This is a genomic window from Flavobacterium sp. DSR2-3-3 (assembly GCF_049896585.1).
In the GTDB taxonomy this organism is placed as follows: Bacteria; Bacteroidota; Bacteroidia; order Flavobacteriales; family Flavobacteriaceae; genus Flavobacterium.
This window is the reverse complement of the sequence record NZ_JAFCUP010000004.1, coordinates 1-115,343: the sequence shown is the minus strand read 5'-3', so window position 1 is coordinate 115,343 and position 115,343 is coordinate 1. Positions and strand designations below refer to the sequence as shown.

Annotated in this window: 108 protein-coding genes (1 of these 108 running past the window's edge); 49 read left to right on the top strand and 59 right to left on the bottom strand. The window is 34.3% G+C overall.

The features are described 5' to 3' along the window. Positions 1–804 carry the 5' portion of a PDZ domain-containing protein gene (locus tag ACP7AQ_RS06950; RefSeq protein ID WP_426094936.1) on the bottom strand. Its footprint begins 525 nt before the window's first position, so only the first 804 of its 1,329 coding nucleotides appear in the window; the start codon lies at positions 802–804; the stop codon falls past the left edge of the window. 128 nt (positions 805–932) lie between these two features. Here ACP7AQ_RS06950 and ACP7AQ_RS06945 point away from each other — a divergent pair, with 128 nt between their 5' ends. The 5 genes from ACP7AQ_RS06945 (at position 933) to lgt (ending at position 5,932) form a co-directional block, all read left to right on the top strand. Further along, positions 933–2,138, top strand: a complete 1,206-nt coding sequence (locus ACP7AQ_RS06945; protein ID WP_426094935.1) for a pyridoxal phosphate-dependent aminotransferase — start codon at positions 933–935, stop codon at positions 2,136–2,138. A gap of 221 nt (positions 2,139–2,359) precedes the next feature. Continuing rightward, positions 2,360–3,031 (top strand): GTP cyclohydrolase I FolE, encoded by a 672-nt coding sequence (folE, locus tag ACP7AQ_RS06940; protein WP_426094934.1) that lies wholly within the window; start codon positions 2,360–2,362, stop codon positions 3,029–3,031. A gap of 123 nt (positions 3,032–3,154) precedes the next feature. Further along, positions 3,155–4,633, top strand: a complete 1,479-nt coding sequence (cysS, locus tag ACP7AQ_RS06935) for a cysteine--tRNA ligase (RefSeq protein WP_426095060.1) — start codon at positions 3,155–3,157, stop codon at positions 4,631–4,633. A gap of 58 nt (positions 4,634–4,691) precedes the next feature. After that, entirely contained in the window at positions 4,692–4,940 is a 249-nt protein-coding gene (gene yidD / locus ACP7AQ_RS06930) for a membrane protein insertion efficiency factor YidD (RefSeq protein WP_426094933.1), read from the top strand. A 65-nt stretch (positions 4,941–5,005) separates the two neighbouring features. Beyond that, positions 5,006–5,932, top strand: a complete 927-nt coding sequence (lgt, locus tag ACP7AQ_RS06925; protein WP_426094932.1) for a prolipoprotein diacylglyceryl transferase — start codon at positions 5,006–5,008, stop codon at positions 5,930–5,932. Between the two features lie 58 nt (positions 5,933–5,990). Here the strand turns inward: lgt and ACP7AQ_RS06920 are convergent, their stop codons facing one another. The 12 genes from ACP7AQ_RS06920 to ACP7AQ_RS06865 form a co-directional block, all read right to left on the bottom strand. Further along, positions 5,991–6,605: an acyloxyacyl hydrolase gene (locus tag ACP7AQ_RS06920; RefSeq protein ID WP_426091580.1), complete on the bottom strand. Its 615-nt coding sequence runs from the start codon at positions 6,603–6,605 to the stop codon at positions 5,991–5,993. A gap of 137 nt (positions 6,606–6,742) precedes the next feature. Then, positions 6,743–9,715: a protein translocase subunit SecDF gene (secDF, locus tag ACP7AQ_RS06915; protein ID WP_426094931.1), complete on the bottom strand. Its 2,973-nt coding sequence runs from the start codon at positions 9,713–9,715 to the stop codon at positions 6,743–6,745. Positions 9,716–9,940: 225 nt separating this feature from the next. Then, positions 9,941–10,876 carry a malate dehydrogenase gene (gene mdh / locus ACP7AQ_RS06910; protein ID WP_091203887.1) on the bottom strand — a complete coding sequence of 312 codons (936 nt, stop codon included), beginning with the start codon at positions 10,874–10,876 and terminating at the stop codon, positions 9,941–9,943. A gap of 86 nt (positions 10,877–10,962) precedes the next feature. Further along, positions 10,963–12,906: a DNA topoisomerase (ATP-hydrolyzing) subunit B gene (gene gyrB / locus ACP7AQ_RS06905; RefSeq protein WP_426094930.1), complete on the bottom strand. Its 1,944-nt coding sequence runs from the start codon at positions 12,904–12,906 to the stop codon at positions 10,963–10,965. A 182-nt stretch (positions 12,907–13,088) separates the two neighbouring features. Further along, positions 13,089–14,705 carry an asparagine synthase B gene (asnB, locus tag ACP7AQ_RS06900; RefSeq protein WP_426094929.1) on the bottom strand — a complete coding sequence of 539 codons (1,617 nt, stop codon included), beginning with the start codon at positions 14,703–14,705 and terminating at the stop codon, positions 13,089–13,091. Between the two features lie 194 nt (positions 14,706–14,899). Continuing rightward, the gene (locus tag ACP7AQ_RS06895; RefSeq protein ID WP_426094928.1) at positions 14,900–16,525 is read right to left on the bottom strand and encodes an amidohydrolase; all 1,626 of its coding nucleotides are present in this window, start codon (positions 16,523–16,525) and stop codon (positions 14,900–14,902) included. A 172-nt stretch (positions 16,526–16,697) separates the two neighbouring features. Next, a complete protein-coding gene (gene asnB / locus ACP7AQ_RS06890) occupies positions 16,698–18,374 on the bottom strand; it encodes an asparagine synthase B (RefSeq protein WP_426094927.1) in 1,677 nt (558 codons plus the stop codon). A gap of 196 nt (positions 18,375–18,570) precedes the next feature. After that, on the bottom strand, positions 18,571–19,020 hold the full coding sequence (locus tag ACP7AQ_RS06885) for a hypothetical protein (protein ID WP_426095059.1): 450 nt from the start codon (positions 19,018–19,020) through the stop codon (positions 18,571–18,573). Between the two features lie 78 nt (positions 19,021–19,098). Then, positions 19,099–20,130 carry a carboxypeptidase-like regulatory domain-containing protein gene (locus ACP7AQ_RS06880; RefSeq protein ID WP_426094926.1) on the bottom strand — a complete coding sequence of 344 codons (1,032 nt, stop codon included), beginning with the start codon at positions 20,128–20,130 and terminating at the stop codon, positions 19,099–19,101. Positions 20,131–20,262: 132 nt separating this feature from the next. Further along, positions 20,263–22,023, bottom strand: a complete 1,761-nt coding sequence (locus ACP7AQ_RS06875; protein WP_426095058.1) for a TonB-dependent receptor — start codon at positions 22,021–22,023, stop codon at positions 20,263–20,265. 105 nt (positions 22,024–22,128) lie between these two features. Next, positions 22,129–22,992 (bottom strand): PhzF family phenazine biosynthesis protein, encoded by an 864-nt coding sequence (locus ACP7AQ_RS06870; protein WP_426091572.1) that lies wholly within the window; start codon positions 22,990–22,992, stop codon positions 22,129–22,131. 81 nt (positions 22,993–23,073) lie between these two features. After that, positions 23,074–26,088, bottom strand: coding sequence for a tetratricopeptide repeat protein (locus ACP7AQ_RS06865; RefSeq protein ID WP_426094925.1), 3,015 nt, complete (start codon positions 26,086–26,088; stop codon positions 23,074–23,076). 244 nt (positions 26,089–26,332) lie between these two features. On the opposite strand from ACP7AQ_RS06865, the gene ACP7AQ_RS06860 reads away from it, so the two are divergent. Next, the gene (locus ACP7AQ_RS06860) at positions 26,333–27,019 is read left to right on the top strand and encodes a cell division ATP-binding protein FtsE (RefSeq protein ID WP_426094924.1); all 687 of its coding nucleotides are present in this window, start codon (positions 26,333–26,335) and stop codon (positions 27,017–27,019) included. Next, a complete protein-coding gene (locus tag ACP7AQ_RS06855; RefSeq protein ID WP_426094923.1) occupies positions 27,019–27,909 on the top strand; it encodes a glycosyltransferase family 2 protein in 891 nt (296 codons plus the stop codon). The genes ACP7AQ_RS06860 and ACP7AQ_RS06855 overlap by 1 nt, the downstream gene beginning before the upstream one ends. On the opposite strand, the gene ACP7AQ_RS06850 is transcribed toward ACP7AQ_RS06855, so the two are convergent. The 3 genes from ACP7AQ_RS06850 to ACP7AQ_RS06840 are packed head-to-tail and all read right to left on the bottom strand — an operon-like array spanning position 27,906 to position 30,222. Further along, positions 27,906–28,997 (bottom strand): glycosyltransferase family 4 protein, encoded by a 1,092-nt coding sequence (locus ACP7AQ_RS06850; protein ID WP_426094922.1) that lies wholly within the window; start codon positions 28,995–28,997, stop codon positions 27,906–27,908. The genes ACP7AQ_RS06855 and ACP7AQ_RS06850 overlap by 4 nt on opposite strands. Next, on the bottom strand, positions 28,994–29,401 hold the full coding sequence (locus ACP7AQ_RS06845; protein ID WP_426094921.1) for a sugar 3,4-ketoisomerase: 408 nt from the start codon (positions 29,399–29,401) through the stop codon (positions 28,994–28,996). The genes ACP7AQ_RS06850 and ACP7AQ_RS06845 overlap by 4 nt, the downstream gene beginning before the upstream one ends. Continuing rightward, positions 29,398–30,222, bottom strand: coding sequence for a glycosyltransferase family 2 protein (locus ACP7AQ_RS06840; protein WP_426094920.1), 825 nt, complete (start codon positions 30,220–30,222; stop codon positions 29,398–29,400). Before ACP7AQ_RS06840 ends, ACP7AQ_RS06845 begins: the two co-directional genes overlap by 4 nt. Positions 30,223–30,266: 44 nt before the next feature. Here ACP7AQ_RS06840 and ACP7AQ_RS06835 point away from each other — a divergent pair, with 44 nt between their 5' ends. Then, positions 30,267–31,418, top strand: a complete 1,152-nt coding sequence (locus ACP7AQ_RS06835; protein WP_426094919.1) for a glycosyltransferase family protein — start codon at positions 30,267–30,269, stop codon at positions 31,416–31,418. On the opposite strand, the gene ACP7AQ_RS06830 is transcribed toward ACP7AQ_RS06835, so the two are convergent. The 5 genes from ACP7AQ_RS06830 to ACP7AQ_RS06810 are packed head-to-tail and all read right to left on the bottom strand — an operon-like array spanning position 31,366 to position 35,952. Continuing rightward, on the bottom strand, positions 31,366–32,667 hold the full coding sequence (locus tag ACP7AQ_RS06830; protein WP_426094918.1) for an O-antigen translocase: 1,302 nt from the start codon (positions 32,665–32,667) through the stop codon (positions 31,366–31,368). The two genes, ACP7AQ_RS06835 and ACP7AQ_RS06830, sit on opposite strands and share 53 nt — an antisense overlap. Next, a complete protein-coding gene (locus tag ACP7AQ_RS06825) occupies positions 32,667–33,236 on the bottom strand; it encodes an acyltransferase (protein ID WP_426094917.1) in 570 nt (189 codons plus the stop codon). The genes ACP7AQ_RS06830 and ACP7AQ_RS06825 overlap by 1 nt, the downstream gene beginning before the upstream one ends. Continuing rightward, positions 33,237–34,367, bottom strand: a complete 1,131-nt coding sequence (locus ACP7AQ_RS06820) for a DegT/DnrJ/EryC1/StrS family aminotransferase (protein ID WP_426094916.1) — start codon at positions 34,365–34,367, stop codon at positions 33,237–33,239. Then, positions 34,364–35,314: a FemAB family protein gene (locus tag ACP7AQ_RS06815; RefSeq protein WP_426094915.1), complete on the bottom strand. Its 951-nt coding sequence runs from the start codon at positions 35,312–35,314 to the stop codon at positions 34,364–34,366. The genes ACP7AQ_RS06820 and ACP7AQ_RS06815 overlap by 4 nt, the downstream gene beginning before the upstream one ends. A 35-nt stretch (positions 35,315–35,349) precedes the next feature. Continuing rightward, positions 35,350–35,952: a trimeric intracellular cation channel family protein gene (locus ACP7AQ_RS06810; protein WP_426094914.1), complete on the bottom strand. Its 603-nt coding sequence runs from the start codon at positions 35,950–35,952 to the stop codon at positions 35,350–35,352. Between the two features lie 162 nt (positions 35,953–36,114). Between ACP7AQ_RS06810 and ACP7AQ_RS06805 the strand changes: the two genes are divergently transcribed. From ACP7AQ_RS06805 to ACP7AQ_RS06775, 7 genes are all read left to right on the top strand, one after another. Continuing rightward, positions 36,115–36,900, top strand: coding sequence for a TrmH family RNA methyltransferase (locus ACP7AQ_RS06805; protein WP_426094913.1), 786 nt, complete (start codon positions 36,115–36,117; stop codon positions 36,898–36,900). 91 nt (positions 36,901–36,991) lie between these two features. Next, positions 36,992–38,539, top strand: a complete 1,548-nt coding sequence (locus tag ACP7AQ_RS06800) for a serine hydrolase (protein ID WP_426094912.1) — start codon at positions 36,992–36,994, stop codon at positions 38,537–38,539. Positions 38,540–38,638: 99 nt separating this feature from the next. Further along, a complete protein-coding gene (locus ACP7AQ_RS06795) occupies positions 38,639–40,861 on the top strand; it encodes a RelA/SpoT family protein (protein ID WP_426091558.1) in 2,223 nt (740 codons plus the stop codon). 116 nt (positions 40,862–40,977) lie between these two features. Further along, positions 40,978–41,460 (top strand): Fur family transcriptional regulator, encoded by a 483-nt coding sequence (locus tag ACP7AQ_RS06790; protein ID WP_426064337.1) that lies wholly within the window; start codon positions 40,978–40,980, stop codon positions 41,458–41,460. 31 nt (positions 41,461–41,491) lie between these two features. Next, the gene (locus ACP7AQ_RS06785) at positions 41,492–42,763 is read left to right on the top strand and encodes an adenylosuccinate synthase (RefSeq protein WP_426091557.1); all 1,272 of its coding nucleotides are present in this window, start codon (positions 41,492–41,494) and stop codon (positions 42,761–42,763) included. 65 nt (positions 42,764–42,828) lie between these two features. Continuing rightward, positions 42,829–43,410: a GDP-mannose pyrophosphatase NudK gene (gene nudK / locus ACP7AQ_RS06780; protein ID WP_426091556.1), complete on the top strand. Its 582-nt coding sequence runs from the start codon at positions 42,829–42,831 to the stop codon at positions 43,408–43,410. Next, entirely contained in the window at positions 43,410–44,291 is an 882-nt protein-coding gene (locus tag ACP7AQ_RS06775; protein ID WP_426094911.1) for a DMT family transporter, read from the top strand. The genes nudK and ACP7AQ_RS06775 overlap by 1 nt, the downstream gene beginning before the upstream one ends. Before the next feature lie 303 nt (positions 44,292–44,594). Here the strand turns inward: ACP7AQ_RS06775 and ACP7AQ_RS06770 are convergent, their stop codons facing one another. From ACP7AQ_RS06770 to ACP7AQ_RS06760, 3 genes are all read right to left on the bottom strand, one after another. Continuing rightward, positions 44,595–45,233, bottom strand: coding sequence for a peroxiredoxin (locus ACP7AQ_RS06770; RefSeq protein ID WP_426094910.1), 639 nt, complete (start codon positions 45,231–45,233; stop codon positions 44,595–44,597). Between the two features lie 235 nt (positions 45,234–45,468). Continuing rightward, complete coding sequence (locus ACP7AQ_RS06765) at positions 45,469–46,680, bottom strand: MFS transporter (RefSeq protein WP_426094909.1); 1,212 nt, start codon at positions 46,678–46,680, stop codon at positions 45,469–45,471. Between the two features lie 52 nt (positions 46,681–46,732). Beyond that, positions 46,733–47,644: an AEC family transporter gene (locus tag ACP7AQ_RS06760; RefSeq protein ID WP_426094908.1), complete on the bottom strand. Its 912-nt coding sequence runs from the start codon at positions 47,642–47,644 to the stop codon at positions 46,733–46,735. Positions 47,645–47,810: 166 nt separating this feature from the next. On the opposite strand from ACP7AQ_RS06760, the gene meaB reads away from it, so the two are divergent. Next, complete coding sequence (gene meaB, locus ACP7AQ_RS06755) at positions 47,811–48,902, top strand: methylmalonyl Co-A mutase-associated GTPase MeaB (protein WP_426094907.1); 1,092 nt, start codon at positions 47,811–47,813, stop codon at positions 48,900–48,902. A 4-nt stretch (positions 48,903–48,906) separates the two neighbouring features. On the opposite strand, the gene ACP7AQ_RS06750 is transcribed toward meaB, so the two are convergent. From ACP7AQ_RS06750 to ACP7AQ_RS06735, 4 genes are all read right to left on the bottom strand, one after another. Continuing rightward, positions 48,907–49,137, bottom strand: a complete 231-nt coding sequence (locus tag ACP7AQ_RS06750) for a hypothetical protein (protein ID WP_426094906.1) — start codon at positions 49,135–49,137, stop codon at positions 48,907–48,909. A gap of 32 nt (positions 49,138–49,169) precedes the next feature. After that, entirely contained in the window at positions 49,170–49,397 is a 228-nt protein-coding gene (locus tag ACP7AQ_RS06745; RefSeq protein WP_091204000.1) for a hypothetical protein, read from the bottom strand. 53 nt (positions 49,398–49,450) lie between these two features. Continuing rightward, entirely contained in the window at positions 49,451–50,359 is a 909-nt protein-coding gene (locus ACP7AQ_RS06740; protein WP_426094905.1) for a prohibitin family protein, read from the bottom strand. Between the two features lie 71 nt (positions 50,360–50,430). Then, entirely contained in the window at positions 50,431–51,813 is a 1,383-nt protein-coding gene (locus tag ACP7AQ_RS06735; protein ID WP_426094904.1) for an MATE family efflux transporter, read from the bottom strand. 224 nt (positions 51,814–52,037) lie between these two features. On the opposite strand from ACP7AQ_RS06735, the gene ACP7AQ_RS06730 reads away from it, so the two are divergent. Next, complete coding sequence (locus ACP7AQ_RS06730; protein WP_426094903.1) at positions 52,038–52,619, top strand: hypothetical protein; 582 nt, start codon at positions 52,038–52,040, stop codon at positions 52,617–52,619. A gap of 55 nt (positions 52,620–52,674) precedes the next feature. On the opposite strand, the gene ACP7AQ_RS06725 is transcribed toward ACP7AQ_RS06730, so the two are convergent. Then, the gene (locus ACP7AQ_RS06725; RefSeq protein ID WP_426094902.1) at positions 52,675–53,553 is read right to left on the bottom strand and encodes a PPK2 family polyphosphate kinase; all 879 of its coding nucleotides are present in this window, start codon (positions 53,551–53,553) and stop codon (positions 52,675–52,677) included. Positions 53,554–53,749: 196 nt separating this feature from the next. Between ACP7AQ_RS06725 and ACP7AQ_RS06720 the strand changes: the two genes are divergently transcribed. Beyond that, positions 53,750–54,586 carry a DUF6929 family protein gene (locus ACP7AQ_RS06720; protein ID WP_426094901.1) on the top strand — a complete coding sequence of 279 codons (837 nt, stop codon included), beginning with the start codon at positions 53,750–53,752 and terminating at the stop codon, positions 54,584–54,586. A gap of 129 nt (positions 54,587–54,715) precedes the next feature. Beyond that, positions 54,716–55,432: a 3-ketoacyl-ACP reductase gene (locus ACP7AQ_RS06715; RefSeq protein WP_426094900.1), complete on the top strand. Its 717-nt coding sequence runs from the start codon at positions 54,716–54,718 to the stop codon at positions 55,430–55,432. Between the two features lie 268 nt (positions 55,433–55,700). Here ACP7AQ_RS06715 and mtaB read toward each other — a convergent pair whose 3' ends face one another. After that, a complete protein-coding gene (mtaB, locus tag ACP7AQ_RS06710) occupies positions 55,701–57,029 on the bottom strand; it encodes a tRNA (N(6)-L-threonylcarbamoyladenosine(37)-C(2))-methylthiotransferase MtaB (RefSeq protein WP_426094899.1) in 1,329 nt (442 codons plus the stop codon). Positions 57,030–57,341: 312 nt separating this feature from the next. Here mtaB and ACP7AQ_RS06705 point away from each other — a divergent pair, with 312 nt between their 5' ends. Continuing rightward, a complete protein-coding gene (locus tag ACP7AQ_RS06705) occupies positions 57,342–57,740 on the top strand; it encodes a hypothetical protein (protein WP_426094898.1) in 399 nt (132 codons plus the stop codon). Here ACP7AQ_RS06705 and ACP7AQ_RS06700 read toward each other — a convergent pair. From ACP7AQ_RS06700 to hisS, 11 genes are all read right to left on the bottom strand, one after another. Further along, positions 57,737–58,534 carry a Cof-type HAD-IIB family hydrolase gene (locus ACP7AQ_RS06700; protein ID WP_426094897.1) on the bottom strand — a complete coding sequence of 266 codons (798 nt, stop codon included), beginning with the start codon at positions 58,532–58,534 and terminating at the stop codon, positions 57,737–57,739. The two genes, ACP7AQ_RS06705 and ACP7AQ_RS06700, sit on opposite strands and share 4 nt — an antisense overlap. Before the next feature lie 46 nt (positions 58,535–58,580). Continuing rightward, positions 58,581–58,880 (bottom strand): type II toxin-antitoxin system RelE/ParE family toxin, encoded by a 300-nt coding sequence (locus ACP7AQ_RS06695; protein WP_426094896.1) that lies wholly within the window; start codon positions 58,878–58,880, stop codon positions 58,581–58,583. A gap of 1 nt (position 58,881) precedes the next feature. Continuing rightward, positions 58,882–59,127, bottom strand: coding sequence for a hypothetical protein (locus ACP7AQ_RS06690; protein ID WP_426094895.1), 246 nt, complete (start codon positions 59,125–59,127; stop codon positions 58,882–58,884). A 34-nt stretch (positions 59,128–59,161) separates the two neighbouring features. Then, positions 59,162–59,380 carry a DUF2007 domain-containing protein gene (locus ACP7AQ_RS06685; RefSeq protein WP_426064355.1) on the bottom strand — a complete coding sequence of 73 codons (219 nt, stop codon included), beginning with the start codon at positions 59,378–59,380 and terminating at the stop codon, positions 59,162–59,164. Positions 59,381–59,395: 15 nt separating this feature from the next. Continuing rightward, positions 59,396–60,076: a DEAD/DEAH box helicase gene (locus ACP7AQ_RS06680; protein ID WP_426094894.1), complete on the bottom strand. Its 681-nt coding sequence runs from the start codon at positions 60,074–60,076 to the stop codon at positions 59,396–59,398. A 94-nt stretch (positions 60,077–60,170) separates the two neighbouring features. Beyond that, positions 60,171–61,334, bottom strand: coding sequence for a sigma-54-dependent transcriptional regulator (locus tag ACP7AQ_RS06675; protein ID WP_426064357.1), 1,164 nt, complete (start codon positions 61,332–61,334; stop codon positions 60,171–60,173). Between the two features lie 199 nt (positions 61,335–61,533). Continuing rightward, positions 61,534–62,850 carry an ABC transporter permease gene (locus ACP7AQ_RS06670; RefSeq protein ID WP_426094893.1) on the bottom strand — a complete coding sequence of 439 codons (1,317 nt, stop codon included), beginning with the start codon at positions 62,848–62,850 and terminating at the stop codon, positions 61,534–61,536. Positions 62,851–62,947: 97 nt separating this feature from the next. Further along, positions 62,948–63,868 (bottom strand): ABC transporter ATP-binding protein, encoded by a 921-nt coding sequence (locus tag ACP7AQ_RS06665; RefSeq protein WP_426094892.1) that lies wholly within the window; start codon positions 63,866–63,868, stop codon positions 62,948–62,950. Positions 63,869–64,102: 234 nt separating this feature from the next. Beyond that, complete coding sequence (dnaJ, locus tag ACP7AQ_RS06660; RefSeq protein ID WP_091204032.1) at positions 64,103–65,218, bottom strand: molecular chaperone DnaJ; 1,116 nt, start codon at positions 65,216–65,218, stop codon at positions 64,103–64,105. 78 nt (positions 65,219–65,296) lie between these two features. Continuing rightward, positions 65,297–65,875 (bottom strand): nucleotide exchange factor GrpE, encoded by a 579-nt coding sequence (locus tag ACP7AQ_RS06655; RefSeq protein WP_426094891.1) that lies wholly within the window; start codon positions 65,873–65,875, stop codon positions 65,297–65,299. Positions 65,876–66,170: 295 nt separating this feature from the next. Continuing rightward, entirely contained in the window at positions 66,171–67,547 is a 1,377-nt protein-coding gene (hisS, locus tag ACP7AQ_RS06650) for a histidine--tRNA ligase (protein ID WP_426094890.1), read from the bottom strand. Between the two features lie 355 nt (positions 67,548–67,902). Here hisS and ACP7AQ_RS06645 point away from each other — a divergent pair, with 355 nt between their 5' ends. Next, a complete protein-coding gene (locus tag ACP7AQ_RS06645) occupies positions 67,903–69,147 on the top strand; it encodes an ABC transporter permease (RefSeq protein ID WP_167547430.1) in 1,245 nt (414 codons plus the stop codon). Positions 69,148–69,368: 221 nt separating this feature from the next. On the opposite strand, the gene prmC is transcribed toward ACP7AQ_RS06645, so the two are convergent. Together prmC and ACP7AQ_RS06635 are read right to left on the bottom strand one after the other, a co-directional pair. Then, positions 69,369–70,241: a peptide chain release factor N(5)-glutamine methyltransferase gene (gene prmC, locus ACP7AQ_RS06640; RefSeq protein WP_426094889.1), complete on the bottom strand. Its 873-nt coding sequence runs from the start codon at positions 70,239–70,241 to the stop codon at positions 69,369–69,371. Positions 70,242–70,295: 54 nt separating this feature from the next. Continuing rightward, the gene (locus ACP7AQ_RS06635) at positions 70,296–70,781 is read right to left on the bottom strand and encodes a GNAT family N-acetyltransferase (protein WP_426094888.1); all 486 of its coding nucleotides are present in this window, start codon (positions 70,779–70,781) and stop codon (positions 70,296–70,298) included. A gap of 115 nt (positions 70,782–70,896) precedes the next feature. On the opposite strand from ACP7AQ_RS06635, the gene ribD reads away from it, so the two are divergent. The 3 genes from ribD to ACP7AQ_RS06620 are packed head-to-tail and all read left to right on the top strand — an operon-like array spanning position 70,897 to position 73,217. Continuing rightward, positions 70,897–71,955, top strand: coding sequence for a bifunctional diaminohydroxyphosphoribosylaminopyrimidine deaminase/5-amino-6-(5-phosphoribosylamino)uracil reductase RibD (ribD, locus tag ACP7AQ_RS06630; RefSeq protein WP_426095057.1), 1,059 nt, complete (start codon positions 70,897–70,899; stop codon positions 71,953–71,955). Beyond that, positions 71,933–72,535 carry an HAD family hydrolase gene (locus ACP7AQ_RS06625; RefSeq protein WP_426094887.1) on the top strand — a complete coding sequence of 201 codons (603 nt, stop codon included), beginning with the start codon at positions 71,933–71,935 and terminating at the stop codon, positions 72,533–72,535. Before ribD ends, ACP7AQ_RS06625 begins: the two co-directional genes overlap by 23 nt. Positions 72,536–72,593: 58 nt before the next feature. Further along, complete coding sequence (locus ACP7AQ_RS06620) at positions 72,594–73,217, top strand: IMPACT family protein (protein WP_426094886.1); 624 nt, start codon at positions 72,594–72,596, stop codon at positions 73,215–73,217. A 29-nt stretch (positions 73,218–73,246) separates the two neighbouring features. Here ACP7AQ_RS06620 and ACP7AQ_RS06615 read toward each other — a convergent pair whose 3' ends face one another. Further along, positions 73,247–73,651 (bottom strand): acyl-CoA thioesterase, encoded by a 405-nt coding sequence (locus ACP7AQ_RS06615; RefSeq protein WP_426091532.1) that lies wholly within the window; start codon positions 73,649–73,651, stop codon positions 73,247–73,249. A gap of 184 nt (positions 73,652–73,835) precedes the next feature. Between ACP7AQ_RS06615 and dnaA the strand changes: the two genes are divergently transcribed. The 6 genes from dnaA to ACP7AQ_RS06585 all read left to right on the top strand — a co-directional run bounded on the left by dnaA (position 73,836) and on the right by ACP7AQ_RS06585 (position 79,152). Next, positions 73,836–75,263, top strand: a complete 1,428-nt coding sequence (gene dnaA / locus ACP7AQ_RS06610) for a chromosomal replication initiator protein DnaA (RefSeq protein ID WP_035674283.1) — start codon at positions 73,836–73,838, stop codon at positions 75,261–75,263. A gap of 7 nt (positions 75,264–75,270) precedes the next feature. Next, positions 75,271–75,738 carry a low molecular weight protein-tyrosine-phosphatase gene (locus ACP7AQ_RS06605; protein WP_426064368.1) on the top strand — a complete coding sequence of 156 codons (468 nt, stop codon included), beginning with the start codon at positions 75,271–75,273 and terminating at the stop codon, positions 75,736–75,738. A gap of 103 nt (positions 75,739–75,841) precedes the next feature. After that, complete coding sequence (locus ACP7AQ_RS06600; protein WP_426094885.1) at positions 75,842–76,564, top strand: SAM-dependent methyltransferase; 723 nt, start codon at positions 75,842–75,844, stop codon at positions 76,562–76,564. A 71-nt stretch (positions 76,565–76,635) separates the two neighbouring features. Continuing rightward, positions 76,636–76,773, top strand: a complete 138-nt coding sequence (locus ACP7AQ_RS06595; protein ID WP_426094884.1) for a hypothetical protein — start codon at positions 76,636–76,638, stop codon at positions 76,771–76,773. 290 nt (positions 76,774–77,063) lie between these two features. Continuing rightward, positions 77,064–78,191: a methionine aminotransferase gene (locus tag ACP7AQ_RS06590; RefSeq protein WP_426094883.1), complete on the top strand. Its 1,128-nt coding sequence runs from the start codon at positions 77,064–77,066 to the stop codon at positions 78,189–78,191. Between the two features lie 79 nt (positions 78,192–78,270). Beyond that, positions 78,271–79,152 carry an SDR family oxidoreductase gene (locus tag ACP7AQ_RS06585; protein WP_426094882.1) on the top strand — a complete coding sequence of 294 codons (882 nt, stop codon included), beginning with the start codon at positions 78,271–78,273 and terminating at the stop codon, positions 79,150–79,152. Positions 79,153–79,231: 79 nt separating this feature from the next. Here the strand turns inward: ACP7AQ_RS06585 and ACP7AQ_RS06580 are convergent, their stop codons facing one another. From ACP7AQ_RS06580 to ACP7AQ_RS06565, 4 genes are all read right to left on the bottom strand, one after another. Continuing rightward, a complete protein-coding gene (locus ACP7AQ_RS06580) occupies positions 79,232–79,546 on the bottom strand; it encodes a hypothetical protein (RefSeq protein WP_426064371.1) in 315 nt (104 codons plus the stop codon). Between the two features lie 67 nt (positions 79,547–79,613). Next, positions 79,614–80,144, bottom strand: coding sequence for a YceI family protein (locus tag ACP7AQ_RS06575; protein WP_426091526.1), 531 nt, complete (start codon positions 80,142–80,144; stop codon positions 79,614–79,616). 66 nt (positions 80,145–80,210) lie between these two features. Then, positions 80,211–80,963, bottom strand: coding sequence for a pirin family protein (locus tag ACP7AQ_RS06570; protein WP_426094881.1), 753 nt, complete (start codon positions 80,961–80,963; stop codon positions 80,211–80,213). 90 nt (positions 80,964–81,053) lie between these two features. Next, on the bottom strand, positions 81,054–81,635 hold the full coding sequence (locus tag ACP7AQ_RS06565; protein WP_426094880.1) for a Crp/Fnr family transcriptional regulator: 582 nt from the start codon (positions 81,633–81,635) through the stop codon (positions 81,054–81,056). A gap of 150 nt (positions 81,636–81,785) precedes the next feature. Between ACP7AQ_RS06565 and udk the strand changes: the two genes are divergently transcribed. The 7 genes from udk (at position 81,786) to ACP7AQ_RS06530 (ending at position 87,881) form a co-directional block, all read left to right on the top strand. After that, positions 81,786–82,394 (top strand): uridine kinase, encoded by a 609-nt coding sequence (udk, locus tag ACP7AQ_RS06560; protein ID WP_091204063.1) that lies wholly within the window; start codon positions 81,786–81,788, stop codon positions 82,392–82,394. 138 nt (positions 82,395–82,532) lie between these two features. After that, positions 82,533–82,859, top strand: a complete 327-nt coding sequence (locus ACP7AQ_RS06555; protein WP_426094879.1) for an FtsB family cell division protein — start codon at positions 82,533–82,535, stop codon at positions 82,857–82,859. A 44-nt stretch (positions 82,860–82,903) separates the two neighbouring features. Then, the gene (locus ACP7AQ_RS06550; RefSeq protein ID WP_426094878.1) at positions 82,904–84,268 is read left to right on the top strand and encodes a methylmalonyl-CoA mutase subunit beta; all 1,365 of its coding nucleotides are present in this window, start codon (positions 82,904–82,906) and stop codon (positions 84,266–84,268) included. A 72-nt stretch (positions 84,269–84,340) separates the two neighbouring features. Continuing rightward, positions 84,341–84,574: a hypothetical protein gene (locus ACP7AQ_RS06545; RefSeq protein WP_426094877.1), complete on the top strand. Its 234-nt coding sequence runs from the start codon at positions 84,341–84,343 to the stop codon at positions 84,572–84,574. Continuing rightward, a complete protein-coding gene (locus tag ACP7AQ_RS06540) occupies positions 84,561–84,719 on the top strand; it encodes a hypothetical protein (protein WP_426064378.1) in 159 nt (52 codons plus the stop codon). Before ACP7AQ_RS06545 ends, ACP7AQ_RS06540 begins: the two co-directional genes overlap by 14 nt. A 174-nt stretch (positions 84,720–84,893) precedes the next feature. Continuing rightward, entirely contained in the window at positions 84,894–87,032 is a 2,139-nt protein-coding gene (gene scpA, locus ACP7AQ_RS06535) for a methylmalonyl-CoA mutase (RefSeq protein ID WP_426094876.1), read from the top strand. Between the two features lie 330 nt (positions 87,033–87,362). Further along, complete coding sequence (locus tag ACP7AQ_RS06530) at positions 87,363–87,881, top strand: hypothetical protein (RefSeq protein WP_426094875.1); 519 nt, start codon at positions 87,363–87,365, stop codon at positions 87,879–87,881. A gap of 71 nt (positions 87,882–87,952) precedes the next feature. Here ACP7AQ_RS06530 and ACP7AQ_RS06525 read toward each other — a convergent pair whose 3' ends face one another. The 5 genes from ACP7AQ_RS06525 to dapF form a co-directional block, all read right to left on the bottom strand. After that, the gene (locus ACP7AQ_RS06525) at positions 87,953–88,594 is read right to left on the bottom strand and encodes a peptidoglycan-binding protein LysM (RefSeq protein ID WP_426064381.1); all 642 of its coding nucleotides are present in this window, start codon (positions 88,592–88,594) and stop codon (positions 87,953–87,955) included. 97 nt (positions 88,595–88,691) lie between these two features. Next, positions 88,692–89,606 carry a DUF2279 domain-containing protein gene (locus ACP7AQ_RS06520; protein ID WP_426094874.1) on the bottom strand — a complete coding sequence of 305 codons (915 nt, stop codon included), beginning with the start codon at positions 89,604–89,606 and terminating at the stop codon, positions 88,692–88,694. A gap of 2 nt (positions 89,607–89,608) precedes the next feature. Continuing rightward, complete coding sequence (mltG, locus tag ACP7AQ_RS06515) at positions 89,609–90,649, bottom strand: endolytic transglycosylase MltG (protein WP_426064383.1); 1,041 nt, start codon at positions 90,647–90,649, stop codon at positions 89,609–89,611. An 89-nt stretch (positions 90,650–90,738) separates the two neighbouring features. Then, complete coding sequence (locus ACP7AQ_RS06510) at positions 90,739–91,272, bottom strand: GNAT family N-acetyltransferase (protein ID WP_426091515.1); 534 nt, start codon at positions 91,270–91,272, stop codon at positions 90,739–90,741. 32 nt (positions 91,273–91,304) lie between these two features. Next, a complete protein-coding gene (gene dapF, locus ACP7AQ_RS06505; RefSeq protein WP_426094873.1) occupies positions 91,305–92,108 on the bottom strand; it encodes a diaminopimelate epimerase in 804 nt (267 codons plus the stop codon). 137 nt (positions 92,109–92,245) lie between these two features. On the opposite strand from dapF, the gene ACP7AQ_RS06500 reads away from it, so the two are divergent. Further along, entirely contained in the window at positions 92,246–93,646 is a 1,401-nt protein-coding gene (locus ACP7AQ_RS06500; RefSeq protein ID WP_426094872.1) for a trypsin-like peptidase domain-containing protein, read from the top strand. Positions 93,647–93,804: 158 nt separating this feature from the next. Further along, complete coding sequence (locus ACP7AQ_RS06495) at positions 93,805–95,253, top strand: glyceraldehyde-3-phosphate dehydrogenase (RefSeq protein WP_426064387.1); 1,449 nt, start codon at positions 93,805–93,807, stop codon at positions 95,251–95,253. Positions 95,254–95,730: 477 nt separating this feature from the next. On the opposite strand, the gene ACP7AQ_RS06490 is transcribed toward ACP7AQ_RS06495, so the two are convergent. After that, positions 95,731–97,137: an APC family permease gene (locus tag ACP7AQ_RS06490; protein ID WP_426094871.1), complete on the bottom strand. Its 1,407-nt coding sequence runs from the start codon at positions 97,135–97,137 to the stop codon at positions 95,731–95,733. 520 nt (positions 97,138–97,657) lie between these two features. On the opposite strand from ACP7AQ_RS06490, the gene ACP7AQ_RS06485 reads away from it, so the two are divergent. The 4 genes from ACP7AQ_RS06485 (at position 97,658) to ACP7AQ_RS06470 (ending at position 101,746) form a co-directional block, all read left to right on the top strand. Continuing rightward, positions 97,658–98,188 carry a hypothetical protein gene (locus tag ACP7AQ_RS06485; protein ID WP_426094870.1) on the top strand — a complete coding sequence of 177 codons (531 nt, stop codon included), beginning with the start codon at positions 97,658–97,660 and terminating at the stop codon, positions 98,186–98,188. Positions 98,189–98,363: 175 nt separating this feature from the next. Further along, a complete protein-coding gene (locus ACP7AQ_RS06480; protein WP_426094869.1) occupies positions 98,364–99,026 on the top strand; it encodes a hypothetical protein in 663 nt (220 codons plus the stop codon). 94 nt (positions 99,027–99,120) lie between these two features. Beyond that, the gene (locus ACP7AQ_RS06475) at positions 99,121–99,981 is read left to right on the top strand and encodes an NAD(P)-dependent oxidoreductase (protein WP_426094868.1); all 861 of its coding nucleotides are present in this window, start codon (positions 99,121–99,123) and stop codon (positions 99,979–99,981) included. Positions 99,982–100,117: 136 nt separating this feature from the next. Continuing rightward, positions 100,118–101,746, top strand: a complete 1,629-nt coding sequence (locus tag ACP7AQ_RS06470; protein WP_426094867.1) for a S41 family peptidase — start codon at positions 100,118–100,120, stop codon at positions 101,744–101,746. 94 nt (positions 101,747–101,840) lie between these two features. Here the strand turns inward: ACP7AQ_RS06470 and ACP7AQ_RS06465 are convergent, their stop codons facing one another. Beyond that, complete coding sequence (locus ACP7AQ_RS06465; protein WP_426094866.1) at positions 101,841–102,068, bottom strand: CDGSH iron-sulfur domain-containing protein; 228 nt, start codon at positions 102,066–102,068, stop codon at positions 101,841–101,843. A gap of 257 nt (positions 102,069–102,325) precedes the next feature. Here ACP7AQ_RS06465 and ACP7AQ_RS06460 point away from each other — a divergent pair, with 257 nt between their 5' ends. The 4 genes from ACP7AQ_RS06460 to ACP7AQ_RS06445 all read left to right on the top strand — a co-directional run bounded on the left by ACP7AQ_RS06460 (position 102,326) and on the right by ACP7AQ_RS06445 (position 106,233). After that, a complete protein-coding gene (locus tag ACP7AQ_RS06460) occupies positions 102,326–103,645 on the top strand; it encodes a serine hydrolase domain-containing protein (RefSeq protein WP_426094865.1) in 1,320 nt (439 codons plus the stop codon). Positions 103,646–103,923: 278 nt separating this feature from the next. Further along, positions 103,924–104,976 (top strand): glycosyltransferase family 9 protein, encoded by a 1,053-nt coding sequence (locus ACP7AQ_RS06455; RefSeq protein ID WP_426094864.1) that lies wholly within the window; start codon positions 103,924–103,926, stop codon positions 104,974–104,976. A gap of 83 nt (positions 104,977–105,059) precedes the next feature. Further along, positions 105,060–105,521, top strand: coding sequence for a VOC family protein (locus ACP7AQ_RS06450; protein WP_426091100.1), 462 nt, complete (start codon positions 105,060–105,062; stop codon positions 105,519–105,521). Positions 105,522–105,723: 202 nt separating this feature from the next. Next, the gene (locus ACP7AQ_RS06445) at positions 105,724–106,233 is read left to right on the top strand and encodes a pyridoxamine 5'-phosphate oxidase family protein (protein ID WP_426094863.1); all 510 of its coding nucleotides are present in this window, start codon (positions 105,724–105,726) and stop codon (positions 106,231–106,233) included. A gap of 64 nt (positions 106,234–106,297) precedes the next feature. Here the strand turns inward: ACP7AQ_RS06445 and ACP7AQ_RS06440 are convergent, their stop codons facing one another. The 4 genes from ACP7AQ_RS06440 to ACP7AQ_RS06425 form a co-directional block, all read right to left on the bottom strand. Further along, positions 106,298–107,794 carry a LysM peptidoglycan-binding domain-containing protein gene (locus ACP7AQ_RS06440; protein WP_426094862.1) on the bottom strand — a complete coding sequence of 499 codons (1,497 nt, stop codon included), beginning with the start codon at positions 107,792–107,794 and terminating at the stop codon, positions 106,298–106,300. A 714-nt stretch (positions 107,795–108,508) separates the two neighbouring features. Next, positions 108,509–110,776 carry an aconitate hydratase gene (locus tag ACP7AQ_RS06435; RefSeq protein WP_426094861.1) on the bottom strand — a complete coding sequence of 756 codons (2,268 nt, stop codon included), beginning with the start codon at positions 110,774–110,776 and terminating at the stop codon, positions 108,509–108,511. Between the two features lie 273 nt (positions 110,777–111,049). Then, complete coding sequence (locus tag ACP7AQ_RS06430) at positions 111,050–112,003, bottom strand: AAA family ATPase (protein WP_426094860.1); 954 nt, start codon at positions 112,001–112,003, stop codon at positions 111,050–111,052. A gap of 117 nt (positions 112,004–112,120) precedes the next feature. After that, positions 112,121–113,551: a peptidylprolyl isomerase gene (locus tag ACP7AQ_RS06425; RefSeq protein ID WP_426091096.1), complete on the bottom strand. Its 1,431-nt coding sequence runs from the start codon at positions 113,549–113,551 to the stop codon at positions 112,121–112,123. Between the two features lie 1,229 nt (positions 113,552–114,780). Here ACP7AQ_RS06425 and ACP7AQ_RS06420 point away from each other — a divergent pair. Further along, on the top strand, positions 114,781–114,903 hold the full coding sequence (locus tag ACP7AQ_RS06420) for a hypothetical protein (RefSeq protein WP_426064400.1): 123 nt from the start codon (positions 114,781–114,783) through the stop codon (positions 114,901–114,903). A gap of 147 nt (positions 114,904–115,050) precedes the next feature. After that, positions 115,051–115,173 (top strand): hypothetical protein, encoded by a 123-nt coding sequence (locus ACP7AQ_RS06415; protein ID WP_426064401.1) that lies wholly within the window; start codon positions 115,051–115,053, stop codon positions 115,171–115,173. Positions 115,174–115,343 lie beyond the last annotated feature (170 nt).

The following is a 115,343-nucleotide window of genomic DNA, read 5'->3' as shown; positions in this document are numbered from 1 at the left end:
TGGAAAAGCCACAACCGGATTATTGAAGATAAAATCCCCCATCTGAAATTTCTCAATTCGGGCTCTTTTGCCTTCAACATCGCCACTAAAACCCCTGCCCAAAAAATCATCAAAATTTTTCTCTGGAACTTTAATCCATTTTGAGCGATCTTGAAACAACCAAATTGCATCGCTGTTACCAATATCAACCAATAATTTAACTGTTACGTCGCGATTACTCTGATAAACGCTGCTTTTTAAATATGGTTTCGAATTTTCGATAGAAATAGGAATGGAGCTAAATTTTTTAGCCATTTTAACTCTGTTTTTAGCCGTGTCTTTGTAAACGACAACTCTTCTTTTTCGGTAATCAATTTTGACTAAATTATTTCTAAAAAACTGGTAACCAATAATACCGTTGACGGGAATACCAATGTGAGATGATAAATTAAAATCAGGGTCCAAAACAATATAAAGCATGTGATTTCTATTCTTTAGACTGCTAAATTCTAAAATATTATTTGTCGATTTCAATCCTTCAACAGCCTCTTGGCTTCCTAAACCTTTTAATAGTATTTTTTCAATATTAAAAAAACGGACTTCTTTTTTATCTTCTAAACTGAACAATATAGTTTCAACTACACCAGTGTCCAGCAAAAAATTTAATTCTATCCCATTCACTTTAATAGGTACAAAAACCAAATTGTTGATTAATTTGAAGGGAACACTTATCTTATTTGCTTCTTTTTCAAACTGGAATCCTTGTTGCGAATAAGCTGAACAAACACAGCAGTAAATAAGTAATAAAAAGAGCGGTTTTTTCATTATTTTTTCTTTTCCATAAAATTAATAAATAAATAATATCAAAATGCAGATTTAACAATATATACAGCTTTTGATTAGAATAAATTCGGAAAAAAAATTGCAAATTTGCAATTCAATAATTTAAGACTATGCCAACAATATCAAACAAAGGCAAACAAATGCCAGAATCGCCAATACGAAAATTAGTTCCGTATTCAGAAATTGCCAAGAAAAAAGGAAATAAAGTATATCATTTAAACATAGGTCAACCGGATATAAAAACACCCGAAGTTGCAATGAATGCTGTTAAAAATATTGATTTAACTATTTTAGAATACAGTCATTCTGCCGGAAACGAAAGTTATAGAAAAAAATTATCGGCATATTATATCAATCAAGGTATTTCGGTAAACCTCGAGGACATTATAATTACCACAGGTGGATCAGAGGCACTTATGTTTGCCATGGGAAGCACGATGGATCACGGCGATGAAATCATTATCCCGGAGCCTTTTTATGCAAATTATAACGGATTTTCAACGGCTTCAGGAGTTATTGTTGTCCCTGTAATTTCGACAATAGAGACTGGTTTTGCTCTTCCGGCTGTAGAAGATTTTGAAAAACTGATCACTCCAAAAACAAAAGCGATTCTTATTTGCAATCCAGGAAATCCAACTGGATATTTATATTCCAAAGAAGAAATCATGAAACTGGCAGCATTGGTCAAAAAACATGACTTATTCTTAATCTCTGATGAAGTATATCGTGAATTCACTTATGATGGAGATGTACATTATTCTGTAATGAATGTTCCCGGACTTGAAGAACACGCCATTATGATTGACTCTGTTTCTAAAAGATACAGTATGTGTGGCGCAAGAATAGGATGTATTGTGTCTAAAAACAAGGAAGTCATGGCTGCTGCAATGAAATTTGCACAAGCAAGATTAAGCCCGCCAACCATTGAACAAATTGCAAGCGAAGCCGCTCTGGACACACCGCAAAGTTATTTTGACGAAGTAATTTCAGAATATAGAGAACGAAGAGACACTTTAATTGAAGAGTTAAATAAAATAGACGGTGTTATTGTAAGCAAACCAAAAGGAGCTTTTTATTGTATCGCGCAATTACCGGTGGACAACGCTGATGCATTTGCAAAGTGGCTTTTAGAAAGTTATGACCTAGATGGTGAAACCGTAATGGTAGCACCCGCAGCTGGGTTTTACTCGACACCTGGAGTGGGATTAAATCAGGTTCGTATTGCTTATGTTTTGAAAAAAGAAGACTTAATAAGTGCCGTACGCATACTAAAAGCAGCAATTCCTGTTTACAATGCAGCCCAAACAAAAGCGTAATTAACGTATATTTCAGTTTTACTCATTGAGTAAACGGAAGGATTTTATAAAAAGGCAATAACACACCCGTTATTGCCTTTCTTTTTAGGTCCAAAAACAAAAAAAATCTCCTGATTAATCGACAAAGTACTCTTAAATAATAAGAGCGATAGAAATTCTTTACTTTTTATTATTTATCTTTACCCCTTAAATATTTATACCCACTATAATAGTTGCTTTTAATGATAAAAAACGAAGAATTGCAAGACGAATTAGGAGACAATCATGTTAGTTTATCCGCGAATAATCCAGTAAGAGACGATGCTTTTGAACTTACTGATGATGAAAAAATTGAAAAAATAAAAAAAGACGTCGAGAGTATTCTAATCACACTTGGAATGGACTTGACCGATGATAGTTTAAAAGGCACACCCAATCGTGTTGCTAAAATGTTTGTGACGGAAATTTTTGGAGGTTTGAATCCTGCAAAAAAGCCAAAAGCTTCCACATTTGACAACAATTACAAATACGGTGAAATGTTAGTTGAAAAAAACATCATCGTATATTCTACCTGCGAACATCATTTATTACCCATTATAGGAAGAGCTCATGTGGCTTATATTTCTAACGGAAGAGTTATTGGTTTATCTAAAATGAATCGTATAGTGGAGTATTATTCCAAAAGACCTCAGGTTCAAGAGCGTTTGACGATGCAAATTGTTCAGGAATTACAAATTGCTTTGGGTACCGAAAATGTAGCTTGCGTGATTGATGCCAAACACCTTTGCGTAAATTCAAGAGGAATTAGTGATATAGAAAGTAGCACTGTGACATCTGAATTTGGCGGAAAATTTAAAGATAGTGTAACTCGTAGAGAGTTTCTGGACTATATTAAATTAGAAACAAAGTTCTAAGTAACCCGATTTATTTAGTACCCATAAATTCCTAGCCCTGATGGAAGCGGCATCCTTTTTATGGCTTCTTTAGCCATAAAAAGATACAGCAAACAGCAGGAAATGGCTCAAAAAAATAAAAAAATGCCTTTATACAATACGCAAACGCTTAAAATATACAATTCTCTTTCGGGAGAAAAAGAAACATTTACACCCATTCACGAAGGAAATGTTGGGATGTATGTTTGTGGGCCAACGGTTTACAGCAATGTGCATCTTGGAAACGTGCGTACTTTTATGTCTTTTGATGTGATTTTCAGGTATTTTCTACATTTGGATTACAAAGTGCGTTATATTAGGAACATTACTGATGTGGGCCATATTGTGGATGATGTGGATGAAGGCGAGGATAAAATCGCCAAAAAAGCGCGTCTGGAGCAACTAGAACCGATGGAAGTTGTACAGCGTTACACCGTAGATTTTCATGACATTTTGAATGCATTTAACTTTTTGCCACCAAGTATTGAACCAACGGCAACGGGTCATATTATTGAACAAATCGAAATTATAAAGACTATCATTGAAAAAGGAATTGGTTATGAAGCCAATGGATCCGTTTATTTTGATGTGGTAAAATTTAATCAAACCAATCATTACGGACGATTAAGCGGACGGAATATTGAGGATATGCTTGCCAATACCCGTGATCTTGACGGACAAAGTGACAAGAGAAATCCACAGGATTTTGCGCTTTGGAAAAAAGCGGAAACCCAACATATCATGCGTTGGCCTTCGCCTTGGAGCGATGGATTTCCAGGATGGCACTTAGAATGTACCGCAATGAGCACTAAATATTTAGGCAATCATTTTGACATTCATGGTGGCGGAATGGATTTAAAATTCCCGCATCATGAGTGCGAAATCGCACAAAACGAAGCCTGTACCGGTCAAACTCCAGTTAATTATTGGCTACATGCCAATATGCTCACCTTGAACGGTAAAAAAATGGCTAAATCTACGGGCAATAATATTTTACCAAGAGAAATATTGACGGGAGAAAACACGATTTTGAGTAAAGCATTCTCAGCATCGGTTGCGCGATTTTTTATGTTACAGGCGCATTACCGAAGTATTCTTGATTTCTCTGATGACGCCATTGTTGCTGCCGAAAAAGGATACAAACGATTAATGGAAGCGATGAATTCATTAAAAGAGATCACTGCTGGCACAAAAAGCACGGTTAATATTGCTGCTTGGAAACAGTCCTGTTATGACGCGATGAATGACGACTTTAATACGCCAATTTTGATCGCGCAGTTGTTTGAAGGCGTTCGATTTGTCAATTTATTAAAGGATGAAAAAGAAACTTTGAATGCCGATGACTTAAATTATTTTGCAAAAACAATGCATGCATTTGTTTTTGACGTTCTAGGTTTAGAAGATGAAAAAGTTTCGGACAGCAGTAACGATAAGTTAGAAGGGACAGTGAATATGCTTATCGAAATGAGAAAACAGGCCAGAGACAACAAGAATTTTACTTTGTCCGATCAAATTAGAGACCAATTAATTGCTTTAGGAATTCAGTTAAAAGACGGAAAAGAAGGAACAACATTTAGCATTTAGTCTTCAGTTATCCATTTTTAATGATTAGTGCAGAATTTTAAATTGAAACTAATAAAATATGATTTCAAAAATCCTCATATTTCCTTTTATACTATTAGTTCGATTTTATCAAGTTGCTATTTCTCCGTTTACACCTTCCGCTTGCCGATTTGAACCGACTTGCTCATCCTACATGATCCAAGCCTTACAAATTCACGGTTTGTTTTACGGAGGATTTTTAGGAGTAAAACGCATTTTGAGTTGTCATCCTTGGGGGAAAACGGGCTATGATCCTGTTCCAAAAAAAACATGCAATCACAATCATTAACCTTTTTGAGCATAAATGTACTTAAAAACTCTATTTTTACGACTAATAAATAAATTTAACACTAAATGACACACGCTTTAAACATCGTTTGGAATCCATCAGAAGGAATCGATTTAGGCTTTTTTATCATTCGATATTATAGCTTAATGTTTGTAATTGCTTTTGGATTAGGCTGGTACATCATGAAACACATCTTCGAACGAGAAGGTGAATCGATAGAGAAATTGGATTCTTTGTTTATCTGGACTGTGTTGGCAACCTTAATTGGTGCTCGTTTGGGACACGTTTTCTTTTACGATTGGGAATATTACCGCAATCATTTATTAGAAATTATTTTACCTTTTCGATTTAGTCCGAATTTTGAATTTACAGGATATCAAGGTTTAGCAAGTCATGGCGCTGCTATTTCTATAATAATTGCCATGTATTTTTATAGCAAAAATATATTGAAAAGACCACAGTTATGGATTTTAGACCGTGTTGTTATTCCTGTAGCGAGTGGCGCCATTTTCGTCAGATTAGGCAACTTTTTTAATTCGGAAATTATTGGTCATGAAACCACATCTTCCTTTGGAATAAAATTCATTAAAGATCATTTTAGTCCGATGGATGCCGTCAATGCTACTCAAATAGCGAATCCTAAAGACGCCTATAAAGCCATTGCAACAGAGCCTAAATTCGCAACTTTACTGGAACAGGTTCCTGCGAGACATCCTACACAGTTATACGAAGCATTTTGTTATATTTTTGTTTTTGCAATATTGTTTTTTATGTATTGGAAAACCGAAAAAAGAAAATATACTGGATTTATTTTTGGAATGTTCCTCGTTCTTTTATTTACCGTTCGTTTCATAGTGGAATCCGTCAAAGAAAGTCAGGGTGGTTTCGAAAGCGCTTTAGGCTTGTTTTCAACAGGACAATGGCTCAGTATTCCATTTATACTTATAGGACTGTATTTCATTTTTACAGCTCAAAAAGAATTAACGAATTAAAAAATCATTTCGTTTCGAAAAAAAAGCGTTAGCGACATCAAAGTAGCTAACGCTTTTTTTATAGGGAAAATAAAAATCCAAAATCAATGTTTTTTGTATTATAACCGGAATTTTTTTTCTGTAGACCAGCGTTAGAAATGTGACGAATATTTGGCCGTATGTCCAATGTAATTCTGTTAACTTTGCAAGTGAATCCTATGGCTAAAACATCTGCGAAGGCAAAACCTTTAGACAAGCGCTCCGTTTCCGTATCTGTAATCATTGGTCCGATACTTCCTAATACATAAATAGAGGCCGATTTAAAGACTGGTTTCCTTGCCAGAAAGCCAATATTAAAAACATATTCTTTTACATCCTTTAGCTTTGTATACATCTCCCGTTTAGCTTCATAATCCGGTTCATCAGGTGCTACGAAATACAAATTTAAGAGTTGGTGTTTTGCAAAATTAAGCTCCGGTTGCAGTACTAATTCATATTTAAAGCGCTTTGTATCCTTTATTTTGTAATATAATTGCAACTTGAAATATTGGTTCGTATAAGTATAATTTCTATTTTTAAATTCATTTCCTGATCCGTAAGCAAAGCCGAATTCAATTCTATTGCCTTTATCTTGCGCATAAAATGGGATTGAACTGCAAATAACAATTACAATAAGAAGTGCTTTTTTATTCATAGAATTTAGATTTAAAACTCTTCCGCTCTTTACAATCAACTGTTAAATTACGAATTAAAAATCACACTTTGGTTTACAACAAAAAAAAGAGATTCAACTTTCGCTGAATCTCTTTTTATAAAGTATAGAAAAAAATTTTAGTCTTCTAAATGTGCTCTTTCAACCTTGTTTTTATCTTCTTTTGAAATTGTATCCACCAACACCGGTGTTGCGATAAACAATGAAGAATATGTTCCCACTACAATACCTACTAACATAGCAAATATAAATCCTCTGATTGAGTCCCCACCGAAAACAAACATAATTAACAAAACAACAATCATTGTTAATGACGTATTGATTGTTCTGGACATGGTTGTATTAATTGACTGATTTACAATATCAGAGAACGTTCCTTTAGTTTTACCGGCTAAAAACTCTCTAACCCTGTCAAATACAATAACAGTGTCGTTCATAGAATATCCAATAACGGTTAGAATCGCAGCGATAAAATGCTGATCGATTTCCATTCCAAAAGGCATGAATTTATAACATAATGAATAAATTCCTAATACAAAAATAACATCATGTGCAATGGCGGCAATCGCACCTAAACTATATTGCCACTTTCTGTAACTGATCATTAAGTATAAAAACACTATTGCCATTGCTCCAAGTACTGCCCAATATGCATTAGTTTTAATATCCTGCGCTACTGTTGGACCAACTTTAGAAGCTAATAAAACTCCTACTTTTTTACCATCGTAAGCATTTATAAATTTATCATATGTCATATCTGCTGAAAAATGTTGTTTTAAAGTCGCAAATAACAATTTATTCACTTCTTCATCTGCTTTTATTCCTGGTTCTTGAACTTTAAATTTGGTAGTTATTTTTAATTGATTATTATTACCAAAAACTTTTACTTCAGCACTACCATCAAAAACTTTTGCTAATTCTGCTTTTACAGTTTCTGTTTCAATTGGTTTTTCAAAACGCACTTGGAATGTTCTTCCTCCCACGAAATCAACTCCCTCATCTAGACCGTTTGTTGCTAATGAAATAACACTAATAATTACAACGATACTGGAGAACAAATAAGTCCATTTTTTCATTCCTAAGAAATCAAAATGAAAATTATTGAACATATTTTTAGAAAAATTTGTTACAAAAGTCAAATTGTTCTTTTTGCTTATATTCCAGTCAATGAAGATCCTTGCAATAAAGATTGAAGTAAATAAAGATGTTACTATACCGATCAATAATGTAGTGGCAAAACCTTTAATTGGTCCTGAACCAAAAATAAATAACACTGCTCCAGTTAAAATATGGGTTACATTCGCATCTGTAATGGATGACATCGCACCTCTCCAGCTGTACGAAGTTTTTACCGCTTCTTCCAGAGTTTTACCAGCACGCAATTCTTCTTTTGCTCTTTCGTAAATAATGATATTTGCATCCACTGCAGTACCCATCGTAAGAACAATACCAGCAATACCCGGCAATGTTAATACTGCTCCAAGACTTGCTAAAATTCCGAATAAGAATAATAAGTTAACCGCTAGTGCAACATTTGCATACCATCCGGCTTTACCATAATAAATCATCATCCAAAGTGATACTAAAAGTAATCCGATCAAAGCGGAGTTAGTACCATTATCAATTGCTTCCTGACCTAAGGATGGACCTACAACCTCTGACTGTACAATATCTGCAGCTGCAGGAAGTTTACCCGCTCTTAAAACATTTGCTAAATCTTTAGTTTCTGTTACATCAAAAGCTCCTGAAATTTCAGATCTACCACCTGATATTGGGCCCGTAGAAACTCCAGGTGCGGAATAAACGATATCATCAAGAACAATAGCGATATTGCTTTTTTGAGTATATGCTCTACCAGTTAGTTCTTCCCAAGCTTTTGCACCTTGACCGTTCATTTGCATAGAAACAGCCGGTTTACCACTTTGATCAAATGTATCGCTTGCATCAGTAATTACGCCACCGCTCATTGCAGGCACATTATCTCTATTTCCTTTTAAAGCGTATAATTCTACAGCATCAACATCTTTTGCTTTAGCATCTTTTATTATCATTGGTTTACCCCAAACAAATTTTGCATATCGTTGGTCACCTGCTAATAAAATTCTGATATTAGCTCTTTTCAAATATCCGTTTACAACGGCAGTATCTTTTGGAGAGAAAAGTCCCAAAACCGGACCTCCACCTTGACCAATTATTTTATCAAATAAAGGATTTTCTCCTTTTTTAGCAGCAGTTGAATCTTTAGCATCAGTAAGTAACGCACTTAAAGAATCTTTGACAACTGGTTTTACTTCAGTCGTGTTGATTTCAGTTTTTTTCAATGACTCATTAGCAGCCATTAAAAAGTTACCTATTTCTTCAATTTTGTATGTTTCCCAAAACTGTAATTGAGCTGTGCTTGATAATAATTTTTTAGCACGATCTACATCTTTTGCACCTGGAAGTTCAACAAGAATTTGACCTGAATTTCCTAGTTTTTGAATATTAGGCTGCGTTACACCAAACTGGTCAATACGTTTTCTTAAAACTCCAAAAGCACTTTCTACAGACTCATCTACTTTTCTGGAGATAACCTTTTTTACTTGTGCATCCGTCATTTGAAAATCTACTCCACCTTCACCTTGTAAACTTCTGTTTGCGAAAATATCAGGAGAAGCTAATTTTACAGTTCCTTTTGAATTGGCATCAAAAGCATCAAAAAACTTATCTAAATACGATTTATTCCCTTGTGAATCTGCAGTCGCATCAGCCAAAGACTTATTGAAAACTGGATTTTTAGAATTATTAGATAATCCTTTTAAAATATCTTTAACAGATATTTGAAGTATAACATTGATACCACCTTCTAAGTCAAGACCTTTATTGATCTGCTTATCACTTACTTCATTAAAAGTAAAATTAGTAAACCCAAGATTAAATACTTCTTCTTTACCAATAGAATCTAAATATTTTACTTCTTTGTCAGCATTTCCATTAGCAAAAGATTTTGCATCGTTTTTTACTTTGCTTGCGACAAAAGTGAAAGAAAGTTGGTAAATACTTACCAATGCAAATAGAATTGCGAAAAATTTAATAAGTCCTTTATTCTGCATTATTACTAAAAATTAATTATTTTTTATTTATTTATTTTTGCTTTAAACCTTGTAAAACAACATTTTACATCCATTTTTAAATTTAAAAAAGAATCTCAATAGTTACTTCATTTTTTTTAAACCGAGCAAATATATAATTAACGTTAAGATTAACCAATTTATTTATAGATTAATCTCAAGAAAAAGACTGCAATGATGCAGTCTTATCTTTTTTCTATGTAAATTTTATACCAAAATCGATTTTAAAGCGTCATTCATTTGTCTAACGGCATCAGCACTTTTAGCAAATAAGGTTTTTTCAGCATCATTTAGTTTAATGTCAAGAATTTCTTCCACTCCATTTTTACCAATAATACATGGAACACCAATACAGATATCATTTTGACCATATTCTCCTTCAACGAAAACAGAACAAGCGATCATTTTCTTTTGGTCATTCAAAATACTATCTACCAAAAAAGCAACTGAAGCTCCCGGAGCATACCAAGCCGATGTTCCAAGAAGTCCCGTAAGTGTAGCTCCACCTACCATAGTGTCCGCAGCTACTTTTTGCAATTGTTCTTCCGAAAGAAATTGTGAAACTGGGATTCCGTTGTAAGAAGCTAATCTTGTCAAAGGAATCATAGTAGTATCACCGTGCCCACCAATAACCATTGCTGAAATATCATTAGCAGGTTTGTCTAAAGCCAAAGATAAATATGTTCTGAAACGAGAACTGTCTAAAGCTCCACCCATCCCAATAATTCTATTTTTTGGCAATCCAGTAGATTTCAATGCCAAATATGTCATGGTATCCATAGGATTTGAAACTACTACAATAATAGTATCCGGTGAATGCTTTAATACATTTTCAGCAACTGTCTTCACAATTCCTGCATTAATTCCTATTAATTCTTCACGAGTCATTCCTGGTTTTCTTGGAATTCCTGATGTAATTACCACTACATCACTTCCTGCTGTTTTAGAATAATCATTGGTAACACCTGATACTTTGGTATTAAAACCTGTATTAGTGGCACATTGCATGATATCTAATGCTTTACCTTCAGCAAAACCTTCTCTAATATCCAACAACACTACTTCGCTGGCAATTCCTCTATAAGAAATCACGTCCGCACATGTTGCTCCTACATTTCCTGCTCCTACAATGGTAACTTTCATATTTTAAAGTTTATTCGGTTATTTGTTAATTTGGTTATTTGTTTTTTCGTTATTCTATTAAAATAAAAACGAACGATTACATTACGTTACGCATCAATATTTGCGTAAACTGCATTTTTCTCAATAAATTCTCTTCTTGGCGGCACCTCATCACCCATTAACATAGAGAAAACTCTATCGGCTTCCGCCAAACTGTCAATAGTTACCCGACGCAACGTTCTAAAACTTGGATCCATTGTGGTTTCCCATAATTGCTCTGCATTCATCTCTCCAAGACCTTTATAGCGTTGAATTCCTGCGCTTCCGCCCATTCTTTCATTTGCTTGATCACGTTGTAAATCATTCCAAGCGTATTCTTTCTTGTTTCCTTTTTTGACTAAATATAAAGGTGGTGCTGCAATGTATACGTGCCCTTCTTCGATTAATTCTTTCATAAATCTAAAGAAGAACGTTAAGATTAAAGTAGAAATGTGACTACCATCGACATCGGCATCACACATAATGATTACTTTATGGTAGCGTAACTTTTCAATATTTAATGCTTTACTATCCTCCGCAGTTCCTATTGTAACGCCCAGTGCTGTAAATATATTCCGAATCTCTTCATTTTCAAAAACTTTGTGATGCATTGCTTTTTCTACGTTCAAAATTTTACCACGTAACGGTAAAATAGCCTGAAAAGCACGATCACGACCTTGTTTTGCGGTTCCTCCCGCCGAATCTCCCTCGACAAGGTATACTTCGCATTTTGCAGGATCTTGCTCTGAGCAGTCTGATAATTTTCCTGGTAATCCACCGCCACCCATTACGGTTTTGCGTTGTACCATTTCACGCGCTTTTTTGGCTGCGTGACGCGCTTGTGCTGCAAGAATTACTTTTTGAACAATAATACGGGCGTCATTTGGATTTTCTTCCAAATAATTTTCAATCATTTCACTGACCGCTTGACTTACCGGAGAAACAACTTCTCTGTTTCCAAGTTTGGTTTTAGTCTGTCCCTCAAATTGTGGTTCAGCAACTTTTACCGAAATAATCGCCGTTAATCCCTCTCGGAAGTCATCGCCGGAAATATCAAATTTCAATTTGTCTAACATTCCAGAAGCATCTGCATATTTTTTTAGTGATCTGGTTAAACCAGTTCTAAAACCTTGCAAGTGTGTTCCTCCCTCGTGCGTATTAATATTGTTTACATAAGAAAAAATATTTTCCGTGTAACTGGTGTTGTAAATTAAAGCCACTTCAACTGGAATTTCTCCTTTATCATTATCCATGGAAATAACATGCGCTATGATTGGCTCACGATTTCCATCTAAATAGCGGATATATTCTTTAAGACCTTCAGTAGAATGAAAAATTTCTGAAACAAAATTTCCTTCTTTATCTAATTCTCTTTTGTCTGTAAAAGTAATTGTAATTCCTTTATTTAAATAAGATAATTCACGCATACGAGCGGATAAAGTATCATAAGAAAACTCTATTGTTTGCGTAAATATGCTTGGATCCGGATAGAAAGTTACAATAGTTCCTCTCTTAGTAGTTTCCCCAATTTGCTTAACTGGATACAACGCCTTTCCTTTTTCATATTCTTGCTCATATACTTTTCCATCACTACTGTGAACAGTAGCTCTCAGATGATTCGATAAAGCGTTTACAACAGAAACCCCAACACCGTGAAGTCCTCCGGAAACTTTATAAGAATCTTTATCAAATTTTCCTCCAGCACCAATTTTGGTCATTACAACCTCCAATGCCGACACACCTTCTTTTTTGTGAATCCCTACCGGAATACCACGCCCATTATCTTCAACAGAAACGGATCCATCTTCATTAATATCAACTATTATGGTATCACAATGGCCTCCCATTGCCTCATCGATAGAGTTATCTACAACCTCATATACTAAATGATGTAGTCCTCGAACACCCACATCTCCGATATACATCGAAGGACGCATTCTTACGTGCTCCATTCCTTCTAATGCCTGAATACTATCTGCTGAATAACTGTCCTTCTTGATTTCTTCGCTCATATATATTTTATTCTAAAAAATGTAATTTTTGTATAACACGCAAATATATAAAAACGCAAATTATATAACCGTTAAAATCCCTTTTTAAGCCCTTAAGTTATTAACATTTGTTCATATAATTATAAAAAAAATGCTCTCAAAATTGAGAGCGTTCTTCATTTACAAATATTGAAATTATTGTTTCAAACCGTAATTCCTGTTTTAGCAATTTCGGTATCGGCTTTAACGTGCGCTGCATTGGCTCTTCCGCTTGGATCTAGGTTTTCTTGCCATTTTGGAATCCATTTCCTAACCGTTTGTGCGGCACTTACTTGTGGGTAATATTTATTAAATATCGACCTGTATAAATAGGCTTCTTTAGTTGTAGGAGAATTGTATGTAAATTCAGTCGCTGCGCCCGATAATTGCTCATCCGTAACTTGTGTCGCACAATAATCAATCAATTCATCAATCCATTGATAACCCACACCATCTGAAAATTGTTCTTTTTGTCTCCACAAAACTTCATCCGGGAGATACGGGTTTTCAGGAGTATCAAATGCTTTTCTTAAAATATATTTTTCTTTTCCATCGTACGTTTTAGGCATCTTTTCTTCTGTTTTGATGCGAACAGCGATTTCCAAAAACTTTTTGTCTAAAAACGGAACTCTAGTCTCTAATCCATGAGCCATCGTTGATTTATCGGCTCGTAATAAATCGGCAGTAAATAATTTCTGTACTCTTTCAATGGTTTCCTTTTGAAAATCTTCAGTTGAAGGTGCATTTCTAAAATACAAATACCCTCCAAAAATCTCATCGGCTCCTTCTCCTGAAAGCACCACTTTTATTCCCAAATCCGTAATCGCTTTTGATAAAAAATACATGGGCGTACTTGCTCTTATTGATGTCACATCATACGTTTCAAGATGCCAGATTAATTTATCCAGAATTTTAATTCCTTCTTCGACAGTGAAATGAACTTCATGGTGTTCTGTTTCTAAAAATTCCGCCACTTTTCTTGCAGCGGCCGCATCCGGAGCATCCGCATTTAAACCTATTGAGAAGGAATGCAATTTTTTACCGGTTTCAGCCAATAATCTGGAGGCAATTGCTGATGTCAAAGAAGAATCCAATCCTCCTGAAAGCAACACTCCAATTGGCACATCGCTCATTAACCGTTTACGAGTCGCTTCGGTCAACGTCTCTCTAATTAATTTTAAATCTAACTCTTGGTCGGCTTTTAAATAATCTTCGTATTCTGGTTTGTAATACTTAACAAAACCCGTTTTTTGAGTGTAATAATGTCCCGGAGGAAAAGTAGAAAAGGTTCTACATTGATCCGCAATAGGTTTCATTTCAGAGGAGAAATAAATTCTTCCTCTTTCGTCTAGTCCATAATACAATGGTTTCACTCCCAGCGGGTCCCTGCTGGCAATAAAATCATCTCCATCAACAACTACAAAAGCCCAGTCTCCATCTAAACGATTGCAAAAATCGTAGCCAAACTCCTCGTACAAATGCACAATAACCTCTGAATCTGATTTGGTTCTAAAAGTATGCCCGTTCAAAACACCATCTCTTAATTCCTGATGATTGTATATTTCGCCATTATGTACCATGTAAGCCGTTTTTGTGCCTTGTATCGGTTGTTTTCCGGAATGTAAATCGATTATAGACAGCCTTTCATGACTTAAAATATGTCCTTTTTCAGTCACATGTAAGTCATTTTCATCCGGACCACGATGCGTCATTCTTTTTGAAAGTTCCCCAAAAAATTGTTCATCTTTTCCCCTTCCGATAATGGCTAATATTCCGCACATAACATTAAATTTTAATTTTTTTACCAATTCAACTTGACAAATATGCGATAGCAGTTACAAATACAAAACATAATTCGTGTATTTAGTTGCTTTTTAAAACAAAAAGATGCGTTTTATCTTAAAAATGTAATTCAAACAACACTAAATTAAAACAGCCTATTACAACTGTAAATCATCAAATTTATTCATAGCTATTATTTAACTTTCTGACCTTTTAGATACGTGTTCGTTGGTTTCATTTTCACTATCTTATTTTCTTCCACTTTCATTAAATCCTGATCAAACATTACAAAATCAGCCCATTTCCCAACTTCCAAACTTCCTTTTTCTTTTTCTTCGAAATTAGAAAAAGCGGCCCAAATGGTCATTCCTCTTAAAGTTTCGGCTCTGGTCAAAGCATTTTCCATTTGAAAACCACCTTTTGGATATTCTTTACTGTCTTTTCGGGCTACGGCAGCATGAAAAGTTAGCATCGGATTCACTTCTTCCACAGGAAAATCAGTTCCAAGAGCTACCATTCCAGCTTTTTGAAGTAGTTTTTTGTAGGCGTAGGCATTTTTTAATCTTTCTTTCCCCAATCTGTCTTCAGCCCAATACATATCTGATGTGGCATGTGTGGGTTGAACCGAAGGAATAATTCCGAATCTAAAATAGTCAAAATCAGCTTCACGTAAAACTTGGGCGTGTTCAACTTTCCATCTACGGTCTTTTGTGCCTGTCAAAACTTCTTTGTATATTTTCAAAATCACCGTATTTGCTGAATCGCCAATGGCATGTGTATTCAGCTGAAACTTTGAAGCCGCAATTTGTCTGGCTACTTCTTTTAATGCTGGAACTGGTGCCAACAAAGCGCCATATTGGTCGGGCTTATCAGAATACGGTTTGTGCATGCAAGCGCCACGAGAACCCAAAGCACCATCGCCATACATTTTAAAGGAACGCACATTTAGATTATCCGTTTTATAAATTCCTTTATTTAAATATAAATCGATATTTTTTTGATTTGCGGTAACCATAGCATATATATTGAGCTTCATCAATTTTGCTTTCTGCAAACTATCCATCAAATGAATAATATCCGGGTCCAATCCTGCATCATTCACGGTTGTCAATCCGTAATCAAACATCACTTTTTCGGCATCCAATAAGGCGGCAATTTGTACCTTACGAGTCGGTTTTGGAATTATTTTAAACACTAATTCCATTGGATTATCAACTAAAATCCCTGTTAGTTCCCCGTTTGCAATTTCAATCTGACCGCCAACAGCCTTCGTATCTTTCGTAATTCCAGCTAACTTCAACGCTTTGCTATTTATGATTATTGCATGCCCGTCTACTCTATTCAAGACTACAGGAATATCAGGAAATGCGGCATCTAAATCTGCTTTTGTTGGATACTTTTTGACTTTCCAATCGTTCTGATCCCAACCATTCCCGACAATAAACGTTGGATTTTTATCTTTTTGAAAAGCCTTTAAACGGGTTATTATTTCGTCCATACTTTTAGTTCCACGCAAATCAGCTTCTTGTAAACTTAATCCATAGCTATAAAAATGGCAATGCGCATCAATTAAGCCAGGGTAAATGAATTTTCCCTCCGCTTGTATCGTATTTTTAGATTCGTATTGTTTTGTAATTTCACGATTAGTACCAATAGCCACAATTTTCCCCTTATCTATTGCCATAGCCGAAGCGGTCTCAAAAGAGTTATTTACCGAGTAAATAGTTGCATCGGTAATAATGGTATCAACGGAAACTTTACTTTTTTGATCACAAGAAATCAATAAGAATAAGCCAAAGAATAGTGTAATAAATTTCATAATAAACATTTTAGTTGCGCTAATATAAAAAAACTCGCCTAATTATTTTGGACAATCCGTAATTATAACGTTTTTTCAAATTCTATATTTCTACGTAAATTTAGTTTCCATAAAAAAACGCTCTCGAAATTGAGAGCGTTCTGTTAATTTAAAAAATCGTAATTATTTATGTTTACGCTTTAATATAGGCATCCTCGTGTACACTCGCTACCGCTCTTCCGGACGGATCATTCATGTTTTTAAACGCTACATCCCATTCCAATGCAATTTTTGTACTACAGGCAACGCTAGCTTCTTGTGGAACACACAAAGCTGCAGCATCACTAGGAAAGTGCTCGTGAAAAATGGAACGATAATAATATTCCTCTTTGGAGGTAGGCGTTTGTAAAGGGAACTTATATTTTGCATTTGCTAATTGTTCATCGGTAATTTCAACAGCTACAACTTCTTTCAAGGTATCAATCCAGCCGTAACCTACACCATCACTAAATTGTTCTTTTTGTCTCCAAGCTACACTTGGCGGTAACATCTCTTCAAAAGCTTTACGAACCACCCATTTTTCCATCGGATGTTCTGCATTTATCATTTTATCTTGTGGATTGATTCTCATCGCCACGTCCATAAATTCTTTGTCTAAAAATGGCACACGTCCTTCAATTCCCCATGCTGCTAAACTTTTGTTCGCTCTTAAACAATCATACATGTGAAGTTTTCCTAATTTACGCACATTTTCTTCATGGAATTCTCTCGCGTTTGGCGCTTTGTGGAAATACAAATATCCTCCAAAAAGTTCATCTGCTCCTTCACCTGATAACACCATCTTGATACCCATGGATTTAATAACTCTTGCCATCAACCACATTGGTGTCGACGCCCTAATTGTAGTCACATCATACGTTTCCAAGTTATAAATTACATCTTTAATTGCATCTAACCCTTCTTGGATAGTAAATTTAATTTCGTGGTGAATCGTCCCAATATGATCCGCTACTATTTGAGCTGCCGCTAAATCCGGAGAGCCCTCTAATCCTACCGAGAAAGAGTGCAATTGCGGATACCAAGCATCGGCAACATCTCCGGATTCAATGCGTTTTTGCGCATATTTTTTGGCTACAGCCGAAGTAATCGAGGAATCTAGTCCTCCAGAAAGCAAAACTCCATAAGGCACATCGCTCATCAATTGTCTGTGAACAGCTGCTTTTAAAGCGACTTTAATATCATCAATGTTGGTTACGTTGTCTTTTACAGCATCATAATCAACCCATTCTCTTTTATACCATTGTACAAATTCGCCATCTTTACTTGACATATAATGACCAGGAGGAAACAATTGAATTTTGGTACAATATCCTTCTAATGCTTTCAATTCTGAAGCAACATAAAAAGTTCCGTGTTCATCCCAACCTACGTATAATGGAATAATTCCCATGTGATCCCGAGCGACAAAGTACTCATCTTTTTCTACATCATAAATGGCAAATCCGAAAATCCCGTTCATTTCATCTATGAAATGCGGCCCTTTTTCTTTGTAAAGTGCTAAAATTACTTCGCAGTCACTTTCGGTTTGAAAGTTGTATTTACCTTCAAATTGTTTACGCAATGCTCTGTGGTTATAAATTTCACCATTTGCCGCTAAAACAAGTTGCTTGTCTTCACTGAACAACGGTTGCTTTCCTGAAGCCGGATCAACAATCGCCAAACGTTCGTGAGACAAAATGGCTTTTTCATTACTGAAAATTCCGCTCCAGTCCGGTCCACGATGACGGATAATTTTAGACATTTCTAATACTTGAGGTCTTAAAACTTCTGCTTTTTGTTTTAAATCAAAGGCACATACTATTCCACACATAACTATATATTTTTATTGTTCTGTTTATTTTGATAGGGCAAAGATGGAATTATAGTTCTAATTGAAAAACACAAATGCCATTTTTAGTTATAAATAATAACTAAAAAAGAATATTTGTGTTTAAAATGTAATTAAAAGATAATAAAAACAGAATTGAAGTTGTGGATTGTAAAAAGAAACGTAGGTGAGATGAGTTTTATTCAATATTCTCCACCAAATACTTCGTCCCATTAATCTCAAAAGTAAAACCTTCTTGATTTCCCATCAGTTTATTTCCCAAAGGTGATTGTGGAGATAATGCGATAATATTGATTCCTTCGACATTGATTTTTGGAAGTGCCACACTCAGGTATAAATAGATTCCATTTGCTTTTACCAAGCTCCCCACAATAATAGTTTCGGCCGTTACAGTAACATCAATTTTATCCAAAACTGTTTTCTGATTTAGAACTTCTCTCAATTTACGATTAAGTTTTTCCTGCTCAATGTGCATCATAGACAAAGCCGTTTCGTGTTTGTCTCCGGCAGAACCTTTAGCGTCATTTTTAGAATCTTCGGTAAGTGCCACAATCATGTCTTTGAAAACATCGATTCGATCCTGAATTAATTGCAGGTAATGAATATGTATTTTTTGTTTGAAGGTCATAGGTTTTTTTGGAGTGCGGATATTTACCATCCGGTGGTTATTCTAGAATTATTTTTAGTTTGTTTTTAAAATGAAAATTTAAGGGACATAATTCATTGGTAACATATCTCCCAATTTTCTCGTCGCTAAATCTCCCCCAAACTCAATCTTATCAGCATCTGAATTGTTTCCATACTCATCTACATAAAAAACATTTGTTAAGAAAATCACTTTTGATTGTTTCGTTTTCTTGTAAAGGAAATTAAAATCGGCATAAAATCTAGGTTTAGAGCCAGCTAAAAGGCCTTCATATTTAATATTCGCAGCAATACTAATCTTCTTTAACTTTCCTTCATTGGAAATTGTAAAATAATTTTCTGGAATATCCTGAAAACCTCCTTTGAACAATAAAAAAAGATCTTTACCCCAACGATTTTCCGAAAGATTTTTAAAGAGATGCATCGAAGAGCCATTGTAAACAATATCCCTGATTTTTTTTATTTTAGGTTCTTTATTTATCTCATTAAATAATGTTGTTCCCAAAAATAAGCTTTTGGTTACGTCTTCATTTTTTATACTCTTTTTACGAAATTTGACATAAAATTCATATAAATCGAATTCAATTTGATAACCTAAATATGGATTATCAATTTTTAATGGCTTATCTGATTTCGCAAATAAAGTATTTGTTTTATAATCATATTCAAATTCAATATCCTCTTCATTATTAATTTTACATGATTTTCCTGCCTTTGTAGTTCCTAAAAACTGATCTCTAAATAATTGCATTTTTTGGCTCCTTGTAAAATAATCTTTTCTTATGACAACCTCATCAAGTTCAACTTGCTTCGCGACTAAATAAATTTTTCTGTTGTTATTTTCAAAAGGGTTGGCAATACCTACCGTTTCATAACCCATAGACCGGATAATCAATGAGGTATTAATTTTACTCTTCACACTCAAAAAATATTTCCCATTTTCATTGGTCAAAGTAGCTATTGTGGTTCCATCCAAATAAACCGACGCTCCTACCATTGGCATTTTGTTTTCGTCAAAAACGGTTCCTTCTATGGTTTGACAAAAGGTATTTAATGAAAACAAAAAAATAAAAATTAATAATATTCTTTTCATATTACAAAAAATTAAATCAATATTCTTCACCAAAAAATCACCGAAAGGTACTCATACAAACTACGATGTTCTCCAAGTTTTTTTTATTACGGTTTCTGTGATTTTGTGTCTACTTCGTAGTTAAGTAAAAAATTAAAAATCAAATTTATAGTTCACGCCTAAAATCACTTGAAAACCTTGAACTGGATAATTTAACCATTTTTGGTAGGCATTATTAGTGATATTATTGGCTCTTGCAAAAGCAGTCAATCGGTCACTGTATTTGAAACCAACATTTGCATTGACATCAAAATACGATTTTAAAGTAAAAGGACCCGGCTGAACTACATATACAAAATCAGTATTTATCTGAAAATCTTTTCGCTCGCCAACGTAAAACACATTTGCACCAGCAAACCATTTTTCAGTTATATTAAAATCAAGATTTGAATTTATTTTAATCGCCGGCAAGTTCCAGGCTTCTTGCTGAAAATCATTCGTAAAACTACGGAAAGTTCCGTTGATTCCAAAAGACACATTTTTAGAAAAATCGGCTTTTAATTCTCCGTAAAAACTCAATGTTTTCATATCGTCATACACCACTTGAAAGGAATTTCCAAACGCATAATCTTCATTACCCGCATTTTCATTATAATCATTGCTTCTAAATAATGCTTTATTTCTTTCATTGACGTACGAAGCTTTAACATTATAACTTACATTATTAGTCAATTTCCCTTTTAATCCGGCAAAAACATCATACTGCTGATCTGTTGCTGTCATACTTAATGTAGGGGATAAAAAAGGATTTTCGTCTACAAAATCCTGATATGAATTTTGTTTTAAGTTCCCTTCGGCGCCAGCATAAAAAATCATCAAATCGCCAACTACTTTATACGAAGCATTGAATTTTGGATAAATATAAAAGGAATTACTGCTGTTTTGATTGTCCATGCTATATATAAATGCAGCACCAATATTTAGCGTCCAGTCGTTCTCCTGCATCACAAAGCTTGGTGAGATTCCGAAATTTGTAAAGCCGTATTTCATGGCTTCCGTATTAGTATTTAAATAATTTTTCTTGAAATTACCTCCTACATAATCTACAATTAAATCCGTTTTCACAGCACTTTCCATTACGTCAAATTCAATTGTAGGCTTTGCATAAAATCGATTTTCAGAAGATCCGGAAGCATCCGAAAAATGGTTGTATTTAAGACTTGTTTTGTTTAAAATACTTTCGTTAAAAGCTACATTTCCGCCTAACGATATAGTTCTGTACGTTTGCTGCGGATCAATTGCATTAATCAACATCACTTGCTCCTGAGCTGATAAAGTACTCCCAAATTCTGAAGGCAATCCATACCAGTTATAAATTTGGTTTTGGTACCCTAAATCCAAATTCCATGATACGTCTTTTTGATTTGAACCGTACATCAAGTTCAGAGCGGTATCATAAAAACGATCTTCTAACGCTACATTTTTGATTCCGCCTTCTGACGAATGATGACGAAACATACCGCCAACATAATCCGTAGTATTAAGATCATGATTTACGAATAATTCGCCAATAAAAGTTCCGTAATTCCCAACACCAAAAGTGGCATAATTTTTAAATAAATGCGCTTGTTTTTCTTTCTCTACTCCTTCTGCTTTTCCTTTTGATGGGGTAAACGTTGAAGCTACCGGAAAAGAAAAAATGGAATATTTTATGATTTCTTTTTTGGCATTTCCTTCCTCATCCAGTTCCGGAATTTCTTTGACTTTGAAAGCATCCGAAATTTTCGGCGTATACGGTTTTACAACATTTACTGTTTCGGTGCCTATTTGCTCTTTCTTTTGTGCAAACGAAAATTGAGAAAGTAAAAGAAACAAAATCCCAACCGCAACTCTCCCCGAAGGGCAGGTTGCCATGAATGTTTCTATCTTATTAATAAATGATGTTATTTTTTTATCTTTAAATGTCATGTTTTATTTTTTTACTTCTTAATTTGTAATTCGTCCTTTCTAATCTTCAATTTATACCTCCCATTCGCCTTTTGCAATGAATTGCGTTTTGCCACCAATTTTTATCTCAAAATGATTATTCGTCAATTTCCCATCAAAATAAATCTGGGACGGTCTTCTTATAAAATCACCCTGATGATTGATAATTTGGATTTGTGGCGCATCATATTTTAAAAGAAAAGCCTGTAAACAAGTGCTTGCACTTCCCGTTGCTGCATCTTCAATAAGTTGATTATTTTCAATACACAGCATTCTGCTACTGAGTTTTGCATCTTCTAAACAATAAAAATACAACGCTCTGTGATTGGTTTTGCAGTGTGCATCCAACCAGTCGTTCATTTTATCTTTATCCAAAATCAAATTCTCCAATGCTTTTATATTTTTGACAGGAACAATTACAAAAGCGCTTCCTGTAGTCACCTCCTGAATGGGAAATTTGGCATCGAGGTCACTATTGCTTAAATTGCTAAACGATTCAAAATCATCTGCTGAAAAAATATCCAAAAATTCCGGTTGTGCAGCCTGCAGCCAAACCAAATCTTCCGATTGATACACTGGAATTTCACCAATTGGAACCGATAATGAAATCTTTTCTGGTTGCTGCTCAAAAATCTTATTCATCAAAACCCATGAAGTTCCAATAATTGGGTGACCGGCGAACTTCATTTCGTGCTCTGGAGTAAAAATTTTGATGGTTGCCGAATTGTTTTCAGCATCAAGCTCGGTTATAAAAGTGCTTTCCGCAAAGTTTATTTCTCGCGCAATTTCCTGCATCTGTTTGTCAGTTAACAAATCGGCACCTGAAAAAACTGCGAGTTGGTTCCCCGCATATTTTTTTTCTGCAAAAACATCAACGATATAAAAAGATAGACTCATTCAATTTGTTTTTTTGGCTTTCGATTATTTAAAAATTTACGCTTGATTTAAGTTGTTTTCCAACTTCCAAACCTTGATTTTTTATTTTGTAATCGATGAATTTGTTTTGGATTCTTCCGCTTTTATAGCGTTCAATTCTCTTTGTGCATCTGAAACGACAGCTGGAAAATCAGTGAAATTTTGAATTACATTTTCTAGAATATAGGTTGCCTGATAACTGTCTTTCAGTCCGTAAAAGTTTTTCGCCATCAAGACTAATCCTTTGGCTCCAAAATATTTATAACTGGAATAATTCTTCGCTAATTTTTGAACTGCAGTATTGGAAGCTTCAAATTTTTCGTCTTTATTTTTAAAATAAGCATCATAATACAATGCTTCAGCTGCTAATTCTCCTTTGGCAATCGTCATTAATTTTGCATAAGCAACTTTCGCCTTCGCTTCATCACCCGTTTCAATTGCCGCACGTGCAATGATAATTTGTGCATCACTTTTTACATTATCATCTGTTTTTGAATTCATCAAAACCTTCTCGGCATAAATAACTGAATTCGGATAATCTTTTTTATCATAATACAATTTCATCAAGTTCGATTGTGCAAATGTTTTGTTCTGAGAAGTATCTGCTTCATTTTCTAAACGAGTCAAAATCAGAATTGCTTTTTGATCCTCTTTGTTTTTAAGGAATATTTGAGCCAATCTTGACAACGATTGTTCTGTAAATTCACTTCTGGATTGTGCAACTATATATTCATAATTAGGAGTCGATTTGCTTTCTGACCCTTCAGCATAATACAATTGTGCGAGGTAATAATTAGCTTTCAAAGCATGAATTCCGCGAGGAAATTGGTTTACATAACCGCTAAATCCTGCAATTGCCTGCTTGGTATTGTTTTGTTGAAATTGTTTTTCAGCGGCTTCATACGTGTCATTGTCCAATTCTGCATCCGTTACCGCAACAAAATCCAATGTTCGAACCCAAGTTGCATATTCATCTACTCTACCATTGTCGACATAAATTAATCTAGCAGTCGCAACCGCTTCTAAAGCTTCCGGAGTTCTAGGAAAATCAGCCGCAACTTTTTTAAATTTCAACAATGCCTGCTCGTCTTTATCAGTGTTATAATAAACCAATCCCTGACGCAAAATAGATCTGGAAGTGAAAGATCCTTTTTTAAATTCCGTATTTAATCGGTCGTATGTTTTTACAGCAAGTTCATTTTTATTCTCAGCAACATAGGTATTTGCCAATTCAAAAAGCGCATCGTCCCTGTATTCTGATTTTGGATACAATTGTAAAAAAGCATTTATCTCATCAATTTTCTTATCGTTTTTAGCCATAAATCCATAGGAAATTGCTTTTTGGAAATACGCATAATCCGCATCTACACTTTTAGATTCGATTACCTTAGTATATGCCTCCATTGCGGGACCGTATTTTGAAGTCACAAAACGGCAATCCGCCAAACGCAAATACGAATCATTCAAACGTACTTTATCTGAAGGCGCTTTTTCTATTTGTTTTTGGAAATAATCACCTGCTTGATCGTATTCTTTCAATTTAAAATACGTGTACGCAATATTGTAATTACTGTTTTTAAATTCCGGTGTTGTTGCGGCTTGGTTTGAACCAATGAACTGCTTGAAACTTAATAAAGCGTCTTTAAAGTCATTCAAGACATATTCCGTTTCGCCTTGCCAGAAAGTAGCACGAGCCGTAAAAACAAAATCTTTTTGTTCGCTTACGGATTTTGTGAACATCTTCAATGCTTCCGGATAATTTTCATCAGTGTATAATTCTAAACCTCTATAAAAAAGTACTTTTTGATACGCTAATTTGTTTTCCGGCGCTTTATTTTTTTCCAATAAAACTAAAGCTTCTTTGTAGTTTTTAGAAGAAATATATGAATCTATCAATAATTTCTCCACCACAGAACGGCTTTCATTATTTGGATATTTTTTCAAAAAAGCCTGCAGAACCGAAGGAACGCTTTGATACGAATTCCCTAATTCATAACTTAACTTAGCATAATTCAAGCTGGCGTCTTCTTGAATGGCAGCATCAAAACTCATTTCCGATGCATTTTTGAATGCGTTCAAGGCTTGTTGCTTTTTATCAGTATTCAGGTAACTTTCTCCCAAGTGATAATAAGCATTTTGTGCTACTAAATCTTTCCCTCCAATGATTTTATTGAACTGCGAAATCGCATTTTCGAAATCTTTTTGTTTGTAATACGCATAACCCAATTGGTAAAAATCAGTATTACTCCATTTCCCTTTTTTTCCTTTATAATCTACTAAATATGGAATTGAAGTATCGTATTTTTTTAAATTAAAATAACTTTCACCAATGATTTTATTTAGTTCTGATTTTTCCAAAGGAGTTGATTTAGCCATTGCTTTCTGCCCCAAATCAACTGCTTTTTGGAAATTCCCCAGCTTAAAATTCATATCTGCCTGATAATAGGAAAGCTTTTCTTTGTACTTCTCCTCGCCCGAAACTTCGTCAAAATACTTCGTTGCCTGCTTGTAATCATCTCCTTCATAGGCCATAAATCCCAAATAATATTTGGCTTGAGAACCATATTCGGCAGAATTAACGACCTTATTCAAATATACTGTAGCTTCCTTTTTCTTTTTGGCATTAAAAAAACTATAACCTTTCTGGAAATTGAATTTATCTTGGTCTTTTCTGCTTAAACTGCTTTCGTCTACTTTATCAAACCATTGTAACGCTTGCGGATAATTTCCTTGGTTAAAATGATAATGTGCCACCTCAATATACGCCTGATTTTGCTTTACGCTCGTAGGATAATCTGAAACAAATTGCTCCATCAATTCATCCGCATTGGACTGATTGGTTCGAATGGCGCAATTAGCGGCATAATAGGCACAATCTGATTTCAATTCTTCAGTAGCTGCAGTTTCCTTCACCTTATTAAAAATAAGTTGCGCCGATGCATATTGCTCATCTTTGAATAAAGAAACCGCTTTATTAAAATCTTTAGAATCGTGAGTATAAATAGTTGATTTTTGTGCCGAAATACTGGCCGTTATAATAAAAAAGGATAAAAAATAGCCCCAGGAAAGTTTTTGCATTGCGATTTTATTTTAATAATTCAAATGTATTGTATTCTGAACTCTATAACGAATCCGTTTTGGCTTTTATTATGATTTTTTTTCACAGTTTGCAATTAAAGCGACATTGCGTATGATTAATCAAATCAAGCCGCGCCAGTTTTTCGTAATGTTTGTAATTTTTTAAATTCTACCTAATAGAATAGAATTTATTTTGAATGGAAGCGTTATCTTCTTACTTTTACCCAATAAACAAATGCAAATTATGTCACAATCCGTACTGTCTTTAAAAAATGTAACTATTTATCAAGAAGAAAAAACTATTTTAACAGAGGTAAACTTGGAGGTAAAACATGGTGAATTCCTGTACATCATTGGAAAAACAGGCTCCGGAAAAAGTAGCTTAATGAAAACTTTATATGGTGATTTACCTTTAACTGACGGAGAAGGTCAAATAGTAGATTTTGATTTAGCCACCTTAAAGGAAGATGACATTCCGTTTTTAAGAAGAAAGATTGGAATCGTTTTTCAGGATTTCAAATTACTTCCGGACCGTACGGTAAACGACAATATGTTGTTTGTTCTAAAAGCAACTGGCTGGACAGACAACGTAGAAATGCAAAATAAGATCGACGAAGTTTTGAATAAAGTGGGAATGAAAGATTTTGGCAAAAAAATGCCTCATCAACTTTCTGGAGGAGAACAACAACGTGTAGCCATCGCTCGCGCTTTGCTGAACGATCCTGAATTAATCCTTGCGGATGAACCAACAGGAAACTTAGATCCACAAACAAGTGCCGAAGTATTGGAAGTCCTGAAAAAAATCAATGCCAATGGAAAAACCATTATTATGGCAACACACGATTATGCACTGTTAATGAAATTCCCTTCAAAAACATTAAAATGTGAAGACTCCAAAATTTTTGAAGTGATTCAGCAGCGAACAGCGTAATGCTTTCGATACTAATTCCGGTTTATAATTACAATGTTTATCCGCTGGTTTCGGAGTTATACAAACAATGCTTCGACTGCGGAATAACGTTTGAAATTTTGTGCCAAGACGACGCTTCACAATCAAGTTTGAATGTTTTTAATGAAAACGTAAATGCATTATCAAATTGCAGTTTTGTCTCCTTAAAAGAAAATCTAGCACATCGTAAAAACAGAAACTCCCTCGCTGAGCACGCAAAATTTGATTATTTGCTTTTTATCGACGGGGACTCTATAATTATTCATGAGCATTACATAAAAAAATATATTGATAATCTCCAAGATTTTGATATTGTTTATGGCGGCAGGTTGCATCCTGAAAAATGCCCTTCCGACAACCAAAAACTACGTTGGAAATACGGAAGATTTATTGAGGACAAATCTTCTGAAAACCGAAAGAAAAAACCGTATCAATCGGTGCTTTTTAATAATACCATCATTAAAAAAGACTGTTTCAAAAAAGTAAAATTTGATAAAGACACAAAAAAATACGGTCATGATGACACCCTACTTTCGTATCAATTGAGTTTATTACAAGTGAAGATAAATCATATTGAAAATCCAGTTGAACATGGCGATATTGATACTAATTTAGTTTATCTGAATAAAACCAAAGAGTCTTTAGAAAATTTGATTTTGTTATATAAAGAGAATAAAATCACTATTGAGTTTGTGCGATTATTACAATTGTATCACTTTTTAAAAAGAACAAAATCCTCTTTTATTATTTCAAAAATTCATACCCTTTTTGAAAAATATCTAGTACAAAATTTGACTGGAAACAATCCTAATTTAGTTCTTTTCAATTGGTTTCGAGTGGGTTATTTATGCTCAATAAATCAGAAAAATTAATTCTTTTTGATTCCAATAACTAATTGGTTCCAAGTTTCCATAATAGCATCGATATTGTATTTTTCACTGGCTAATTTTGCATTTTTTCCCATTTCTCTTCTTAATGCCGCATTTTTTATTAAAGTCTCAATCGCTTTTATATAATCTGACTCATTGCCATTTTCGATCAAAAAGCCGTCTTCGTTTTGAGAAATTATTGCTCTTGGTCCGCACGGACAATCGTAGGCTATACAGGGCAATCCAGAAGCCATCGCCTCAATTAAGACCATTCCAAAACCTTCAAACCGAGACGTCATTAAATAAAATGAAGCGTCTAAATATTTTTCATTAATATTCTGAACCGGTTCATAAAAAAAAACATTATTCAAAATATTTAAATCCTCAGCCAACAATCTTAAATTGTTGTTTTCAGTCGATTTTCCATAAATTTCAAGAGTCCAATCTGAATGTTTTTGAATCACTTTTTGCCAAATTTGTAACATTCTGTCCAATCCTTTTTCATAAGAATGACGTCCCACAGCAATTACTTTCTTAGATTTTAAATCAGAAAAAGTAGTTGTTTCAAACCATAATGGATTTGGAATTACAACACCATTTTTCACATTCCATTCTTCCAAACTCTCCTTTGACAAGGCAACAAACTTGGTAAACCTTTTAGCAGCTAATCCTTTGAAAAGTATTTTAATTTTTGTCGAAACAAAATATTTTGTTGGTTCTTTTTCCTCAATATATTTAGAACTGTGGCACTCAAAAATAATCGGCGTGTTTGTGTTTAAAATAAAAGGAACTAAATAGGCTTTTAAACCGTTATCACAAACAATGATAACATCCGGTTGAATGATTTTAATTTTACTTTTTAACCCTTTTGAAAAAGAATTAATAAACTGAAAAAAGCTACCATTTAATAGCAAATCGTGATAAAAAATAGTAGAATTAAAAGAATAAAACAAAGGAGAAAAGCCTTCATTTTGGGTTAAAATATGTACTTCATATCCAAATTTTTCTATTAGATAATTCGTTTTTACCGAAAGTACTCTGGCAACTCCGCCTTCGTTATTTATATTGGGAACAATGTAGAGAAGCTTCATTTTTTTGACTCCAAAAATGTATCAAAATCCCGAATATAATCGGCTTCTTCAAAGATATCCGATGCCAATACTAAACAAACGGCTCCCGAGGAAAAATTTTGCAATTCTCTCCAAATCCCTGTTGGGATCAGTAATCCAACATTTGGCTTATTCAATACAAATGACTTTTTTACAGCACCATCCTGAAGAACAACCTCAAAACTTCCACTCAAAGCAATTAAAAGTTCTTGCTGAAGGATATGTGAATGCCCGCCTCTGTAAGCGTTGCTTGGCACATCAAAAAGATAATACACACGCTTGAACTCAAATGGCAAAAAATCCTTTTGAATGAACGCTAAATTTCCTCGCGTATCTTCTACAACGGGGATTTTTAGGAGCTGTATGGCGTCAAGAGTTGTTTTCATTTAGTAATTTGTTGATAATCTTCTTTTCCTTTTCTTGCACTTTTCAAAGCAGCGAAAACTTGATCTATTTTTATTCTATTCTGTTTCAAATCAAAAAAAAGTTTCAAGAAAATCCAATTTAGATAATTATTCTTTGAAACCCGAGTAAAAAAAGCACCTTGAATATAATATCGATGTTGAACATTTAATTTATCATCTGTTGAAACCTCCGAATGGATGGCAATGACCTTTGGTACAATGATTATACTCTGTTTTTTCTTTTTCAAATCGGATAAAAAAATAGTTTCTTCTCCCATCATAAAGGAACTTCCGAGCCCAAAGTTAGTGTCAAAATTATTGTTGAATGAATTAAAAATCGTTCTTTTTAAAGTTATTTCAATCGATAAAATACTAAAAACATCCAGATTATTTAATTGCATTTTTATCTGAGAAGGATATTTTTTAAACAATAAACCATTTGAATCTTCAATTGCAAAACAAATGCTGACGGCCTCAGGATAATTGTTGTGCGCTTCCAGAATAGTGTTTTCAAAATCCTCTTTGAAAACCTCATCGTCATCGGCCAATAAAACAAGTTTTCCATGCGCATTTTGCAAACCCAAATTCCTGCTTTTTGACAACCCTTTTTCAAATGAATTCACAATTCTGACGGAAGGAAATTCTGAAACCAAAAGCGTATTCTCTGAGGTTTGATTGATAATTAAAATTGGAAATTCCGAAAAATGACTGAAAGGAAACATAGGAATCAAAAAATCCAAAGAAGCCCTATTCATTGTAGCCAATACTATTTCCAGATCTCCTTTTTTAAATTCTTTTATCAATTTGTTACTATATTTACACAAATATAAATAATTCAGCTTTGTAAATGAAAATACTTTTGATTGGCGAATACAGTCGATTGCATAATTCTTTAAAAGAAGGATTGGTAGTGTTGGGGCATGAAGTAATTTTATTGTCATCAGGAGACCATTTTAAAAAATACGATTCTGATTATTCGTTTCATTCCTCCTTTTTATCCGGTTATTGGCTGCCTCGAAAGATCAAAAATGTCATTTATAAACTCATTGGAATCGATTCAGAAAAATTCGAACGAGGTCTTCGTTTTTATCTACTATTGTCTCAATTAAAAAACTTCGATCACGTACAACTTATTAATTCTGATGCTATTGAAACATTCCCTTTTTTGTCTCGATTTCTTTATAAAAAAATATTCAAAAAAATTAAAAATCGGAGCTTGTTAATTTGTGGTGATGAAACCCCGGTTATCGATTATTTGCTAAAAAAAGAATCCGATTACAGCATTCTGACTCCTTATTTTAAAGATAATTCATTAAAAAAACATTTTGAATATCCATTAAAGTACACCACCAAAAATTATCGAAAAACATTTGATTGGTTGGTAAAAAACTGCCAAAACCTAATTGCTTCCGACTTAGATTATAAAATTCCGGTGGAAAAAATGGGCTATTCTGTTCATTTCATTCCAAATCCCGTGAACATAAGAAAGATTGAATTTCAAGAACAAAAAATGAATGATAAAATCGTTATTTTTCTTGGTATAAATCGCGCCAGTTACATTAAAAAAGGAATTTCTTATTTTGAAAAAGCGTTGAAAATTATTCAGGAAAAATATGCTGAAAAAGTAGCTGTAATTATCACCGAAAACCTTCCTTACTCCGAATATATAAATTTATACAATTCCGCACAAATCGTTTTGGACCAAATTTATGCTGATGATCAGGGCTACAATGCATTGGAAGCTATGGCAAAAGGAAAAGTAGTTTTTACAGGTGGTGGAAAGAAATTCATGGAACATTACAATCTCAAGGAACGGATTAATATAAATGCGCTGCCAGATGTTGATTCTTTAATATACGAGCTTTCCTTTTTAATTGAAAACCCTGAATCCATTGTAGTTATTGGAAAACGTGCCAGAGCATTCATTGAGAAAGAGCATGAATATATTAGTATTGCAAGTCAGTATTTGGAAGCTTGGAATTTAAAAACAGTTTCCTAAACATCCATAAAATTAAAATAAACACAATTAAATTCGCACAAAAATAAGCCTGCAAAGCTCCTTCAATTGAAAAAAGTGGCACCAAATAAAAAGACAATAAAAGATACGATACATTGAAAACTATTTCAAGAATAAAATATTTTTTAACATTTGCTTTTACAACGATTTGATATCCAAAAGCCAATGTCATTATCCTTAAAAAATCGCCTAAAAGTTGCCAAATCAACACCTCATTTACTTTTGAAAATGCTACCGTAAAAGCGAGATCCAATATAATCCCTTTCAACAAAAAAACAGCTACTAATACCGTCAAAAACAGCGGAACGAAAACTTTAAAATAGGATTTCAATTCCATTTTAAAATCTTCATCGGTAGTCAAAGAAGCTAATTTAGGCATGTAATACAATGATAATCCAGAACTAAAAACCAACATATAAAAACTGGAAAATTTATTGGTTGCATCCCAAATTCCAGCATCTTGAATGGAATGCGTTTCAATAATGAAATTCCGGATAAGCATTAATGTTGCAGGAGCAATTACAGCACTTAACAATGCCATCGAAGAAAATTTCTTAATGACATTCAAGTATTTCTTTTTTAAAATTTTTTGGAAACTGAATTTGAAATAACTGCTTTTGTCTTTTAAAACAAATACAAATGTCACTATTACCATGAGTAATTCGCCTAAAACTACTGCCAGTAATCCTCCATTTATAGCTTTGTTCACTATTAAAAAAGTGGTAAAACCAAAAATCAGCACATTCGAAAAAATCTGGAGGATAACAATTTTTTTATACTTTTCTAAAGCGTTATAAATTGCCATCCAAAATGTATTGATAACGATTAAAGGCAGCAGCAATCCAAAAAAACGAATGTGGTAAGCAAACGATTTGGTGAAGAATAAAAATTCGGAAATACTATTAGCAAATGCTAAAATAAATAAAGCCAAAAGTGCAGAAACGATGAGGAAAAACCATAAAAAAGTAGCATAAATAACGCCTAATTCTTTCTTATCGTCTTTATTTTCAACGAATAATTTTATGAAGGAATTGTTGATGCCTAATGTAGCAACGGACTTCATCATCGCTGTGAAATTTCTAAAACTCCCTAATAATGCCATTCCGGAAGTTCCTAAATATACTGACACGATCTTGGTGGATATAATTCCCAAAACAAAACTCACCGCTACCGAAACAGAATTAAAAGATACTACTTTTAAAAGTGCGTTTTGTTTTATAAATTTCAACATTATAAATCTCTTATTACTTTTGCTGGATTTCCCGCGGCGATAACATTTTTGGGAATATTTTTAGTCACTACAGAACCATTTCCTATTACCGAATTATCCCCTATTTCAACTCCTTTTAAAATAGTAACATTTGATCCAATGAAAACATTTTCACCAATAAAAACTGGAAAAGAATTTGGATTTTCTTGATTTCTTTTATTAATGTTCGAATCATGTCCATCATTGTCTATAATAGAACAGTTTCCTCCGATCAAAACATTGTCTTTGATGGTAACTTTAGAAAAACAAACAATCGAAAAAGCATTATTAATAGCAACGTTGTTTCCTATATTGATCTCGCTACATCCATTTCTAGCTTCAATATAGGTGTAGCCAGAAAAGTAGTAAGGGGAAGAAATTACTCCAATTTGCACATTGTTCCCAAAATGAATTTTCCCGTTTCCTTTCAAAAGCAATGGATAGAAAAGGTTTGGTTTCCCCGAAACTCTTTTGCAATCCGAAAGGAATTCATACTTTTTGATTCGCAAAGTAACAAAGCAAAATTGTTTTATTCTACTGATTATTCCCATTTAATATTGATTTAAAATTGCAACAATATGACTCACTTCACCCATTGTCAAAACTGGGCTTATGGGCAAACTCAATACTTCATCATGGATTTTTTGGGAAACAGGAAAAGTCAAATGATTCCACGCTGATAACGCTTTTTGATTGTGCGGCGGAATGGGATAATGTATGACCGTTTGAATACTATTCTGATGTAAATATTCTTGTAAATTTATTCTGTTTTGTGTTCGAATGACAAACAAATGAAAAACATGGTTTTTAGATAAATTCCAAAAAGGTAAAATTATTTTATCATTTTTAATTTCAGATAAGTAACGTTTAGCAATTATTCTCCGCTTTTCATTTTCAATATCTAAAAACGGCAATTTCACATTTAAGAAAGCCGCTTGCAGTTCATCTAACCTTGAATTTACACCAACATAATCATTGTAATATTTGGTTTCCGAACCATAATTTCTCCGTGACTGAATGGTTTTGGCTAATTCGGAATCATTTGTTGTAACCGCGCCACCATCGCCTAATGCGCCTAAATTTTTTCCCGGATAAAAACTATACGCTACGCTTGATTTTTGATTCTTGATTACTTCGGTAGTTCGACCTGCGGTCTGGGGTGCTGATTCTTGATTTCTGATTGCGCCGTGGGCCTGAGCCGCATCTTCAACAACCAGCAAATCATTTGCAAAAGCAATTTCATGTATTGCATCCATTTCTGCCAATTGTCCATACAAATGAACGACCAGAATCGCCTTGGTTTTTGAGGTAATCTTTTCAGCAATTAAATTGGGATTGATGTTGTAGGTTTCCAACTTTGGCTCGACCAAAACAGGAATTAAATCAGCTTGTAAAATAGATAGAATACTCGCAATATAAGTGTTGGCAGGAACTATGACTTCATCGCCTTTTTGTAATTTTTCCAACTGAATATATCCTTTGAAAATCAACACTAAAGCATCAAAACCATTTCCCACACCTACACAGTACTTTGTGCCGCAATAGTTAGCAAAATTGATTTCGAACTCCTTGACTTCATTCCCTAAAATATACCAACCATTATTTAAAACTGCTTTCAATTTTTCCTGAAAAGCGGTTTCATACGGGTCATTTATTTTTTTTAAGTCAAGAAATGGTATCATATTAGATTCATTTTATAAAAATCCTGACTATAAACCGAGCAACCCAATTCTTCTTTTTGTTTTAAAAGTCCGGCATGATACCCTTTTTCATTGTCTTCATTTACGATTCCCATATCAAAAAAAAGTTTGCCTTCGCTCTTGTATTTTTGGATCAAATTAATGAATAAAAAATCCAACGCGCGTAATTCCTCCCCTTTTTTAGTGGTGGCTCCATATTGCGATTTCACAACGGTTTCCGTCTCTAAAATTGTTACACCGGCAATAATAACGTCTTTAAAATACACTGAAAACTGTTTGATATTTTTCGGAAATTTTTCTTTCAGTGCTGTAATTTCTTTTAGTGTATGTACTGGTTTTGCGTCATATTTTTCCAACAACCTTGGCTCTAACACCAATTTCCAAAATAATTCCAATTGCTGTTCTTCCACCAGTTCTAAATCGAGTTCTTCAATTTTTCTAAAATGCTTCAATTTACTTTTCGAAATTGTCAAAGGCAAGGACAAATTGATGCCCAAATTCATTTCTTTTTTATCCAAAAAAGCTCCTTTTTTTAGCATAAAAAAATCCATTTCAGCATTGCCTTTTAATGTATAAAATAAAGGAATTGGTTTAAAATAGAACGATTTCACGTCATTTTCTTTAAAAAAAGACACAAGAGAATTCAAAATATTTTCTACTTTTTCTCCGTTTAATTTCGTGGAATAAGCCAGACCGCCATACGTCAAGCCTTGATGGGAATAAACAATGTCTCCAACTCTGTTTGCAGGCAAAACAGCAATTAGTTTTTCGTTGTTAAAAATCATCAACGAAAAATCCTTAAATCGATCTTTGTGGTATTCCATAAAATCTCGGTGAAATAAAAAAGTAGCATTTTTGGCCTGACCAATAAAGGCATTCCAGTTTGCATAATCACTTTCCCGATATGGTCTGACAGAATAATTTTTCACTGTTAAATTTTAGACTTTGTGAAAGTAATCAATTTTTAATTATGTTCTAAAGTGGGCAAATACCATTTGAATTTTACGGCCATAAAACGAACCGAAATAATAACAATTGAAGTCGTTAAGTATAAAATATCATTATCTAAATTCAATTTTCGAAGCAGGAAAAAAACAATCCCGCCCAAAATACAAATCGTGGCATAAATTTCTCTTCTGAAAATAACCGGAATTTCGGTGCACAAAATATCACGAATCACACCCCCAAAACAGGCCGTCATGGTCCCTAGGGCAATACAAACAACTGGATGAAGCCCAATATTAATTCCTTTTTCAAGACCAATTAAAGTAAAAACACCTAATCCAATCGTGTCAAATAAAAACAAAGAAGTTCGTAATTTGTCGAATTTTTTTCTGAAAAGTATTGCCAAAACAAACCCAATAATGATTACATAAACATATTTTAAGTCAAGCATCCATCCTACTGGCGTTCTGCCAATCATAATGTCTCGGAGGGTTCCGCCCCCAACCGCAGTTACAAATGCAATAATAAAAACCCCAAAAGGATCCAGTTTTTTATTCATGGCGGTCAATGCGCCTGACATGGCAAAAGCCATCGTACCGATGATGTCAAGTAAGTGAAACATTAGAATTGCAATTTTGACAAAAATAACGAAAATACTCGTGAAAAGAGCTAGAAATACCTTCTATTAATCAATATGTTGCTCCCAGAAAAATATTCGAATCGGATTAGAAAACTGGATTTTCTCTATGTATCTTTGTAGCTATTAATTAAATAGTTGAACGTCTTGAAACAAATCACTTCGATACAAAATCCATACATAAAATCCTTAGTGCAATTGCAGGAAAAATCAAAAGCACGCAAACAATCCGGTACTTTTTTAATGGAAGGAAAACGAGAAATTTCGATAGCTGTCAAAGGTGGCTACGAAATGGAAACGCTATTGTTTCTCCCTGAAATTTGTTCGGAAACTGACGCTAAAGAATTATCAGAAAATGCAGAATTAATTGAAATCAACAAAGAAGTCTATCAAAAGCTGGCTTACAGAGATACTACCGAAGGAATTTTGGCCGTAGCCAAAACCAAATCGATGCAATTATCCGATTTGAAATTATCCGAAAACCCTCTAATTCTTATTGCCGAAGCACCTGAAAAACCAGGAAATATTGGCGCTTTATTGCGAACTGCAGATGCTGCTAATCTTGATGCGGTGATTATTGCCAATCCAAAAAGTGATTTATACAATCCAAATATTGTACGTTCCAGCGTGGGCTGTTTGTTCACCAACCAAATCGCAACCGGAACTACATCTGAAATTATTGCTTTTTTGAAAGAAAGAAACATTAATTTTTATTGTGCAACTTTACAAAATTCGACTTCGTACCATACGCTGGATTACACGACTCCAACCGCATTAGTCGTGGGAACGGAAGCTACTGGATTAACTGAAGAATGGCGAAAAGAAGCGACCCAAAATATTATTATTCCGATGCAAGGAGAAATCGATTCTATGAATGTTTCGGTTGCCGCAGCCATCTTAATTTTTGAAGCCAAAAGACAAAGAGGGTTTTAGATTTTAGATTGCAGATTAACGATTTGAGATTGCAGATTTAAAAGTAAATACTAATAAAGACATACCCATTTTATAAAATACTATAGATACTATGAAAAATAAATTATTCATTGCAATAGCATTGATTTCAAGCACTCTTTCTTTCGCACAAATTAGTTCGATTCAAGTGGATGAACTAGTCAACCGTACCTTAAAAACATTTAATGTTCCTGGAATTGCAGTGGCAATAGTTAAAGACGGAAAGATTATTCACGCCAAAGGATACGGTGTAAAATCAATTTTAACGAATGAAAAAGTGGATGCAAATACGCTTTTTGGAATTGCATCCAATAGTAAAGCCTTTACAAGCGCCGCTTTGGCAATGTTAGTAGATGAAGGAAAAGTAAAATGGGACGACAAAGTCATCAAATATCTTCCTAATTTCAAGATGTATAATGAGTATGTAACTAATGAGTTTACGATTCGGGATTTATTGACACATCGCAGTGGACTCGGACTTGGCGCTGGAGATTTGATGGTTTGGCCTGACGGAAGTAACTTTACGGTACAAGATATCATTCAGAATTTACAATATTTAAAACCGGTTTCAGCATTTAGAACACAATACGATTATGACAATTTATTATACATAGTGGCCGGAGAAGTCATTCACGTAGCAAGCGGTTTGAGTTGGTGTGATTTTGTAGAAGAACGCATGATGAAACCCTTGAAAATGGAGCATAGTGTGGCTTCTTTTTTACGTTTAAAAGACACAACAAACATCATTGCACCTCACGTTCCTATTGACGGTAAACTAAAAGTAATCAAACGCTACCAAAACCAACTTTTTGATGCGGCTGCCGGCATTTACTCCAGTGTAAATGATTTGAGTAAATGGACCATTATGCAAATGAACAACGGGAAATATGGTGCTGATAACAAGCAATTATTTTCTAAAAAAGAACATGCCGAAATGTGGCAATTGCAAACCATAATTCCTGCAGTCACAAGACCTCCTTACAATACTCATTTCAGTGGGTATGGACTGGGCTGGTTCCTGAGTGATGTAAAAGGATACAAACAAGTAACGCACACTGGCGGTTTAGAAGGAATCGTTACTCAAGTCACGCTTTTACCGGAACTGAATCTGGGAATTATTGTATTGACCAATCAGCAATCAGGTGCCGCCTTCAGAGCAATTACCAATACTATAAAAGACAGTTATTTAGGAATTCAATCCGAGGATTATGTGACTAATTATAGTACTAGTCTAAAAGAAAACGAAGCCTCTGCTGACAAAGTAACTGATGAAGTTTGGGCAACCGTAGCCAAGAATAAAAAAGACAAAATCAAAATTGATTTTAAAAGCTATACAGGAACATACCAAGACAATTGGTTTGGTGAAGTAGTACTTTCAGAGAGAAAAGGACGATTGTATTTTGCTTCGAAACGCTCTCCACAACTTACTGGCGAAGTTTTTTTCTATAAGGACACTAATTATGTTGTCAAATGGGACAATGCGTATTTCCATGCGGATGCTCATTTGTTTTTTGAATGTGATGCCACTGGAAAAGCAGTAAGATTAACCATGAAACCCATTTCTGAGCTAACTGATTTCAGTTATGATTTTCAAGACTTGGATTTTAGTAAAGTGCAATAATCATGTTGAATGTCAATTTTGTTATTTACACACCGAAGCCCTTTTTTACTTGCACATCTCCCAATTAATTTCTATTTTTAGGAATTGAACCATGCCGTTATGATAGAAATTGATATAGAAAAAGAAAATAAAGCAATTGCTCAAGAATACAAAGAATTACTTCGTATAAGCTACCAAACATTAAGTGATGATGATAAAAAACTCATCCGAAAAGCATTTGATGTTTCTGTGGAAGCACACAAAGAACAACGACGAAAATCCGGTGAAGCTTATATTTTCCATCCGATTGCTGTGGCAAAAATTGTCGCTTCTGAAATAGGTTTGGGTGCTACATCCATTGCTGCTGCTTTACTGCACGATGTTGTAGAAGATACGCCAACTACAGTTCAGGATATCGAACGTTTGTTTAATCCAAAAGTGGCTCAAATCGTTGAAGGATTAACAAAAATATCAATGGTGCAAAGAGATTTGAATGTGTCCATGCAGGCAGAGAATTTCCGTAAAATGATATTGACCCTGAATGATGATGTTCGCGTTATCCTCATTAAACTCGCCGATCGGTTGCACAACATGCAAACCATGGATTCGATGCAGGAAGACAAGCAGACAAAAATTGCATCGGAAACCTTGTACATTTACGCTCCATTGGCGCATCGACTGGGCTTGTACAACATTAAAACCAAACTGGAAGACTTAGGTTTGAAATATACGGAACCTGCAGTATACAATGAAATTGTCAGCAAAATAAAAGAAACTAAAGAGGAACAGGATGCTTATATAAAAGACATTTCGGATGTATTGAAAAGCTCATTAGACGCTGAAGGAGTTGATTACATTATAAAAGGACGCCCAAAATCAATCTATTCTATTCGCAGAAAGATGCAGGCGCAAAACGTGAGTTTTGATGAAGTATACGATAAATTTGCGTTGCGTATTGTATACAAATCAAATCCACATGAAGAAAAATTTGTTGCGTGGAAAATATATTCAATTGTTACGGATCACTACAGACCAAGTCCAAGCCGATTGCGCGACTGGATTTCATCACCAAAATCAACCGGTTACGAAGCCTTGCACATTACCGTTATGGGACCAAAAGGCCGATGGGTTGAAGTACAGGTTCGAAGCGAACGTATGGATGAAATTGCTGAGAAAGGATATGCCGCACATTACAAATACAAAAACGGAGGTACCGAAGAAAGTGGTTTGGATGTTTGGTTAAATTTATTAAAAGAAGCTCTAGAAAATTCTGAAACAAATGCGGTAGATTTTGTAGAAGATTTCAAAATGAATTTATATTCCAAAGAAATCTTTGTTTTTACACCAAAAGGAGAAATAAAATCATTGCCAAAAGGCGCCACTTCGCTAGATTTTGCGTTTAGCATTCACTCCGAAATAGGAATTCGAACTAGAGGAACGCGTGTCAATGGAAAATTAGTTCCTTTGAATTTCGTGTTAAAAAGTGGCGATCAAATAGAAATTATTACTTCTCAACATCAAAAACCCACCGTTAACTGGCTGGATTATGTAACGACTTCGAGAGCGAAAACGAAGATAAAAAACGTTCTAAACGAAAACACCAAAAAAATTGGTGAAGAAGGAAAAGAACTGCTGACTCGAAAATTAAAGCATCTAAAAATAACGTTGAGCGAACAAGTGATCAACGAATTAGTCAACTTTTTCAAATTAAAAACAAGCTTAGATTTATTTTACAGAGTGGGAATTGGCGCGATCGAAAACCAGCAACTCAAAGATTACGCTGCGCAAAAGAGCAATACTTTCATTAATTTCTTCAAAAATAAAATGAAACGCTCACCAAGCACCACTTCTGATGATGATATTCACAAACCAATTATAAGCAGCAGTTATGACATGCTTGTTTTTGGTAAAGAACATGACAAACTCGATTATAAACTATCGCCGTGCTGCAACCCAATTCCGGGTGATGACGTTTTTGGTTTTGTAACTATTAATGAAGGAATAAAAGTGCATAAGAAAGATTGTCCAAACGCCATCGGCATGCAGTCAAATTACGCGTATCGAATCATGTCAGCAAAATGGATTGATTCTTCTCAAGAAGAGTTCAAAGCCATCATAAACATTACCGGTATGGATGTTTTAGGGCTTACCAACCAATTGACAAAAGTGATTTCGAATAACATGCATGTAAATATTCAAAGTATTTCTTTGAGTACCGATGCAGGAATTTTTCATGGTCAGGTAGCCGTGATCGTTCAAAACAATACCATTTTGAAAAAAATGATTAATAATATCAAAAAAATTGACGGAATTGATAAGGTTACCAGAGTTTATAAAACTTAGAAAAGTTTCAAGTTTCTCTGTTAGAAATAGGTTCTCCAACTTGAATCCGAATAAACTTGAAACTAAACAAACCGGAAACTTTAAACTTTAAACTAAAAAATTTATCTTTGCCAGATATGACACTCATTTCCACCGATAACACCAAAAACCAAGAAATTGTAAAAAATGTTTTTACAATGTATCTTGAAAAAAAAGGACATAGAAAAACTCCTGAACGCTATGCTATCCTTCAGGAAATTTATGACAGCGAAGAACATTTTGATGTAGAGAATCTTTATATTAAAATGAAAAACAAAAACTATCGTGTGAGTAGAGCAACTCTTTACAATACTATTGAATTATTATTGGACTGTGCTTTGGTGCGCAAACACCAATTTGGACAAAATCAGGCTCATTACGAAAAATCATATTTTGACAAGCAGCACGATCATATAATAATGACTGATACTGGTGAAGTAATTGAGTTTTGTGATCCTAGAATTCAAAGTATCAAAAAAACAATCGAAGAAATATTCGATATAGAAATCACCAACCACTCGCTGTATCTCTATGGAATCAAGAAACAAAAAAACAACTTGGACGAAAAAGATCGTCTGTAAACATAAAAACTAACTACAAATAACATTCAGAATGACGGTAGATTTATTACTAGGATTACAATGGGGAGATGAAGGAAAAGGAAAAATTGTTGATGTTCTAACTTCAAATTATGATATTATTGCTCGTTTTCAAGGAGGTCCAAACGCAGGACATACTTTAGAATTTGATGGAATAAAACATGTTCTTAGAACTATTCCTTCCGGTATTTTTCATAAAACTGCTATAAACATCATTGGAAACGGAGTTGTAATTGATCCTGTAGTTTTTCAAAAAGAAATCGAAGGTCTTGAGAAATTTAATTTAGACATCAAGAACAAATTAATCATTTCCAGAAAAGCGCATTTAATTTTACCAACACACCGTTTATTAGATGCCGCTTCTGAGGCTTCAAAAGGGAAAGCAAAAATTGGTTCTACTTTAAAAGGAATTGGTCCAACATACATGGACAAAACCGGAAGAAACGGAATCCGTGTGGGTGATATTGAATTAGAAGATTTTGCAGATCGTTACAGAGCTTTGGCTGATAAGCATGAAGCAATGATCAAATTTTACGATGTTGCTATCCAATATAATTTGGAAGAATTAGAAAAAGAATTTTTTGAAGCTATAGAAGAACTAAAAAAATTAGATTTTATCGACAGCGAAGAATATTTACACCAAGCTCAAAAAGCTGGTAAATCAATATTATGTGAAGGCGCTCAAGGTTCATTATTGGACGTTGATTTTGGAACTTATCCATTTGTAACATCCTCCAACACCACTGCTGCTGGTGCTTGTACCGGTTTAGGAATTGCTCCAAATAAAATCAAGGAAGTATACGGAATTTTTAAAGCGTATGTAACACGCGTAGGAAGTGGCCCGTTCCCAACAGAACTTTTTGACGAAGATGGCGCTACAATGGCAAGTGTAGGAAACGAATTTGGATCAGTAACCGGAAGACAAAGACGTTGTGGCTGGTTAGACTTAGTAGCGCTTAAATATGCTGTTCAAGTCAATGGTGTAACGCAATTAATGATGATGAAAGGCGATGTTCTTTCTGGATTTGAAACTTTGAAAGTATGTACCGAATATAATTACAAAGGAGAAAACATTTCTCATTTTCCTTATAATATCGAGCCAGAAAATGTAACTCCAGTTTATCAGGATTTCAAAGGATGGAAACAAGATTTGACAGGCATGACAACTTATGATGAATTGCCTGTAGAGTTGAAAGATTATATTGCATTTATTGAAAAAGAAGTGGAAGTTCCAATCAAAATAGTTTCTGTAGGTCCAGACAGAAAGCAAACTATTCTAAAATAAGATTATGACGAAACGCTCTGAAAATTCAGAGCGTTTTTTTTTAGTTTAAAACCCAATACAAGCGAATGAAAAATCCAGCTATCAAAATACAAAAAACCGAATTGCTCTCCGACAATTGGTACATCTTAAACAAAGTTACTTTTGATTATCAAAAAAAAGACGACTCTTGGATAACCCAAAAAAGAGAAGTCTATGATAGAGGAAATGGCGCTGCTATTTTGCTTTATAACACAAAACAAAAGACAGTTATTCTAACGAGACAGTTTCGCTTACCAACGTACCTTAACGGAAATGAAACCGGAATGATGATTGAGGTTTGTGCCGGACTTCTGGACCAGGACAATCCCGAGCAATGCATCATTCGCGAAACAGAAGAAGAAACAGGATACCGCATTTCTAAAGTCAAAAAAGTAATGGAAACCTACATGTCTCCCGGTGCCGTTACTGAAATCTTGTATTTATTTGTGGGCGAATACGACGAATCCATGAAAGTGAGTGACGGTGGTGGAGTAGAGCATGAAGAAGAAAATATAGATGTGATGGAAATGGCATTTGACAAAGCCTATTCTATGATTGAATCTGGTCAAATGCAGGATGCAAAGACGATTATGTTATTACAATATGCAAAAATTCATAATTTGGTTTAATGAACAATACAACGAAAGGAGTTTTATTTGCCTTATTCGCGACCATGCTTTGGTCAGTAAATATGGTAATTGCCAGTGGCTTAAAAGGTCATATTCCTCCTGTTGGATTGGCTTTTTGGAGATGGACACTTGCTTATATTGTTTTAGCTCCATTTGCCATAAAAAGTACTATTAAAAGTTTCAAAATTGTAAAAAAACATATTCGGTATCTTTGTATTACCGCTGTTTTAGGCATTACAATTTTCAATACGCTAATTTACTTTGCAGGAAAAACAACAAGCGCAGTCAATTTATCATTAATCGCCATTTCAATTCCGTTATTTATTGTGGTACTCTCCAGAATTATTTTTAAAGAGAAAGTGTCCAATATAAAAATAGTGGGAATTGCAACCATAATCACTGGGGTTCTAATACTGATTTCCAAAGGTTCATTGCAAGCAATACTCCACATCAACTTCACCATTGGGGATTTATTGATGCTTGTGGCTTGCTTTTTTTTCGCCTACTACACCATATTAGTCCGGCAAAAACCAGAGGAATTAACGACTAAAGTATTTTTGTTTAGTGTATTTTTTATTGGTACGATTGTACTGCTCCCTTTTTATATGTATGAACACATCTATTATCAAAAAGTAATTTTTGACACTAAAACTGTATTGGTAACTGCTTATGTCGGCATCTGCGCTTCACTAATTTCTTATTATTTATGGAACGAAGCCATTCGAATGATTGGAACATCAAAAACAGCTTTAATTTACTATTTGATTCCGGTATTTAGTGGGATCTTGGCGTATTTTTTTTTAAATCAAGCGATTTTACCGACGCAAATTATCAGCATGGCAATCATTATTTCAGGGTTATTTATTTCCAATAAGAACTAACAATTCACTCTTTTTTACTACTAAACTAATTTATGATTTTAACAATGTCATTTGCACTTTAAGAGTATTAAAAAATTGAAAATTTAATTTTTTAAAATTATTAGTTAATACTTATTTAGGAAATTAAAAGTAATTACAACAATGAGAATAATTACTGACAAGAATTGTAGAAGAAGTTATTGATTCCATTAAAAAACTGCACTGTTTTACTTTAGTTACTACTTGTTCCTAAATGCATAAAAAAAGCAGAATGAAAAATAAATTCATTCTGCTTTTCTATTCATAAAGTGTTCTAAGAATTTACTATTTATTAGGTTGTGGTGTCATTCTTAAATACGGTTTTACCCTATCGTAGCCTTTTGGAAATTTAGCGGCAATATCTTCATCTTTTATCGAGGTCGAGATCACTACCGCATCTCCATCTTTCCAGTTCGCGGGTGTGGCTACGCTGTATTTAGCTGTCAATTGCAAACTGTCAATTACACGCAATAGTTCGTCAAAATTTCTACCGGTTGATGCAGGATACGTCAATGTTAATTTTATTTTTTTATCTGGTGCAACAATAAAAACAGAACGAACGGTGAGACTCTCATTTGCATTAGGATGAATCATATCATACAATTCAGCGATATGCTTGTCTTCATCAGCAATTATTGGGAAATTCACAGTTGTATTTTGAGTTTCATTGATGTCTCTTATCCACTCCATGTGGGAATCTACACCATCAACGCTCAAAGCGATTACTTTTACATTTCTTTTTTCAAATTCAGGATAATAATTCGCAACAGTTCCTAACTCAGTAGTACAGACTGGTGTAAAATCAGCCGGATGGGAGAATAGGATTCCCCAGGAATCTCCTAACCAATCATGAAAATTTATTTTTCCTTGTGACGTTTCTGCTTCAAAATCAGGAGCAATATCGCCTAATCGTAATGTTGCCATAGTAATTTAATTTATTGATTAGTAACACTGTAAGATATTGAAATAAAAGCAATAAAGGAGAAAATCAATCTTAAAATTGTACTAATTTTTATGAAAATCAGAAAGTAACACTTCCAAAATAATACTATTAGCAGACCAAACGCCATAGCCCTGATCGAAGCGGCATCCTTTTGTTTTTTTCTTTAAAAAACAAAAGATACAGTGCAGAGCAGGAGAAAGCTCCTGAAAAGAAGTCTTATTTTTTCTTTAAATTAGGTAGAAAGAGCGCTATAATCCCTATCAAAGGCAGATAGGCACAAAGATAATACACGTAAGTTATGCTGGTGTGATCCGCAAGATTTCCCAATAAAGCGGAACCCAAACCGCCCATTCCAAAGGCAAAACCATAGAAAAGACCAGAAACCATTCCGAGTTTTTTAGGCAATAATTCTTGTGCATAAACCAAGATTGCCGGAAAAGCAGAGGAGATTATGATTCCAATTAAGATCGATAAAACGCCTGTCCAAAACAAATCAACATAGGGCAACAATAAAGTAAAAGGTGCGGCTCCCAAAACCGAAAACCAAATCACATATTTCCTTCCAAATTTATCGCCTATTGGTCCTCCGATCAAAGTTCCAATGGCACAAGAGGCCAAAAATAAAACCAAATGAAATTGTGCTTCCTGTACCGATAATCCAAATTTTTCAATTAAGTAAAACGTAAAATAACTGGACATACTTGCCATGTAAAAGAATTTCGAAAATATCAAAACCAACAAAATTGTCACTGAAATAATAATGGTTTTTTGGGACAAATTAGGCAAATCGATTACGGCTTTTTTTGCACTTCTTAAACTCAAATGATTTTGATACCAGAGTGCGATTCTACTCAAAACAATCAATCCAATAATGGCTACCACCACAAACCAAATGATGTAATATTGTGAATTTGGTACAACAATCAAGGCTACTAATAAAGGTCCGATTGCAGTTCCGGCATTCCCTCCCAGCTGGAAAATGGATTGTGCCAAACCACGCTTTCCACCAGATGCCAAAAAGGAGATTCGGGACGCTTCAGGATGAAAAATGGAAGAACCTATCCCAACTAATATAACCGAAACTATGATCATTGAAAAACTGGAAGCATACGATAAACATACAATTCCGGATAAAGTAAAGAGCATTCCGAAAATTTGAGAAAAAGGCTTTGGTCTTTTATCTGTATACAAACCTACTAAAGGCTGCAATATAGAAGCTGCCAACTGATACGCCAGGGTGATTAATCCGATTTGTGTGAATGTTAAATTGAAATTTTCTTTTAAAATAGGATACGCAGCCGGTATAACCGACTGTAATAAATCATTTAATAAATGGGCGAATGCAATGGAAAATAATATAGAGTAAACAGTTTGCTGAGCAATCGGACTTGTATCATTTTTTGATACATTATTAAGAGATGAATTCATATTTCTAAAAAACTATATTACTAATTATTGGTTCAAATTGTTTCTAAACAGTTTAAATATATTGAACAACAAAATACCAAAATAATAAGGTGATAAACGATAATGGGATTCCAAAACCAATCATCATACTGCATAAACGGGGCTTTAAACCGTGAGTAGAAGCTAAAATACAAGCAGTAATCATGGGTGCCATCGCTGACTCCAATATGGCAACTTGAATGATTTTAGAATGTTGTTGCAAAATTACGACATACAACACGTAAATGAGAGCTGGAGTCAATATTAATTTATACAAAAGTCCCAATCCTAAAAACTTCCAATGCTGACTTTTCCGGTCAAAACGCAGTTGCAAACCAACAGAGAGCAATGCCAAAGGTGTCACGCCACTTCCCAGTTTTTGCAATAAAAACTGAACATATTCATGGAAATCGAAATTGAAAACATTCATCAAACAGGCAATCAAAAAAGTTATAAATGGAGGGAATAACAGAATCTTCTTGGCAATCTGAAAACCATTTGGATTGCCACTGGAATATAAAGTTGCTACTAGTATTCCTAATGTGGAAAGTACCACAAAAGAACCCGGTTGATCGACTAAAATAGCCGTTTTCAAACCTTCTTCTCCGTACAATGCTTCAATTATTGGAAAACCTAAAAAGGAAGTATTACCCAAACCTGCTGTTAATATTAAACAACCAATAAGTTTATTAGACCATCCAAATTTGCTGCCTAAGAAACTAAAAAATATATAGGATACTGCAAATCCAATCCAAGCAACTCCAATTGGATATAACAATTCAGTAGTCCATTTTATTTTTGGAATATAATACAGGGCGAGAGCAGGAAGACAGATGTAAATAACAATCTTGTTTAACAACTTATAAATACTTACAGGAAACCCTTTTATATTTTGGAATAGAATTCCAAGGAATAGGAAAACAAAGATTAAGATGAAGTTGGTCATAATACAGCAAAGATATTGACTAATAAGAAATAAAATGAATTCAAAAAAATAAAATTTGTGATATATACTCCGCAAAAGAGGAACCATCAAAATGAAATGACATTTTAAGAGAATGACCGTCTATTCAAGATAGTTTTTATTATTTTTACTATTCTAAAAAATTATTTTGCCAAATAAAAAACAAACTCCAAGCGCATTAAATGAAAAACCCGGAATTTCTGCTCCAGAAATTATCAGCGCTGTTGCTGTTGGGCATATTCAGCAATTTAGAAAAATACAACCTTCGGCAAAAGAACTTTTTAAAGGAATTTTAGACGAAAATATTACTGCGCTTAGCCGTGCGATTACTTTAGTTGAAAGTACAAATGTCAATCATTTGGCTAAAGCCAATGAAGTAATAAATGCCTGTTTGCCTTATGCTAAAAAATCTGTCAGGATAGGAATTACAGGTGTCCCAGGCGTTGGAAAAAGTACCTTTATAGAAGCTTTTGGAAAATACTTGACTAGTTTAGGAAAAAAAGTAGCCGTACTTGCCGTTGATCCTAGCAGCACGATTTCACATGGAAGTATTTTGGGTGACAAAACCCGAATGGAAGAACTGGTTAAAGACAAGAATGCTTTTATACGACCATCTGCTTCGGGGGAAACATTAGGTGGTGTTGCTCGAAAAACCCGTGAAACCATTACGCTTTGTGAGGCCGCCGGTTTTGACACCATCATCATAGAAACCGTTGGTGTAGGTCAAAGTGAAACCGCAGTTCACAGCATGGTTGATTTTTTTCTTTTATTAAAAATTTCTGGTGCCGGCGATGAATTGCAAGGCATTAAACGCGGCATCATGGAAATGGCTGATGCTATTGTCATCAACAAAGCGGATGGTGACAATATCAAAAGAGCGCATCTTGCCAAACTGGAATTTAATAGAGCTCTGCATCTTTTTCCTGCTAAAAAATCAGGTTGGACTCCTACAACTGCTGCCTGTAGCGCCATAACTCATGAAGGAATACCTGAAGTTTGGGAAACCATTCAAAAATTTCTGGAACTGACAAAAGGCAATAATTATTTCTTTGAAAAGCGAAAAGAACAAAACCAATATTGGATGTTGGAGACCATTAACGAGCAATTGAAAACCAATTTTTACAATAATTCGGAAATTCAAAAATCATTGGATTCAACTAAAAAAGCGGTGCAGAATGATGAAATTTCACCCTTTGCAGCCGCTCAAAAATTATTGGAAAAGTATTTTAAAAAAGACTAATATATTACTTTACGATCTTTCGCTCTATATAGGTTTCGTAACCATATTTTAGCATTGTTATACCAATGACAATAGTTAAAAATTTACCTATAACGTAACCTACAGCGTGTCCATATTTGTAAGCGTCTCCAAATTTTTCAACTGGTCTAATTTCAAAAGGCAAAAAATTATAAACACCACCTATTAAGAACATTGTGCCAAAAATAAACATGAAATACACAAGTACATTTTTCATTTAAATAGCAATAAAGTAAAACAAAAAATTATCTACTCTTCGTAAAGTTTGATTTCTCTGTCATAAAACTCATTGGCAAGAACGATTAACCCTTCCATTTCAGCATTTAATTCTGCTTCGTCAAGGTCTTCAGCTTCTTCCATAAACTCTACCTCATCATCTTTTAAATTAATGATAAATCTTGGGTAATCAAGGTGTATGATGAAAATATCTTCGGGAAAATCAGTGTTATCGCCCAGTAAAAATTTTGGTAATTCCATTTTAGTATTGTTTTATTGATTTGATATTGAGTTATTTTAATATTGAAAAAAAACTATTTGTTCGAAAGAATTATGGGTGTGTTTCGGCTGCCATTCATAAAAATAATCTTGGTATTAGTTGACGCTGCAAGTTCTTTCTGCGCTTTTATTTGCTCATACTGTAATTGCTTATCTGTTAATCCTGTTGAAATGATACGTTGATAATCAGCAATACCTTGCGCTTCTACTCGCTTACGCTCTGCTTCTTGTTTTTCTTTTTGAAGCACAAATGTCATTTTTTGGGCATCTTGCTCGGCATTAATTTTACTTTCGATAGAAGCTTTTACCGATGCTGGAAGGTTTATATTGCGTATCAGCAATTGCTCTAAAATCAAACCTCTTGATTTAAAATCGGCTTCAATTGTTTTAAATATACGCTGCTGAAATTCATTCCTTTTAGTAGAATACAAAGCTACGGCATCATAATAAACAGCATTGTCACGAATACGAGTTCGGGTAACAGGACGAACAATTTTGTCACTGTAGTTCATGCCAATTTCTTTTAGAATTTTTGGAGTAGCTTCTGGAGATACTCTAAACAAAACGGTCAAATCTATAACGACTTCAAGTCCATCATTTGACAACACACGAATGGCGTCATCACCAGATTGAGCGCCTTCGTTATGAACCGCAGACATGGTGTAATTTTGGGTTTGAATATCAAATTCTGTCACATCCATAAGCGGATTTATCAAACTCAATCCACTTTGTAAAATGTCGGTTTGAACGCTACCATAAAGGGACTTTACTCCTACTTTTCCAGCGTTAATTTGTTTGAACATAGATGAGAAAATTCCTAAAACAACCACAAGTACTCCAATGATTTTAAGACTACCTGAGAACTTAGAGAAAGAATTTAGATTGCTTTTTAAGATGAAACTTAAAATTAAAAATAGTATTCCTAGAATAATTAATAGTAACATTTTTTTATTGGTTTGGTTAATATTCTTGTTGTACGAAAATTCGAATGAGAAGTTACAGCGTACGAAAAATTTTATTCTTTATGATTTTGTATAACTAACTTTCTTGTCAATCTCGCAAAGCGAATATACAAAAATAAAGCGGCAGCGGTTAATCCTGCCAGAAGTCCGATCCAGATTCCAACGGCTTTGAGTTCCGTATATTTTCCTAAATAATAGGAAATAGGAAAACCTATTACCCAATACGCAACGAAGGTTATGTACATGGGAATTTTTACGTCTTGTAAACCCCGTAACGCTCCCAAAACTACGACTTGAATTCCATCCGATATTTGGAAGATAGCCGCAATCAATAGCAATTTTGACGTGATTATGATAATTTCTTCATTATCCAGCATTTGAGCTGAATCATTCATATTTAAGAATAAATGCGGTAAAAAATTATGAAACACCACAAATATTATCGCAAAGAAAGTTTCAAGTATAATCGCCAATAGAAAAATAGATCTTGCCACAACAATCAAATTTTTATAATCGTTCATTCCTTTGGTATGACTCACTCGGATCATTGCAGTAACACTTAATCCCATAGCTACCATAAAGGTGGAGGAAGCTAAAATAAGTGCAATCTGATTGGCAGCCTGGCTATTTTTACCCAAAGAACCGGAAAGCCAAATCGCAGCGGTAAATAACGTTACTTCAAATAACATTTGCATTGCTGACGGCAAACCAAGATTAATGATTTTTTTCAAAATTGATTTTCGGATTTCTTTGAAGCTAAAGTTTTTAAAATATTTTTTCAAAGCTGAGTTTCGTTTCATCAGGTAATGCATAAAAACTACCATCATTATTCTGGACAAAACAGTTCCTAATGCTGCCCCCAGAATTCCTAATTTTGGAAAAATCCAAATCCCATAAATCAGTACGTAATTAAAGAAGATATGTACCACGTTTGCCATCAAAATAGCATACATCGAATATTTTGTTTTGGTTAAACCATCTGCAAATTGTTTATATCCCTGATAGATAATCACCGGAATCAAAGAAAACGCAACCCAATCAATATATGGAGCGGCCATTTCAGCGACTTCTTTGGGTTGGTGCATCAAATACATAATCTGTTTTGAAAGCACCGTCAAAATAAACAATGCCACGCCTAAAACCGTACATAAAAGCAGTCCATGGTGAAAAGTGGTACGGATTTTTTGATCGTTTTTTTCAGCATCAGCCTCAGCAACTAACGGAGTAATTGCGGTAGAAAACCCTATCCCTAAGGACAAAGCAATAAAAATGAAGCTATTACCAAGTGAAACGGCCGCCAACTCCGTAGACCCCAATTTTCCTACCATGAAATTATCAACAATACCTATTAACGTATGCCCTAACATTCCCAAAATTACAGGATAAGCCAATGTTATATTATAAGAAAACTCTTTGAAGTATTTAGATAAATTCACTTTTTGTCTTTTTTTGGACAAAGATAATTAGAAGCTTTGAATTGTGTTGATACAATTGCATTTTAAACAGCTGTTTTTTTAATTTTCAGTCAATATAACAAGGAATTCTATAACAAATCGACATAATTATATAACTTTTTAAAAACTACTAAACTTATTTTTGCACTGTTGTTTTACGCCAAACAAAACCCATTAAAACAACTAAAATATTAAAAAATACAATTATGAAAATCGCAGGAAAAATTAAATTCGCATTAGCACTTACTATCTCAATGATGTTTGCTAACAATGTGGAAGCTCAGGAAACAAACAAAGCAACAAATTACGATCAAGGATTCCGTTTAGGATTTGGTGCAAATGCAGGATATTCAGTTAATGATCCTTACAAATTGGCACTAGGAGCTGATGTTAGAGGTCAATATGATTTATCAGAAAGATACTCTTTAACGTTGACTACAGGTTACACTAATTTATTTGTAAGCAAAGCTGATGGGTTTCCTGGCCAAACAGAAGGAAAAGATTTAGGTATCATCCCAGCAAAAGCGGGTTTTAAAGCTTTTATTTGGGAAGACCAATTTTACGTTATGGGAGAAGCTGGTGCAGCATTTGCAGCAAGTAATGTAGACAATACCAGAGACAAAACTTCTTTATTGTTATCTCCAAGTATAGGTTATGCTTCTAAATACATAGATATTTCTTTGAACTATACACATTACAATCATTTTGATCGTTTAAACAGTAACGGTTCTCTTGGTAGAGGAGTTGGACAAGTAGGTATTCGTTTAGCTTATGGTTTCAAACTATAAACGCACAAATCATGTTATAAAAAAATGCGCTGAAATTCAGCGCATTTTTTTTGGTCTATTCTTTTTTCAACAGGTCTTTATACAATTCAAAATTAGCTTTTACCTTTTCGTCTAATTTCGGTTCTTTGATGTCAGTATATTTTTGCATTTCTTCCCAGATAATTTTGGCCACAACATAACGCGCCATTTCCTTATCGTCTGCAGGAATAATATACCAAGGCGCATTTTCGGTAGCCGTTTTATTAATCGTTTCCTCATAATACTGCATGTATTCATCCCAATGTTCGCGTTCTTTCAAATCTCCGGGTGAAAATTTCCAATGGTGCTCCACTTCTTCCAATCTTCGCAGCAAGCGTTTGCGTTGCTCTTCTTTACTCAAATGAAAATAAAATTTCAAAACAATAGTTCCGTTTTGCGTGATGTGCTTTTCAAAATTATTTATTTGCTCCAAACGGTTTTGCCAAAACTGTGGCGTAATGTCTTCTACCTTTTCAATTCCTGGCAAATTTTCATTCAAAATATATTCCGGATGCACGCGAGTGTACAAAACATTCTCATAATGCGTTCTGTTAAATACTGCAAATTTTCCTTTTTCTGGCAAAGCCAAATAATGTCGCCACAAATAATCGTGTTCCAGTTCCGTTGAATTGGGAGTTTTAAAACTGTGCACCTCTACACCGCGCGGATTAAATTCCTTAAAAACTTCCCGAATCAGACTATCCTTACCCGAGGTATCCATCCCTTGCAAACAAATTAAAACGCCGTATCGATTGTGCGCGTACATCACATCCTGCAACTCGCTTAATTTCGCCTGAACTTTATCCAGTTTTTCCTCTTTGGCATCATCACTGGCTCCATTGAACAAATTAGTAGGGATTTTGGCTAATTCAATTTTGCCAATCACTTTAAAATCATTGGGATTTACAGACTTCATAACAAATAATTTATCTTTGTAAACTCAAATATAACAAATTATAAAGATTAATCCTGATGAATTTCAGGAGCATTTTCCAGCTATTCGTTGCAATCTTTCTAGTCCTGAACTTGTTTCAGGATCCTGAAACAAGTTCAGGACTAGAAAGGATTTCCACTATTATCTGGGCTAGGCAATGCTTTTCAAAACACATACTATGGGAAAATTCACACTCGAATTACTGTTTCAAATCATCGGTATTGGTTCCGCATCCGGACTCATTTACAAAAACAATTCGCTATTAATTATAGGTGACAACAGCGGTTTTCTTTACGAATACCAAATGGATTCCCATGATTTAAAACGCCATCCGTTACTTAAAAATCCTACAGAGAACACCCTAAAAAAAGACAAAGCTGATTTTGAAGCCCTAACCGATTTTGGAGATAGTCTGTATGTTTTTGGTTCTGGTTCTACCCAAAAAAGAAACAAAATGATACAAGTCAACTCCAGCACTAAAAAGGTGATTGCCACAAATGACATCGCCGATTTGTATGCCGTAATGCAAAATTTTGGAGAAATTAAACCTGAAGATTTCAACATCGAAGGCGCCATCTACAATGGCGAAAGTTGGTTTTTATTGAATCGCGGCAACGGCAGTTCCAATAAAAATGTCCTTTTCACCATCAAAGGAAAAAACCTTGCCAACGACTTCACTATTCTTTCGAACACCTACATACTTCCTAAAATAAAAGGAGTACGCAGTAGTTTTACCGACGGAATTTTAGTCGATGACAGTATTTATTTTTTGGCGACAGCCGAAGATACCGAATCTACGTATGATGATGGCGAAGTTCTAGGAAGTCTGATTGGGAGCATTAACCTGAAAACCATGAAAATCGATTTCACTAAAAAAATTAGCAGCACCCATAAATTCGAAGGATTATCTTTATACGCCAATTCAAAAGAGAAAATCGAGTTCTTGCTTTGTGAAGACAAAGATTCCGAGGTTTTAGAAACGGCTATTTACAAACTGACTTTGGACAAAAAATGATGTTTCTTTCGACCTAAATAACATAACGTTAAATTTAGATTAAATAGAAAACCAAAATAGATTTAAAATGTAAAACGTATTACTTTTACAGTAAACTCAGCCTTGTAAAGGCATTAAATAATTAAAAAAATGACAGACTTAAAAAATAAAAATGCCCTAATTACCGGCGCTGGAAAAGGAATTGGAAAAGCGATTGCTTTGGCATTAGCCAAAGAAGGCGTAAATGTAATTTTGGTCGCCAGAACACAGGAAGAAATAGACAGTGTTGCGGCAAAAGCCCGTTCGTTAAGAGTAAAAGCATTGGCAATAACCGCTGATGTTGCTGATATCATCTCGGTTAATACCGCCGTTGAAAAAGCATTGGCTGAATTTGGAACCATTGATATTTTAATCAACAACGCTGGAATAGCTGCTTTTGGAAAATTCCTAGAATTAGAACCCACAGATTGGGAACGTATTATACAGGTAAACTTAATGGGAACTTATTATGTGACTCGCGCTGTTTTGCCCAATATGATTGAAAGACAAACTGGTGACATCATCAATATTTCTTCAACATCAGGATTAAGCGGAAATGCATTAACGAGCGCTTACAGTGCTTCTAAATTTGCAGTTTTAGGATTAACCGATTCTTTGATGCAGGAAGTGCGTAAGCATAATATTCGGGTAACGGCATTAACGCCAAGCACGGTTGCCACTGATATGGCCAAAGAATTAAAATTGACTGATGGAAATCCTGATACAGTTATGCAAGCTGAAGATATGGCCGAATTAATCATCGCGCAACTCAAATTAAACCGACGCGTATTTGTCAAAAATAGCAGTATTTGGTCTACGAATCCATAATGCCATTTAAATAAAGAAAATGACAAAACAAATTGTCTAAAAAAAATCTGCAAAAATCTACAAAATCTGCGTGCTGAAAATTTTTCACGCAGATTTTGCAGATTCAGCAGATTTTATAGCTCATAGTACCTATTTCGAATTTCTTTAACCAAGCATTTGAAAAGAGTTAAATACAGTTTGTATTAATTCCTTTTAATTAAAAAAGAAAAAATTATTGACTTAATTCGTATCAAAACTCATTCTTTGTGGTAAAAAAAAAATTGTCTTTTTAATCCTCAATATTCACGAACTCCATTCGTACGCTTCCGTCTTCATCAATTTTTGTCAATTTAATGTCGTGCAACGTGTTGACTAATTCTGGATTCCAAGGCGTTTTTACTTTGACATAGTTTTCGGTAAACCCATGAATATAACCTTCTTTATTTTCACTTTCGAATAAAACAGTTCTATCATTACCCAATTGACTTTCATAAAAAGCACGACGTTTTTTAACAGACAGGCCGCGTAACATCTTGCTACGTTTGGCTCGAACATTTGCAGCAACAACACCTTCCATTGCAGCCGCTTCCGTATTATCACGTTCCGAATACGTGAAAACATGTAAATACGAAATATTCATTTCATTCAAGAAATGATAGGTTTCCAGGAAATGTTCATCTGTTTCGCCAGGAAAACCAACAATTACATCCACACCAATACAAGCGTGTGGCATTACTTCCCGAATCTTATTTACTCTTTCAGTATATATTTCGCGCTGGTAACGGCGTTTCATTAATTTCAAAATATCGTTGCTTCCAGATTGCAATGGTATATGAAAATGCGGCACAAAAGTTCTGCTTTTCGATACAAATTCTATCGTTTCATTTTTCAATAAATTTGGTTCAATAGATGAAATTCGCAATCTTTCAATACCTTCTATTTTGTCTAATTCCTGAACTAATTCCAGAAAAGTATGTTCGTGTTTTTTATTTCCGAATTCCCCTTTTCCGTAATCGCCTATATTTACTCCGGTAAGAACAATTTCTTTTATATTTTGCTCTGAAATATCTTTTGCGTTTTTCAATACATTTTCCAGTTCATCACTTCTGGAAATTCCTCTTGCTAACGGAATCGTGCAATAGGTACATTTGTAATCACAACCATCCTGAACTTTCAAGAAAGCGCGTGTTCTGTCCCCTATCGAATAACTTCCCACGTAAAAATCGGCTTCGGCAATTTCGCAGGAATGTACTTCTCCAAAATCATTTTTAGACAAATCATTAATATAATCGGCCAATTTGAATTTTTCAGTTGCACCAAGAACTAAATCTACTCCATTTACACTCGCTAATTCTTCTGGCTTCAATTGCGCATAACAACCAACTGCCGCAACAAATGCTTTGTCATTCAATTTCATTGCTTTTCGCACCACTTGCTTGAACTGCTTGTCTGCATTTTCAGTAACGGAACACGTATTAATCACATACATATCAGCTACTTCCTCAAAATCTACTCGATCAAAACCCTCATCTTGAAGATTGCGCGCAATGGTAGAGGTTTCCGAAAAATTCAGTTTACAACCCAGCGTATAAAAAGCAACTTTTTTTCTATTTTCCATAAAATAACTCAATTAATGAAATCGTTGTCAAAAAATTGAGAACGCAAATTTACGTACAATATTCTGGAAAATGAAATCAATAATTTCTATATCTTAGCATCTTCTAGACCAATAATTTATACTGTCAAAATAAAAAAAACAATTTCAATTATATTCCTTTTTATTGCGGTTCAAATAAATGCTCAGAACAACATTGAATGGGATGGAAAATATCAAATCCAACTTTCCGATTTTAAATCAAAAGCAACTCAAATTGGCAATGTGAGTAGTAATAGCATACAAACTGCTTCTGGACTAAATTTTAGCATACAAATGAGTAACGTTGAATTCGTGTTTACAAAAAACTTCAATTCCAAAGTAAGTTCTACATTCAAACAAGAATCGGCTTCCATAATAGCAACTGATACTATTACTGCTGAACGTATGGTGAAATTTGCTCAATATGAATTTGATTTATCAGAACTTTATGCTCGAAAACTTAGAAAAGACTTATACGTTAACAAAGGCACTTTTTCAGATATTAGTTTTCTTCAACCGCTTTATGATGCTATCCAAAAAGAATATGTAGAAGAACACGGAGAAGCCTCTAAAAAAACTAATCTGGGACAAAAAAAGGATATATTAAAAAAACTTAACGATGATGTTTTAATAAGAATTCAAGAACTTTCTGATTTCTGTAAAACTTGTAAATCACCTAAAAAGAAATCTTAATTCAAAATAAATCGTCTCACAACCTCGGCCACACCATGATCATTATTTGATGCAACAACAACATCGCCTTTATCTCTCAATTCAGGATCAACATTGTCTACCCAAACGCCCAATCCAGCATATTCAATCATGGTTAAATCATTTCCTGCGTTTCCAACGGCGATAATTTCACATTGAAGGATATTTAGTTTTTCCGCTAAAAATTTAATACTAGCTCCTTTATCAATTCCGTTTTGTGCTACTTCAAGAAAGAAAGGCTTTGACATGCTGACACTCAGATGTGGCATCGTCGCTTTCAAATCTTTTTCTACTTCTTTTAAATAACTTGGCTTTTCTAATAAGATACATTTTACAGCTGAAGATTGAACCTCCTCTTTAAAACTTACCACTTTATTATGCGCTAAACCGGTGATGTTTTTTTCGATTTCGATATATTCAGAATCTGTTTCACTTACAATTTTACCATCAACATAAGTAATAATGTGAGTATTACTTTTTAAACTGTAATCGTACAATTCATGGATTTGATCTTGGGTTAATGTTTGTTCAAAAATGACCTTATCTTCCTTCAAATCTGTAATCACAGCTCCATTATACGATATCATGAACGAATTATCCAATTGCAGTTCTTTGGCATACGCTGTCATTGCTGGGGTTGGTCTACCAGATGCCAGAACAATATGAACACCTAATTCTTTTGCCTTAAACAACATTTCTTTATTCTCGTTTGAAATGGTATGGTCATCAGTCAACAAAGTGTCGTCCATGTCCAAAACCAACATTTTATATTTCATTTTAATTTTTTAAAAGTATTAGTTTCAACTACCGCAGATACACAAATTACTTTTTCAATTTGACTGAATTCTGACGAGTATCAAAAATTTGAAGAATACGAATTTCCGTTTCAGAATGAATTTTATATATAACTTTATAATCTCGAACAATCATTCTTCTGTATGGTTCTCCTAAGAATTCATCTACTTGATATTGCTCAACAAAATGAATGTTTTTACTTTGAAATACAATATCTCTGATAACGCTTTTCGCTCCTTGAGGAGATTTTAACCTAATGAATTCAAATAGTATTTTTAAATCGGCTTTGGCTTGATTATCCCAAAGTATGATAATTGGCTTTTGCATATTACCAACTCTCAATTTCTTTTTCTAAATCTTCAATCGTTGTATATTCTCCCGATGAAATTCGTTCATCAGCCTCTTTTACCATAGCAACGTATTCTTCCTTATCAACTGGATAACCACTTATAGTATGAGCAAAAACCTCTTGGTCTAAAACAGATTTAAGCGCAATTATTTTTTTTAGTTTACTCTCATCATTAATATGAAGCAACCAATCCATCAATTCTATTTTTTTTGCAGCTATGTCCATCTTACAGTGATATTTGAATAACAAAAATACTAATTTAAATACTCATTCTAAATTCTTCGATAACTGGATTTACTTTTGAAAACTCAGTTTCCTGAACGAACAATTCAACCGCCAAATCCGAATTCCCAAAACCTCCCAATCGAGCTGATTGTATATTGTTTTTCACAACAACATTTACACCAATCGCTTCGATTTTTTCCTGTAAAGCCATTGCTAAAATTTCACTTCCCGAAAACACTTTCATTAATCCCATCTTTTCCTTATTTAATTATTTTTTACTGTTTTCTTCATCAGCTTCTTCCTCCTCAAAATCTTCGCCAGCTTCCTCGTCTTCATCTCCATCAAAATCGAATTCAAAAGGTTCCTCTAGCATTTTTTCTGCAAGGACTTCTATTCGTTCCGTAAATTGTTCAGAGAAAATTATACGTTGGGTTCTGACAATACTATTCGAAATACGCATAATTTTTGTTTCATGACGCAATTTTAAAATTGGGTCTGCATCATCCAAAATAAACATTTTCAATCGGTTTACATTAAATCCAGCTGTGGTAAACATTTCACTCAACTTATTTGGAGTTCCAATCAATACGTCAATTCCGCTGGAAATATAATTTTTATCATATTCCGTATCTCCTTTATCATGAACACCATAGACTTCTAAATTAGAATTCTTTCCGTATTTTTCAAAAAGTGACTCCATTTCCAACACTTTGATTTTGTCTTCAACAATAATTAAAGCCCTAGGTGACTCTTCGGTTGCGCCTGCCAACCTCTGAATTACATTCATAACAATGGTTGTTGATTTCCCGCTTCCTTTTGGTGCAATAATAATACAGTCCGAACCACTTTTCAGTGTCGAAAATGTTTCTTTTTGCATCGCATTAGCCTCGGTCAAACCGTTTTCAATCAGGGCTTGCTGTAAATCTTCGTTTATTTTTTTTAGTTTCATTTCTTATGATTAAAAGATTAAAAATTGAAAAATTAAAAGATTAAACTAGTGCCAAATCTTTAAATCATTAAATTTTAAAATCATTAAATTAATTTTATTTTGATGCAAAGAGCTTCACATCATTCTCGGAAATTTCGCTTCCACCAAGGATAATCAGTCGCTCCACTACATTTCGTAATTCACGGATGTTTCCAGTCCAATCATATTCCTTCAATAAATTAATCGCTGCTGTAGAGAATTTTTTCACTGCGTTCCCTTGCTCTGAGGCAATTTTATCAGAAAAATGCGAAATCAGCATCGGAATATCATCGCGTCTTTCATTCAACGCAGGAACTTTTATTAAAATAACGGCCAAACGATGGTATAAATCCTCACGGAAACGACCTTCGGCAATTTCTACCTTCAGATCTTTATTCGTTGCCGCTACGACACGAACATCTACTTTAATATCCTTATCTGCTCCCACTCTGGTAATCATACTTTCTTGTAAAGCGCGCAATACTTTGGCTTGCGCCGAAAGACTCATATCGCCAATTTCATCCAAGAAAATAGTTCCTTTATCAGCGGCTTCAAATTTTCCTGCGCGGTCTCTCACTGCCGATGTAAACGCTCCTTTTACGTGACCGAATAATTCGCTTTCTATTAATTCTGATGGAATAGCAGCACAATTCACTTCGATTAAAGGAAAATTAGCTCGTTCACTTTTTTCGTGTAATTGATGCGCTACGAGCTCTTTTCCAGTTCCGTTTGGTCCCGTAATTAAAACTCTGGCTTCGGTTTGTGCTACTTTTTCTATCATTACTTTGATATGATTAATAGCTTCGCTTTCGCCAATCATTTCGTAGTTCTTGCTGACTTTTTTCTTTAAAATTTTATTCTCCACTACGAGCTGTTTTTTATCCAAAGCGTTGCGAACCGTATTCAACAATCGGTTTAAATCAGGTGGTTTTGAAATGTAATCAAATGCACCCAACCGCATTGTATTGATGGCTGTTTCCATATCGCCATGACCGGAAATCATCACCATAGGAATTTCAGGTTTGATTTTTTTGACCGCTTCCAAAACTTCAACACCATCCATTTTAGGCATTTTGATATCACACAAAACGAGATCGTAGTCGTTATTTTTTATTTTTTCATAACCTATCGCACCATCTTCGGCTTCTTCAACTTGATATGTATCGTTCTCTTCAGAAAGTATTTTTGTGAGTACTCTTCGAATTGCAGCTTCGTCTTCTATGATTAGTATTTTTGACATATTTGTATTTTTGTTTTGCCACGAAGGCACAAAATTTCATTTCTAATTAACAGACAACGTTTTTGAAAACTGATGCCCTAGCCCCGATTGAAGTGGAAATCCTTTTTATTTTTTCTTTAAAAATAAAAAGATTACAACGTAAAGCGGGAAATAGCTCCATAAATTAATTAAGTTTTAACAAAGCTGAATTAACGTTCTATTAGTATTTTAACCAGCGGTACATTTCACTCCAAGTTGGTTTTTTGCCATACATCAGTATTCCAATTCGGTATATTTTTGCGGCAAACCAAACTACAAAAAAGAAGCTTCCGAATAATAACGTTACTGATATTATGATTTGCCACAAAGGTACGCCAAACGGAATTCGCATCAGCATAACGATTGGCGAGGTGAGCGGAATCATTGAAAAAACAACTGCAATTGTCCCGTGCGGATCATTTATTACGGTAAAAAATCCGACATAAACGCTTAACATTAACGGCATGATGATAGGTAGCAAAAATTGCTGTGAATCCGTTTGATTATCAACTGCAGCGCCAATTGCCGCATAAAATGAGCTGTACAGAAAATAACCGCCAATGAAATAAACCACAAAGCCACCTAAAATACTTGCAATGGGTAAATTCCATAATTCTTTAATATACATTTGGGCAGTTCCAGTCATTTCCTGCTGCGCGGTTTGCATCATTTCCGGAGAAATTCTGGATGTTGATCCAACATTTACTCCAAAAAAAACAGAAGCCGCAAACAGTAATGACATTCCGATTATTGCCCAAATAAAGAATTGCAGCAATCCGGCTAGTGAAGTTCCTATTATTTTTCCCATCATCAATTGAAATGGTTTGACCGATGAGATTATAATTTCTACTATTCGGCTGGTTTTTTCCTCGATGACGCTTCGCATCACCATGTTTCCGTAGATGATTATGAACATCATAATAAGATATCCAAATGCGCCGCCAATCCCGATTTTGATTTCATTAAGTCCTTTGACGCTTTCTTCACCAGATGCTTTTGTCAAGCTAATATTCACTTTAGATTGCGCATTTTTAATGGCCAGTGTATCTAAATGCGCTTTTTCTAAATTATTTTTGGTTAGCTTATTTGCAATTACATCCTGAACATTTTCAATGAATGAAATACTTGGACTGCTGTTTGAAATAAACTGGATTTTACTTTCAAAATCCTCGGCATTATTCGCTTTAGGGATATACAACAATCCTTCGTAGCTTTCATTGGTAATACTGTCTTTAAGGAATTTTAAGTCTATTATAGTCAGATCAACGTATTTATACGCTTTTTTTTTATTGTTTTGCGAAGTAAATTCCTTTACAAACATACCCGATTCATCATGAATAGCGATTCGTTTGGTATCAGCTTTCATGGAACTTAAATAGGCTACAAAAACGGCTATTCCCACAAATAGTAACGGACTTAAAAAAGTCATAACAATAAAAGATTTATTACGCACTTTGGCGATAAACTCTCTTTTTACAATTAATGATATGATGCTCATTTTCTAAACTGCTTAAATTTTTCGATTACTTAGATTTTTTTAGAACGATTCGATTAGAAGACTGCAAAAAGTCTAATAATTGAAGAAGTCTATCCAGCTATTGTGTTACTGTTTGAATGAAAATATCATTGACACTTGGAATTTTTTCGACAAAATGCGTTACCTGACCGCGTTGTGTAAGAATATTTAATAATTCATTTGGCGTCGAATTTCCGAGTTGGATTTCCAGTTTTAATTCGTTGTTCAATGATTTAAAATTAGCTGGACCAACAGTGAATTTTTGTGTAATAGCGTACATCAAACATTCTACATTCTCAGATAAAATACCAACTTCAAAACTATTAGTTTTAAATTGTCTTTTTACATCAATCAGTTTTCCTTCAATCAGTTTATTGGATTTGTGAATCAACGCAATATGGTCACATAATTCTTCTACGCTTTCCATCCGGTGAGTCGAGAAAATTATGGTTGCTCCTTCTTCTCGCAACGCTAGAATTTCATCTTTAATAATATTAGCATTTACGGGATCAAAACCAGAAAAAGGTTCATCAAAAATCAACAATTTTGGCTTGTGCAAAACGCAAACCACAAACTGAATTTTCTGCGCCATTCCTTTAGAAAGTTCTTGGATTTTCTTGTCCCACCAACCTTGAATTTCTAATCTTTCAAACCAATATTCCAATTGTTTTTTGGCTTCAGCCTTAGAAAGTCCTTTCATTTGAGCCAAATACAAGCATTGTTCTCCCACTTTCATAGTGTTGTACAATCCCCTTTCTTCCGGCAAATATCCTATATATTGAATGTGTTTGGGTTGCAGTTTTTCACCATCCAAAATAATTTCGCCACGATCCGGCAATGTAATTTGATTTATAATTCGGATAAGTGATGTTTTACCGGCCCCATTTGGACCTAAAAGTCCGTAGATACTCCCTTTTGGAACCGTTAATGAAACCTCGTTAAGCGCGACATAATCACCGTATTGCTTGACAACTTTATTCACTTCAAGAATGTTACTCATGCTTATTTTTTAATTGTTGTAAAAGTAAATAATTAGTACCGAAATACTTAGAATAGTTTCAGATATGTAGCATTTAATTTTTAGCGATCGTATATGATATTGCCTTATATTTATTGGTATTTGTTTGCAACTAACAAATTATTATTGGCGATTTCATAAAAAACCCATCCTTATTTTAACAAGGATGGGGTATATACTTTAAACAGCATCGATAAATTATATCGCTACTTTTTATTATGAAAACATATCTTTTACTTTCTCAAAAAATGATTTATCTGATTTTTCAGGATTTGGAATAAAATTTTCGTCGGTAAGATTTTTTTCGAAAAACTGTTTTTGATCTTTATTCAATGTTTTTGGAGTCCAAACATTTACATGCACCAATAAATCTCCGTTTCCGTAACCATTGATGCTCGGAATTCCTTTTCCTTTTAATCTTAAGATTTTACCAGATTGAATTCCTTCTTCCAGTTTGATTCTGACTTTTCCGTTTATAGCTTCAATATCTTTAGAAATTCCAAGAACAGCTTCAGCAAAACTGATGTATAAATCATAATGCAAATTCTCCCCTTCGCGTTTCAAGAACTCATGCTCCAATTCCTCAATAGCAACAATTAAATCTCCCGGAATACTATTTCCTGGAGCATCATTTCCTTTATTAGAAACTTTCAATTGCATTCCGTCCACCACTCCCGCGGGTATTTTTATTGAAACAGTTTCATCTTCAAGAATCATTCCTTGTGAATCTGCTTCTGTTGGTTTTTTATCTAAAATTTGACCCGAACCACTACATGTCGGACATGTTGAAGCCGATTGCATTCGACCCAAAATTGTATTTGTAACGCGCATCACTTGTCCCTGACCATTACATGTAGAACACGTTTTGTAACTAACGCCAGGAGCTTGAACTTTACGTTTAACTTTTACTTTTTTCTCAACACCATTGGCAATTTCTTCCAATGTTAATTTTACTTTGATACGCAGGTTGCTCCCTTTAGCACGACGAACTCCGCCTCCTCCGCCTCCGCCGAAACCACCAAAACCGCCTCCGAAAATATCACCAAACTGACTGAAAATGTCATCCATATTCATTCCGCCTTGACCACCTCCGCCGAAACCGCCAGAACCATCAAAAGCTTGATGACCATATTGATCGTACTTTGCTTTTTTCTGAGGATCGCTTAATACTTCGTAAGCTTCAGCAGCTAATTTAAACTTATCCTCTGCTGATTTATCTCCAGGATTTTTGTCAGGATGAAATTGTAGTGCGCTTTTTCGGTATGCTTTTTTAATTTCTGCAGCATCAGCATTTTTTGAAATGCCTAATATTTCGTAAAAATCTTTTTTCATTTTTATTTTTTCTTTTGTTGAGTCGCACTAATGTGCATAGCTGCGCATAATGTAAAGACTTGATAAACCTTGGCTCTACTACTGCCCTAATACAACTTTTGGAAAACGAATGATTTTGTCACCTAACTTGTATCCTTTTTCAAGAACGTCAACAATTTTACCTTTCATTTCGTCTGATGGTGCAGGTATTTGAGTAATTGCTTCAGCAAAATCAGCATCAAAAGCGTCTCCTGGCTTTACCTCAACTTGCTCTAATCCTTTAGCAACTAAAGTATTTTTTAATTTTTCATGAATAAGTTCCACTCCTTTTAAAAGCAATTCATCTTCTGATTTACTTATTTCAACAATGGCTCTGTCAAAATCATCCAATACTGGTAACATCGCTAATAAAACCTCTTGGTTAGCTGTTTTGAACAACTCAATACGCTCTTTGGTAGTTCTGCGTTTGTAATTTTCGAATTCAGCAAATAATCGTAAATATTTATCTTTCTCTTTGGCTAAGTCTTGCGTCAATTGCTCTTCTACACTTAATTCCTCAATAATCATTTGCTCCCCATTGGCATTATTTTCTAATGTCGTCTCATCTAATTCTTGATCGATTTCTGTATTTTCAGTAGTCATAGTACTAGTATTTTTAAAAATATTCTTAAACTTCATTTTTATTCTTTTCTGTTGATTGCAAAAGTACTGCCAATTCTTTTTAAATGTCAAATTGTCATCTTTTTATTGATTTCATTTTTCTTTTCGCTATTACTTCTGAGTACTTAAAATTTTAAGATTATTTTAAGATTATCTTGCCATTCTTTATTTAGTTTTGTTAACAAATTTTTTTTAGAAATGTTTTCAAAAGTAAAAAACTTGAGATTATATTCTGAACAATTATTAATTCACCTTTACTTTATATTAAGAAAAGCTTCGTTTTAACCAACGAAGCTTTTCTTATATATTCAAATTAAGAGTTTAACAAGGCTTGTTTTAAACTTTCAAAATCCATTGTAAGCTGTTCACCCGTAGTTAGATTTTTGAGCGAAAACATATTCGATTCCATTTCATGTTTCCCAGCAATTACCGCAAAAGGAATTCCACGTATATCCGCATGTTGAAACTGCTTTGCCACTTTAGCATTATCAGGATAAAATTCTACTTTTATATTTGAATTTCTTAATTCTTTTATCGCTTTCATCGCGTAAAAAGCTTCACTTTCACCATAATTGATAAACAATGCTTTTGAAGTTTCCGTTACAGTTTCCGGAAATAAATTCAATTCTTCGACTACCAAATAGATTCGGTCTAATCCAAAAGAAATACCTACGCCGCTCATGTTTTTCAATCCAAAAATTCCCGTCAAATCATCATATCTTCCACCACCACCGATGGAACCCATTGAAACAGATTTTGGCGGAGCCACTTCAAAAATAGCGCCTGTGTAGTAATTCAACCCTCTTGCTAAGGTTACATCCAAGTCCAGAATTGTGGTTGACAAACCAAGTTGTGTTACATTATCACAGATAAAACGCAGTTCCTCGACCCCTTTCATTCCTTCGTTAGACTCAGCAAGCAAAACGGAAAGCTGGTTTATTTTCTCCGAAATAGTTCCCGAGAAATGAAATAACGGTTGCACTTTCAGAATCGCTTCCTCCGAAATTCCTTTCTCCATCATTTCTTTTTTCACGCCGTCCTCGCCTATTTTATCGAGTTTGTCCAACGCTACCGTAAAATCTATTAATTTATCCGATGCACCAATCACTTCAGCAATCCCGGATAATATTTTTCGATTATTGATTTTGATAGTTACTCCTTCCAAACCCAAGGCAGTGAAAACAGAATCATATAATTGTACTAATTCTACTTCCTGCCACAATGATTTAGAACCCACCACATCTGCGTCACATTGAAAAAACTCTCTGAAACGTCCTTTTTGCGGGCGATCCGCTCTCCAAACCGGTTGGATCTGGTATCTTTTAAATGGAAATTCAATATCATTTTGGTGTTGTACCACATAACGGGCAAACGGAACGGTTAAGTCATACCGCAAGGCTTTTTCGGAAATACTTGACGTTAATTTAGTACTGTCTCTGTTTTCTAAATGAGTTGCGTTGGATTTCGCCAAATAATCTCCAGAATTTAATATCTTAAAAATCAAACGATCGCCTTCTTCTCCGTACTTTCCCATTAGGGTTTCGGAGTTTTCAAATGAAGGTGTTTCTATGGGTTGAAATCCGAATTTCTCGAAATTCCTTTTTATAATTTGGATGATATAGTGCCGTTTTGCAACCTCAGTTGGTGAAAAATCTCTGGTTCCTTTTGGAATGTTCGGTTTTGATGCCATGGTGTAAATATTGGATATTAAATTTAAGATTTTGGAAGAGTTGAAAAAATTCCAAATTCTAATTCTTTGCAAATATCTTATTTTTAAAATTATTCTGTTTACAAATTTTAGCATTTTATTACCCAATGCCTAGCCCGGATTAAAGTGGAAATACGGCAGCAAAAAATACTATTGTTTTCTTGCCTGAAAGAGCGACCGCAGGAAGCTCCTTTTGGGCAATTGAAAACAAATTATTTTTTGTTGCAGGATTGTAACGGAAAGCTGGAAAAAGCTTCAAAAACAAAACGGTCAAATTAAATTAATTTTTAGACTTATAAGATTTGTAACAAAATTTGTATTTTCGTGTCAAACTTACATGATGTTAAAATTATTCAAAGAAAATATTCGGATTGCATTCGGTTCTATCAGAACGCAATTGTTACGAACGGTTCTTACGGTGATGATTATCGCTATTGGAATCACGGCATTAGTTAGTATTCTTACGGTTGTTTCAGCGCTGGAAAACACAATTTCCGCCGATTTTGCATCGATGGGGGCCAATACCTTCAACCTAAAACAGTATGAAAATACTACAAGAAGACAGGGAAGAGACGAACGAGAAATAATCAATCCTATCATTTCGTATCCTGAAGCTGTGGCTTTCAAGAATAAATACAGTTATCCATTTACGGAAACTTCTCTTTCTTTTACGGCAACATCAGCTGCGGAAGTAAAATTCGAATCTTCAAAAACAGATCCAGAAAACTCAATCGTGGGTGTCGACGAATTTTTCATGACCAACTCCGGACTGGAAACGAGTGCCGGCCGTAATTTTACAGGATTTGACATTGATAACAATGCGTACGTGTGTGTTGTAGGTTCAGATTTTGAGAAAGGACTGCTAAAAGACGTGAATCCTATTGATAAGATAATTTCAATTAGAGGAGCTAAGTTTAGGGTTATTGGAGTATTAAAAGAGAAAGGATCAACTTTTGGAAACAGTCAGGATTTACGAGTTTTGATTCCAATTCAATTAGCCCGTTCCATATTTACAGCGCCAAATATTAATTATACTGTTAGCGTTATGGTCAGCAAAAAAGAATTACTGGATCAAGCTATTGACAATGCAAACAGCACGATGCGCAGAGTTCGCAAACTAAGTCCCGTGGAAGACAATAATTTTGGGATAGTCCGTAGCGATGACTTGATTAATAGAATTTTGGGAATTACACAATATCTCGGATTAGCATCGTGGCTGATAGGAATTATCACCGTCCTGGGGTCTTCTATTGCTTTGATGAATATTATGATTGTTTCGGTTACGGAACGTACCAGAGAAATTGGGGTCAGAAAAGCATTAGGAGCCAAAAAAACGACCATTGCGATTCAGTTTTTTATAGAAACAATGCTGATTGGTCAATTTGGCGGATTAGTTGGAATCATTTTCGGAATTCTAATTGGATATGGTATTGCGACTGCTATGGATTTTGCATTCGTAATTCCGTGGGGCGCTATCATGGCAGCTTTCATCACCAGTTTCATCGTAGCCATCGCGTCAGGATTATATCCCGCTATCAAAGCCGCTGTACTGGATCCTATTGAAGCGTTGCGATACGAGTAGTAATTAGCGGTAAAATTCATTGTGAGGTACTAAATAGTTACAAGCACTATTTTCCTAAAAAGATTTTGGGCGTGACCCTATTAAAAAAAGGGGCTGACTAATCACATAGGTTAATTGCCCCTTTTCTTAATAAGGTCGGGTCATACGCGTTACAAGGTAACTTGCTCCTACCCCTCACGCAGACCGCGTAAAACCAGAATTTTTGCATAAAACAACCAATGTTAAATGCGATTTCGTTTCTGGAAATTACAACTGATCATTCGGTCATTTCCGTAAATATCTTTTCGTAATTCGATGTTTTTGAAGTTCATTCTTTCAAGTAAATCAATCATTTCCTTGCCTAAATACTGATTGATTTCAAAGTACATCTGGCCATTTTCGGATAGGTTTTTCTGGGCCAATTCGGCTATTTTTTTATAAAAAATCAATGCGTCATTATCTTCTACAAAAAGTGCCAAATGCGGCTCATTATCCAAAACATTTTTCTTGATTTCCTCCTTTTCTAAATTACGAACATAAGGCGGATTAGATACGATAATATCAAACTGTTGCTGTAAATCTTCCGTTTTGAGAATATTTTGATTGAAAAAAGTAACATTAACAGAATTATTTTCTGCGTTTTTATTGGCTGTAGCCAGCGCTTTTTCAGAAACATCGATGGCAAAAACTTGAGAATTTAAAATATTTTTGGCCAATGAAATAGCGATGCAACCACTTCCCGTTCCAATATCTAAAATACTGATCTTTTGACGTTCGTCTTTTGGTTTTTGACTTTCAACAATCCATTCGACCAATTCTTCCGTTTCGGGTCTTGGAATCAAAACGTCTTCATTGACTTCAAAGTCCAATCCATAAAAACTGGTTTTTCCTAAAAGATATTGTATCGGAATTTCCTTTTTTAATTGTTCCAAAATAGAATTCCAAACAACAGTTTCCGCTTCCAAAAAAACCAAATCGGGACGCAACGCCAAGTCGATTCTTTTCAATTGATTTTTTTCTTCTAAAATTAAATAGAAAAAACTCTCGGTTTCTATTGCATCGTACAGTGGCGTAAGCGCGTCAATAAATTGAGTTCTGTATTCTTTTATTTTCATTTTCTCTGTCAATCGATTCTAAAGAATTAACACTCGCAACTCATTATTCAAAATTTACAAATCTTTCAACATCCAAACCGGACAACTAACGTGACCAGTGCTTCCCATGGGTGCAGCAATATTTTCAAAACCTGTTTTTTTGTATAATTTTTGTGCGTTGAGCATAAATGGCATGGTTTCCAAATAGCATTTTTCGAAACCAAAATTCTTAGCGCTTTGCAAGCAAACTTCCATCATTTCAGTTCCAATTCCCATTCCTCGAGTTTCAGGCAGAAAATACATTTTTTGGAGTTCGCAGATGGTGTCCGCTTCATTTGCAAGTGGAGCAATTCCTGCAGCACCAACAATTTTACCATTATTCTCGACTACGTAATATACTGATTTTGGTTTATTGTATTCTTCATACATAAAGTCCAAATATAGGTCCTCGTAAGCCGTCCCCACTTTGGGAATATCCATTTCATCAAAAACTGCACGTATTAGTTGTGCAACTTCTTGATTGTCTTCTTTATTTATTTTTCTGATACTGTAATTTTCCATTTTTTCAAAATCTTGTTATACCTGCAAAAATAGAAATTGTTTGCTATTATTTTGAAAAGTTTTAAAACAAATCTTGAGGTTTCAGGACTAATCCCAAAATTACTACTTTTGTGTGGTGAAAATACATGAAAAATACATAAAACGATGCATTGAATTAGCCAAAAATGGCTTAGGAACAACGTACCCAAATCCTTTGGTAGGCAGTGTGATTGTGCATGAAGGCAAGATTATTGGCGAAGGATGGCATCAAAAAGCAGGAGAACCGCACGCAGAAGTGAACGCCGTAAATTCCGTCAAAGATAAATCTTTGCTAAAAAAAGCGACAATTTACGTTAGTCTGGAACCTTGCAGTCATTTTGGCAAAACGCCACCGTGTTGCGATTTGATTATCAAAAATAAAATTCCGAATGTGGTTATTGGAACTGTGGATCCAAATGTAAAAGTGGCCGGAAGTGGAATAAAAAAACTTTTAGAAGCTGGCATTCATGTCACGGTTGGTGTACTTGAAGCGGAATGCAACGAACTTAACAAACGATTCTTTACATTCCACGAAAAGAAAAGACCCTACATCATCTTGAAATGGGCTGAAAGCCAAGATGGTTTTATTGCGCCTATTGAAAAATCAGAAAAGAAACCCGTTTGGATTACCAATGCGTATTCAAGGCAATTAGTTCACAAATGGCGCACTGAAGAGCAAGCTATTCTGGTGGGAACACAAACAGTCATCGATGACAATCCCGTACTAAATGCACGCGATTGGTATGGAAACAATCCGATTCGAGTGGTTTTAGACAAAAATAATCGCATTCCAAAAAATAGCCATATTCTTGATAATCAAGTTAAAACTATCCTATTTTCCGGATATAAAACTTCTCTTGAAAAAGAAAATAGTATCTTTGAAATAATCGATTTTGAAAAAAACATTGCAGAGCAAATCGTTCAATCATTGAATAAAAATCAAATTCAATCCATTATTATTGAAGGTGGAAGACAAACTTTACAAACTTTTATCGATGCCAATCTTTGGGATGAAGCACGAATATTTGTTGGATACATCCAATTTAAAAATGGAATCAAAGCGCCCATTCTTGCTAAAAAACAGTTCGAGAAACATTGCATTGCGGCAGACGAACTTATAATTTTTAGAAACCATGATAAATACTATTATTTTTGATTTTGGAGATATTTTTATCAATTTAGATAAGCAAGCCACTATTACTTCTTTTGAAAAATTAGGCTTAAAGGAATGGAATGACGATTTAGACCAACTGAATTTACAGTTTGAAACAGGTAAGGTTTCCCGTGAAAATTTTCTTTTTGGTATTCAAGAACATATCCCGAATGCCAGCATAAAAGAGATTTTGGCAGCTTGGAATGCCACCTTGCTTGACTTCCCGCTATATCGATTGGAATTCTTGCAGATGCTTTCCCAAAAATACCGCTTGTTTCTATTATCCAATACAGATGCCATTCATATTGAAACTTTTGAACAAGCGAGTGGTGTTTCATTTTACAGAGATTTTTATCAATGTTTCGAAAAAGTTTATTTCTCATTTGAGTCCGGCCTGAGGAAACCAAATCCTGAAATTTTCAATCATTTGATAAGCAACCATGAATTAGCACCCAAACGAACATTATTTATAGATGACAAAAAAGAAAATACAGACGCCGCATTCGCTTTGGGATTTGAAGTTTGGAATTTAGAAGTCGGGAAAGAAGATATTATTCATTTATTGGACAAAAAAATAATTTGACAGCAGCAAATCATCCACCAAACTACAATAACATTTCAACTCTCTTTTCTAATTCAATTTGAAAGACACTTACTATACTATTGAGATTCCCTCAGACGAATTGCTGTTCAAAGAAAAAAACAGTAAATTCTTTGGTTACGCCTATCCTATTCATTCGGAGGAAGAAGTAAAACCGCTGATCGATATTTTGCGAAAGCAACATCCCAACGCAGGCCATTTCTGTTATGCTTATCAAACAGGAACTGATGCTTTTACATATCGTGCAAATGATGACGGAGAACCAAGTAATAGTGCCGGAATGCCTATTTACGGACAAATCCAATCCTTTTCAGTAACAAATGTTTTATTAGTTGTAGTTAGGGTTTTTGGAGGCGTAAAACTAGGCGTCGGCGGATTGATTTCTGCCTATAAAATGACTGCGAAGATGGTTTTTGAAAACTGTGAAATTGTTGAAAAAACAATTAATATTCATTTTGCCATCACATTTGATTACCAAAACATGAACAAAGTAATGCGAGTAATAAAGGAAAAAAAGTTGGAAATGGTATCCCAAAAAATGGAGATAGATGAAATTACCACCCTTCCTATTGGAAAAATCGAACTAAAAACACGAAAAAAAAATGCCGAAATGGTATTCGACATTTTCAATTCGATGTTTGAAATTAAAATAAACCGACTATAATTTCGCTATGAAATTGCTTCTTTTGTAATTTATTCCATTGTTTTTAACAGTTCTAAAATATAATCCGGCGGAGCTGTTGGACGACCTGTTTTTAGGGACACAAAAACCAAAATAAACTGGGCAGTTGTTAATAACTCATCAGATTCATTGTAAATCGCACAATCAAATTCTATCTTGACGGAACTCTGACTTTTAAAAGTGGTGTGAACCGTAAGCAACTCATCATACCGAGCTGATTTTTTATAATTTACATTCATCGAAACGATGGGAAGCGCTATGCCACTTTCTTCCATGTTTTTATACGAGATCCCTTTGTTTCTAAGCCATTCAACCCTTCCTATTTCAAAATATGGAATATAATTCCCATGGTATACAACACCCATTTGGTCGGTTTCTGAGTAACGAACTCTAACTTCTATTTGATGATCTTTCATTTATTATGTATTAAAAATTTAAAATTTAAACAACGCCTTACAACAATAATTTGTGAAATTATTACCCTATATATTTTTTTTTACAAAAATTTGTTCACATATTTGTTACCCCGATAATCAATTACAAAACACCTTTTTTTTAGTAAGATAACAATTACCAATTAAAAACAATTTAACAGAATATATGAACAAAACTGCTCAATCAGTATGGGAAAACTGTTTGTCTTTCATAAAAGACAACATCCAAGACCAAGCGTACAAAACTTGGTTCGAACCAATCAAATCAGTTGAACTTACCGATAACGCATTATATATTCAAGTTCCTAGCAAATTTTTCTATGAATGGTTAGAAGAGCATTATGTAAAATTACTAAAAGTGGCCCTGACGAAAGAACTTGGAAAAAACGCTAAGTTACTTTATAAAATCAGAATGGAAAACACCTATGGCAATAAACAACCGTTTACGGAGCAGTTGCCAAGCGCGAATAGAGTTCCTATGAAGCCACAAGAAGTTGATGCTCCATTTAAAAACTTAAACCCGGAATTAAAAAATCCATTTGTAATCCCCGGCATTCGAAATTTAAAAATTGAATCCCAATTAAATGCAAATTATAGTTTTGATAATTTTTTGGAAGGAGATTCCAACAGATTAGCACGTTCTGCAGGTATGGCTGTTGCCAATAAACCGGGTGGAACCTCATTTAATCCTTTGTTAATTTTTGGCGGAGTTGGTCTTGGAAAAACACACCTGGCACATGCTATTGGTGTAGAAATAAAAGACAAATACCCTGAAAAAACAGTTTTATACATTTCTGCAGAAATTTTTACACAACAATATATCGACTCGGTTAAGAAAAACAACCGAAATGATTTCATCCATTTCTATCAATTAATTGACGTTTTAATTATTGATGACGTACAATTCCTTTCCGGTAAATCAGGAACTCAGGATGTGTTTTTCCATATTTTTAATTACTTACATCAAAACGGCAAACAAGTGATCTTGACTTCGGATAAGGCGCCAGTTGACATGCAAGATATTGAGCAACGTTTACTTTCCCGTTTTAAATGGGGATTGTCTGCGGAATTGCACCAACCGGATTATGAAACCAGAATTTCAATCCTGAAAAACATATTGTACAGAGACGGTGTAGAAATTCCGGAAGAAATCATCGAATATGTTGCACGCAATATAAAATCGAATGTCAGAGAATTAGAAGGAGCTATTATTTCCTTAATTGCACAATCATCTTTTAATAAAAAAGAAGTTACGCTGGAGCTTGCGAAAAGTGTTGTTGAAAAATTTGTAAAAAATGTAAAAAGAGAAATTTCGATCGATTACATTCAAAAGATTGTTTCGGATTATTTCCAATTAGACTTAGAAACCTTGCAATCCAAAACAAGAAAAAGACACGTGGTTCAAGCCAGACAATTAGCCATGTTTTTCGCCAAGAAATTTACTAAAGCTTCTTTAGCTAATATTGGTTCCCAAATTGGAGATCGCGATCACGCAACCGTTTTACACGCTTGTAAAACCGTTGACAATTTAGTGGCTACCGACAAACAATTCAAGAAATTTGTGGAAGATATCAATAAAAAATTAACGTTGTAAACGCATCATGTCCGTAAAAATTTTAATGGTTTGTTTAGGAAATATTTGCCGTTCCCCACTAGCCGAAGGGATTTTGGCTGCAAAACTTCCTAAAGACAAATTTACAGTTGATTCTGCAGGAACCGGATCTTGGCATATTGGTCACGCGCCAGACGATCGCTCTATTGCTATTGCAAAAAAAAATAAAGTAAACATTTCTCATCAAAAAGGAAGACAATTCAGCGCAACTGATTTTGATGCCTTTGATTACATTTACGTGATGGATAATTCCAACTACAAAAATGTAACTGAACTGGCCCAAAACCAGAACCAAGTAGAAAAAGTCCAGCTAATTTTAAATGAATTGTTTCCAAATGAAAATGTAGATGTTCCAGATCCTTATTTTGGTTTACCAAATGGATTCGAAATTGTTTACAACATGCTGGATGAAGTGTGTGATGAAATTGCTAAAAAGCTATTAAAAAAACACCAGTAATTTTTTCTGCAAAAAATTACAGTAAGCTCATTGATAAATTACGCACCTACTTAACAACATTAACCCATTCACAGATTTCACTTTAGAAACATAAATATCACTTATGGAATCAAACTCTGTTTTAGGAAAACTCTATTTAATCCCCACCACAATGGGCGATTGTGACCCTATGGATGTTTTGCCGCAAACTATAAAAAGAAGCATTGCGCTCATTGATTATTATATTGTTGAAAACGACAAAACAGCTCGTAAATCCATAAAAGAAGTAAATCATGAGAAGAAACAATCCGAGTTAAAACTTTTTGTTTTAAATAAACACACTGAAATTAAAGAACATTTAGACTTTATAAAACCTTTACTGGAAGGTCACAACATGGGTTTAATGAGCGAAGCTGGCTGTCCCGGCGTTGCGGATCCTGGAGCAGTAATCGTAAAATTAGCCCACGAAAAAGGAATTCAGGTTATTCCTTTGGTAGGCCCTTCCTCCATCCTTTTGGCCATGATGGCATCAGGAATGAATGGACAAAGTTTCACCTTTCATGGCTATTTACCCATTGAAAAAGACGAAAAGAAAGCCAGTTTTAAAACCCTAGAAAGAGTTTCTTTCGAAAAAAATCAGTCTCAGATTTTCATTGAAACGCCATACCGCAATAACAAATTACTGGAAGATTTGGTACAAACGCTGCATCCTGAAACACATTTATGCATCGCAACGGATATCACCTTGCCTACAGAATATATCAAAACCAAAAAAATTTCGGCTTGGAAAAAAGAAACAATAGATTTACATAAACGCCCAACCATTTTTATTATCCACAAAATGTAATTTTATAACTACATTTAAATTAATTTAATATATTTACCTTATCAATTAGCTAAACAATTAAACCAAATAAAATGAAAGTAAATAAAAGAGACCTTAAAATATTTACATTGGGAATTTTCAGCCTTTTTATATTCCAGTCCATCTATGATTGGAAACAAATTAAAAAAGATATGATTAGCGGCTGGAATGCAGGCTATCGCGCTGAATAATAATTTCCATTTAAAAAGTAGTTTTAAACTAACAGAAGAAAGAAAAATACTTTTTTATCCGATTAAAAATTTTAGCATACCATTAAAGCTTCAGTTTATTATACTAAGCAATTACAATACTGTTTACGATTAAAAGTGCTTTAAATTTAATAATGAAAAATCTTTATTCATTAATTATATTATAAAAAACGCGCTATTAATCTCAAGTAACCCGCTAAAAACTATACTAATATTGATTAAATCCAATTATAAAAAGCTATTTTTATAATTGGATTTAATCAATATTTTTTATGAGTAAACTACCAAATATCAGCACGAGTATTTTTACGGTTATGTCTAAAATGGCAGCTGAATATAATGCCATCAATCTTTCACAAGGTTTTCCAAACTTTCCCGTTGACCGAAGATTAACTGATATTGTTGCTAATCTTGCGAAAGAAAATGTGCATCAATATACGCCAATGTCAGGCTACATGCCGTTATTATTAAAAATAGCAACACTAATCAACAACTCCTATGGAAGAACTGTTCAGCCTGAAACGGAATTGTTGATTACCGCCGGAGCAACACAAGCCATTTTCACTACCATAACAGCTTTGGTAAAAAACAATGACGAAGTGATTATCTTAGATCCAAGTTATGATTGTTACGAAGCGCCCGTATTATTATGCAACGCAAATCCGGTTCGAGTGCCGCTGAACGATGATTACACTCCAAATTGGAAAATTATCGAAAAAGCGTGTACGTCAAAAACTAAAATGATTATCATTAATAATCCGCACAATCCAACAGGGAAAATTTTAACGGAATCAGATTTTGAATCATTGGAAATCCTGTTGGAAAAATATCCTGACATTATACTTCTTTCTGATGAAGTGTATGAATACATTACTTTCGAAGAAAAACATATTTCAGCTCATACCCGAAAGAAATTATTGAATCGTTGTGTAATGGTTTCTTCTTTCGGAAAATCATTTCATGTAACAGGTTGGAAAATTGGTTATTTAACAGCGCCGGAATATTTGATGAAAGAAATCAAAAAAGTACATCAGTTTTTAGTTTTCAGTGTAAATAGTATTTGTCAAGTTGCCATTAGTGAGTATTTAGATATTGTTTCTGTAGTTGAAATAGGAAAATTATATCAGGAAAAACGGGATTACTTTAAACAATTATTAAAAGGTAGTCGCTTTAAACTTATGCCATGCGAAGGAACTTATTTTCAGGTGGTTTCTTATGCAGCTATTTCAAATGAGAACGATGTTGATTTCTGCAAACGCCTTATTATTCAACATGGAGTTGCTGCCATTCCTATTTCCACTTTTTATGCCGATGGAAAAGACCTGAAACTAATTCGCTTTTGTTTTGCCAAAGATAATGCAACGTTGGAAGAGGCAGCAAAAAGATTGTGTGCGATTTAAAATCGGAAATGAAATTTATTTTATTATGCATGCATACTATTTAATTTTATTATATTTACAATAAAAAAATATCACAAATATGAGTTATACAGATAAAATGTTACGCGACGATGCCCTAAAAGGCAAAGTTATTGTTGTAACCGGAGGCGGAAGCGGTTTAGGAAAAGCAATGACTAAATATTTCCTGGAATTGGGTGCGCAAGTTGCCATCACTTCCAGAGATTTAGAAAAACTAAAAAATACCGCTACACAACTGGAAACAGAAACAGGTGGAACTTGTCTTCCAATTCAATGTGATGTGCGTCATTATGAAGAGGTTGAAAATATGCTGCAAGAAGTTTTGAAAGCCTTTGGCAAAGTAGATGTTTTACTTAATAATGCTGCCGGAAATTTCATTTCTCCAACGGAACGATTATCTGCGAATGCTTTTGATACTGTAATTGATATAGTTTTAAAAGGGACCAAAAACTGTACCCTTGCTTTTGGAAAACATTGGATTGACACGAAACAAAAATCATCTACCATCTTAAATATCGTTACGACATACGCTTGGACAGGTTCTGCTTATGTAGTACCTAGCGCAACTGCAAAAGCTGGAGTTTTGGCCATGACAAGAAGTCTTGCGGTGGAATGGGCAAAATACGGAATTCGTTCTAATGCGATTGCTCCAGGACCATTCCCTACTAAAGGCGCATGGGACAGATTATTACCAGGTGATTTGGCAGAAAAATTTGATATGGCTAAAAAAGTGCCATTAAAACGCGTAGGAGATCATCAGGAATTAGCCAATTTAGCGGCGTATTTAGTTTCTGATTTTTCAGCTTATGTAAACGGTGAAGTGGTTGTAATTGATGGAGGCGAATGGCTCAAAGGAGCCGGACAATTTAATATTCTGGAAGCAATTCCCGAAGACCTTTGGGATCAGTTGGAAATGATGATTAAAGCAAAGAAAAATAAATAAAAGTTGATGTAAAATAAACCATTAAGAAATAAAGAAAAATTAAGAATTGACGCTTTATAAACCTTTATTTCTTAATCGTTTAATTTTTATTGTTTTCCAAAGCTATTAAAATTTCACTTTTCAGCAAGCCGCTTCCACCGCCATAATGCTGGACAATAATTATATTTGGATTTTGTTTTTTAAAAAAAGCGCATAATTCAACTTCGCTTTCCTCCTGAATTCCGGAACCCAACAATACAACGGAAAAGTTTTTATTTCGAAAAACTTCCTTCGCTTCCTCTTCTTTCATAACGCCTACCCCATTCCAATTCTCATTTGCATTTATTAATCGGATTACAGTTTCCAGAATTTCAAAATGTCCTCCGATGTATAATATATCTATGGTTTTCATCATTCCATTTTTGAAAAACACAAACCTCAAAAAGAATAGTATTTTGAGATTTGTGTTTGTTTACTTTAAATTATTGTTGCAAAAACTGCAATTCGATATTCAAACGTACTTCTTCGCTTACTAAAACACCGCCAGTTTCAAGAACGGAATTCCAATTTAATCCCCAATCTTTTCTGTTGATTTTGCCTTCTAATGACAATGCCATTTTGGTATTTCCCCATGGATCTTTCATTAATCCGCCATAATCTGCCGCTAATTTTACTGATTTAGTAACACCGTGTAAGGTTAAATCTCCAACTAATTCATATTCACCTTCATTAATTTTGGTGAAAGAAGTAGCACTGAATTTAATTTCTGGAAATTGTGCAGCATCAAAAAAATCTGGACTCAATAAATGCGTATCTCTGTCTGAATTTCCTGTTGTAATAGAATCGATTGCGCCGGTAAATTCTATTTTTGAGTTTTCAATATCGTTATTTTCTGATTCAATCGTTGCATCAAATTTTGAAAATTTACCTGAAACATTAGTGAACATCATGTGTTTCACTTTAAAACCTATCTCTGAGTGTGTTGGGTCAATTACCCATTTTGTTATTGACATAATATTATTTTATTTAAATTATTATTTGCTATTTTTACTGAAATTGAAATTGCCATTGAACTTAGCTTAAATACTCATCGGTATTTCCATCAATAAGATTTCGGCATCGGCTGAATTAGCAATGATTTCAATCAAATTGGTATCCCAAATTCCTAAACCGTCACGTTCATTCAAAGCGATGTTTCCTATCGTGAAATCTCCTTTTAAGACAAAAGCATAAACTCCATTTCCCGGTTTTTTTAACTCATATGAAGCAGAAAAATCGTTGTCAAACTTTCCAATATGAAACCAAGCATCTTGATGAATCCAAACCCCTTTGTCCTCTGGATTTGGCGATAAAATTTGCTGCAATTTATTGTGACGATCCTTCAAGTCCAAAGTAACTTGGTCATACCGAGGCGCTACATTTTTTTTATTTGGATAAATCCAAATCTGCAAAAACTTAACCAACTGATCTTTGTTCTTGTTATATTCGCTGTGAAAAATTCCGGTACCGGCGCTCATCGCTTGAATATCCCCTTCTTTAATTATGGTAGTATTTCCCATACTGTCTTGGTGTTCTAAATCACCTTCAAGGGGAATGGAAATAATTTCCATATTGTCATGCGGATGTTTTCCAAAACCCATTCCTTGACTAACTCTGTCATCATTAAGAACGCGCAATACTCCAAAATTCATTCGCTCTCGGTTCTGATAATTCGCAAAACTAAATGTGTGATACGATTCTAACCAACCGTGATTAGCATGACCGCGCGTATTTGCTTTGTGCAAAACATGATGTGTGATTGTCTCTTCTGAAATTTTATCTGTTTTTTCCATTGTCATGATCTTTAATAGTTTTATGCAAAGTTGCGTCAAAATAAAAGCAATGGCATTGAACTAGGACAAGAAATGAAAAATAACAAGAATTTAAAGTTTAGCGATTTTTGTCCTTACTTTACTTAAAAATTCGGCTGAAATACCGAGATAAGAAGCAATATAATGCTGGGCAACGCGCTGTGAAAGTGTGGGATAATGTTCGATAAACTCTAAATATTTCTCCGCAGCCGTTTTAGAAATAGTATTAAATAAACGGTCTTGTGTAACAGCCAAGCTCCGTTGCATCAGGATTCGGAAAGCGCGTTCAAACTTTGGTGCTTTACTGAATAATTCCTCTTTTGTTTCCGGACTAAACATAAAAAATTCACAATCTTCTAATGTTTCGATATATACTCGACTTGGTTTATCTTCGTAATTACTAAAAGAAATATCGCTAATCCATGCATTTTCAATCGCGAATTGTAGTATAACTTCAAAACCATTGGCATCAATATAATATTTCCGCACACAACCCTTAATAACAAAAGCTTCAAAATTGCACATCTCGTCCTCCTGAAGCATAATCGTTTTTTTTGGAACGGCTTTGTATTGCAATAATGAATCAAAAATTTCTAATTCATTTGCGTCAAAAATGACATAGCGGCTAATATTTTTATTAATTTGGGAATACAATGTTTTAAAATTTAGAAAATAAAGATAGAAAAAATGTTAAATAAAAACCACTAAATAAATATATTAAATTAGCAATATTTCTTAAAAAAAGAAAAACTGCTCCCGATTAAATTCCTATTTTTGTTCCGATAAAAACATAACAAAAAAATTATGCTCATTATAGGAATTGCAGGCGGTACTGGAAGCGGAAAAACAACCGTCGTACATCAGATTATGAACGAATTACCGCAAACCGAAGTTGGTATTATTTCTCAAGACTCTTATTACAAAGAAAACCACGGACTTTCATTCGATGAAAGAGCATTAATTAATTTTGACCATCCACGTGCCATTGATTTCGAATTATTAGTGGCTCATCTCAAGGAATTAAAAGAAGGAAATAACATTCACCAACCTGTATATTCGTTTGTAACGCACAACAGAACGGACGATACCGTTTTTACACATCCTCGAAAAGTGATGATTGTAGAGGGGATTTTAATATTAGCAAATCCAGAATTAAGAGAGCTATTTGATGTAAAAATATACGTTCACGCCGATTCTGATGAGCGATTAATCCGACGGATGAAACGTGATATTACCGAACGTGGTAGAGACATGAATGAAGTAATCAACAGGTACCAAACCACTTTAAAACCAATGCACGAACAGTTCATCGAACCAACCAAAGCATTTGCTGACATCATTATACCAAACGACAAATACAACACCGTAGCCATTGATGTGGTTCGCGCAGTAATAAATCAAAAAATTCTGTAATTTAGTTATAATTTTAGTGGAATAATTATTAGGAGCTATTTCCCGCTTTCCGTTGCAATCTTTTAGTAGATGAATCTTCCTTCGTCATCATCACCTACTAAAAGGATTTCCACTGTAATCGGGGCTAAAAAAGATAAAATGACAAATCCGTATAAAGACAAATCTTGGTTTAAATTCTTGAGTAACAAATACGTTTGGGTCTTATTGTTTTTTTGCGTTTGGATGATTTTTTTGGATAATTATTCCTACTTCGGTCATCGTATTTTGGATCAACAAATCGAAGATTTAGAGGATAATACGACCTATTACAAAGAAGAAATAAAAAAAGATCAGCAGAACATCAAGCAATTAAAAAATTCAGAACAAATAGAAAAATACGCCCGCGAAAAATACTATATGAAAAAAGATAGTGAAGATATTTATATCATTGAATTCGAAGGTGACACGATTGAAAAAAATGATTAATTAAAATATTAATTATTTAAAACCACAATTTAAGCAACCAAAAAATGACAACAAATCTTTTCGATGATTTCAATCCCATTTCCTCCAAACAATGGAAACAAAAAATTCAGTTTGAACTCAATGGAGCGGATTATAATGAATCCTTAGTTTGGAATTCTCCCGAAGACATTCAGGTAAAACCTTTTTATCACAAAGATGAGTTTACTAAAGTTTTTCCTGTTTTCACTAAAGCGACTGAATTTAAAATTTGTCAAAATATATTTGTCTATGATATTCAAAAATCAATAGAAAGGGCGTTGGACACATTGAATCGTGGTGCAGAAAGCCTTAGGTTTACAATAGAAAACGAATCAATTGATATTACTAATTTTTTGGAGCAATTACCTTTAGAAAAAATTACCGTATATTTTAATCTTGGATTTATTTCAATCGATTTCGTTAAAAAAATAGATGCTTTTGCAAAGAAAAATAATACCACCATTTTCTGTAATCTGGACCCAATTGGGCAATTAGCTAAAGATGGAAACTGGTTTACAACCAAAGAAAAAAGCAATTTTGACACGCTGAATATACTTTCGTCATCTACAACAGCTGTTTCTTTAATTAGTATTAATTCCGCCTTGTATCAAAATGCCGGAGCCAACATGGTGCAGCAAATCGCCTATAGTTTAGGACAAGCCAATGAATATTTCAATAGAATTGAAACTATTAATAAACCCATTGTTTTTGAAGTTGCCGTTGGGACAAATTACTTTTTTGAAATTGCAAAACTGCGTGCGTTACGATTACTTTTTAATCTGATTGCGAAGGAATATGACCACAAACCTGATTGCAATATCATTGTTTCACCTACTAAACGAAACAAAACATTATACGATTATAATGTAAACATGTTGCGAACCACAACTGAATGTATGAGTGCAATTATTGGCGGAGCGGATGCTATTGCCAATTTACCATACGATGCATTGTACCACAAAGACAATGAATTTGGTGACCGAATCGCGAGAAATCAATTGTTGATTCTAAAGAATGAAAGTTACTTTGACAAAGTAAACAATCCGGCTGACGGCAGTTATTATGTAGAAAATCTTACCAATCAATTAGCTGAAAAATCATTGGCTTTATTCAAAGATATAGAGCTGAATGGCGGTTTCTTAAAACAACTTAACGATGGAATTATAAAGAGGAAAATTCAGGAAAGTGCAGATACGGCTCAGCAATTATTTGATTCTGGGAAAGAAATTTTATTGGGAACAAACAAACATCCCAACAAACAGGATAGGATGAAACACGATTTAGAACTGTTCCCTTTTGTAAAAGTTAAACCAAGAAAAACATTGATTACACCAATAATAGAAAAACGTCTGGCAGAAAAAATAGAACAAGAGCGATTAGATCTTGAATAGTCAGCCCAACGCTGTTATTTGATGTATTACCATTGCAAAAGAGTATATTTACTTTACTAAAAAAACAAAATAATGGAAGCCATAAGACAAATCGTTAAGGTAAAAAATCACAAAATAAGCATCACACTTCCGGATAATTTTAATGCTGATGAAGTTGAAGTGATTATTCTTCCAAAGTCGAATAATGTAGAAATCCCTCAATGGCAAATGGACCAAGTTAGAGAAAGAACTGAGAAATATCTTAAGAATCCTTCTTCAGCTCAAGATATTGATGATTTTCTAAAAGATATTGATGGTGAGTTATAGGACTGTAATTGTAGAGGAAGCTAAACTTGATTTCAAAACAGCTTTGGATTGGTACAAAAGCATTCAACCTAAATTGGGCGATAAGTTCTCCAATTCTTTCAAGGAAAGTTTAAAAATAATTAAATCAAATCCGCTACTTTTTTAAATAAGATATGACAAGACCAGAGTGGCTTTAATTGAAAATTTCCCATACTTAATTCATTTCAACAGCTGCGATAACATAATTGTCATTAAAGCTATTTTTCATACTTCAAGAAATACTGAAATATGGATTGAAAGTAATTAAAATTTCAATAACTATAATCTTTGTACTAAACAAATGAAAAGAAAAGATTTACAACATATACAATTAGAAAATACAACGCTGAACGTGAAGAATGAAAATTCTTCAACTGATGCATTTCTTACCGCCGAGGGAATCGAACTAAAACAAATGTATTCGGAACAAGATATTGAAAACCTTACTCATCTTGATTTTGGAGCTGGATTTGCCCCGAATTTACGCGGACCTTATGCAACAATGTACGTTCGCCGACCTTGGACAGTGAGACAGTACGCCGGATTTTCAACCGCCGAAGAAAGCAATGCTTTTTACAGACGAAATCTGGCTGCGGGTCAAAAAGGACTTTCCATAGCTTTTGATTTACCTACGCACCGCGGTTATGATTCCGATCATGAACGTGTTGTAGGTGATGTTGGAAAAGCAGGAGTTGCGATTGATTCCGTAGAAGATATGAAAGTATTGTTTGACCAAATTCCGCTAGACGAAATGTCCGTTTCCATGACGATGAATGGTGCTGTTTTGCCTATTATGGCTTTCTACATTGTTGCCGCCGAAGAACAAGGCGTAAAACCCGAATTACTTTCCGGTACGATACAAAATGACATTTTAAAAGAGTTCATGGTGCGTAACACGTATATTTATCCACCAACTCCTTCGATGAAAATCATTGCTGATATTTTTGAATTTACCAGCAAAAAAATGCCGAAATTCAACTCGATTTCAATTTCAGGATATCATATGCAGGAAGCCGGTGCCACTGCTGATATTGAATTAGCATACACCTTGGCCGATGGATTGGAATACATTAGAACAGGACTTGCCACAGGAATGAAAATTGACGAGTTCGCTCCTCGCCTTTCTTTCTTTTGGGCTATTGGAATGAATCATTTTATGGAAATTGCCAAAATGCGCGCCGGAAGAATGATCTGGGCAAAACTGGTGAAACAATTTGAACCAAAAGACGATAAATCATTAGCCTTGCGAACCCATTGTCAGACTTCGGGTTGGAGTTTAACAGAGCAAGATCCATTCAACAATGTGGCCCGAACCTGCATTGAAGCAGCCGCAGCAGCTTTTGGAGGAACACAATCTTTACACACCAATGCATTGGATGAAGCCATAGCTTTACCAACGGATTTCTCTGCAAGAATTGCCAGGAACACACAACTTTATTTACAGGAAGAAACTAAAATAACCAAAACCGTTGATCCATGGGCTGGCAGTTATTATGTCGAAAGCCTGACAAATGAAATTGCCGAAAATGCTTGGAAACTTATCGAAGAAGTAGAAGAACTAGGCGGAATGACCAAAGCCATTGAATCTGGAATTCCAAAACTTAGAATAGAGGAAGCGGCAGCCAGAAAACAAGCCAGAATAGATAGCGGTCAGGATATTATCGTAGGTGTAAATCAATATCGATTAGAAAAAGAAGATCCTCTACAAATTTTGGATGTGGATAACCAAATGGTCCGCAAGCAACAATTGGAACAATTAGACCGAATAAAAGCAACCAGAAATACTGAAAAAGTGCAGGATTCGCTGAAAAAATTAATCCTTTGTGCGCAAACCGGTGAAGGGAATTTACTGGAAATAGCCGTTGAAGCCGCCAGAAATCGAACTACGTTAGGAGAAATCAGTGATGCGCTTGAAACGGTTTTTGGAAGATACAAAGCACAAATTAAATCCTTTAGCGGTGTGTATAGTAAAGAAATAAAAGACGACAAAAGTTTTGAGAAAGCAAAGCAATTAGCAGATGAATTCGCAAAAAAAGAAGGACGCCGCCCTCGAATTATGATTGCAAAAATGGGACAGGACGGACACGATCGTGGTGCCAAAGTAGTCGCTACCGGTTATGCTGACGTCGGTTTTGATGTTGATATTGGTCCACTTTTTCAAACACCAGCCGAAGCGGCTAAGCAAGCTGTAGAAAATGACGTTCATATCTTGGGAGTTTCCTCATTGGCGGCAGGACACAAAACGCTGGTACCACAAGTGATTGAAGAACTAAAAAATTACGGTCGGCAAGATATCATGGTGGTTGTTGGCGGAGTTATCCCTGCACAAGATTATCAGTTTTTATTTGATGCTGGTGCAGTTGCTGTTTTTGGACCCGGCACAAAAATCAGCGAGGCGGCTATTAAAATATTAGAAATTTTAATGGGAAGTTTCGAATAAAAACTATAGCTAAAAATTTCATTACTTATAAAGCATCAATCGAAAAGTTGGTGCTTTTTTTCATGGTAACATATTAAAAATAAGGTGTTTAATTCCTATTAAAAAAAATCGTAATGAGATATTTTTATTAACACTGGATATAGAATTCATTAACAGCCAAGCCTTTAAAAAATAGGTAAATTTACATAGGCTGATGTTAATTAATCCATTAAAATACTGATATTCAATTTATTAAAACATTTAAAAAAAGTGTAAGTAAAAAACGAGCCTGGGTATTCATTAGTGTATTACAAGTGCAATAACTCAATAATTAATTTAAAACTAAATATTATGAAATCACTTATTATCATCTTCATTTTAACCATTACTATCGCAACGAATGGTCAAGTAACCGAGAAAGGAAAAATCAAAATTGAAGAACTGCCCGGAGTTGTAATTAAAAGAGTTGGAACTGATTTTTCTGTATATATTCCTGACAATAATCCTGATCAAAGGGTAAAAATGGTGGAAGACCAATTTATTGCTTTTGATCTGGGAAAAGGTGCTGAAGGTTTTGAAGAATACCTTGTAGTAATGGAAGCAAAAAACGGCTCTTTGACTGCTACCTATAATGAAAACGGAAAATTGGTGCGTGTAGTAGAAAATTTTAAAAACGTTCGACTTCCAAGTGAAGTTATCTACTCCATTTACAGAACATATCCTGGTTGGTCTATTGTAAATGATAGTTTTCTTTATACTCAGGAAGATGGAGACGTAATCAACAAACAATATAACATTAAAATTAAAAAAGATAAGGAAGTCGTTAAACTATTAGTTCGTCCTAATGGGGAAATCCTAAAAGCAAAATAATCTAATTGAAAGTAACAAAAAATAGGCTGTCAACATTTTGACAGCCTATTTTTTATCATAGAAAAAAGTGATTACACTTTTTTTACTTTTGCATTAATATCGGCAATAATGAACGAAGTGTCATAACCTCCAAACATTTTTATATAACTTCGTATTGAGCTTCCGTAAGCATCCCTGAAATTGCGTTTGCCTTTGTGTTTAAAATATTTTTTTACAGATCCTGCACCTCCTAAATGTGCAGCAGCTAAAATGCCGGATTCCGTAATTTGGATACCATTTAATATAGTACCTTCATATTTTTCAATTTCTGTTTTCAATTCCCATTTATTTTTTGCTAAAAGCGCCAAAAAAGCTTTTTCTTGAAGTTCAGGACTATTTAAAAAAGCGGAGCGATTGTATAAGCCAACTGATTTTAATGTTTCTATACCAAACTGGTATTTACCCATGTAACCCAAAGAATTGATTTTTTTATATTTATTTTCAGACTCTCTATATCCGATTGCTTCTTTGAAGCCGATAAAGAAATTTCCGGTGTAAGGGATATTTAAATTGGTGTATTCTTCTTGTTCTTGTGATGGATATAAGTAGTGTGTTCCATCTTCTTCATTGATGAGAAACCATGGGTTGGTTTCTAAATTAAAAGGTCTAAAACCTGAGCTCAAAAAAACTGTAATTACAGTTAGACTTGTATAAAAATACCATTTCTTAATCATAAATTGCTTTTCTTCAAAACGCTGTCCCGTTATGAAATTTCTACGTGCAAAGATACAATAAAAATAATTATACTGATAATCAGGTAGTTAAACTTTTCTAAAAATAGATGAAGTGGTATTTTACATCGTTAAAACGAACAAACTCAATTGTCGGTGCAGGGATTTTAACCGTGTTAAGAACAGAAAAAACGGTCTTTAAAAAATGAGAATTTGTTTTTATTTTTGTTAAATCGACATCCAAACTAAGGTAAAATTGTCTGAATCTTTCTGGATTTGTAGTCGATAAGGCAACGCTGTAATCTCTGTTTCCGGTCAGCATTCCTTCCGCTCCATATCCTAAAGCTAAATTCAGCCATTTTGGTATTTTAGAACCTTTAGCAAAAGAATGTAAATTGACCGAAAGCCAATAGGTTTGTCCATTGTAATCTTTTAAAATTTGCTCCGAGAAGGAACTACCTAGAACTTCTGGTCTAAAATTGGCATACTTTGTTGTATGAAAAGAGAATTTCGGCGTTATACGTTGTTCGTTCCAAATTAATTCCTGAGAAACATATAATGCTGTACCAGAAGCATTAGCAATTATATCGCCAGAAGAAGCACCCCATTCAGAAGAATATCCATCTAAAACCTCAACTGCGGTCAGAAATGCAAAGCCTAAACCCGCTCCATATAATAATTGATTTTTTTTATTGGCGCCGCTCCAGTGCAACATTTCAGCACCAAATCGGCCTAGCTGATACGACGAAAATACATGACCGGCTTTATCCATTTGAAGCCACTCTGCGTTATCATTTAAAAAATGAAAATCAGATTTGGAATAATTGGCGTACCAAAGTTGGTTTAAGCCTACCAAAGTTCCCGTGGCCAAAACAGCTTCCGAAATGACAACGGTATTTTGCCTTTTCTTATTTAAAGAATCGGATGGTTTAAAGAAATTATCCTCACGGTTTTGTGAAAAACCAATTTGAAATCCAATGAACAATAAAAATATCAGGAGTGCTTTAAATTTCAAAACTATCTTTTCACACCTTGACTGTTGATCCAATCCGAATATTTTTTGGCGTTTTTATTGTGTTCTGGTAAAGTAGCAGCAAACTCATGGTATCCAAAACGCTCTACACTTGCGCAGAAATAAATGAAGTTATTTTTCTCAGGGTCCAAAACTGCTTCTAACGCTGTGATGTCAGGCATAGCAATAGGTCCAGGAGGCAGACCAACATTCATATATGTATTATAAGGATGTGACATTGTCAGATCATTGTAAAAAACTCTTTTGATTACCTGATTAAAATCATTCGATTTCTTTTTCATCGCAAATATTACGGTTGGATCAGCCTGCAATGGCATTCCAGCTCTTAAACGATTCAAATAAACGCCTGCAATCCTTGGTCTTTCATCTTTTTTTACGGATTCTTTATGAACGATTGAAGCCAAAATAGTCGCTTCAATTGGAGTTAATCCTTGTTTTTGAGCTTTGGCGACTCTTTCCTTATTCCAAAAATTACGGTATTCCTTAATCATTTTATCCCGGAACTTTTCAGCTGTTGTGTTCCAATAAATCTCATACGTATTCGGAATAAACATTACCAAAATATTCTCTTCATTGAACCCGTTTTCTTTCAAGAAAATAGAATCTTTGAACGAATTCAATAATGATAAACTGTCGGCTTCAATTTGAGAACCCACACGTCCCGCTAAATTTTCTGCACGTTCCTGATTATTGAAAGCCAATTTTACGGGCGAATTAAGTCTCAAGGTTTTTACCAATTCATAACTGTTCATTCCTTTTGTGAATAGAAAACGCCCCGGAATCACATTGTCAGAATAACCTCTTTTGTTGGCCACCATTTCAAAACGCTCCATATTATCCACATAAGGTGCAATTATCTTTTTGACATCCTCGTATTTTGAATCAGTTGGGACATAGACAAACACTTCTTTATCTTCAAATTTTGTATTGGCGGCAAAAATCTGACGTAAAATAATCAGTCCGTAAATCATTAATATTGATATTAAAACAACAGACGTAATCGTGATGATTTTTTTGATATTCATATATGGTATTGTTTTTTCCCGGAATCATGATATGACCATTCTTCCTATTTACTTGATTTTAAAATGATATTGGTTCAAAATTAAAAAATTTAAAATTTAGTATTGACTAATTGAAAAATTGCTTCGTCTTTATAAATTCCGTTCACAAAGGTCCAGTCTTTCTTTACGCCTATCATTTCGAATCCAAATTTAGTAAAAAGTGCTATACTAGCTTCATTTTCGGTACCAATATTTGCATATAACTGGTGTAAATTAAGATTACAAAAAGCATATTCGATTAATAACCCCAATGCTTCTGAACCAATATTCTGTTTTCGGTTTTCGTTGTCTTGGATAACAATACCAACTCCTGCCCTATTATTCTTTGGATCAAAATCAAATAAATCAATTAAACCCAAGGCCGGAAAATCCTGATCCTGACAAATAGCCAATCGCAATTGCTTGGCTTCATAAATATCCTGATGGGCATTTTCCAAATATTGTTTGACTAAAAACCGGCTGTACGGCGTATGCGTATTACTGACTTCCCAAATGCTCTGATCGTTTTCTATGGCATATACAAACTCCAAATCATTGGGTTCTAATGCACGAATATAGATGTTGTCGCCTTTTAATGTTTTCATTTAGGTATTTGGTTCTTGGTTTTGGGTTTTAGTTAAATCTCAATCGTTCCTTTAAATACAAATTCCGCTGGTCCTTTCAAGAAGACATTAGTAAACTGTTCTTCTTTTTTATCAAAAGAAACGACTAATTTTCCGCCTTCAACATTCAAATCAATTTCCGAAGCATTCGTTTTTCCTAAAACATTCATCGCAATTGCAACTGCCGTCGCTCCTGTTCCGCAAGAAAGTGTTTCATCTTCTACGCCTCTTTCATATGTTCGTAACGAAAAAGTGGTGTCGTCAATTTGTTTGACAAAATTGATGTTACTTCCTGTTTTCCCATACAAATCTCCGTATCGGATCGCGGCTCCATTTTCCCTGATATTGTAATTTTCTAAATCGTCTACCAATTGCACATGATGCGGCGAACCCGTATTTAGAAAAACATAATCTGAACTTACTTTTACCTGATCAACATCAATCATTTGAAGTGAAACCAATCCGTCATCCCCAATTGTTGCGTGGTGCAAACCATCTGTTGCTATGAAAGTAGTTTCATTCTCGATTATGTTCAGCTTTTTGGCGAAAGCCACTAAACATCTGCCACCGTTACCACACATGGAACTTTGGTTTCCATCAGAGTTGTAATAGACCATTTTGAAATCTGTAGTCATTGCGAGATTTGGAGCAATCATATCATTTTCCAATAAAATAAGACCATCGCCACCTATTCCAAAACGTCTGTCACATAAATTTGCAATGAGTTGTGTATTTTCTTTTGGGAAAAATTCCGAACGGTTATCAACCATTACAAAATCATTTCCTGTTCCTTGGTATTTATAAAATTCTAGTTGCATTTTAATTTGTATTGATTCCAACAAAAGTACGAACTATTAATGAAATGTTAATCACTGTTAAAGAGCGTTAAACTGTATTTTAACAAAGCAATTTAGCTTTATTTTTACGAATAAATATCTTTAAAAACGATTTTAATATGAAAAAATTTTCAACTTTATTTTTAGTTTCGTTGTTGAGCGGAGCCATGACTCTTGGAGCTTACAAATTATTATTTGACACCAATGGATATTTTTCTAATGACAAAATTTCAGCAGTTACCATGGCATCGAATTCTTATGGCAAGAAAGTCGGATTATCCGCAGATGTGATTGATTTTACTGAGGCTGCAGAAAAAACCATCCATACGGTTGTTCACGTAAAAAACGTTTCGCGACGAACAATAACGAATCCCATGTTAGAATATTTCTATGGTTATAAAGGCGGACAGTCGCAAGAACAGGTTGGGACGGGCTCTGGAGTAATTATTTCGGAAGATGGGTATATCGTAACCAACAATCACGTAATCAAAGGTGCATCTGAAATTGAAATCACCTTGAACAACAAAAAATCATATCAGGCAAAACTTATTGGAACCGATTCAAAAATGGATATTGCCTTATTAAAAATTGATTCGGAGGAGAAATTACCCTATACCATTTTTGCCAATTCTGATGCGGTGAAAGTCGGCGAATGGGTTTTGGCAGTCGGAAATCCGTATAATTTAACGTCCACGGTAACCGCCGGAATCGTTTCGGCGAAAGCCAGAGATTTAGACACCAGCGGAATCCAATCTTTCATACAAACGGATGCTGCAGTAAATCCAGGAAACAGTGGTGGCGCCTTAGTGAACACGCGTGGTGAACTGGTAGGAATCAACACTATGATTTCCTCCATGACAGGTTCTTACGTAGGTTATTCCTTTGCGGTTCCTTCTAATATTGCCCGAAAGATTATTGAGGATCTTATGGAATTTGGGAATGTGCAACGTGGAATTCTGGGGGTTGAAGGTGGCGAATTAAACGGAACTGCCTCTAAAGAATTAGGGATTTCTCAAACGCAGGGATTCTACATTAATAAAGTAACAAAAAATTCCGGCGCTGAAAAATCAGGACTCAACAAAGGCGACATCATTATTAAATTAGACGAACTGAATGTCGCTACTTTTGCTGATCTTTCTGGATACATCAACACAAAAAGACCCAATGATAAAGTGCAGGTGACATACATCAGAGAAGGAAAAACGAAAAGCATTCCTGTAATTCTGAGCAAAAATGAATTTTTTAGTACGGAATTCAAAGGCATTGAATTAGAAAACATTGAGGCAGCTGACAAAAAGAAATTCAAAATTGATTATGGCGTGCGAATTAAATCCATCAACAGCCAAAATTTGAAACAATACGAAGACGAGTTGATAGGAAATATTATTTTGAGCATTGACAATATCAAAGCTACTGATGTGGAAACGGTATCTAAACTTTTAAATAAAAAAGAGGAAAGCCAAACGGTACGTATTGAAATGATTAATAAAAACGGTGAAGTACTGCGCGTGATTCTCTAACGCAATACTTTTTTCAAAAACCAAAGCCATCTTAAAAAATTAAGATGGCTTTTTATTTTGCAAATAATTTACAAAATAGCTTACGAAATCGATTGAAATGGGTATTTTTGCGCCAAATTTTAAAAAATACATTAATTTATTTTCATTAAATTTTTAACATGGACACCACAACTTTATACGAAAAAGAAGTTTCTTTTCAAGCCGACAGGAGACGTGCGGGAGTAAAACTGATTAAAATCATCAGCGATTTATGGTACGATAAAAGCATTGAAATGGTCTTATTTCGCAATCAATTAATTGACCGAAATGTCAGTGACATCATCAATCTGCATGAATATGCCGGAGAATTTGTGGGCAAACCCATTTCTATCTTTGATTCTGTTAAAATTGCAAAAGCTATTTTAGAATTGAATTTACCTCCTGCAAAATTAGACATTGGAAAACTTACGTATGAATACCATTTAGAAGATGAAAAATATCCTGACGCAAAGTATTTTGTAATTGACAAATTAAAGAACGCAAAAAACTCAGAGGAAATTCATCCAAAAGATGTTGTACTGTATGGTTTTGGGAGAATTGGTCGATTGCTTGCCAGAGAGTTAATGTCAAAAACTGGAAAAGGAAGTCAATTGCGATTACGAGCAATTGTAACACGTGATAAAAATGATGCTACCACATTAGAAAAAAGAGCTTCCTTATTACGCTATGATTCTATTCATGGTGATTTTCAAGGATCTGTAACGGCTGATCCTGAAAATAATGCTTTGATTATCAACGGAACCACCGTACATGTCATTACTGCAAATGCGCCTGAGGAAATTGATTATACGCATTATGGAATTGACAATGCATTGGTTATTGACAACACGGGTGCTTTCACCACACATGAAGCTTTGAGCAGACATTTAGTATCTAAAGGTGCTGATAAAGTATTGCTTACCGCTCCAGGAAAAGGAGTGCCAAATATTGTTCATGGCGTAAACCAAAATGAATATAATCCGGATGAAATCAACATTTTTTCGGCGGCATCCTGTACTACCAATGCAATAACGCCAATCCTGAAAGTTGTTGAAAATACATTGGGAGTTGTCAAAGGACATTTAGAAACCATTCATGCGTATACAAACGACCAGAATCTTGTGGATAATATGCACAAAAAATACCGTCGTGGAAGAGCTGCAGCATTGAATATGGTGATTACCGAAACGGGGGCCGGAAGTGCTGTTGCAAAAGCATTACCCTCATTGGAAGGAAAATTAACCTCAAATGCGATTAGGGTTCCGGTTCCTAACGGTTCATTGGTAGTTTTGAATCTGGAAGTTTCAAAAACAACTTCGGTTAAAGAGATCAATGCCATCATGAAGAAATATGCATTGGAAGGGGAATTGGTTGAGCAAATAAAATATTCCATGAATAACGAGTTGGTTTCTTCGGATATTGTAGGAACATCAGCTCCTGCCATTTACGACAGTAATGCCACAATCGTTTCAAAAGACGGAAAAAACATCGTGTTGTACATTTGGTATGATAACGAATACGGATACAGCCACCAAGTAATCCGATTAGCAAAATACATTGCCAAAGTAAGACGTTTTACGTATTACTAGCCTGCCGTTTACAGGTTGTGGATTGCAGTTGTAATTTTTTTATTTTTAGTTTTTAGTCTCATTAGTTTTAAATTTAAAGCAATAGCAACCCAACCTGAATTTAATAGAAAATCCGTCGCGTTATCAAAACGAGACGGATTTTTTTGTTTTGGTTTTTTTATTACATTGAATTAGCACGCAGATGACGCGGATTTAGCAGATTTTTTTATTAAGTGTTACTGTCATTATTGTACCGAATTGGCACGCGGATGACGCGGATTTAGCAGATTTTTTTATTAAGTGTTACTGTTATTATTATACCGAATTAACACGCAGATGACGCGGATTAAACAGATTTTCACTGATCTTCCCTGATTTTAAAAAAATCAAACTTGAAAAATGAATATATCAACCCTTCTACAATTCACGAAAAACCATTTACTTTTTACTTCTTACTTCTCACAATTCACTTCTCACAACTCACTTTTCACTAAAAAACTACTCCTTAGCTTTTGTCAAATAATACACCGGTATCCCAATCAACATTATCAAAACACCCCAACCACTGGTACTGGTTTTAGTATACAATAAAGCAATACAAATCGCCGTAGCAATAATTAGGTAAAGGCCTGGTAAAAATGGATATCCAAAAGCTTTGTACGGTCTTTCGGCATTTGGCATTTTCTTGCGCAGAATAAATATTCCTAGTATAGTAAGGATGTAAAATATCAAAACGATGATTACCACAAAATCTAATAAATCACCGTATTTCCCTGTTAAACACAACGCTGAAGCCCAAATACACTGAGCCCAGATAGACCAAGCCGGAACACTGGCTTTATTCAGTTCAGCTGCTTTCTTGAAGAAAACACCGTCTTGTGCCATCGTGTAATACACTCTGGCACCCGCCATAATCAATCCGTTATTGCAGGCAAAAGTCGAAATCATAATCATCACAGCAATAATTAATGTTCCCACCGAACCAAAAATACTTTGCGAAGCCACAACAGCAACACGATCAGATTCTGCCGTTGCTATTTCGTACAAAGGCACTACAGCCAAGTACATGAAATTAGCCAAAACATAAATCACACTTACAATTAAGGTTCCTAAAAATAAACTCAATCCCACATTGCGTTTTGGATTTTTTATTTCTCCGGCGATAAAAGTCACTCCTTCCCAAGCCACGCTGGAGAACATCGAACCTACTAATGCTGCCGAAATTCCAGATATCAAAGCCGTTCCGCTGATGGGCAACCACGAACCCGTTTCTACATTCAGTGTTTGCGACGTCCAGGCATTGGTCCAGTTTGCGTCCCACACTTCCGCTTTGGCAGCCATAAAACCAAAAATAATCAAACCTGCCAACGATAAAATTTTGATAACCGTCAGAACCGTTTGCAAAATCTTAGAGTTTTTCACACCACGGCTGTTGATGTAACTCAGCAAAATAATGGTGAAAATAGAAACAATCTGAGCCGCGTTGAGTTTGAAATCCCCTATTTCATATAAAATATTTTTATCACTTAAAGGTGCGTATAAATAGGCGGCAAATTTGGCAAAAGCCACGCCCACGGCAGCAATTGTACCGGTTTGTATCACTGCAAAAAAGCTCCAACCGTATAAAAAACCCACCAGTTTCCCGTAGGCTTCCTTGATGTACACATATTGACCACCCGCTTTTGGAAACATCGCGCTCAACTCGCCATAACTCACGGCGGCAATTACCGTAATGGAGCCAGTAAGCACCCACATCGCAATTAACCAACCGGCAGAACCTAATTGCCGAACCATATCCGAGCTTACAATAAATATCCCGGAACCTATCATAGAACCCACCACAAGCATGGTTCCGTCGAGCAGTCCTAATTCTCTTTTAAAATCGTCTGGTTTTTGGTCTTCCATATTCTTTGTTTTAGCGTTTTGGTTTTAGTTGGCTAAAGATATACTTTTTTTGGAAATTTCATAAAAGGAATGGGGAAAGTGACAGCAAAGTGAAAAGTGAATCGTGAGTGGTTAAGAGTGAGATTGTTCTTTTGGGCGTGACCCTGCAGTAGCTTCGTCGTTCCTCCTCGCCACATTGGGTCGGACGGTGCGCTGTAGCTTTATTTTCTTAAAGAAAGAAAATAAAGGATGCCGCTTCCCTCCCTCACGCAAACCACAATAATTATGACGTTTATTCTTTTCAAGAAAAATTGTAAGAAAAATTTAATATATTTGAGAAATATAGAGGAAAAGAAAGTTTCGCCAAGCCATCTATAATTGGGTGCATATACGAAGGTTTGTTTCGCCTATATATTAGTTGGTAGCAATCACCCAGCAGAATCAAGAATCCAAATCAATTTATAATCACCAAAAACTTAATAAAGACAATAGATTTAAAAACTTTTAGCATTTAATAAAACAATATAACATTCAAAAAAATATGTTTAAAAAAGTTTGGAGCGACCCCGTTTGGAGTAAAGTAATTTCTGCAATTATTATTGCAGTTGGAGGTTTTTTTATTTCCATTATTTATAGTGTAACTACAGAATTAACACTAAAACAATCATCTACTTTTCTGTGGAATTATCAAATAAAACTAGGTCCAACAATAATTGTAATAATTTTAAGCTTGTTAGTTTTAGCACTTATTCAAAGTATAACCCAAAAAAGTCCTTCCAAAATAGAAAAGTTAAAATCAAAATTTCATCAAAAATTTCGAAAAATTGATGATTCAGCTGATCCAATAACTTACAGATTCAACGCATATATAAGTTCATATACAAATTTCCCTTTTATTTCTGAACTTCGCGTTTATTGTACTGCACATAATGATGGAGAAAAATTAATGAGTTCTCATAGCGGATGTCCTAACCCAAATTGTAGCAAATACAGAATATCATTTGACCAAAATTTTTTAAAAACCCAAATTGAGACAAGCCTTCTAAAAGAGTGGGAAATTATGAATATGTAATTGTGACTGCTACCAACACACGCTACAAGCAATTTGGGCATTTGACTTAATGGAAAAATTGGTTTGTATTTAGAAGATTTGGCTAATCCGAAGATAAGGCTTAATTTAATCCCAAACTGCTTGTAGCGCGGGAAACGTTAGATGTTAATTAAAAAAACACTACTCAACTTCAACTATGAAAAAAATAATCATTTTACTTTTATTGAATATTTCACAATTTGCATTTTCTCAAAACATACGCGAAATAGATTCTGTTTCTATTATAATGTGTAATTCGTTAATAAATTCAGGATATATCAAAAATGATACTTTACGAATTAACTCTTTATATCAAGAGCAACTAAATCCATATCTAAAAACTTTAGAAAGTTCAAAAACTGAAAAATTTGGTGAGTTGTTATATTATAGGCTGCAAAGAAATTGCGTCGAATTTAGAGAGTTACTCGACCGTTTAGAACCTCCAAAAGAAAGTGTTACTAGAAAAACAATAAAACCAATTTCCAAATTGACAAAAAATCAAATTGAAAATTTCAAGAAACAAGTGAACTTTAAATATTTTGAAGCAAGTGGCGATATAACTTTATCTAATATGGAAAATGGAAAATGGATAGATAATTTTGCAGATAAAACTTATTCAAAACTCGATTACAATTGGATTAGCAATACCGAATTTGAACTAATCTTTATTGAAAGTAATAACGAAACTAGAAGCGGTTTTAGCATTGCAGGCGATAAGCTTGTTTATAATGTTATTTCCAAAGAAGCAGATTATTATTTAGTGAGTGTAAATATTCCCGGTCAACAAGAATTTGAAGAATTCAAGTTGTATATTAATTAATAAAATCACCTACCGCGCTGATATGCCACAATCGTTCGCGCAGTTTTTCAAACTGTGCCCATAATGTGCAGATAATATAAATAACACAAAAACTATGAAGACATTAAAATTAGGATGGACAGGCCTTGGCAACATGGGAAACCCAATGGTGATGAACCTACTCAAAGCGGGTTTTGAAGTTACTGTTTTTAATCGTACCAAAGAGAAAGAAGCACCATTACTGGCTGCAGGAGCAAAATCTGCCAGCAGTTTACAAGAACTTATAGAAAATTGCGACGTAATTTTGACGATGTTGTCCAATGATGCAGCCGTAAAAGAAGTTTTTGAGGGACCAACAGGTTTATTGTCTAAAACCACTCCTGGCAAAACCATCATCAATATGAGTACGGTTGCTCCAGAAACCTCGCGTTATTTAAACACCATTTGCAACCAACATAACGTACATTTCATAGATGCTCCCGTATCTGGAAGCGTAAAACCGGCACAAGACGGAACTTTGGTAATTCTAGTGGGTGCTTCAACTGAAGATTACGAATTAGCCAAACCCATATTTGATGTTTTGGGTAAAATTGCGATTCACGTAGGAGAACCTGGCGTGGCAAGTTCAGCTAAATTAGCCATTAATTACTTATTGGGACTAAATCTTCAAGGAATAGCCGAAACGGTTTTATTTGCCGAGAAAAACGGCGTAAGCAAAGAAGACATGCTCAACATCATCAATCAAGGCGCTTGCGGCAACGGAATCACGAATATAAAAACACCTTCCATTCTGAACGATTCCTATCCGGCAGCATTTGCGTTGAAACATTTAGTCAAAGACTTAAGACTGGCCAAAGAAGCCGGACTCGATTCTCCGTTGATTCAACCTTTGTATGACAGTTATGCCGCAGCAGAACAAGAAGGATTAGGCGATCAAGATGTTATGGCGATTATTAGCAGTTTAAAGAGTAAGTAACTTTTGGGTATTATTCTGGAAACCAAACTCCGCTTTGTTCTCTGAAAACCACAATAACAATGATTTAGTTCCTCGTTATTTATAAAAAAATACTAATATATTTGAAAGGCTATAAAATGAAATAAGTTTCGATAATATGAAAAAAACTTTTCTACTTCTAATTTTAATCTGCTTTAGTTTTAATCACCTAATTGCTCAACAAAAGATTTCAGTTACCGAAAAATTAGCTTCAATTGGTAAAATTTATGGTTTTTTAAAATATTATCATCCAGAAGTTGGAAAGGGTAAATATGATTGGGATAAAGAATTTATAAAATATCTGCCTCAAGTACTTGAAGCTAGCGACAAGGAATTTTTATCAAAAATTTATAGCAATTGGATTAATGTTTTGGGCACCATTGAAAAATGTAAAAATTGTGTTTCGGATCAACTTCTTTTTGATAAAAATTTCAACCTTTCTTGGACTCAAGATTCTGAGATTTTCAATACTGAACTGAAAGCAAAATTAAAATATATTGAAGAAAACAGATTTCAAGGAGAAAATTTCTATGTCACAACAGAACCTGTTGGAACTATTAAAGTTACAAATGAACCTGTTTATCAAAATTTTTCATATCCAAGTGAAGAATACAGATTGTTAGGCTTATTCAAATATTGGAATATCATTGAATATTTCTATCCTTACAAATATCTTACTGACCAAAAATGGGATTCTGTATTAACAGAAATGATTCCAAAATTTAGAAGTGCATCCAATAAAGAAGAATATCAGTCTCTCGTTAAAGAACTCATTGCAAAATTAGACGACACACACGCTTGGATAAGTTTTGATAACGAAAAGCCCAAGTATCTTCCTGTCAAAATTTCAAACATTGAAAATAAAGCGGTAGTTTCTGGTTTCTACAATGATTCTATTGCAAAAATCAACAATATAAAATTGGGCGATGTGATATTGAAAATTGATGATTTAGAGATTAAAAAAGAAACAGAAAAAAAATCAAAATATATTGCAGGCTCAAATGCAAATATTAAAATTCGACAGACTTACAACGAAATTCTTCTTGGAAAGAATAGTACCTCGACATTAACTATCGAAAGGAATAATCAAATCGAAAAAATTAAAGTTAATCGCTATAATTTCGACGACTTTAAATATTGGGACAACCCCACAGCTATTAAAACAAAGTCAATAAACGAAAAAATTGGTTATGTAAACATGGCAAGTATTAAAGGTGCTGATGTTTCTAATATATTTAAATCTTTTAAAAATAAAAAAACGATAATAATTGACTTGAGGAATTACCCCGCTTCTGTTTACAAATTGCTTTCAAAATATTTAAATTCTGAAAAAAGAGATTTCAGTAAAGTTTACAGTCCTAATATGGATTATCCGGGGAAGTTCCGTTATAAAGAGAATTTACAAACGGGTATAAAAAATAAAAATAATTTTAAAGGAAAAGTTATCCTTTTAGTAAATGATGAATCAATAAGTAAAGCAGAATTTACTGCTATGGCAATCCAAACGGCTGATAATGTAATTACCATTGGAAATCAAACAGCAGGTGCAGATGGAAACATAGTTGTTTTTGAGTACATTGGAGGGTACAAAACAGCAATCTCAGGTCTTGGAATTATGTATCCTGATAAAACCGAAACACAAAGAAAAGGAGTTAAAATTGATATAGAAATTAAACCAACAATTGAGGGTTTAAAACAAGGTCGAGATGAAATTTTAGAAAAGGCAATTGAATTAGGCTCTGAATAAAATAATAATACTTGCAATATCTAATCACAAACACAAAAAAAGCTAAATCCGTAAAGATTCAGCTTTTCTTGTTTAATCAAATCAGAAAACGATATTACTTCGTTTTCACCGGTGGCAAGTCAAATGCAGCTGATTCATGCTCAAAACCGTTGCGGTGGGCACCATCACAAAAAGGTTTGTTTGCTGACAATCCACAACGGCAAAGACCCAAAGCCGTTCTTCCTTCTAATCCGTATGTTTTTCCTTCCCAGTCTGTTATTTCGAAATCACCTTCTATTTTTATAGAACCATTGCGATTGATTGTTAGTTTTGTCTTGCTCATAATGCTATTTATATTTAGAGTCCAAAGATTGCAAAATATTTCAGGACCATTTCGCATTGCTGTGCTTTTTTTATGATTTCAAATCGTAATTTACATTAATTCTATTTTGCATAACCCGAAACCTAGGAAATTTGACTTGGCACGACTGCTCAGAAATGCACTCATTTTTTTACCAACAATCAGCTTATATAATCAAATTACCAAACAAATAATTGACTATTTTTAGAGCTTTAAATCAATTCATTAATCAAACTCTCATGAAAAACAAAATCGCAATCACCCTGTTTTTAGGATTTCTAATTACTACAAGCTACGCTCAAAAAATGAACATCGCCAAACTGGACAGTTTATTTCAGATTTTGGAAGCTAAAGATAAATTTATGGGCAGCATTGCTGTTTCACAAAACGGAACGCTACTTTATTCGAAATCCATTGGAATGGATGATATAGAAAGCAATAAAAAAGCAAGTAATTTGTCAAAATACCGTGTGGGTTCTATTTCAAAAATGTTTACTTCAACAATAATATTTAAAGCAATCGAAGAAAAAAAACTATCGTTGAAACAAACTATCGAAACTTTTTTCCCAAACATCGAACATGCAAATAAAATAACCATTAGTAATTTATTAAACCACCGAAGCGGCATTTATAATTTTACCAATGCGCCGGAATACATGAACTACAACACCCAACCAAAATCTGAAAAAGAAATGGTGGAAATAATTGCCAAAGGGAAAAGTATTTTTGAGCCTAACAGCAAAGCCGATTACAGCAACTCCAATTATGTTTTATTGAGTTACATTCTTGAGAAAATATACAAAAAGCCATTTAAAACTATTTTGAACGACAAAATTGTAAAACCCTTAGGCTTAAAAAACACCTATATTGGAGGTAAAATTAACATTCAAAACAACGAAAGCAATTCGTATTCTTTTTCTGAAAAATGGGTAAAAGAAACGGAAACCGATATGTCAATACCAATGGGAGCTGGCGCAGTGGTTTCTAACCCACAAGATTTGACGCTGTTTATTGAAAAGCTTTTCGCCAACGCCATAATCACCGAAAGTAGTTTGAAGCAAATGACAGCCTTACAAGAAAACTACGGAATGGGGATTTTCCAGTATCCGTTTTATGACAAGAAAAGCTTTGGTCATACCGGAGGAATTGATGAATTCAGATCGACTTTATCTTATTTTCCAGAAGACAAACTAGCTGTTGCTTTGACCTCTAACGGCAAAACTTACGACAATAATGACATTATGATTGCCGCTTTAAGCGCATATTACAACAAACCGTTTACAATTCCGACTTTTAAAATTATTGCGCTGAAAAGTGAAGATTTAGATCCATATTTAGGAGAATATTCTGATTCCGGATTTCCGATGAAAATTACAATCACAAAAGAAAATACTAAACTTTTTGCACAAGCAACAGGTCAATCTGCCTTTCCACTAGAACCTACTGAAAAAGATAGTTTCGAATTTATAATGGCAGGAATAAAATTAGAATTTAAACCAAATGAAAAGCAGATGATTTTAAAACAAGGCGGTGGAAAATTCACTTTGACGAAAAAATAAAAAGAATTTCGTAAGCGCCTATATGCATAAGAATTCTATCGTATACCTTTTACTAAATTTTGTATGTTCTATTCATGCAAACAAAATATTTTTCAACTGCACACAAGATTGGATTATATCAAAGGACGCAAACCACGATATTTCGATGTATATTGTACATTTGTCGAGACGAAGTACACCTTAGATTGTGAGTATACTGTAAAGCTAAAAACACCAACTATCAACATCAGATTCATTTTTAAACAAAAAAATTCACTTGTAAATCCTATTTTAACAGCATGAGTATCTTAAAAAAAGTAAATGTATTTCGAAGAATTGTAACACATGGATTAACCAAAAACATTGGCAGTTCACAAAAAAATTACAAAATAGATTTAACACAAAAAATCGAGATAAAAAGGGTTTTAATATCCAGACCTAATCACAGGCTGGGCAATTTATTACTCATTACGCCACTGGTACAAGATGTAATCACAACTTTTCCGGACTGTAAAATTGACTTGTTTGTAAAAGGTGGTTTAGCGCCAATTGTATTCAAAAATTACACGAACATCAATTTCATCATTGAACTTCCCAAAAAACCTTTCAAAGACTTAATTGATTATTTTAAGGTTTGGCTAAAAATTAAAAAGCAAAAATATGACATCGTCATAAATGTAGATAAAAACTCATCATCCGGGCGATTATCGGCACAATTTGCTGACGCCAAATACAAATTTTTTGGAGAAGTGGATGAAAACATGCCATTAAAATACAACGATTATGAGCACATTGCAAAATATCCCGTTTATGAATTCAGAAGCTTTTTAACCAAATTGGGTTTTCCTGAAAATGAAAATCCTGTACCATCCTTAGACCTAAAATTGACTGTTTCGGAAATAAATGAAGGTCAAAATATAGTAAAAGGCCTTACTAAAAATGAAAAAGAAACCATTTGTATATTTACTTATGCAACTTCTGATAAATGCTATTCAACTACTTGGTGGGAAGAATTTTACGAACGATTGAAAACAGAATACCAAGATTATAATATTATTGAAATCTTACCAGTTGAAAATATTTCACAAATAGGTTTTAAAGCAACTACTTTTTACAGTAAAGATGTTAGAGAAATTGCCTCCGTAATTGCGAACACTACACTTTTTATTGGTGCGGACAGCGGAATAATGCATTTAGCCAGTGCTGCAAAAACACCTACAATTGGACTTTTTTCACGTCAAAATATAAACATGTATAAACCGTACAACAATAATAGCGTAGCTATAGATACGAATACTGGCGATAAAGAAGACTGGGTTAAAACAATAAAGGCCGTAATTGCTAAAGTGTGATTACTGATCGAAAATAAAATTTAAGCGAAATAATTTAATGTAAAAAAGCAAATAATAAAACCACTTAATTATAATTTAATAACATGAAAACAAAATTTTTAATCCCTGTATTATTCGCCTGCATTTGTACCGGAAACCTTTGGGGACAAAGTCAAGATAACTTTACTTTAAAATTAGATCACATGGCGCTTTCAGTAAAAAATCTGGAAAAATCAGTTGCGTTTTATAAAAATGTTTTGAAACTTTCAGAAATTACCAACGGTACCAAAAAGGAAGGCATTCGATGGGTTTCTTTAGGAGAGGGAAAAGAATTGCACCTTGTTTCTACTATTAAAGAACCCGTTACTATAAACAAAGCGGTTCATTTGGCTTTTAAAGTCACTCATTTTGATTCATTGATACAAGTATTGAAATCCCAAAATATTATGTATTCTGACTGGCCGGGAACACTTTATAAAATCACTGTTCGCGCGGATGGGATCAAACAAATCTACCTTCAGGATCCTGATGGATACTGGATTGAGATTAATAGCGATGAGAAATAATATATTTTTTTTCAAAACTATTAACATCGTCCCATACTACCATTTTTAAGCATTTCAATTCGCGCTCACAACTTTTTTTCAATAAAAAATCTGCGAAAAATGAAACTTTTGTATTAAATTATGTAATAGATTTTGCTGTTTTGTCTCTTAACTTTGTAAAACAAATTTAAAATGTATTTCCATAAAAATAAAAATCAGGATCATGAGTGATAAAGCAAATGAGCACACAGTTGAAGGAATAGAAAAACTTAGAAGTCTGGTTGAGGAAATCAATACCTGTCTTTTTTGTACCAATCTCAAAACTAATGATGGAGCATCCACTAGACCCATGGGAGCCGTAAAAGTATGTGATGAAGGGAATATTTGGTTTTTCAGCCAAAAAGACAGCGATAAAAACAAAGAAGTAGAGCAAGATTCTAATGTTCAATTGTTTTTTGCACATCCTGGCAAAGGAAGTTATATGGTTGTGAATGGTGAAGCAACAATTACAACTGACCGTGAAAAAATAGAAGAACTTTGGTCTCCAGTAGTAAATATATGGTTTAAAGATGGTAAAAATGACCCTAATATTTCTCTCATTAAAGTAAAACCGACGAGTGCTTATTATTGGGACACGGACGGAAACCAAATGATTAATTTTCTAAAAATGGCTGCCTCTGTTGCAACAGGCAATAATTATATAAGTGGAACAGAGGGAGAAATAAAAATATAAATAAACAAAAAAGGGCTAAATGTTGGAGGGTTTTTGTAAGTAAATTGCTAAATTTTTGAGAAAATTATTGTAATACTCTGTTGATTTGAGAGAAATTTTTCTGATAATATTTTTCTTTTGTGGAAGAAATAATAACTCCATTACTCACCGAGGAGTGAATGAATTTAATTTCATCTTCACAAACTTCAACTACCATTCCTACATGATTAATCCGATTTCTGCCATTTGTTTTAAAGAAAATCAAATCACCTTTTTTAGCTTCTTGCGTATTAACTACTGTACCAATACTGGATTGTTCACGAGATGTTCTTGGTAATTTAATATCAAATGCTCCAAAAGTAGTACACATTAAACCAGAACAGTCAAATCCAGACTTTGTAGTTCCACCTGTGCGGTACCGTGAACCTATATTTTCAGACGCACGTTCTATCAACTGGTCTAAAAATTCATGACTGAACGTAGGAGTAACTGAATTATTAAAATCGATTTTGGTAATTTCTAAGGTAGTATTATCTTTTGAATCCGCACTCACAATTGCATCGTTATTGCTAATTATATTATTTGCTCGGATATTCAATGTGTAACCTACCGGAAGATTGTTTTTGACTTCAGGATTTTGTTTTTCTAATTCCTGAACTGTAATTCCGTACTGTTTTGCGATCGCATATTTAGTTTCTTTAGGCAACACCTCGCGCATAATTGTCTGTGACAAATTACTTTGAGATGTTTCGTTTTGAGAAACCAAATTAGTAACTGTTTTTTGCAAATCGGAAGATTTTGAAACTAAAGCTTCTTCTAATTTTGGCGTAATTGCTGGAAGTGTAGCAACAATTTTTGAAGTAATTTCAGGAAATTCTTTAGATTCTTGTACTGCTAAAACTATTTTAGTGCTTTCTAAAAAAGGTCCCGGAATATTAATTTTCTGACCAACTCTAAGTGCTTTTACTCCTATTCCCGGATTCGCTTTATCAAATTCCTTAATCGTGATTCCGTATTTTTTTGTGATGGAATACTTGGTTTCTTTTGGCAACACTTCCCAAGTAGATGTTGCTGGACTTGAAGTTGGAGTTTCGATTGAGAAAGAAGCAGTAGCTAATTCTTTTTTGGTTTCGGTTTCTTTTGCAACTGCTGAAGCTTTGGTTTCCGTCACAATAGCGTTGTCGGGAATATTTATTTTTTGACCAATTTTTAATTCTGAAGAAGCGAGTGTCGGATTGACTTGGTTTAATTCTTTAACGGAGATTCCGTATTGTTTTGCGATTCCGTAAAGTGTTTCTTTAGGTTGAACTTCGTGTTCTTTAGCGGAATGTTTTATTGCAATCTTGGTTTTATCGGTAGTCTTTTTTGTGGAAGCAATTGGAATTAATAAAACAGAATTGAGTTTTAAAAGATTCTTGGCATTGGGATTTAATTTAAAAATAGCGCTTTGTTTAACTTCATATTTCTCAGCGATACTCGATATTGTTTCCCCTTTTGTTATAGTGTGTTTTGTGATTTTTTCCTGTGAAAAAAGAACGATACTATTTAAAAAAATTAATGTTACTATTACTCTTAAACTCATATTCATTTATTTCAAATTACTTACCCCATTGTATTCTTCCTAGCGATTTCGGGATATAATTATTAAATTTCGCTTAGGCTTGCACTTTTATTATTTTATTCTATAAAACATAAAAAATCTTAATCTCTTTTGTAAAAAGAGGGAAGTAATATGTGCGTTTTATTATTTTGTTGATTTTTTTGTTCAAATTGCAAAAGCAATTTACAACATAACGCAAGACAATTGTAATTATGTTTGCGCAGAAAATAAATTATAGGAACAGAATCGATTAATATACCAATTCAATAAAATTTCAATAATAATTTTATTTTTCTTAATTGCTAATTTAAACTATAATATCAAAAAACGCTTCTTTTTTTTTAATTTTAACGTTGTTTTCATTTATTCGCTTCTTTTTTTGATTAATTCTAATCATTTTCAATTGAAAACTATTCGCTATTGAAAAATCATTTTTTTTGTTCAATCGTGATTTATCCGTGAATTTTTAGTTCCGGCTTAGCCCTGATAAAAGTGGAAAGCCTTATGAAGCAGAATTGCTTATTTTTCCTGAGAAAAAAAAGCGACTGAAAGAAGCTCTTTTTTTATCTTGGAAAAAAGCAATTGAGCGAAAAAGCTTGAAACGGTGAGCAGGAAATAGCTCCTAAAATAAATTGCAATTGAAACAAAAAACTCCCAAGTTTCCTTGAGAGTTTTAAAAATAAATTATTTAAATGCTTATGCTTTTCCAGCAGCAGCAATCAAGTTTAATGCTGAACCAGCAACGAACCAACCAATTTGTCCTTCATTATACGTATGGTTTGCCAAGATGATATCTTTAGTTCCATCAGCGTGAATGAATTCTAATGTTAATGGTTTTCCTGGAGCAAAATTAACTAAATCAGTGAAGTTGATCGTATCATCTTCCTGAATTCTATCATAATCTGCTTCGGTAGCAAACGTCAATCCTAAAAGACCTTGTTTTTTTAGGTTTGTTTCATGAATACGAGCAAATGATTTTACCAATACAGCTTTCACACCTAAGAAACGAGGTTCCATTGCGGCATGCTCACGGGAAGATCCTTCCCCGTAGTTGTGATCTCCAACAACAATTGAAGGAACGCCAGCTGCTTTGTAAGCACGTGCTACAGCAGGAACTGCATCATAAGTACCAGTCAACTGATTTTTAACTGTATTTGGTTTTTGGTTGAACGCATTGATTGCACCAATCAACATATTATTAGAAATATTATCTAAATGCCCACGGAAACGCAACCATGGTCCAGCCATAGAGATGTGATCTGTTGTACATTTTCCGAAAGCTTTGATAAGCAATTTAGCATCTGTGATGTTTTTTCCATCCCAAGGCAAGAAAGGAGCTAACAATTGCAATCTTTCCGAAGTTTCACTTACAGAAACCTCAACACCTGAACCGTCTTCGGCTGGAGCCTGAAAACCTGGGTCTTCAGCATCAAAACCTTTTGGCGGCAATTCATTTCCTGTTGGAGCGTCCAGTTTTACTTCTTCTCCATTTTCATTGATTAACGAATCAGTCAATGGATTGAAACCTAAATCTCCAGCAATTGCTAAAGCGGTTACCAACTCAGGTGAACCTACAAAAGCCAAAGTGTTTGGATTTCCATCAGCACGTTTTGAGAAGTTACGGTTGAAAGAGTGAACGATTGTGTTGCGTTCTTCTTTTTCAGCTCCTTCTCTGTCCCACATTCCGATACATGGTCCGCAAGCGTTGGCAAAAACAGTTGCTCCCATTTTATCGAAAATATCGATAAATCCGTCACGTTCTATCGTATAACGCACTACTTCAGAACCTGGCGTAATGGTAAATTGAGATTTTATTTTTAAATTTTTATCGGTAACTTGTTTAGCCAAAGAAGCTGCACGAGCGATATCTTCGTACGAAGAGTTCGTACAAGAACCAATCAAACCAACTTCGATTTTTAAAGGCCAGTTATTTTTGATTGCTTCCTCTTTCATTTTAGAAATTGGAGTCGCTAAATCCGGCGTATAAGGACCGTTTAAATGAGGCTCTAATTCATCCAAGTTGATTTCGATAACTTGATCAAAATACAATTCTGGATTCGCATATACTTCAGCATCACCTGTTAAGTAAGGAGCAATTTTATCGGCTGCATCAGCAACATCAGCTCTGTTAGTTGAACGTAAATAACGGCTCATAGAATCGTCATAACCAAATGTAGAAGTGGTAGCACCAATTTCGGCACCCATATTACAGATAGTTCCTTTTCCAGTACAAGACATAGAAGTAGCTCCTTCACCAAAATATTCAACGATAGCTCCTGTTCCACCTTTTACAGTAAGAATTCCTGCGACTTTAAGAATAACATCTTTTGGAGCTGTCCAACCTGAAAGTTTTCCAGTCAATTTTACTCCAATTAATTTAGGAAATTTTAATTCCCAAGCCATTCCCGACATAACATCAACAGCATCAGCACCACCTACTCCAATTGCAACCATTCCTAAACCACCTGCATTTACAGTGTGAGAATCGGTACCAATCATCATTCCACCTGGAAAAGCATAATTTTCAAGAACCACTTGGTGAATAATACCTGCTCCTGGTTTCCAGAAACCAATTCCGTACTTATTTGATACTGATGAAAGAAATTCAAATACTTCATTACTTTGCGTTTTTGCTCTGGCCAAATCGGTTACAGCATCAACTTTAGCTTGAATCAAGTGATCACAATGCACCGTAGTAGGAACAGCCACTTTAGATTTTCCGGCATGCATGAATTGCAACAATGCCATTTGAGCCGTTGCATCTTGACAAGCAACTCTGTCTGGTGCAAAATCAACATAATCTGCACCCCTTATAAAAGCTTGAGACGGCATTCCATCCCAAAGGTGATTGTACAAAATTTTCTCTGTTAAAGTAAGTGGACGCCCAACAATTTCGCGTGCTTTATCAACACGGGTTGTCATGTTGTCGTACACTTTTTTAATCATTTCAATATCAAAAGCCATAATGTGTAGGGATTGTTTGTTATATGTAATGCAAATTTAAGTATTTAAGATGAGAATTAAAAAGAATTTAATGAAACTCACCTTTCTAAAAATTATTATTATAAAAAAACCGATTTCACTGCATTAAATTGAGAAAATAATAGATTTTCGATATAATTTTAAATAATTGACAATTTAGAATCCTTTTTTTAACAAAATCTAAATTATACTTCTTTTAAAAACAGTCAAAAACCCCTTAGCTATATCGATTTCTTTCAACTAATTTAGGAAGGATTAAAGCAACTTAGCAATGATCATTTCTTCGGTAATTCCTTCGGCATCGGCTTTATAGTTTTTAATAATTCGATGACGCAAAATACCAGTTGCCACGGCTTTAACATCTTCTATATCCGGAGAAAATTTTCCGTTAAAAGCAGCATTGGCTTTGGCTGCCAAAATCAAATTTTGCGATGCTCTCGGCCCTGCTCCCCAGTCGATATAATTTTTCACAAACTCATTTGACAATGAATTATCAGGGCGGGTCTTACTCACTAATGTTACCGCATATTCAATTACATTATCAGCCACAGGAATTCTGCGGATCAAATGTTGAAAATCAATTATTTCCTGAGCAGTGAACAAAGGATTTATCGTGTTTTGTATATCCGAAGTAGTTTGTTTCACCACTTGAACTTCTTCTGCAAAAGAAGGATATTCCAGTTTTATCGCAAACATAAAGCGATCTAATTGGGCCTCAGGTAGCGGATAAGTACCTTCCTGCTCAATAGGATTTTGAGTTGCCAAAACAAAATAAGGTAAATCTAATTTATAATTTTCACCCGCGAGAGTAACGGAACGCTCCTGCATAGCTTCTAGTAAAGCAGCCTGCGTTTTTGGAGGCGTGCGGTTAATCTCGTCTGCCAGAACAATATTCGAAAAAATAGGTCCTTTTATAAATTTGAAATGACGGTTTTCATCTAATATTTCACTTCCTAATATATCTGAAGGCATTAAATCTGGCGTAAACTGAATTCTTTTAAAATTAAGTCCCAATGCTTGCGCCAGCGTATTTACCATCAATGTTTTAGCCAATCCGGGAACACCTACCAATAAAGCATGACCACCAGAAAAAATACAAAGTAAGATTTGATCTACCACTACATCCTGACCTACAATGATTTTTGCGATTTCTTTTTTCAGCTCGTTCCTTTTTTGAACTAAGTTATGTATTGCTGCTACGTCTGACATGTATGAAGTATTTAAAATTAAAAAGAGTTAGCATTATGAAATCATAAAACTAACTCTTTTTATTTATTTAACGAAAACTTTTTTGTTGCTAATCAACCCTCAAGGGTAAAAAGAATTCTATTTTTTTAGCCAATTATTGGTAAAAGTACAATCTCTATATTCACCAATAATTTTAACATATGTTTCTTTTATTTTCTCATCAAACCATTTGCCAATAGCAGTAATTCGTTTGTCTTTCAAAGCCAATTCTTTAATTTTGATGTAATCTTTAGCATAATCTGCTGCATGCTCATCAATTCTGTTGGTTACGGTAATTAATTTGAATTTTTTCTTTCCTTCTTCTCCTTGGTCTAAAATTGGAACCGAAATTTCATTTTCTTTTAAATTAGAAACCTGACTGTAAAATGCAGGATCCATTTTGGTCATTTCAAAACGCGTATCCTGCGTTTGTGGATTAATTAACGCACCACCATTCGCTCTTGTTTCTTTTTCATCAGATAATGTTCTGGCTGCTTCCGCAAAAGTAATTTCCTTGTCTTCGATTCTTTTTTTAATCAAAGTTACTTTTTCTTTCGCTTCATTTAGAGCCGTTTCAGTTACTGTTGGAGACAATAATATATGACGCAATTCAACTTCTTGTCCTTTTATCTTTTCTATGTAAATAATGTGGTACCCAAAATCCGTTTCAAAAGGAGCTGAAATTTCACCCTCTGCTAAACTAAAAGCAACGTCTTTGAATTCTTTTACAAATGGTGTTTTACGGTTCATTTTGTAGAATCCCCCATTTGACCTAGATCCTGGGTCTTGCGAATACAAAACTGCTTTCGTTGAAAAACTGGAACCTTCTTCTATTTCTTTTTTGAAACCATTCAATCTGTCAATCACTTTTTGCTTGTCCTCTGCAGAAACTTTAGGAGTAACAACAATTTGCGATACTTCTAATTCCACGCCAAAGAATGGAAGATCATCTTTTGGAATTGTTTTGAAATAATTACGAACCTCTTCAGGAGTAATTTCTACAGCATCAACAATTTTCTTTTGCATTTCTGATGTCAACTTCCCTTCCTTTAAAATATCAGAGAAATAAGTTCTAAATTCTTCCTCAGAATCCTTTTTGTAAAATTGTACCACTTTTTCCATAGAGCCGATTTTCTCTATCATGTAGTTCAAACGGTCTTCCAACATACCTTTCACCTCGGCATCAGTAACTACAATACTGTCCTGAATCGCCTGATGCGCATATAATTTATCTTCTAATAATTTCCCTAACATCTGACATCTTGTAATGTCTTTTACAGATCCGCCTCCAGCTGAAATTTCAAGATACGACTTGTCAATATCTGAATCTAAAATAATGTAATCGCCAACAGTAGCAATAACACCATCAATTTTTTGTTTTCCAGTTGACTGAATTTTTTTAATCGGGGCAACCACTGAGTCCTTAATAATTTCTTGCGCACTTGTTATAACGCCCGTAAAAAGCAAAAGGAAAAAAGTAAGTGCAATTTTATTATTAATGAATTTCATTTGTATTTTATTTATTGGCATTGTTATAATTTGTATTGATTGTAAAACATTCCTACTCCGTTATCTTTTAACCTCTTTGTAAAAAACCAAATAATTTTTGCAAATATACACTTTAAGAATAAAAAATGGAATTGAATTTTATAATACAATTCTCCTTGATTCTTTAAACTTAAAACGAACAAAAATAGCAATTCAATTACATAATACAAGTTTCCTAACTACTATTAACAAAAAATTATATACGCTTTTATTTATTGACTTCTTAAGTTCCTAAACCATCAAGATACTGAATGTTAAATGAAAAAAAAGTTAAATACTAATTGTATTTTCTTGAATCTTGACTGCATAAATTTTAGACTATTTTTTTTAGTTATTTCTGATTTTACTACAAATATTTTTCTCTTTACAATATTCTTTTTACAAAAAAAAAGACCTGAATTTTAAAAATCTAATACCTAGACGCTTTAAATCCTAAAAAAAGATTTCAGAATTCTCATTAACAGCCCTTTATTTTAAAATATTGTAAATACTACAACGTTTCTGGAAAGAAAGAAAATAGTTCCGACAACCATCTTGTAAGAATGCATAAAAAGTTGCTGTTTTATCCAAAAAATAAAAATAAAAAACAAACGTAGGTAATTGTAAATACTGTTTATTTTGTTTTCAAACGTAAACAAGTTCATAAACAAAAGAGAAACAAATTAATTATGTTTTACTTTAATTGTTACAACCCAACAACAAGTAATTAACCTAAATTACTTTATTTGAAAAAACAAATTTTAAAAGCTTCCTGATTAACTAACCACGGTACTTATAGGCCTTTACTTGTGTAATTCAAATGATGATCTCACAACCAATTATACAGAAGCGGTTGGACAATCTAATGTTACAAACATTATAAAGCACGATGGACGTCCATTCAACGTGTGTAAACAAACCTTACAGCAAATGGAAAATATATGGTAAATCCGCGTGGTGGCGTTATGGTGAAAGCTTTTTGTTGGGATTTACCAGCGTGTAGAACGTGGTAGAATACCCTTGCCGCAAAAATAATTACCTAGTCAAAGTATCGATATTGGTTTCATCTGCTTCCTCCAGTTTCAAAACCTCAAAACGGACCGGTTACTATGGGTTGAGAGGCTAGTAGTTATTTCGATTTTGGAAATTAAAATCAAAATGGAACAATAGAAATAAGATTTGATTGCGGTAAGGACTTATTAAGTTTAATCACAAAAGTGTATCCTTAAAACATGCAGGTCAACGCTAATGTAGTCCTGAACCGCAACATTGGCGGACAATTAGAAAACAATTCATTTATAGAAATACAAACGTACACTAATTTTACCGGTGTCGCTTTTGGAAAATTCAAATAAAATAGAAGTAATTTTTATAAAAATTCTTATGGGAGTAATGATTAAGGCGCTTTTGGAGGATTTTTAAATTAAGCACATGTAGTTCCAAATATACAAGACGGGCTTTGGAAAAGAGCAGACCGAGTAGGTAATTAGTGTAAAAATACAATGAAATTTGATGGCTGGAGATTTGATTACGCAAAAGTTTTTGCTCTTTGGATTATCAAAGACTGGAACGCAAACGTCGGTGGTTTGTTGGTTACCGAATGCGGTAATCCAACGTCAACATAATAAACGACTGGTATAATTATACCAACAGTTCAATTTTTAATTTTGCCTGTTATTTAAAAAGCAGGATTCAAGTTATAAATGCAACTTTTTGATTAAACATAAAATTAGGTGTTTCAAAATTAAATCTTTTTCTTGGTCTATTGTTTAATTTCTCTTGTATTTCTATAATT

Coding starts and splice junctions, on each gene's coding strand:
- ACP7AQ_RS06880 (WP_426094926.1), bottom strand. CDS start 20,130: ATGAAAAGAATATTATTAATTTTTATTTTTTTGTTTTCATTAAATACC.
- ACP7AQ_RS06770 (WP_426094910.1), bottom strand. CDS start 45,233: ATGGCAACATTACGATTAGGCGATATTGCTCCTGATTTTGAAGCAGAA.
- ACP7AQ_RS06885 (WP_426095059.1), bottom strand. CDS start 19,020: ATGACCTTCAAACAAAAAATACATATTCATTACCTGCAATTAATTCAG.
- ACP7AQ_RS06555 (WP_426094879.1), top strand. CDS start 82,533: ATGACAAATCCGTATAAAGACAAATCTTGGTTTAAATTCTTGAGTAAC.
- secDF (WP_426094931.1), bottom strand. CDS start 9,715: ATGCAGAATAAAGGACTTATTAAATTTTTCGCAATTCTATTTGCATTG.
- ACP7AQ_RS06830 (WP_426094918.1), bottom strand. CDS start 32,667: ATGTTGAAATTTATAAAACAAAACGCACTTTTAAAAGTAGTATCTTTT.
- lgt (WP_426094932.1), top strand. CDS start 5,006: ATGACACACGCTTTAAACATCGTTTGGAATCCATCAGAAGGAATCGAT.
- ACP7AQ_RS06670 (WP_426094893.1), bottom strand. CDS start 62,850: ATGAGCATCATATCATTAATTGTAAAAAGAGAGTTTATCGCCAAAGTG.
- prmC (WP_426094889.1), bottom strand. CDS start 70,241: ATGAAAATAAAAGAATACAGAACTCAATTTATTGACGCGCTTACGCCA.
- ACP7AQ_RS06500 (WP_426094872.1), top strand. CDS start 92,246: ATGAAAAAATTTTCAACTTTATTTTTAGTTTCGTTGTTGAGCGGAGCC.
- ACP7AQ_RS06795 (WP_426091558.1), top strand. CDS start 38,639: ATGATAGAAATTGATATAGAAAAAGAAAATAAAGCAATTGCTCAAGAA.
- ACP7AQ_RS06685 (WP_426064355.1), bottom strand. CDS start 59,380: ATGGGATTAATGAAAGTGTTTTCGGGAAGTGAAATTTTAGCAATGGCT.
- ACP7AQ_RS06895 (WP_426094928.1), bottom strand. CDS start 16,525: ATGAAATTTATTACACTATTCTTTGGCTTATTCTTATTGATTTCTTGT.
- ACP7AQ_RS06420 (WP_426064400.1), top strand. CDS start 114,781: ATGCAGGTCAACGCTAATGTAGTCCTGAACCGCAACATTGGCGGACAA.
- dnaA (WP_035674283.1), top strand. CDS start 73,836: ATGAACAAAACTGCTCAATCAGTATGGGAAAACTGTTTGTCTTTCATA.
- ACP7AQ_RS06450 (WP_426091100.1), top strand. CDS start 105,060: ATGAAAACAAAATTTTTAATCCCTGTATTATTCGCCTGCATTTGTACC.
- ACP7AQ_RS06850 (WP_426094922.1), bottom strand. CDS start 28,997: ATGAAGCTTCTCTACATTGTTCCCAATATAAATAACGAAGGCGGAGTT.
- ACP7AQ_RS06470 (WP_426094867.1), top strand. CDS start 100,118: ATGAAAAAAACTTTTCTACTTCTAATTTTAATCTGCTTTAGTTTTAAT.
- nudK (WP_426091556.1), top strand. CDS start 42,829: ATGAAAAATCCAGCTATCAAAATACAAAAAACCGAATTGCTCTCCGAC.
- ACP7AQ_RS06605 (WP_426064368.1), top strand. CDS start 75,271: ATGTCCGTAAAAATTTTAATGGTTTGTTTAGGAAATATTTGCCGTTCC.
- ACP7AQ_RS06480 (WP_426094869.1), top strand. CDS start 98,364: ATGAAAAAAATAATCATTTTACTTTTATTGAATATTTCACAATTTGCA.
- ACP7AQ_RS06430 (WP_426094860.1), bottom strand. CDS start 112,003: ATGTCAGACGTAGCAGCAATACATAACTTAGTTCAAAAAAGGAACGAG.
- mdh (WP_091203887.1), bottom strand. CDS start 10,876: ATGAAAGTTACCATTGTAGGAGCAGGAAATGTAGGAGCAACATGTGCG.
- ACP7AQ_RS06920 (WP_426091580.1), bottom strand. CDS start 6,605: ATGAATAAAAAAGCACTTCTTATTGTAATTGTTATTTGCAGTTCAATC.
- ACP7AQ_RS06590 (WP_426094883.1), top strand. CDS start 77,064: ATGAGTAAACTACCAAATATCAGCACGAGTATTTTTACGGTTATGTCT.
- ACP7AQ_RS06680 (WP_426094894.1), bottom strand. CDS start 60,076: ATGAAACTAAAAAAAATAAACGAAGATTTACAGCAAGCCCTGATTGAA.
- scpA (WP_426094876.1), top strand. CDS start 84,894: ATGAAAAGAAAAGATTTACAACATATACAATTAGAAAATACAACGCTG.
- ACP7AQ_RS06510 (WP_426091515.1), bottom strand. CDS start 91,272: ATGAAAACATTAAAAGGCGACAACATCTATATTCGTGCATTAGAACCC.
- ACP7AQ_RS06870 (WP_426091572.1), bottom strand. CDS start 22,992: ATGAGTCTATCTTTTTATATCGTTGATGTTTTTGCAGAAAAAAAATAT.
- ACP7AQ_RS06725 (WP_426094902.1), bottom strand. CDS start 53,553: ATGAAGTCTGTAAATCCCAATGATTTTAAAGTGATTGGCAAAATTGAA.
- ACP7AQ_RS06575 (WP_426091526.1), bottom strand. CDS start 80,144: ATGTCAATAACAAAATGGGTAATTGACCCAACACACTCAGAGATAGGT.
- ACP7AQ_RS06855 (WP_426094923.1), top strand. CDS start 27,019: ATGCTTTCGATACTAATTCCGGTTTATAATTACAATGTTTATCCGCTG.
- ACP7AQ_RS06445 (WP_426094863.1), top strand. CDS start 105,724: ATGAGTGATAAAGCAAATGAGCACACAGTTGAAGGAATAGAAAAACTT.
- ACP7AQ_RS06550 (WP_426094878.1), top strand. CDS start 82,904: ATGACAACAAATCTTTTCGATGATTTCAATCCCATTTCCTCCAAACAA.
- ACP7AQ_RS06740 (WP_426094905.1), bottom strand. CDS start 50,359: ATGTTACTATTAATTATTCTAGGAATACTATTTTTAATTTTAAGTTTC.
- ACP7AQ_RS06585 (WP_426094882.1), top strand. CDS start 78,271: ATGAGTTATACAGATAAAATGTTACGCGACGATGCCCTAAAAGGCAAA.
- ACP7AQ_RS06580 (WP_426064371.1), bottom strand. CDS start 79,546: ATGATGAAAACCATAGATATATTATACATCGGAGGACATTTTGAAATT.
- ACP7AQ_RS06745 (WP_091204000.1), bottom strand. CDS start 49,397: ATGGAATTACCAAAATTTTTACTGGGCGATAACACTGATTTTCCCGAA.
- ACP7AQ_RS06545 (WP_426094877.1), top strand. CDS start 84,341: ATGGAAGCCATAAGACAAATCGTTAAGGTAAAAAATCACAAAATAAGC.
- ACP7AQ_RS06540 (WP_426064378.1), top strand. CDS start 84,561: ATGGTGAGTTATAGGACTGTAATTGTAGAGGAAGCTAAACTTGATTTC.
- ACP7AQ_RS06465 (WP_426094866.1), bottom strand. CDS start 102,068: ATGAGCAAGACAAAACTAACAATCAATCGCAATGGTTCTATAAAAATA.
- ACP7AQ_RS06625 (WP_426094887.1), top strand. CDS start 71,933: ATGATAAATACTATTATTTTTGATTTTGGAGATATTTTTATCAATTTA.
- ACP7AQ_RS06655 (WP_426094891.1), bottom strand. CDS start 65,875: ATGAAGTTTAAGAATATTTTTAAAAATACTAGTACTATGACTACTGAA.
- dnaJ (WP_091204032.1), bottom strand. CDS start 65,218: ATGAAAAAAGATTTTTACGAAATATTAGGCATTTCAAAAAATGCTGAT.
- gyrB (WP_426094930.1), bottom strand. CDS start 12,906: ATGAGCGAAGAAATCAAGAAGGACAGTTATTCAGCAGATAGTATTCAG.
- ACP7AQ_RS06530 (WP_426094875.1), top strand. CDS start 87,363: ATGAAATCACTTATTATCATCTTCATTTTAACCATTACTATCGCAACG.
- udk (WP_091204063.1), top strand. CDS start 81,786: ATGCTCATTATAGGAATTGCAGGCGGTACTGGAAGCGGAAAAACAACC.
- ACP7AQ_RS06600 (WP_426094885.1), top strand. CDS start 75,842: ATGGAATCAAACTCTGTTTTAGGAAAACTCTATTTAATCCCCACCACA.
- ACP7AQ_RS06525 (WP_426064381.1), bottom strand. CDS start 88,594: ATGATTAAGAAATGGTATTTTTATACAAGTCTAACTGTAATTACAGTT.
- ACP7AQ_RS06665 (WP_426094892.1), bottom strand. CDS start 63,868: ATGAGTAACATTCTTGAAGTGAATAAAGTTGTCAAGCAATACGGTGAT.
- ACP7AQ_RS06635 (WP_426094888.1), bottom strand. CDS start 70,781: ATGGAAAATTACAGTATCAGAAAAATAAATAAAGAAGACAATCAAGAA.
- folE (WP_426094934.1), top strand. CDS start 2,360: ATGATAAAAAACGAAGAATTGCAAGACGAATTAGGAGACAATCATGTT.
- ACP7AQ_RS06765 (WP_426094909.1), bottom strand. CDS start 46,680: ATGAATTCATCTCTTAATAATGTATCAAAAAATGATACAAGTCCGATT.
- ACP7AQ_RS06485 (WP_426094870.1), top strand. CDS start 97,658: ATGTTTAAAAAAGTTTGGAGCGACCCCGTTTGGAGTAAAGTAATTTCT.
- ACP7AQ_RS06720 (WP_426094901.1), top strand. CDS start 53,750: ATGGGAAAATTCACACTCGAATTACTGTTTCAAATCATCGGTATTGGT.
- ACP7AQ_RS06495 (WP_426064387.1), top strand. CDS start 93,805: ATGGACACCACAACTTTATACGAAAAAGAAGTTTCTTTTCAAGCCGAC.
- ACP7AQ_RS06415 (WP_426064401.1), top strand. CDS start 115,051: ATGAAATTTGATGGCTGGAGATTTGATTACGCAAAAGTTTTTGCTCTT.
- ACP7AQ_RS06835 (WP_426094919.1), top strand. CDS start 30,267: ATGAAAATACTTTTGATTGGCGAATACAGTCGATTGCATAATTCTTTA.
- ACP7AQ_RS06790 (WP_426064337.1), top strand. CDS start 40,978: ATGACACTCATTTCCACCGATAACACCAAAAACCAAGAAATTGTAAAA.
- ACP7AQ_RS06490 (WP_426094871.1), bottom strand. CDS start 97,137: ATGGAAGACCAAAAACCAGACGATTTTAAAAGAGAATTAGGACTGCTC.
- ACP7AQ_RS06595 (WP_426094884.1), top strand. CDS start 76,636: ATGAAAGTAAATAAAAGAGACCTTAAAATATTTACATTGGGAATTTTC.
- ACP7AQ_RS06775 (WP_426094911.1), top strand. CDS start 43,410: ATGAACAATACAACGAAAGGAGTTTTATTTGCCTTATTCGCGACCATG.
- ACP7AQ_RS06425 (WP_426091096.1), bottom strand. CDS start 113,551: ATGCCAATAAATAAAATACAAATGAAATTCATTAATAATAAAATTGCA.
- ACP7AQ_RS06820 (WP_426094916.1), bottom strand. CDS start 34,367: ATGATACCATTTCTTGACTTAAAAAAAATAAATGACCCGTATGAAACC.
- ACP7AQ_RS06705 (WP_426094898.1), top strand. CDS start 57,342: ATGAGTAACGTTGAATTCGTGTTTACAAAAAACTTCAATTCCAAAGTA.
- ACP7AQ_RS06860 (WP_426094924.1), top strand. CDS start 26,333: ATGTCACAATCCGTACTGTCTTTAAAAAATGTAACTATTTATCAAGAA.
- ACP7AQ_RS06865 (WP_426094925.1), bottom strand. CDS start 26,088: ATGCAAAAACTTTCCTGGGGCTATTTTTTATCCTTTTTTATTATAACG.
- yidD (WP_426094933.1), top strand. CDS start 4,692: ATGATTTCAAAAATCCTCATATTTCCTTTTATACTATTAGTTCGATTT.
- ACP7AQ_RS06825 (WP_426094917.1), bottom strand. CDS start 33,236: ATGGGAATAATCAGTAGAATAAAACAATTTTGCTTTGTTACTTTGCGA.
- ACP7AQ_RS06730 (WP_426094903.1), top strand. CDS start 52,038: ATGAAAATCGCAGGAAAAATTAAATTCGCATTAGCACTTACTATCTCA.
- ACP7AQ_RS06750 (WP_426094906.1), bottom strand. CDS start 49,137: ATGAAAAATGTACTTGTGTATTTCATGTTTATTTTTGGCACAATGTTC.
- ACP7AQ_RS06800 (WP_426094912.1), top strand. CDS start 36,992: ATGAAAAATAAATTATTCATTGCAATAGCATTGATTTCAAGCACTCTT.
- ACP7AQ_RS06615 (WP_426091532.1), bottom strand. CDS start 73,651: ATGAAAGATCATCAAATAGAAGTTAGAGTTCGTTACTCAGAAACCGAC.
- cysS (WP_426095060.1), top strand. CDS start 3,155: ATGCCTTTATACAATACGCAAACGCTTAAAATATACAATTCTCTTTCG.
- ACP7AQ_RS06440 (WP_426094862.1), bottom strand. CDS start 107,794: ATGAGTTTAAGAGTAATAGTAACATTAATTTTTTTAAATAGTATCGTT.
- ACP7AQ_RS06760 (WP_426094908.1), bottom strand. CDS start 47,644: ATGACCAACTTCATCTTAATCTTTGTTTTCCTATTCCTTGGAATTCTA.
- ACP7AQ_RS06455 (WP_426094864.1), top strand. CDS start 103,924: ATGAGTATCTTAAAAAAAGTAAATGTATTTCGAAGAATTGTAACACAT.
- ACP7AQ_RS06845 (WP_426094921.1), bottom strand. CDS start 29,401: ATGAAAACAACTCTTGACGCCATACAGCTCCTAAAAATCCCCGTTGTA.
- ACP7AQ_RS06645 (WP_167547430.1), top strand. CDS start 67,903: ATGATGTTAAAATTATTCAAAGAAAATATTCGGATTGCATTCGGTTCT.
- ACP7AQ_RS06700 (WP_426094897.1), bottom strand. CDS start 58,534: ATGAAATATAAAATGTTGGTTTTGGACATGGACGACACTTTGTTGACT.
- asnB (WP_426094927.1), bottom strand. CDS start 18,374: ATGTGTGGAATAGTATGTGCCTTTGATTTAAAACAAAAAGCAGAAGTT.
- ACP7AQ_RS06570 (WP_426094881.1), bottom strand. CDS start 80,963: ATGGAAAAAACAGATAAAATTTCAGAAGAGACAATCACACATCATGTT.
- ACP7AQ_RS06475 (WP_426094868.1), top strand. CDS start 99,121: ATGAAGACATTAAAATTAGGATGGACAGGCCTTGGCAACATGGGAAAC.
- ACP7AQ_RS06675 (WP_426064357.1), bottom strand. CDS start 61,334: ATGTCAAAAATACTAATCATAGAAGACGAAGCTGCAATTCGAAGAGTA.
- ACP7AQ_RS06875 (WP_426095058.1), bottom strand. CDS start 22,023: ATGGCAACCTGCCCTTCGGGGAGAGTTGCGGTTGGGATTTTGTTTCTT.
- ACP7AQ_RS06460 (WP_426094865.1), top strand. CDS start 102,326: ATGAAAAACAAAATCGCAATCACCCTGTTTTTAGGATTTCTAATTACT.
- ACP7AQ_RS06435 (WP_426094861.1), bottom strand. CDS start 110,776: ATGGCTTTTGATATTGAAATGATTAAAAAAGTGTACGACAACATGACA.
- ACP7AQ_RS06690 (WP_426094895.1), bottom strand. CDS start 59,127: ATGGACATAGCTGCAAAAAAAATAGAATTGATGGATTGGTTGCTTCAT.
- hisS (WP_426094890.1), bottom strand. CDS start 67,547: ATGGCATCAAAACCGAACATTCCAAAAGGAACCAGAGATTTTTCACCA.
- ACP7AQ_RS06810 (WP_426094914.1), bottom strand. CDS start 35,952: ATGTTTCACTTACTTGACATCATCGGTACGATGGCTTTTGCCATGTCA.
- ACP7AQ_RS06715 (WP_426094900.1), top strand. CDS start 54,716: ATGACAGACTTAAAAAATAAAAATGCCCTAATTACCGGCGCTGGAAAA.
- dapF (WP_426094873.1), bottom strand. CDS start 92,108: ATGCAACTAGAATTTTATAAATACCAAGGAACAGGAAATGATTTTGTA.
- ACP7AQ_RS06695 (WP_426094896.1), bottom strand. CDS start 58,880: ATGCAAAAGCCAATTATCATACTTTGGGATAATCAAGCCAAAGCCGAT.
- ACP7AQ_RS06945 (WP_426094935.1), top strand. CDS start 933: ATGCCAACAATATCAAACAAAGGCAAACAAATGCCAGAATCGCCAATA.
- mtaB (WP_426094899.1), bottom strand. CDS start 57,029: ATGGAAAATAGAAAAAAAGTTGCTTTTTATACGCTGGGTTGTAAACTG.
- ACP7AQ_RS06785 (WP_426091557.1), top strand. CDS start 41,492: ATGACGGTAGATTTATTACTAGGATTACAATGGGGAGATGAAGGAAAA.
- mltG (WP_426064383.1), bottom strand. CDS start 90,649: ATGAATATCAAAAAAATCATCACGATTACGTCTGTTGTTTTAATATCA.
- asnB (WP_426094929.1), bottom strand. CDS start 14,705: ATGTGCGGAATATTAGCCATTATCGGAAGGGGAAAAGATGAACAATTT.